The 113717-nt window shown below is 68.4% G+C and carries 105 protein-coding genes and 2 pseudogenes (2 of these 107 only partly in view); 48 read left to right on the forward strand and 59 right to left on the reverse strand.

Annotated elements, in window-relative coordinates; all coding sequences use genetic code 11:
- From ACGFIF_RS35015 to ACGFIF_RS35045, 7 genes are all read right to left on the reverse strand, one after another.
- Window positions 1–579, reverse strand: the 5' portion of a protein-coding gene (locus ACGFIF_RS35015) for an LAGLIDADG family homing endonuclease (protein WP_393160390.1). It extends 2340 nt beyond the left edge of the window; 579 of the gene's 2919 nt are visible here — the first part of the coding sequence; it begins with the start codon at window positions 577–579; its stop codon lies off the left edge, out of view.
- A 16-nt stretch (window positions 580–595) separates the two neighbouring features.
- A complete protein-coding gene (locus ACGFIF_RS35020; RefSeq protein WP_393160391.1) occupies window positions 596–2104 on the reverse strand; it encodes an SCO6880 family protein in 1509 nt (502 codons plus the stop codon).
- Window positions 2091–3644 carry a type IV secretion system protein gene (locus ACGFIF_RS35025; RefSeq protein WP_393160392.1) on the reverse strand — a complete coding sequence of 518 codons (1554 nt, stop codon included), beginning with the start codon at window positions 3642–3644 and terminating at the stop codon, window positions 2091–2093. Before ACGFIF_RS35025 ends, ACGFIF_RS35020 begins: the two co-directional genes overlap by 14 nt.
- Before the next feature lie 73 nt (window positions 3645–3717).
- The gene (locus ACGFIF_RS35030) at window positions 3718–4620 is read right to left on the reverse strand and encodes a type IV secretion system protein (RefSeq protein WP_393160393.1); all 903 of its coding nucleotides are present in this window, start codon (window positions 4618–4620) and stop codon (window positions 3718–3720) included.
- A complete protein-coding gene (locus ACGFIF_RS35035) occupies window positions 4620–5480 on the reverse strand; it encodes a hypothetical protein (RefSeq protein ID WP_393160394.1) in 861 nt (286 codons plus the stop codon). The genes ACGFIF_RS35030 and ACGFIF_RS35035 overlap by 1 nt, the downstream gene beginning before the upstream one ends.
- 32 nt (window positions 5481–5512) lie before the next feature.
- Entirely contained in the window at window positions 5513–5785 is a 273-nt protein-coding gene (locus ACGFIF_RS35040; RefSeq protein ID WP_393160395.1) for a conjugal transfer protein TrbC, read from the reverse strand.
- Between the two features lie 15 nt (window positions 5786–5800).
- Complete coding sequence (locus tag ACGFIF_RS35045) at window positions 5801–6430, reverse strand: DUF6668 family protein (RefSeq protein ID WP_393160396.1); 630 nt, start codon at window positions 6428–6430, stop codon at window positions 5801–5803.
- Between the two features lie 313 nt (window positions 6431–6743).
- Here ACGFIF_RS35045 and ACGFIF_RS35050 point away from each other — a divergent pair, with 313 nt between their 5' ends.
- Both ACGFIF_RS35050 and ACGFIF_RS35055 read left to right on the forward strand, forming a co-directional pair.
- Window positions 6744–8156 (forward strand): hypothetical protein, encoded by a 1413-nt coding sequence (locus tag ACGFIF_RS35050; protein WP_393160397.1) that lies wholly within the window; start codon window positions 6744–6746, stop codon window positions 8154–8156.
- On the forward strand, window positions 8153–8422 hold the full coding sequence (locus ACGFIF_RS35055) for a hypothetical protein (RefSeq protein ID WP_393160398.1): 270 nt from the start codon (window positions 8153–8155) through the stop codon (window positions 8420–8422). The genes ACGFIF_RS35050 and ACGFIF_RS35055 overlap by 4 nt, the downstream gene beginning before the upstream one ends.
- Before the next feature lie 70 nt (window positions 8423–8492).
- Here ACGFIF_RS35055 and rplI read toward each other — a convergent pair whose 3' ends face one another.
- The 5 genes from rplI to ACGFIF_RS35080 form a co-directional block, all read right to left on the reverse strand.
- Window positions 8493–8939 carry a 50S ribosomal protein L9 gene (gene rplI / locus ACGFIF_RS35060; protein ID WP_393160399.1) on the reverse strand — a complete coding sequence of 149 codons (447 nt, stop codon included), beginning with the start codon at window positions 8937–8939 and terminating at the stop codon, window positions 8493–8495.
- A gap of 14 nt (window positions 8940–8953) precedes the next feature.
- The gene (rpsR, locus tag ACGFIF_RS35065; protein ID WP_012924539.1) at window positions 8954–9187 is read right to left on the reverse strand and encodes a 30S ribosomal protein S18; all 234 of its coding nucleotides are present in this window, start codon (window positions 9185–9187) and stop codon (window positions 8954–8956) included.
- 81 nt (window positions 9188–9268) lie between these two features.
- Window positions 9269–9841, reverse strand: coding sequence for a single-stranded DNA-binding protein (locus ACGFIF_RS35070; protein ID WP_393160400.1), 573 nt, complete (start codon window positions 9839–9841; stop codon window positions 9269–9271).
- A gap of 95 nt (window positions 9842–9936) precedes the next feature.
- Entirely contained in the window at window positions 9937–10227 is a 291-nt protein-coding gene (rpsF, locus tag ACGFIF_RS35075) for a 30S ribosomal protein S6 (RefSeq protein ID WP_132211461.1), read from the reverse strand.
- 196 nt (window positions 10228–10423) lie between these two features.
- Complete coding sequence (locus tag ACGFIF_RS35080) at window positions 10424–11557, reverse strand: MFS transporter (protein ID WP_393160401.1); 1134 nt, start codon at window positions 11555–11557, stop codon at window positions 10424–10426.
- Between the two features lie 94 nt (window positions 11558–11651).
- On the opposite strand from ACGFIF_RS35080, the gene ACGFIF_RS35085 reads away from it, so the two are divergent.
- Window positions 11652–12152: an Lrp/AsnC family transcriptional regulator gene (locus ACGFIF_RS35085; protein WP_393160402.1), complete on the forward strand. Its 501-nt coding sequence runs from the start codon at window positions 11652–11654 to the stop codon at window positions 12150–12152.
- Window positions 12153–12182: 30 nt separating this feature from the next.
- The gene (locus ACGFIF_RS35090; RefSeq protein ID WP_393160403.1) at window positions 12183–12986 is read left to right on the forward strand and encodes a deoxyribonuclease IV; all 804 of its coding nucleotides are present in this window, start codon (window positions 12183–12185) and stop codon (window positions 12984–12986) included.
- Here the strand turns inward: ACGFIF_RS35090 and ACGFIF_RS35095 are convergent.
- Window positions 12967–13425, reverse strand: coding sequence for a hypothetical protein (locus ACGFIF_RS35095; RefSeq protein ID WP_393160404.1), 459 nt, complete (start codon window positions 13423–13425; stop codon window positions 12967–12969). The genes ACGFIF_RS35090 and ACGFIF_RS35095 overlap by 20 nt on opposite strands.
- A gap of 36 nt (window positions 13426–13461) precedes the next feature.
- Here ACGFIF_RS35095 and ACGFIF_RS35100 point away from each other — a divergent pair, with 36 nt between their 5' ends.
- Window positions 13462–13995: an NUDIX domain-containing protein gene (locus ACGFIF_RS35100; RefSeq protein WP_393160405.1), complete on the forward strand. Its 534-nt coding sequence runs from the start codon at window positions 13462–13464 to the stop codon at window positions 13993–13995.
- On the opposite strand, the gene ACGFIF_RS35105 is transcribed toward ACGFIF_RS35100, so the two are convergent.
- The 3 genes from ACGFIF_RS35105 to ACGFIF_RS35115 are packed head-to-tail and all read right to left on the reverse strand — an operon-like array spanning window position 13964 to window position 16497.
- Window positions 13964–15172, reverse strand: a complete 1209-nt coding sequence (locus tag ACGFIF_RS35105) for an MFS transporter (RefSeq protein ID WP_393160406.1) — start codon at window positions 15170–15172, stop codon at window positions 13964–13966. The two genes, ACGFIF_RS35100 and ACGFIF_RS35105, sit on opposite strands and share 32 nt — an antisense overlap.
- 31 nt (window positions 15173–15203) lie before the next feature.
- Window positions 15204–15902 (reverse strand): SDR family NAD(P)-dependent oxidoreductase, encoded by a 699-nt coding sequence (locus ACGFIF_RS35110; protein ID WP_393160407.1) that lies wholly within the window; start codon window positions 15900–15902, stop codon window positions 15204–15206.
- 28 nt (window positions 15903–15930) lie between these two features.
- Entirely contained in the window at window positions 15931–16497 is a 567-nt protein-coding gene (locus ACGFIF_RS35115) for a TetR/AcrR family transcriptional regulator (RefSeq protein ID WP_393160408.1), read from the reverse strand.
- A gap of 120 nt (window positions 16498–16617) precedes the next feature.
- On the opposite strand from ACGFIF_RS35115, the gene ACGFIF_RS35120 reads away from it, so the two are divergent.
- The 3 genes from ACGFIF_RS35120 to ACGFIF_RS35130 all read left to right on the forward strand — a co-directional run bounded on the left by ACGFIF_RS35120 (window position 16618) and on the right by ACGFIF_RS35130 (window position 19741).
- Window positions 16618–17535 carry an SDR family NAD(P)-dependent oxidoreductase gene (locus tag ACGFIF_RS35120; RefSeq protein ID WP_393160409.1) on the forward strand — a complete coding sequence of 306 codons (918 nt, stop codon included), beginning with the start codon at window positions 16618–16620 and terminating at the stop codon, window positions 17533–17535.
- A gap of 69 nt (window positions 17536–17604) precedes the next feature.
- Window positions 17605–18735: a lipid II:glycine glycyltransferase FemX gene (locus ACGFIF_RS35125; RefSeq protein WP_393160410.1), complete on the forward strand. Its 1131-nt coding sequence runs from the start codon at window positions 17605–17607 to the stop codon at window positions 18733–18735.
- A 4-nt stretch (window positions 18736–18739) separates the two neighbouring features.
- Window positions 18740–19741, forward strand: a complete 1002-nt coding sequence (locus tag ACGFIF_RS35130) for an alanine racemase (RefSeq protein WP_132211472.1) — start codon at window positions 18740–18742, stop codon at window positions 19739–19741.
- Between the two features lie 6 nt (window positions 19742–19747).
- Here ACGFIF_RS35130 and ACGFIF_RS35135 read toward each other — a convergent pair whose 3' ends face one another.
- Entirely contained in the window at window positions 19748–20113 is a 366-nt protein-coding gene (locus tag ACGFIF_RS35135; RefSeq protein WP_393160411.1) for a VOC family protein, read from the reverse strand.
- A 116-nt stretch (window positions 20114–20229) separates the two neighbouring features.
- Here ACGFIF_RS35135 and ACGFIF_RS35140 point away from each other — a divergent pair, with 116 nt between their 5' ends.
- Together ACGFIF_RS35140 and ACGFIF_RS35145 are read left to right on the forward strand one after the other, a co-directional pair.
- Window positions 20230–20952, forward strand: coding sequence for a methyltransferase domain-containing protein (locus ACGFIF_RS35140; protein ID WP_393160412.1), 723 nt, complete (start codon window positions 20230–20232; stop codon window positions 20950–20952).
- A 10-nt stretch (window positions 20953–20962) separates the two neighbouring features.
- Window positions 20963–21322 (forward strand): VOC family protein, encoded by a 360-nt coding sequence (locus ACGFIF_RS35145; protein WP_393160413.1) that lies wholly within the window; start codon window positions 20963–20965, stop codon window positions 21320–21322.
- Here ACGFIF_RS35145 and ACGFIF_RS35150 read toward each other — a convergent pair.
- Window positions 21319–22476: an NAD-dependent epimerase/dehydratase family protein gene (locus ACGFIF_RS35150; protein WP_393160414.1), complete on the reverse strand. Its 1158-nt coding sequence runs from the start codon at window positions 22474–22476 to the stop codon at window positions 21319–21321. The genes ACGFIF_RS35145 and ACGFIF_RS35150 overlap by 4 nt on opposite strands.
- Before the next feature lie 157 nt (window positions 22477–22633).
- On the opposite strand from ACGFIF_RS35150, the gene ACGFIF_RS35155 reads away from it, so the two are divergent.
- Window positions 22634–23140, forward strand: a complete 507-nt coding sequence (locus ACGFIF_RS35155) for a GtrA family protein (RefSeq protein ID WP_393160415.1) — start codon at window positions 22634–22636, stop codon at window positions 23138–23140.
- Here the strand turns inward: ACGFIF_RS35155 and ACGFIF_RS35160 are convergent.
- A complete protein-coding gene (locus ACGFIF_RS35160; RefSeq protein ID WP_393160416.1) occupies window positions 23034–25211 on the reverse strand; it encodes a glycosyltransferase family 2 protein in 2178 nt (725 codons plus the stop codon). The two genes, ACGFIF_RS35155 and ACGFIF_RS35160, sit on opposite strands and share 107 nt — an antisense overlap.
- An 89-nt stretch (window positions 25212–25300) precedes the next feature.
- Window positions 25301–26200, reverse strand: a complete 900-nt coding sequence (locus ACGFIF_RS35165; RefSeq protein ID WP_393160417.1) for an NAD-dependent epimerase/dehydratase family protein — start codon at window positions 26198–26200, stop codon at window positions 25301–25303.
- Window positions 26201–26491: 291 nt separating this feature from the next.
- Between ACGFIF_RS35165 and ACGFIF_RS35170 the strand changes: the two genes are divergently transcribed.
- The gene (locus tag ACGFIF_RS35170; RefSeq protein WP_393160418.1) at window positions 26492–30448 is read left to right on the forward strand and encodes a GH92 family glycosyl hydrolase; all 3957 of its coding nucleotides are present in this window, start codon (window positions 26492–26494) and stop codon (window positions 30446–30448) included.
- Between the two features lie 198 nt (window positions 30449–30646).
- On the opposite strand, the gene ACGFIF_RS35175 is transcribed toward ACGFIF_RS35170, so the two are convergent.
- The 4 genes from ACGFIF_RS35175 to ACGFIF_RS35190 form a co-directional block, all read right to left on the reverse strand.
- The gene (locus tag ACGFIF_RS35175; protein WP_393160419.1) at window positions 30647–30943 is read right to left on the reverse strand and encodes a hypothetical protein; all 297 of its coding nucleotides are present in this window, start codon (window positions 30941–30943) and stop codon (window positions 30647–30649) included.
- Window positions 30944–30990: 47 nt separating this feature from the next.
- Window positions 30991–32190: a mannosyltransferase family protein gene (locus ACGFIF_RS35180; protein WP_393160420.1), complete on the reverse strand. Its 1200-nt coding sequence runs from the start codon at window positions 32188–32190 to the stop codon at window positions 30991–30993.
- A gap of 105 nt (window positions 32191–32295) precedes the next feature.
- Complete coding sequence (locus ACGFIF_RS35185; RefSeq protein WP_393160421.1) at window positions 32296–34524, reverse strand: transglycosylase domain-containing protein; 2229 nt, start codon at window positions 34522–34524, stop codon at window positions 32296–32298.
- 161 nt (window positions 34525–34685) lie between these two features.
- A complete protein-coding gene (locus ACGFIF_RS35190) occupies window positions 34686–36173 on the reverse strand; it encodes a short-chain fatty acid transporter (RefSeq protein WP_393160422.1) in 1488 nt (495 codons plus the stop codon).
- A 215-nt stretch (window positions 36174–36388) separates the two neighbouring features.
- Here ACGFIF_RS35190 and ACGFIF_RS35195 point away from each other — a divergent pair, with 215 nt between their 5' ends.
- From ACGFIF_RS35195 to ACGFIF_RS35215, 5 genes are all read left to right on the forward strand, one after another.
- Window positions 36389–36973 (forward strand): PadR family transcriptional regulator, encoded by a 585-nt coding sequence (locus ACGFIF_RS35195; RefSeq protein WP_132211483.1) that lies wholly within the window; start codon window positions 36389–36391, stop codon window positions 36971–36973.
- Entirely contained in the window at window positions 36970–38049 is a 1080-nt protein-coding gene (locus ACGFIF_RS35200) for an inositol-3-phosphate synthase (RefSeq protein WP_393160423.1), read from the forward strand. The genes ACGFIF_RS35195 and ACGFIF_RS35200 overlap by 4 nt, the downstream gene beginning before the upstream one ends.
- Window positions 38050–38114: 65 nt before the next feature.
- Window positions 38115–38945, forward strand: a complete 831-nt coding sequence (locus ACGFIF_RS35205; protein WP_393160424.1) for a DUF72 domain-containing protein — start codon at window positions 38115–38117, stop codon at window positions 38943–38945.
- A gap of 152 nt (window positions 38946–39097) precedes the next feature.
- Complete coding sequence (locus ACGFIF_RS35210; protein WP_393160425.1) at window positions 39098–39295, forward strand: hypothetical protein; 198 nt, start codon at window positions 39098–39100, stop codon at window positions 39293–39295.
- The gene (locus tag ACGFIF_RS35215; protein WP_393160426.1) at window positions 39292–40317 is read left to right on the forward strand and encodes a hypothetical protein; all 1026 of its coding nucleotides are present in this window, start codon (window positions 39292–39294) and stop codon (window positions 40315–40317) included. The genes ACGFIF_RS35210 and ACGFIF_RS35215 overlap by 4 nt, the downstream gene beginning before the upstream one ends.
- A gap of 253 nt (window positions 40318–40570) precedes the next feature.
- Here the strand turns inward: ACGFIF_RS35215 and ACGFIF_RS35220 are convergent, their stop codons facing one another.
- The gene (locus ACGFIF_RS35220; protein ID WP_393160427.1) at window positions 40571–46510 is read right to left on the reverse strand and encodes an AAA domain-containing protein; all 5940 of its coding nucleotides are present in this window, start codon (window positions 46508–46510) and stop codon (window positions 40571–40573) included.
- Complete coding sequence (locus tag ACGFIF_RS35225; protein ID WP_393160428.1) at window positions 46507–47676, reverse strand: M48 family metalloprotease; 1170 nt, start codon at window positions 47674–47676, stop codon at window positions 46507–46509. The genes ACGFIF_RS35220 and ACGFIF_RS35225 overlap by 4 nt, the downstream gene beginning before the upstream one ends.
- Window positions 47677–47775: 99 nt before the next feature.
- Here ACGFIF_RS35225 and ACGFIF_RS35230 point away from each other — a divergent pair, with 99 nt between their 5' ends.
- Complete coding sequence (locus tag ACGFIF_RS35230) at window positions 47776–48960, forward strand: M20 family metallopeptidase (RefSeq protein WP_393160429.1); 1185 nt, start codon at window positions 47776–47778, stop codon at window positions 48958–48960.
- A gap of 46 nt (window positions 48961–49006) precedes the next feature.
- Here the strand turns inward: ACGFIF_RS35230 and ACGFIF_RS35235 are convergent, their stop codons facing one another.
- From ACGFIF_RS35235 to ACGFIF_RS35245, 3 genes and pseudogenes are all read right to left on the reverse strand, one after another.
- Window positions 49007–49405 carry a pre-peptidase C-terminal domain-containing protein gene (locus ACGFIF_RS35235; protein WP_393160754.1) on the reverse strand — a complete coding sequence of 133 codons (399 nt, stop codon included), beginning with the start codon at window positions 49403–49405 and terminating at the stop codon, window positions 49007–49009.
- A pseudogene (locus tag ACGFIF_RS35240) lies at window positions 49348–49782 on the reverse strand (hypothetical protein); the annotation flags it as partial. The pseudogene ACGFIF_RS35240 and the gene ACGFIF_RS35235, both read right to left, overlap by 58 nt.
- A gap of 315 nt (window positions 49783–50097) precedes the next feature.
- The gene (locus ACGFIF_RS35245) at window positions 50098–51537 is read right to left on the reverse strand and encodes a pre-peptidase C-terminal domain-containing protein (protein ID WP_393160430.1); all 1440 of its coding nucleotides are present in this window, start codon (window positions 51535–51537) and stop codon (window positions 50098–50100) included.
- A 194-nt stretch (window positions 51538–51731) separates the two neighbouring features.
- Between ACGFIF_RS35245 and ACGFIF_RS35250 the strand changes: the two genes are divergently transcribed.
- Entirely contained in the window at window positions 51732–52175 is a 444-nt protein-coding gene (locus ACGFIF_RS35250; RefSeq protein WP_393160431.1) for a YciI family protein, read from the forward strand.
- Here the strand turns inward: ACGFIF_RS35250 and ACGFIF_RS35255 are convergent.
- Window positions 52157–53263 (reverse strand): zinc-dependent alcohol dehydrogenase family protein, encoded by a 1107-nt coding sequence (locus ACGFIF_RS35255; protein ID WP_393160432.1) that lies wholly within the window; start codon window positions 53261–53263, stop codon window positions 52157–52159. The two genes, ACGFIF_RS35250 and ACGFIF_RS35255, sit on opposite strands and share 19 nt — an antisense overlap.
- Window positions 53260–53676 carry an acyl-CoA thioesterase gene (locus ACGFIF_RS35260; protein WP_393160433.1) on the reverse strand — a complete coding sequence of 139 codons (417 nt, stop codon included), beginning with the start codon at window positions 53674–53676 and terminating at the stop codon, window positions 53260–53262. The genes ACGFIF_RS35255 and ACGFIF_RS35260 overlap by 4 nt, the downstream gene beginning before the upstream one ends.
- Before the next feature lie 23 nt (window positions 53677–53699).
- On the opposite strand from ACGFIF_RS35260, the gene ACGFIF_RS35265 reads away from it, so the two are divergent.
- The 4 genes from ACGFIF_RS35265 (at window position 53700) to ACGFIF_RS35280 (ending at window position 57240) form a co-directional block, all read left to right on the forward strand.
- Window positions 53700–54323, forward strand: a complete 624-nt coding sequence (locus ACGFIF_RS35265; RefSeq protein WP_393160434.1) for an alpha/beta fold hydrolase — start codon at window positions 53700–53702, stop codon at window positions 54321–54323.
- 12 nt (window positions 54324–54335) lie between these two features.
- Window positions 54336–54818 carry a DUF4188 domain-containing protein gene (locus tag ACGFIF_RS35270; protein ID WP_393160435.1) on the forward strand — a complete coding sequence of 161 codons (483 nt, stop codon included), beginning with the start codon at window positions 54336–54338 and terminating at the stop codon, window positions 54816–54818.
- 85 nt (window positions 54819–54903) lie between these two features.
- The gene (locus ACGFIF_RS35275) at window positions 54904–55836 is read left to right on the forward strand and encodes an acyl-ACP desaturase (protein WP_393160436.1); all 933 of its coding nucleotides are present in this window, start codon (window positions 54904–54906) and stop codon (window positions 55834–55836) included.
- A gap of 45 nt (window positions 55837–55881) precedes the next feature.
- Window positions 55882–57240, forward strand: a complete 1359-nt coding sequence (locus ACGFIF_RS35280) for an MFS transporter (protein WP_393160437.1) — start codon at window positions 55882–55884, stop codon at window positions 57238–57240.
- Here ACGFIF_RS35280 and ACGFIF_RS35285 read toward each other — a convergent pair.
- The 4 genes from ACGFIF_RS35285 to ACGFIF_RS35300 form a co-directional block, all read right to left on the reverse strand.
- Window positions 57142–58332: an ABC transporter permease gene (locus ACGFIF_RS35285; RefSeq protein WP_393160438.1), complete on the reverse strand. Its 1191-nt coding sequence runs from the start codon at window positions 58330–58332 to the stop codon at window positions 57142–57144. The two genes, ACGFIF_RS35280 and ACGFIF_RS35285, sit on opposite strands and share 99 nt — an antisense overlap.
- A gap of 167 nt (window positions 58333–58499) precedes the next feature.
- Window positions 58500–59192, reverse strand: a complete 693-nt coding sequence (locus ACGFIF_RS35290) for an ABC transporter ATP-binding protein (RefSeq protein ID WP_393160439.1) — start codon at window positions 59190–59192, stop codon at window positions 58500–58502.
- A complete protein-coding gene (locus tag ACGFIF_RS35295) occupies window positions 59189–60496 on the reverse strand; it encodes a peptidoglycan-binding protein (RefSeq protein WP_393160440.1) in 1308 nt (435 codons plus the stop codon). The genes ACGFIF_RS35290 and ACGFIF_RS35295 overlap by 4 nt, the downstream gene beginning before the upstream one ends.
- Window positions 60493–61554: a hypothetical protein gene (locus ACGFIF_RS35300; protein ID WP_393160441.1), complete on the reverse strand. Its 1062-nt coding sequence runs from the start codon at window positions 61552–61554 to the stop codon at window positions 60493–60495. Before ACGFIF_RS35300 ends, ACGFIF_RS35295 begins: the two co-directional genes overlap by 4 nt.
- 113 nt (window positions 61555–61667) lie before the next feature.
- Here ACGFIF_RS35300 and ACGFIF_RS35305 point away from each other — a divergent pair, with 113 nt between their 5' ends.
- From ACGFIF_RS35305 to ACGFIF_RS35315, 3 genes are read left to right on the forward strand one after another with little or no spacing between them, the layout of a single operon-like run.
- Window positions 61668–62369 (forward strand): response regulator transcription factor, encoded by a 702-nt coding sequence (locus tag ACGFIF_RS35305; protein ID WP_393160442.1) that lies wholly within the window; start codon window positions 61668–61670, stop codon window positions 62367–62369.
- Entirely contained in the window at window positions 62359–64233 is a 1875-nt protein-coding gene (locus ACGFIF_RS35310) for a sensor histidine kinase (protein ID WP_393160443.1), read from the forward strand. The genes ACGFIF_RS35305 and ACGFIF_RS35310 overlap by 11 nt, the downstream gene beginning before the upstream one ends.
- Before the next feature lie 9 nt (window positions 64234–64242).
- Window positions 64243–64656: an MmcQ/YjbR family DNA-binding protein gene (locus ACGFIF_RS35315; RefSeq protein ID WP_393160444.1), complete on the forward strand. Its 414-nt coding sequence runs from the start codon at window positions 64243–64245 to the stop codon at window positions 64654–64656.
- A 14-nt stretch (window positions 64657–64670) separates the two neighbouring features.
- On the opposite strand, the gene ACGFIF_RS35320 is transcribed toward ACGFIF_RS35315, so the two are convergent.
- Genes ACGFIF_RS35320 through ACGFIF_RS35345 form a run of 6 tightly spaced genes read right to left on the reverse strand, consistent with a single transcriptional unit; the run spans window position 64671 to window position 70110 of the window.
- Window positions 64671–65627 carry an LLM class F420-dependent oxidoreductase gene (locus ACGFIF_RS35320; protein ID WP_393160445.1) on the reverse strand — a complete coding sequence of 319 codons (957 nt, stop codon included), beginning with the start codon at window positions 65625–65627 and terminating at the stop codon, window positions 64671–64673.
- Window positions 65627–66370 (reverse strand): SDR family oxidoreductase, encoded by a 744-nt coding sequence (locus ACGFIF_RS35325; RefSeq protein WP_393160446.1) that lies wholly within the window; start codon window positions 66368–66370, stop codon window positions 65627–65629. The genes ACGFIF_RS35320 and ACGFIF_RS35325 overlap by 1 nt, the downstream gene beginning before the upstream one ends.
- 8 nt (window positions 66371–66378) lie before the next feature.
- A complete protein-coding gene (locus tag ACGFIF_RS35330; RefSeq protein WP_393160447.1) occupies window positions 66379–67047 on the reverse strand; it encodes a histidine phosphatase family protein in 669 nt (222 codons plus the stop codon).
- Entirely contained in the window at window positions 67048–68094 is a 1047-nt protein-coding gene (locus tag ACGFIF_RS35335) for a phosphotransferase family protein (protein ID WP_393160449.1), read from the reverse strand.
- Complete coding sequence (locus tag ACGFIF_RS35340; RefSeq protein ID WP_393160451.1) at window positions 68087–68872, reverse strand: SDR family NAD(P)-dependent oxidoreductase; 786 nt, start codon at window positions 68870–68872, stop codon at window positions 68087–68089. Before ACGFIF_RS35340 ends, ACGFIF_RS35335 begins: the two co-directional genes overlap by 8 nt.
- Entirely contained in the window at window positions 68869–70110 is a 1242-nt protein-coding gene (locus ACGFIF_RS35345; RefSeq protein ID WP_393160453.1) for an acyl-CoA dehydrogenase family protein, read from the reverse strand. Before ACGFIF_RS35345 ends, ACGFIF_RS35340 begins: the two co-directional genes overlap by 4 nt.
- Window positions 70111–70166: 56 nt before the next feature.
- Between ACGFIF_RS35345 and ACGFIF_RS35350 the strand changes: the two genes are divergently transcribed.
- Complete coding sequence (locus ACGFIF_RS35350) at window positions 70167–70757, forward strand: TetR/AcrR family transcriptional regulator (protein WP_393160455.1); 591 nt, start codon at window positions 70167–70169, stop codon at window positions 70755–70757.
- Between the two features lie 80 nt (window positions 70758–70837).
- On the opposite strand, the gene ACGFIF_RS35355 is transcribed toward ACGFIF_RS35350, so the two are convergent.
- Entirely contained in the window at window positions 70838–71851 is a 1014-nt protein-coding gene (locus ACGFIF_RS35355; RefSeq protein WP_393160457.1) for a LacI family DNA-binding transcriptional regulator, read from the reverse strand.
- A 121-nt stretch (window positions 71852–71972) separates the two neighbouring features.
- Between ACGFIF_RS35355 and ACGFIF_RS35360 the strand changes: the two genes are divergently transcribed.
- The gene (locus tag ACGFIF_RS35360) at window positions 71973–73877 is read left to right on the forward strand and encodes a glycoside hydrolase family 30 beta sandwich domain-containing protein (RefSeq protein WP_393160459.1); all 1905 of its coding nucleotides are present in this window, start codon (window positions 71973–71975) and stop codon (window positions 73875–73877) included.
- A gap of 1 nt (window position 73878) precedes the next feature.
- Here ACGFIF_RS35360 and ACGFIF_RS35365 read toward each other — a convergent pair whose 3' ends face one another.
- Window positions 73879–75279, reverse strand: coding sequence for an alkaline phosphatase D family protein (locus tag ACGFIF_RS35365; protein ID WP_393160461.1), 1401 nt, complete (start codon window positions 75277–75279; stop codon window positions 73879–73881).
- A 302-nt stretch (window positions 75280–75581) separates the two neighbouring features.
- On the opposite strand from ACGFIF_RS35365, the gene ACGFIF_RS35370 reads away from it, so the two are divergent.
- On the forward strand, window positions 75582–76043 hold the full coding sequence (locus tag ACGFIF_RS35370; RefSeq protein ID WP_393160463.1) for a GNAT family N-acetyltransferase: 462 nt from the start codon (window positions 75582–75584) through the stop codon (window positions 76041–76043).
- Here ACGFIF_RS35370 and ACGFIF_RS35375 read toward each other — a convergent pair.
- Together ACGFIF_RS35375 and ACGFIF_RS35380 are read right to left on the reverse strand one after the other, a co-directional pair.
- On the reverse strand, window positions 76040–77476 hold the full coding sequence (locus tag ACGFIF_RS35375) for an ATP-binding protein (protein WP_393160465.1): 1437 nt from the start codon (window positions 77474–77476) through the stop codon (window positions 76040–76042). The genes ACGFIF_RS35370 and ACGFIF_RS35375 overlap by 4 nt on opposite strands.
- 100 nt (window positions 77477–77576) lie before the next feature.
- Window positions 77577–78197: a hypothetical protein gene (locus ACGFIF_RS35380; RefSeq protein WP_393160467.1), complete on the reverse strand. Its 621-nt coding sequence runs from the start codon at window positions 78195–78197 to the stop codon at window positions 77577–77579.
- 41 nt (window positions 78198–78238) lie between these two features.
- On the opposite strand from ACGFIF_RS35380, the gene ACGFIF_RS35385 reads away from it, so the two are divergent.
- Window positions 78239–79018 carry an aminotransferase class IV gene (locus tag ACGFIF_RS35385; protein ID WP_393160469.1) on the forward strand — a complete coding sequence of 260 codons (780 nt, stop codon included), beginning with the start codon at window positions 78239–78241 and terminating at the stop codon, window positions 79016–79018.
- On the opposite strand, the gene ACGFIF_RS35390 is transcribed toward ACGFIF_RS35385, so the two are convergent.
- Window positions 79015–80475, reverse strand: a complete 1461-nt coding sequence (locus ACGFIF_RS35390) for a CCA tRNA nucleotidyltransferase (protein WP_393160471.1) — start codon at window positions 80473–80475, stop codon at window positions 79015–79017. The two genes, ACGFIF_RS35385 and ACGFIF_RS35390, sit on opposite strands and share 4 nt — an antisense overlap.
- Window positions 80476–80499: 24 nt before the next feature.
- Here ACGFIF_RS35390 and ACGFIF_RS35395 point away from each other — a divergent pair, with 24 nt between their 5' ends.
- The 8 genes from ACGFIF_RS35395 to ACGFIF_RS35430 all read left to right on the forward strand — a co-directional run bounded on the left by ACGFIF_RS35395 (window position 80500) and on the right by ACGFIF_RS35430 (window position 90681).
- The gene (locus ACGFIF_RS35395; protein WP_393160473.1) at window positions 80500–82839 is read left to right on the forward strand and encodes a DUF6049 family protein; all 2340 of its coding nucleotides are present in this window, start codon (window positions 80500–80502) and stop codon (window positions 82837–82839) included.
- A complete protein-coding gene (gene murJ, locus ACGFIF_RS35400) occupies window positions 82832–84478 on the forward strand; it encodes a murein biosynthesis integral membrane protein MurJ (RefSeq protein ID WP_393160475.1) in 1647 nt (548 codons plus the stop codon). Before ACGFIF_RS35395 ends, murJ begins: the two co-directional genes overlap by 8 nt.
- Before the next feature lie 321 nt (window positions 84479–84799).
- The gene (locus ACGFIF_RS35405) at window positions 84800–86449 is read left to right on the forward strand and encodes a protein kinase family protein (protein WP_393160477.1); all 1650 of its coding nucleotides are present in this window, start codon (window positions 84800–84802) and stop codon (window positions 86447–86449) included.
- Window positions 86446–87144: an RNA polymerase sigma factor SigM gene (gene sigM / locus ACGFIF_RS35410; protein WP_393160479.1), complete on the forward strand. Its 699-nt coding sequence runs from the start codon at window positions 86446–86448 to the stop codon at window positions 87142–87144. The genes ACGFIF_RS35405 and sigM overlap by 4 nt, the downstream gene beginning before the upstream one ends.
- A gap of 123 nt (window positions 87145–87267) precedes the next feature.
- On the forward strand, window positions 87268–88026 hold the full coding sequence (locus tag ACGFIF_RS35415) for an anti-sigma factor family protein (RefSeq protein WP_393160481.1): 759 nt from the start codon (window positions 87268–87270) through the stop codon (window positions 88024–88026).
- Between the two features lie 109 nt (window positions 88027–88135).
- Complete coding sequence (gene trxB / locus ACGFIF_RS35420; protein WP_393160483.1) at window positions 88136–89122, forward strand: thioredoxin-disulfide reductase; 987 nt, start codon at window positions 88136–88138, stop codon at window positions 89120–89122.
- A 29-nt stretch (window positions 89123–89151) separates the two neighbouring features.
- A complete protein-coding gene (gene trxA, locus ACGFIF_RS35425; RefSeq protein ID WP_393160485.1) occupies window positions 89152–89481 on the forward strand; it encodes a thioredoxin in 330 nt (109 codons plus the stop codon).
- A gap of 60 nt (window positions 89482–89541) precedes the next feature.
- Window positions 89542–90681 carry an N-acetylmuramoyl-L-alanine amidase gene (locus tag ACGFIF_RS35430; RefSeq protein WP_393160487.1) on the forward strand — a complete coding sequence of 380 codons (1140 nt, stop codon included), beginning with the start codon at window positions 89542–89544 and terminating at the stop codon, window positions 90679–90681.
- Window positions 90682–90739: 58 nt separating this feature from the next.
- Here the strand turns inward: ACGFIF_RS35430 and ACGFIF_RS35435 are convergent, their stop codons facing one another.
- The gene (locus ACGFIF_RS35435; RefSeq protein ID WP_393160489.1) at window positions 90740–92905 is read right to left on the reverse strand and encodes an MMPL family transporter; all 2166 of its coding nucleotides are present in this window, start codon (window positions 92903–92905) and stop codon (window positions 90740–90742) included.
- Window positions 92906–92984: 79 nt separating this feature from the next.
- On the opposite strand from ACGFIF_RS35435, the gene ACGFIF_RS35440 reads away from it, so the two are divergent.
- Window positions 92985–93311, forward strand: coding sequence for a PadR family transcriptional regulator (locus tag ACGFIF_RS35440; protein WP_393160491.1), 327 nt, complete (start codon window positions 92985–92987; stop codon window positions 93309–93311).
- On the opposite strand, the gene ACGFIF_RS35445 is transcribed toward ACGFIF_RS35440, so the two are convergent.
- The 4 genes from ACGFIF_RS35445 to ACGFIF_RS35460 form a co-directional block, all read right to left on the reverse strand.
- Complete coding sequence (locus ACGFIF_RS35445) at window positions 93291–93953, reverse strand: permease prefix domain 1-containing protein (protein ID WP_393160493.1); 663 nt, start codon at window positions 93951–93953, stop codon at window positions 93291–93293. The genes ACGFIF_RS35440 and ACGFIF_RS35445 overlap by 21 nt on opposite strands.
- Before the next feature lie 30 nt (window positions 93954–93983).
- On the reverse strand, window positions 93984–94388 hold the full coding sequence (locus ACGFIF_RS35450) for a DUF2784 domain-containing protein (RefSeq protein ID WP_393160495.1): 405 nt from the start codon (window positions 94386–94388) through the stop codon (window positions 93984–93986).
- A gap of 5 nt (window positions 94389–94393) precedes the next feature.
- Window positions 94394–95050: a GNAT family N-acetyltransferase gene (locus ACGFIF_RS35455; protein ID WP_393160497.1), complete on the reverse strand. Its 657-nt coding sequence runs from the start codon at window positions 95048–95050 to the stop codon at window positions 94394–94396.
- Between the two features lie 73 nt (window positions 95051–95123).
- Complete coding sequence (locus ACGFIF_RS35460; RefSeq protein ID WP_337000627.1) at window positions 95124–95312, reverse strand: hypothetical protein; 189 nt, start codon at window positions 95310–95312, stop codon at window positions 95124–95126.
- 196 nt (window positions 95313–95508) lie between these two features.
- Here ACGFIF_RS35460 and ACGFIF_RS35465 point away from each other — a divergent pair, with 196 nt between their 5' ends.
- The 5 genes from ACGFIF_RS35465 to ACGFIF_RS35485 all read left to right on the forward strand — a co-directional run bounded on the left by ACGFIF_RS35465 (window position 95509) and on the right by ACGFIF_RS35485 (window position 100365).
- Complete coding sequence (locus ACGFIF_RS35465; RefSeq protein ID WP_393160499.1) at window positions 95509–96819, forward strand: PLP-dependent aminotransferase family protein; 1311 nt, start codon at window positions 95509–95511, stop codon at window positions 96817–96819.
- A gap of 144 nt (window positions 96820–96963) precedes the next feature.
- A complete protein-coding gene (locus tag ACGFIF_RS35470; RefSeq protein ID WP_393160500.1) occupies window positions 96964–97911 on the forward strand; it encodes a D-alanine--D-alanine ligase in 948 nt (315 codons plus the stop codon).
- Between the two features lie 7 nt (window positions 97912–97918).
- Window positions 97919–98803, forward strand: a complete 885-nt coding sequence (locus ACGFIF_RS35475) for an SURF1 family protein (protein ID WP_393160501.1) — start codon at window positions 97919–97921, stop codon at window positions 98801–98803.
- A gap of 344 nt (window positions 98804–99147) precedes the next feature.
- Entirely contained in the window at window positions 99148–99576 is a 429-nt protein-coding gene (locus tag ACGFIF_RS35480) for an ester cyclase (RefSeq protein ID WP_393160502.1), read from the forward strand.
- 435 nt (window positions 99577–100011) lie between these two features.
- A complete protein-coding gene (locus ACGFIF_RS35485; RefSeq protein ID WP_393160504.1) occupies window positions 100012–100365 on the forward strand; it encodes a DUF3817 domain-containing protein in 354 nt (117 codons plus the stop codon).
- A 1797-nt stretch (window positions 100366–102162) separates the two neighbouring features.
- Here the strand turns inward: ACGFIF_RS35485 and ACGFIF_RS35490 are convergent.
- Both ACGFIF_RS35490 and ACGFIF_RS35495 read right to left on the reverse strand, forming a co-directional pair.
- On the reverse strand, window positions 102163–103116 hold the full coding sequence (locus tag ACGFIF_RS35490) for a ParB/RepB/Spo0J family partition protein (RefSeq protein ID WP_393160506.1): 954 nt from the start codon (window positions 103114–103116) through the stop codon (window positions 102163–102165).
- A 377-nt stretch (window positions 103117–103493) separates the two neighbouring features.
- On the reverse strand, window positions 103494–104429 hold the full coding sequence (locus ACGFIF_RS35495) for an AAA family ATPase (protein WP_393160508.1): 936 nt from the start codon (window positions 104427–104429) through the stop codon (window positions 103494–103496).
- Window positions 104430–104682: 253 nt separating this feature from the next.
- Between ACGFIF_RS35495 and ACGFIF_RS35500 the strand changes: the two genes are divergently transcribed.
- Window positions 104683–104997: a hypothetical protein gene (locus tag ACGFIF_RS35500; RefSeq protein ID WP_393160510.1), complete on the forward strand. Its 315-nt coding sequence runs from the start codon at window positions 104683–104685 to the stop codon at window positions 104995–104997.
- Window positions 104998–105085: 88 nt separating this feature from the next.
- Here ACGFIF_RS35500 and rsmG read toward each other — a convergent pair whose 3' ends face one another.
- From rsmG to rpmH, 6 genes and pseudogenes are all read right to left on the reverse strand, one after another.
- Entirely contained in the window at window positions 105086–105757 is a 672-nt protein-coding gene (gene rsmG / locus ACGFIF_RS35505; RefSeq protein ID WP_393160512.1) for a 16S rRNA (guanine(527)-N(7))-methyltransferase RsmG, read from the reverse strand.
- A gap of 147 nt (window positions 105758–105904) precedes the next feature.
- A complete protein-coding gene (locus ACGFIF_RS35510) occupies window positions 105905–106420 on the reverse strand; it encodes a protein jag (protein ID WP_393160756.1) in 516 nt (171 codons plus the stop codon).
- 320 nt (window positions 106421–106740) lie between these two features.
- Window positions 106741–107715, reverse strand: a pseudogene (yidC, locus tag ACGFIF_RS35515) (membrane protein insertase YidC); the annotation flags it as partial.
- 9 nt (window positions 107716–107724) lie between these two features.
- On the reverse strand, window positions 107725–108036 hold the full coding sequence (yidD, locus tag ACGFIF_RS35520) for a membrane protein insertion efficiency factor YidD (RefSeq protein ID WP_393160514.1): 312 nt from the start codon (window positions 108034–108036) through the stop codon (window positions 107725–107727).
- Window positions 108033–108380: a ribonuclease P protein component gene (rnpA, locus tag ACGFIF_RS35525; RefSeq protein WP_393160516.1), complete on the reverse strand. Its 348-nt coding sequence runs from the start codon at window positions 108378–108380 to the stop codon at window positions 108033–108035. The genes yidD and rnpA overlap by 4 nt, the downstream gene beginning before the upstream one ends.
- 26 nt (window positions 108381–108406) lie before the next feature.
- Window positions 108407–108544: a 50S ribosomal protein L34 gene (gene rpmH / locus ACGFIF_RS35530; RefSeq protein ID WP_130386492.1), complete on the reverse strand. Its 138-nt coding sequence runs from the start codon at window positions 108542–108544 to the stop codon at window positions 108407–108409.
- A gap of 1386 nt (window positions 108545–109930) precedes the next feature.
- Here rpmH and dnaA point away from each other — a divergent pair.
- From dnaA to gnd, 3 genes are all read left to right on the forward strand, one after another.
- Window positions 109931–111520 carry a chromosomal replication initiator protein DnaA gene (gene dnaA / locus ACGFIF_RS35535; RefSeq protein WP_393160758.1) on the forward strand — a complete coding sequence of 530 codons (1590 nt, stop codon included), beginning with the start codon at window positions 109931–109933 and terminating at the stop codon, window positions 111518–111520.
- 508 nt (window positions 111521–112028) lie between these two features.
- A complete protein-coding gene (dnaN, locus tag ACGFIF_RS35540; protein WP_393160518.1) occupies window positions 112029–113174 on the forward strand; it encodes a DNA polymerase III subunit beta in 1146 nt (381 codons plus the stop codon).
- Between the two features lie 27 nt (window positions 113175–113201).
- Window positions 113202–113717, forward strand: the 5' portion of a protein-coding gene (gene gnd / locus ACGFIF_RS35545; RefSeq protein ID WP_393160520.1) for a phosphogluconate dehydrogenase (NAD(+)-dependent, decarboxylating). 408 nt of this gene lie beyond the right edge of the window; the window shows 516 of its 924 coding nt (coding positions 1–516); it begins with the start codon at window positions 113202–113204; its stop codon lies off the right edge, out of view.

The raw sequence follows: 113717 nt of genomic DNA on the forward strand, positions 1-113717 counted from the left end.
GCGCTTGCGTGGAACGTTGCGCTCCACCCAGGCTCGCCGACGGTCTTCGACCGTATCGGTCACCCAAAGATGCTCGGCGTCGGCGATAACCGTCTCACCACTGGAGAAGGTCAACTCCCAGCATTCGCGATCAGTCATCACCTCGGATACCGCGACAACCGGCGTCGGCAGCCCATCGGCGTCGAAGACGAAATCGCCCGGCTGGAGATCCGCCATCCGGCGGAGACCGTCGGGCGTCGGGATCTGGGTCTCGACATCGAGTGCCTTGCCCAGACCGGGCTTGCCGAGGACGAACATCGACGGGTTCGAGATCAGCTTCGCGCGCATGAACCAGCTGATCGGATCGCAGCACATGGTCGCGCCGGACAGGATGTTGCGGCCGATCGGTACGCCGACCATCGGACTGCCGGTGCCGGCCGCGAACGGCCACAGCCCGCAGACCTGGACCGTCGTACCGCGCCACTCGGCCGGCGCCTGGACGTACGTCGAGTAGCCGCCACCCATCCCCGGCCAGCCCCGCGGCATCGGCCGCTTGCCACCGCGCGAGGTATCGACCGGCTTCTTCGTCTTCTTGCTCATCGCGACTCCCCAGCGGTCATAGGGCTTCCCGCAGGCCCGCCGGCACCGACAGGTGGCTCTGCAGTACGACGCCCAGCGGCAGCGCGGCCACGAACGCGGAGTCCTGCGATCCGTACGCCGGACGGAGCAGGATGCGCGCGGTCGCGCCGAGGTTGTCGATGGCGGCGACCATGTCCGGCAACTGCTCGGCCGACATCACCGTGCCGGTGACCACCATGCCGAAGTTGACCAGACCGGCGCCGCGGGCTTCCTCCTGCGCGGTCCGGTCGGCGGCCCGGGCCTCGGCCATCGTCCGGGCCGTCGGACGGCTCGACGTGGTGGCCCGGAAGGACGCGTTGCGCTTGTCGGCCTCGACCATCCGGGCCGAGGTGGCCGCGTCCAGCGGACGGTAGAGCAACGTGACTCGCTTGCGGTCGACGTCGGCGTGCGGAGCGACCAACTGGGACAGCACCGAGGAGAACACCTCACCACGCGGCGCCTGGCTCATCTGCCACGTCACCGACCAGGCGGAGTCGTGCCGGTACTTGTCCCAGAAGGACTGTGCACCGGCCGGACCGACATCGGTCCACTGCAGCTCCGGAGCCATCCCCTGGCTACGCGCCTCGTCGATCAGCACGGCGGCGGCCGGGTCGTATGCGATCCGCACGGTCTCGCACAGCTCCTGTGCGGTGACCGGCCGGGCCGCACCCGCACCGGTGGCGTTCAGGCTCTGGGTGAGCGCGGGCAGGCGGGACGCGAGCTCGCGGCCCATGTCGTCTTCCTTGCGTCGCTTGCCGTTGCGGTCGGTGCCCTTGAAGGTCAGCGCGACCCGCGCCGAGACGAGGGCCGAGCCCTCCGGGTAGGTCTGCACGACCTCGGTCAGCATCGCCCGGGCGATCGCCGGCGTACCGTCCAACATGTTGTTACCGACCTCGCGGCGCAGCCGGATGCCGGTGTCGGGCGCGCTCTCCACCGTCACCGACGCGGCCACGATGCCGGGCTCGTGGCCGAGCGACGCGAGCCACTGGCCCCAATGCGCGACCCACACGTCCACCTGCTCCTCGTCGACCAGCGAGGCGCCGTCAGGCTCGGCGTTGATGACCACGGTGAAGTGCCGGGTGCTCGGGTAGTACAGCAGCGCGAAGGGCCGGCCGTACGAATCCTTGTACTCGCTCAGCTGCGACGCGGCGGCCAGGCCGGGGAGCTGGAACTTGCCCCAGGCGGTCCGTCCGAGCGGACCGGAACGGTAGATGTTGTGCTTCGCCATCTTTGCTCGTTGCCATCCAATGCGGGTCGATAGCCGTTGCAGAGCGGACTGCCCGTGCTTGTCCTTGGTCATCAGCATCAGCAGGCAGGCGCCGACGATCAGCAGGGTGACGACCGAGGCCATCAGGCCGCCCGCCATCGTGGCCAGGACGGTGACGAACAGACCGCCCATCATGATCGCGGTGCCGAGCGTGCCCAGGCCCGCGAGCCCCGCCGACGCCGGCTGCCGCCAGTTGCCGTAGGTGCGCGGGGCGCTTCGTACGTTGTCAGCCGCTGCCACGTGGTCCGTCCGAGTCTGGTTGGTTGTGCCGGCGGGACTGCTCGTCCTGCCAACGCCTTTCCTGCTGTTGCTGTGCTCGTGCTCGATCGTTGTCGCGGCTCATGTCGCGGGCCGAGCCGCCGCTGCCGGACGGGCCACCGCCACCGCCACCACCGCCGCCACCACCGCCGGAGCCCTCGTCCATGGCGTCGTTGTCGAAGGATTCGGACGCCGCCATCTGGCCGGCTTCCTTGGTCTTGTCGACACCCATCTTGACCGCGACCACCACAGCGGCAGCAGGACCGGCCGCTGCAGCGGCACCACCGCCGGCCGCCGCGGCACCACCGCCGGCGGCAGCACCTCCACCGCCACCACCGGCTGCGGCCGCAGCACCACCACCGCCACTACCACCGGCCGCCGCGGCACCGCTACCACCACCGCCGCCACCGCCGGCCGCGCCTTGGGCACCGCCACCGCCGCCACCGCCGCCACCGCCGCCACCGCCACCGCCACCGCTCGAGCTTTGCTGACTGGCACGGCCGACGTTGCGAGCGCCGCTCGGGCCGTCACCGCCGCCGTCACCGCCACCCTTGTCGGCTCCTTGCTGCGCCTTGTCGGCCAGCTTGTCCATGCCGGTCATCTTGGCCGCGATCATGCCGGCCCCGGCCGAACCCGCGGTCGCGGCGACCATCGGGACGAGGAACCGCATCAGCGCGGGCAGCGCGAACAGGGCGAGCACCAGCATGGTGAGGCCGGTGACCATGTTCATCACCTGCGTCGCCACCGGCTCGTCGGTGTTGTTGAAGTCCAGCCCCTGGCCGTTGTTGGAGGTGAGTCTGATCGCGGTCGCGTAGACGATCGCGGCGACCGGTTTGTAGAGGATGAAGGCGAGCAGCCAGGACAGGATCCGCTTGAACCAGGTCTTGCCCATCTCGGTGTTGGTCGCCGCGGCCGCGATCGGCAGTACGCCGAGCAGCAGGATCAGCATCGCGCTGCGCACCACCATCAGCACGATCTGGATCACGCCGGCGACGATGGTGAGGATGCCGATGGTGATCGCCAGGCCGATACCGATCGGCCCGACCGTCGCGGACAGACCGAGCATCGCGGTCATCGTCTCGCCGAAACTCGTGCCGCCGCCGTTGCCTATCCCGCAGCGCCAGCCTTCGCCGGAGTCGCTCAGCGCGGTGGTGACGATGCAGTCGGAGAACTTGTCGCCGAACTCGATCAGGGCCTGCGCGACCCCGACCGCCAGCGCCGACGCGACCGCCAGCGTGATCAGCGACCGGAGGATCTCCCGGGCCCCGTCACCGCGCTGACTCCAGGCCATCTGCATCGCGCCCACCAGCAGGCCGATCACCGCGATGAAGACGGCGATGTACTGCGTGTGGTCCCAGACCCAGCCGACCGTGTCGTTGGCCGGCGTCCCGTTGCCGGTGCCGACGTCCGGTGTGTCGACGTACACCCAGAAGGTGCCGATGGTGCCCATCACCAGCGTGACCGCCGCGGAGACGGCGTCGAGAATCGGCTGGAAGATCAACTCGATCAGTCCTTCGATCACGGGCGCGAGAACGGTACTGACGATCGCTTGCAGGCACTCTTTCCAGCCGTCACTGCATCCGAGCGCGATCATGTCAGGACGTCCTCGGCGAGACGAAGCGGAGGATGGCGGGGAGCGAGACCACCGCGACGATCATCATCGTGGCGCCCATGATGACCTTGAGGGTCTGCGGCGTTCCCTCCGGTGCGCCCTCGGGCACCTCCGGGCTCGCCATCAGTTTGATCGCGGTGGCGTAGATCAGCGCCGCCACCGGTTTGTAGATGATGAACCCGGCCAGCCAGGCCAGCGCCCGCTTGAACCACATCATGCCCATCTCGGTGTTCGTGGCCGACGCGGTCAACGGGAGAACGCCGACCAGCAGCACGAGCATCCCGTACCGGACGATCATCAGAGCCAGCTGCATGATCGCGGTGATCACCATCAGGATGCCGACGAAGATCACCAGCGCCATCCCGAGCGCCTCGCCGGTGTCCTTGAGCGGGTCGGTCATCAGGTCGGCGAGTTTGCCGGCGAAGCCGCGGTCGTCCGCGTCGAGCGCCTGACTGATGATCCAGGAGGAGAACTGGTCCGCGGCCGAGATCAGGATCGCCGCGAACGCCGCGCCGGAACTCGAGACGACCACCATGGTGAGCAGCGACTTGAGGATGTCGCGGGCCGGTTCACCGCGATGCGACACCGCCATCTGGATCGCGGACGCGATCACCGCGATGGCCGCCACCGTGGCCAGGATGTAGTTGGTGTGCACCTGGATGAAGCCGGCCGCGCCGCTGTTGTTCACCTCCGGGGTGTCGATCCAGACCCAGAGGAAGCCGACCGCTTTCATCACCGCCACGACGGCATCCACCACGACGTCCCTGATGGCGTCGAAGATCAGGTCGAAGAACGGACCGAAGGCCGCTTCGACGGCGTCGCCGAGGTACTTCTCGACGCAGTCGTCCCAGTCCCACGGCGCCCAGGAACAACCCAGGACGATCATCACGCCCCCCTGAATCCGATGTAGCCGTCCAGGGACTGCAGCACGTCGGGCTGGACGCTGCCGTTGAAACTTCCGTCCTCCTGCAGCACGACCTTCCAGTCGCCGCGGGACCAGATCAGCGTGACCGGCAGCGCCGCGACCTTCCGGTCGTCGAGCTGGACGGCGATGTAGACGATCGCCCGGTCGGTCGTGTAGTCGATCACCTTGAAGCCGGCGAACTGTGCCACGTCACCCTCGTTGCGCGGCGTCCGGCTGACCCGGGCCTCGCTGATCGCCAGGTTCCGGCCCGGTCCGGGCGCGATCCGCGTCGCCAGCACGTCGTCGGTGAGGGCGGGATTGCGGATCTGTCCCAGGGTGACCATCGCCGCGAGGACGGCGCCGGTCGGCGAATGGGCGAAGCAGGAGCGCACCCCGGTCCGGTCCATCACGGCCGGACCTCCCTCCTGCTGCAGCGGAATCAGCATGTCGGCCTCGAACTGCCAGCTGACCGCCGACGGCGCCACCCGCGGCCTGCGCTGGTCGGGGTTCTTGAGCTTGCAGCCACCGGCACCGGTCGTGGGCGGCCCGGAGCGTGTCGGGGTGGAGGTCGACGTGGGTTCGTCCGTGGGCGTGGCGGGCGGCACGGACGGTTCCTCGGTGGGCTGTTCGGTCGGTACGACGGCAGTCGGCGAGGTCGTCGGCTGCGTGGTCGGCGTACCCGTGTCCCGGGCGAAGAACCACACCAGTAGGCAGACGACCACAGCTCCGACCACGATCGCCGAGGCGATGAAGCCGCGTTCCTGCCAGAAGACGCCGGTCGTATCGCCGTCGGCGTCGTCTCCCGCAGAACCGGAGCCGGAATCCCTGGTGAACAGTCCCACAGCCGATCAGACTCCGCCGACGGTGTGGGCGATCACTTCAGCTGGTCGACGAGAGCCGTCGCCGAGCCGATCACGATGCAGGCCGCCAGCACCCAGCCCAGCCGGGCCGCGTGCTCGCCACCTTCACCGCGACGCTGACCGATGGCCATCATGGCGCCGGCGATCAGGATGCCGAGACCACAGATCACGTACGCGATCACCTTGACCCAGTTGACCACGCCTTTGAGCTTGTCCATGCCCGGCGGCTCGTCGTCGATCATCGGGATCAGATTCGCGGCCTCGGAGACCAAGTGTACCAACATCATCGCGGTGAATGCCTTTCAGTATGGGGCGGGGTAGTCCGCAGGGTTTGACGCGCGAAGAGCGTAGATGGATTCAAGGACTTCGAAAACCTCGTCCGGGGTGTTGTCAGGGGTGGGTGCCTCCCCTCGGCGCCACTCCTCGATCCACGGGATGTCCCACACCCTCGGCACACCACCGCCGACGATGTCGGCGAAGTCGTCGAGGACGCGGGGCAGCCGGCCGGGTGCGTCCGCGATCAGCACCAGACCGAGTACGGCGACGCCCTGCACGACTCCGGAGGCCCATTCGATCGCGGCCCGCTGGGCGGCCCGAAGACCTGACCCGTTGGTCCGGGCGACCAGGATGACCGGGGTCGGCACCGGCGGCGGCGGGATCGGCCAGCGATGGTTCGCCGCCCGGGTGCCCGGGAGCAACTGCGACATCGTCGTCTCGCCGGCGCCGCCGTGCACACCGACCCACCAGAGCGTGTCCGCCGCGGGGATGGCGAACTTGGGGAGTCGCTGGTCCTCGGCCGGCGCGGGCACGCCGTGCTGTGGTGCGGACGGGCCGCGCGGAGGCTGGTCCGGTGACTGCGGCGTGGGGCCAGGTGGCGGCTGTTGCGGACCCGGGGTCGGCGATTGCTGCCGAGTCCACGGGTTCTGCGTCATGGCCCCTCCTCTCGCGGTGTGTCACAGGCTGTCGCCCACAGTATTCTCGCGCTTTCCGGGTGTACTTTCGTGACCCATCCACAGGCGAGGATGTTTCTACCCCCTTGTCGGGGTCAGTCGAGCCGTGGGCTCGCGTCGTCGGGCCTGCCCGGGCTCCAGACATGCCGTTGGTGCGCTGGACATGCTAATGGTCTACTTTGCCGGTGGCTCGGGTGGTGGCTCACCGACGTAGCGGTCTGGACCACTGGCGACGGCGCTGTCGGAGTCGAGTCGGACGAGGTGAGGAGACGGGTGGCGGCAATGAGAGGTCTGCGTGGCTGAGAAGATCCCCTCCTGGCCCAAGGTGACGATCCGGCTGTACGACGACCACAACGCCGAGGTGAAGATCGCCGGGCGTAGTCACCCGGTCAACCACCACGACCCGCGGCAGGCCGCGATCGCCCTTGTGAGCGAACGGGCCGGCCAGCTCGGCCGGGCGGTCAAGGCGACCGCGGTGGAGTCCGACGGAGCTTCCTGGCCGCTCATCATCCACCCGGACGGCCGGGTCGAGGCGGTCGACACGGACGCCCGCGGGAAGAAGAAGGGCGAGGAGAAGCCGATCTGGCCGATCATCGTCGCGTTCGTGGTGGCCGGCGTACTGATCGCCGGGACGGCGCTCTACCTGACCGTGTTCAGCGGGGGTGACGGTGTGGCCAAGCCGACCGCGTCACCGAAGCTGCCGGCCCTGCCCGAGCCGAAGGTCGAGCCGGACCAGTTCGCCGCCCGGCCGGCGCCGCTCGGCTGGACGACCAAGGCGAGCTGGACGGTCGACATCGCCGAACGGACGGTGCCCGCGGTGTCGCCGGACGGCACGGAGGTCGCCGTACTGACGCCGGACGACAAGATCGCGGTGTTCGACAGCAACGGCAAGGTGCTCTGGCAGGACAAGGTGCCGAACGACGCCGAGAGCCCGGTCTACACCACGATCGACTCCAAGAAGGTGCTCGCCGTGGTCTCCTCGGACACCTTGTACTACTGGGCCGGCGACGGCGCCGAGGCCACCGAGGTCGAGCTGCCGGACTCGGCGAAGGTGCAGTTCTTCGGTACGTCGCCGCTGGTGTCGATGGGTTCGGCCGGGGCCAGTGTGGTGTCCGGCGGCGAGCTCAAGACGGTGCCGAACCAGAAGCGGTTGTCCACCATCCTCCTCGCCGAGGGCGACAAGGCGCTGATGGCCCGGTACGAGGGCCCGCTGTACTGGAGTCAGCCGGGCAAGGACCTGGTCGAGCTCGCGCTCAAGCCACCGACGGGGGCCAAGGAGATCGATCACATCGTTGCCGCGAGCCCCGGTCGCGCGCTGGTGCTGTGGAAGTCGCCGAAGTCGACCGACCTGATCCCGGCGGTGCACTCGACCGCCGACGGCTCCGTCATCGCCACCTGCCGGGCCACGTCCGCAGGCGACCTGGACACCTGGGACTGGGTCCCGGACATCGGCCGCAAGGTCGCGGCCTGGGGTGAGTGCCTGATCGACCTCACCCGCGGGAAGACGTTCTACTACGAGGGTTTCAAACCGCAGTCGATCGCCGGCACGACCATCTACGGAACTGCTCGCGAAGGCCTGGTCGCCACGACACCAGGCGGTCGTTCGTACCCCCTCCAGCAGTCCACTGCCCGCCCGTGGGGTCTGGCCGGCAGCCACGCCATCGTCGTCCACGACTCCGTGGTCTACGCCCTGGACAAGAAGCAGTGACCACCACCCGTTGGACCTGGCGGAGCGCCGGAGCCCGGGCGCTCGGGGGTGTGCTGGCGGCGATGATGCTGCTGGTGCCGTCGGGCGTGGCGGTGGCGGCCGAGGATCCGGTCCCGGTGCCGTGGCCGGCGGTGGACAAGCCGGACACCGGTGGCACCGCGGCCGATCCTGCGCCGGCCGCCTGGCCGGCCGTCAGCAAACCGGAAACCGGCGGCAACGGCACCGATCCCGCGCCGCAGCAGTGGCCGGCGCCCCAGCCAGGCTGACTACCCCGGGAATGAGTAAGGCCCGCGCTCCCAGGTGGGAGAGCGGGCCTTACCGGGAACTGCTGAGGTGTCAGCCTGCGGCGACCTCGAGGCGGACCGTGGCGGCCACCTCGGGGTGGAGCTGGACCGAGACCTGGTGCTTGCCGGTGGTCTTGATCGGCGAGTCGATCGCGATCGCCCGCTTCTCGACCAGCGGCCCGCCGGCGGACTTGATCGCACCGGCGATGTCGGCCGGGGTGACCGAGCCGAACAGCCGGCCGGTGTCACCCGCCTTGACGTCCAGCTTGACGGTGAGCTGCTCGAGCTGGTTCCTGACCTCGCTCGCGTGCTCCTTGCCCTGGATCGCCCGGGCGTCACGCGCCCGCTTGATCGACTGGATCTGCTTCTCGGCGCCGCGGGTCCAGCCGATGGCCAGGCCGCGCGGGACCAGGTAGTTGCGGCCGTAGCCGTCCTTCACCTCGACGATGTCGCCAGGGGCTCCGAGGCCCTCGACCTCCTGCGCCAGGATGAGCTTCATGTGCCGGACCTCCCTCAGCGAGCCGTGCTCGTGTACGGCAGCAGGGCCACCTCACGAGCGTTCTTGATAGCGGTGGCCACGTCACGCTGGTGCTGCACGCAGTTCCCGGTCACCCGGCGGGCGCGGATCTTGCCGCGGTCCGAGATGAACTTGCGCAGCAGCGCGGTGTCCTTGTAATCGACGTACGTCGCCTTGTCCTTGCAGAAGCCGCAGACCTTCTTCTTCGGCTTCCGAATGATCTTGGCCATTGTGGTGCTCTCTTCCTTCCAGAGCCCGGCACTCGTGCCGGAATGGTCACTCTTGTCTCGTGGTCACGACCCGGAACCGGATCAGAACGGAGGCTCCTCCATCGAGCCACCGCCGCCCTGGCTGGCCCAGGGGTCGTTCTGCGGGGCGGACTGTCCGCCCCCGCCTTGCTGCTGAGGGGCCGCCCAGGGGTCGTTCTGCGCGGCGCCGCCCTGGCCGCCGCCGAAGTTCCCACCCTGGTTGCCACCGCCACCACCGAAGCCGCCGCCGCCTTCGCCGCCGGGACCGGAGCGCATCGCCCGGGTCACCTTCGCGGTGGCGCTGCGCAGGCTGGGCCCGACCTCGTCCACGTCGATCTCGAAAACCGTGCGCTTGTTGCCCTCACGGTCGTCGTACGTGCGGGACTTGAGCCGGCCCTGCACGATCACGCGCATCCCGCGCTGCAGCGACTCGGCCACGTTCTCCGCGGCCTGGCGCCAGACGGAACAACTCAGGAACAGCGACTCGCCGTCCTTCCATTCACCTGTCTGCCGGTCGTACGTCCGCGGCGTCGACGCGATCCGGAAGTTCGCGACGGCGGCGCCGGACGGGGTGAACCGGAGCTCAGGATCGTCGACAAGGTTGCCGACCAGTGTGACGACGGTTTCGCCTGCCATTGCCGTTCCTCCTGCTTTCGGGTGTGACTGTGTCTTCAGCTGTCAGTAGTACCGGCTGGCGCCGACAGTACCGATGGCTGCTGACGACCCCAGGGTCAGTGCTGGTCCGGCCGGATGACCTTGGTCCGGAGGATCGACTCGTTCAGCGTGAGCTGACGGTCGAGCTCCTTCACCACCGCGGGCTCCGCGGTCAGGTCGATGACGGCGTAGATGCCTTCGGCCTTCTTCTTCACGTCATAGGCAAGCTTGCGCCGACCCCAGATGTCGAGCTTCTCGACCGTGCCACCTTCCTTGCGGACGATGTTCAGGTACTGGTCGATGGAAGGCTCTACGGTGCGCTCATCGAGCTCAGGGTCGAGGATCACCATGACTTCGTAACGACGCATGCGCGAACTCCACCTCCTTCGGACTTGGCGGCCACGGTCTCTCCGTGGCAGGAGGGCGATGCGATGGCTCCGCGCCGACACTTGCCGCCGACGCCAAGCAACGAGCCCGGTCGATGGACCGGGCCACACCGAAGAGAATACCAGCGTCCGGACGCCACCTTGACCATATCCACAGGCCACTTTCAGTGACTCTCCGTCACCGTCCGACCGCCTGAGGAGAGGTACGGCGGATCACCAGCACGAGCAACGGTAGGGCGAGAACCGCGGAGAAGCCGGCGAGGAGCACGAAGCCGCCCAGTGTGTACAGCCAGGGTGAGGTCGCGGAGGCGAGCGCGGCGACGGTCCAGATGGACGACTCGACCTTGCTCTCCTGGTCTGCGGAGACCAAGTGCGCACTGCCACCGAGGTAGCACAGGTTCCAGGCATAGCCGAGCAGGAACAGAGCCGGTCCGAAGGCGAGACCAGTCTGGGTGACCAGTACGGCGGACACGAGCAGCAGAGCGAGTCCGGCGAGCATCACCGGCCGCGCCCCGGACCGGTCGATCCACCAACCGGTCAGCGGAGCCAGTGCGAACATGCCGAGGGTGTGAGCGGACAGCATCACGCCCAGCAGACCAAGCCCGTCGCCGTGCTGATGCGTGTGCACAGGTACGGACGACATCAACGCGACCATCACCAGATGCCCGACGATCATCACACTGGCGGCGAGGACGAGCGGCGTACGAACGGACTCGGCAGGGCGCGGCTGGTGCTCCGGCAGAGGCTCGTCGGCGCGGTGAGTACTCCGGATGTAGGTGGACGCGACCAGTGCGCCGAACACGGTGGCCAGTGCGAGCAGGAACGGTCCAGACACCGCCGGCAGGCCGAGAGCCGTCGCGAAGGACTGTGACGGTGCCATGAGGAACGGTCCGGCGACGGCACCCGCGGTACTGGCCCAGACGACTGTGCTCATGGCTGACCCGCGTCGAGTTGCTGGTACGGCGTCAGCCGCGGCGTACCGGGACAGGAGACTCGCTGCGTTGCCGGCACCGAGCAGGAACATGCCGATGAAGAGCAGTGCCACTTGTGCACCAACAGCGGTCAGCACTGTCAGCGCTCCACCGGCGACACCGAAGCCGTAGCCGATGCGGAGTGCCTGAGCGCGTCCCAGGCGCGCGGTCCAGCGGCCCACGGCGAGTGCGCCTGCTGCGGTGCCAAGTACACCAGCGGTGTTGGGTAGGCCGGCCAAGCCAGGGCTCAGCCGGTCGGAGACCAGGATGGTGCTCATCGCACTGGCCGCGATCATGGCGGCGTTCATCAGCGCCGCGGCCAGAACGATGGGGATCAGCATGTCTACAACGCTAGGAAGGCGGCCGTTGTCGTTCAATGCATGAAGTAAGGCGTTCGGCCTTGTGGAGTAGCGATGTCGAAGGTGTTCTGGGGAGATGACCTTTCAGGAGCGAGACCTGGACGCGACCGACTGGCAGATCCTCGCCGAACTGCAGGCCGACGGGCGGCTGTCGTTCAACCAGCTGGGCAAGCGGGTCAACCTGTCGCCGCCTGCCGTGGCGGATCGGGTACGACGGCTGGAGGAGTCCGGCGTGATCGCCGGGTACCGCGCCCAGGTCGACCCGGCTCGGGCCGGCCAACCACTGTCCGCCTTCGTCCAGATGCGCTGCACGACCGGACGGTGTCTGCTGAAGACCACGCGCGCCGAAGACTTCCCGGAGGTGCTCGAGATCCACAAGCTCAGCGGCAACTCCTGCTCCATGCTTCGCGTCCGCGTCACCTCCATGCGCCACCTCGAAGGCCTCTTCGAACGCCTCGGCGAGCACGGCGAGATGAACACCCATGTCGTCCTCTCCACCGAATTCGAAGGCCGGCCGGTCCAGCCCCCGACCCACGACCCACGTCCCGTCACCCGATCGGCGGGATGGGGTTCCTGAACTGTCGGTACCCAGTCTTAGGGTGGGTTCATGAGCTTGAAGTTGGGTGCGCATGTGGACCAGCAGGACCCGTTGGCCGAGGCGGCTGATCGGGGCGCCGACCTGGTGCAGTTCTTCCTGGGCAATCCGCAGGACTACAAGGCGCCGAAGCTCGCGTACGCCGACGGCGAGGAGGCACTGCGGGAGCGGGCCGCCGTGGCGGGCGTCGATCTGTACGTGCACGCGCCGTACCGGCTGAACGTGGCGAACACGAACAACCGGATCCGGATCCCGAGCCGCAAACTGCTCCAGCAGACCCTGGACAAGGCGGCCGAGATCGCGGTCAAGGGTGTCATCGTGCACGGCGGGCATGTCGGCGACGAGGACGACCCGGAGGCCGGGTTCGACAACTGGCGCAAGTGCATCGAGCGGGCCGAGCTGCCGGTCCCGCTGCTGATCGAGAACACGGCCGGCGGCGAGAACGCGATGGCCCGTCAGCTGGACCGGATCGCCCGGCTGTGGGATGCGGTGCAGGCCTCGGGGAACGACCGGCTGGAGAACGTCGGCTTCTGCCTGGACACCTGCCACTTCCACGCGGCCGGCGAGGAGTTGCCGACGATCGTGGAAAAGGTGCTGGCGATCACCGGGCGGATCGATCTGGTCCACGCGAACGGCTCACGGGACGAGTTCGGCTCCGGCGCCGACCGGCACAGCAACTTCGAAGAGGGTCACATTGATCCGGCCGACATCGTTGCGGTGGTGCAGGCCGCCGGCGCCCCGGTGGTCGTCGAGACGCCGAACGCGGATCACGGTCAGAAGGCCGACATCGACTACCTCAGGGCTCATCTGAAGTAACCGCACCCAGGCCGTGGACCCAGTAGGTGATACCCCACGGCAGCAGCAGCGCCAGCGCGGTGGTGTTGCGGGTGGGGATGGCGATCCCGGCCGTGATGGCGACGAGGACCAGTACGGTCGACACCTGGAAGAGGTCGAGTCGGCCGAGCACGCGGGTGTGCAGTGTCGTCCGGTTGAGCGTGCACGCGACGTACAGCGCGATCAGGGCGAGGAGGGAGAGCCCGGCGACGACCACGCCGAGCCAGGCCGTGCCGCCGTACTGATCGACGCCTTCGCGCAGCATGTCGGTGACCTGGAAGAAGCCGACCATGGCGGTCAGCGCGGCACACCCGCCGAGCAGGCGCCCAGCGGTACGGCGAGCGCGGTCCGGGTCCGGCGAAGGGTCCGGTGCAGGATCCGGTGCAGGGTCCGGTTCAGGATCAGGTGAGGGGGCCGCCATGTGGGGGACCGTAGCGCAGCCGGGACAATGGCCGGTATGCAGACCTGGCCCGAGCGGTTTCCCGAGCTCTTCGCGGCGGACTACTGGGCCTGGGGTGATCTCGACGTCCGGTTCCAGACCGAGGAGCCGCCGGACGAGCTGATCAGCAACGTGCACGTGATCGGCCGGACCGACGGTGGAATCGTTGTCTGCGGCAACGACCTCGGCTGGCGCTTCCTGCCCGGCGGGACCCGCGAGCCCGGCGAGACGATCGAGCAGATCGTGCACCGCGAGCTGCTCGAGGAGGCCGGCGCCCGGCTGACCGGTCCGATGACGTGGCTCGGTGCGCACCGCGCCGAGCACCGCCGCCCGGGGCCGTACCGTCCGCATCTCCCGCACCCGATCTCGTACTGGGCCAACGTCGTCGCGGACGTCGTGATCGAGCAGGAGCCGACCAACCCCGACGACGGCGAGCAGGTGGTCGAGGTGCTGGTGCTGTCGCCGGACAAGGCGATCGCCTATCTGGACGCGCAGCCCGACGGGATCATGGGCAACCTGGTCAGACTGGCGCAGGCAATGGAGCTGGTCTAGCCGCCTTCCACGGCAGCACGACGGCACTGATCAGGCAGCACGCGCCCGCGACGTACATCGCGCCACGGATCCCGATCACTGCCGCGAGCACACCACCCAGCGCCATGAACAACGGCTGCACACACCGCGACGTGATCGACCACGCGGTGAACACCCGCGCCATGTAGCCGTCCTCCGTCGCCTCCATCCGGTACGTCGCGAACGACGGGTTGAACGCACCGGCCGCCACCAGCATGCCGGTCTCGGCGACGGTGATCACGACCAGTCCGGCGATCCCGGCCGGCGCCAAGGGCAACAACAGCAGCCAAGGCGCCCGCAGTACGCCGAACACCAGCAGCATCCGATGCAGTCCGTACCGGAGGGTGAGCCGCGGTGCCAGCCGCGCACCCAGCACGGCGCCGAGACAGGACACTCCGAGCGACAGACCGTAGCTCCACGGTGCGAGTCCCAGGTCGCGCAGCATGAGCACGGTGAGCAGCGGGGACGTCATCATCACCGGACCGCCGAAGATCTGCGAGTTCCAGAACAGGACGGCCAGACCGCGATGCCGCAGGATGTACTTCCACCCGGCCGTGATGTCTGCCTTCTCCGTCCGGCGAGGGGGCGGCGGCTCCGGCTGCCGGATCCGCCGGATGCCGATCGCGGACAGCAGGAACGACACCGCGTCGACGGCAAGAGTCACGGTCGCACCGATCAGACTCACCAGCGCACCGCCGATCGGCGGACCGACGCTCATCGCCAGCCAGGTCGTCTGCTCGAACTTGCTGTTCGCCTCGGCCCTCCCCTCGGCCGGAACCAGCGCCTTCAGATGCGCACCGCTCGCGGCCGTGAACGCGATCAGCGCCGCCGCCTGGACGACGCCGACGACACACAACTGCGCATAGGTCAGTACGTCGAACGCCGCCGCGACCGGGACACTCAGCAACACCCCGAAGCGGACGAGATCCGCGGCGATCATCACCGGCCGTTTGTGGCGCTGCTCGATGAAGTCGCCCATCGGCAGCGCGAGCGCGGCGCCGGCCAGCGCCGAGATGGCGGCGAGCAGCGAGACCTGGGACGTGCTGACGTCGAGCGCGAGGATCGCGACGAACGGGAGGGCTCCGGATCCGATCGCGGTTCCGACGGCGCTGACGGTGAAGGCGGTCCACAACCGCCGGAAGTCCCGACCCAAAGACATCCCGCGATCGTAGGGATCGGCACCGACAAGATCAGCGCAGGTTGAGACCGCCGTCGAGCAGGATCACCTCACCGGTGAGGTAGGAGTTGTGGATCACCGCTGAGATCAGGTCGGCGACATCCGACGGTTGCGCGGCACGGCGCATCGGACTCGACGTTTTCCACAGCTCCTGGGCAGCGGTCCAGTCGGCGGTCATCGGGGTGTCGACCAGCCCGGGTGCGACCGCGTTCACGCGGACTTCGGGGCCGAGGGCCGCGGCCAGCAACTTGGTTACGTGATTGAGCGCGGCCTTGCTGGCGGCGTACCCGATCGAGCTTCCCTTCGGCCGGACGCCGGCATGACTGGTGACGTTCACGATGCATCCGCCCGACTCCCGGAGCGCGGGCAAGGCCGCCGTACACAGCAGCCAGGGAGCGATCAGATTGACGTCGAGCAGTCGCCGCCAGTCGTCGGCGGTCAACGACGAGAGCTCCGCATGCGGCACCGGCCAGCTGATCCCCGCGTTGTTCACCAGTACGTCGAGCCGCCCATGCTCAGCCAGCACGCTGGGGACCAGGCCCGTCGCCGCCGCGTCATCGGCCAGGTCGGCCTGGTGATAGGTCCCGCCGAGCTCTGCGGCCAAGGCGACCCCGGCGTCCCGGCTCGACCGCGAGTGCACCGCGACCGTCATCCCCTCGGCCGCCAACCGCCGAGCGGTCGCCTCCCCGATCCCCGAAGCCGATCCCGTCACCAACGCCACCTTTTGCACGGGCGCCAGCCTACGGAGCGCGGTAGCGGAGGCCGTCCATGAGGAGGTTCAGGGCCCGGTCCGCCTGGTCGCGGTTCTTGCCGGTGGCCAGGGCGACGCCGCTGATGCTGATGAGGACGTCGTCGGCCGAGACATCGCTGCGGAGGTCGCCGGCGGCGGCGCCGGCGTCGAGCAGGGGCTTGATGGCGCCGACCAGGAGCTCGAAGCTCTGGGCGTACGGGTTCGCGCCGGACGCGATCACCGCACGCAGCGCGTCGGCCATCCCGAGCTTGCGGGTCATGTAGTCGATGTAGCGGTCCATCCAGGCGCGCAGCGCCTCGGCGGGCGGCATCGAGTCGAGCAACTCGGGAGCGGCGTCGCAAATGGAGGCCAGCTCGCTCCGGTACGCCGCCTCGATCAGCAGCTCGCGGGTCGGGAAGTGCCGGTAGAGGGTGCCGATGCCGACACCGGCGTCCTTCGCGATCCCCTCCAGCGTCGCCTCGAGTCCGCACGTCGAGAACGCTCGTGCCGCGGCGGCCAGAATCTGGTCCCGGTTCCGCTGCGCGTCCGCCCGCAGGGGGCGCTCGCCAGTGCCCATCTCCCCTCCCTTCTGACCCCAGAACCTAGCGGACTTGATAACCGGAGGCTCCTCCAGTTAACTGGGATTTACCGGAGGCTCCTCCGGTTAAAGCGTAGCTCGCAGAACAGGACCGACCTGATGAGCAGAATCACCACCCCCTTCGACCACGACTCCACCGCCGCCCAGGTGATCGCCGGCGTCGACCTGTCCGGCCGCCGCGCGGTCGTCACCGGCGGCGCGTCCGGCATCGGCGTCGAGACCGCTCGCGCCCTCGCCTCGGCCGGCGCCGAGGTCACGCTGGCCGTCCGCAACACCGCGGCCGGTGAGCGCACGGCCGCCGAGATCATCGAGACGACCGGCAACAATCACGTCTTCGTCGCACCACTCGAGCTCGCCGACCGCGAGTCGGTGCAGGCGTTCGCGAAGAACTGGGACGGACCGCTCCACCTCCTGATCAACAACGCGGGCGTGATGGCCGAGCCGCTCAACCGCACGCCCGAGGGCTGGGAGCACCAGTTCGCCACCAACCACCTCGGCCACTTCGGGCTCGCGACCGGCCTGCACGGCGCACTCGCCCAGGCCGGCGGCGCCCGGATCGTCTCGGTCAGCTCCAGCGCGCACCTGCGCTCGGACGTCGGCTTCGACGACATCCACTTCGAGCACCGGCCGTACGACGAATGGTCGGCGTACGGGCAGTCCAAGACCGCTAACGTGCTGTTCGCGGTCGAGGCGGCCAAGCGCTGGGCGAGTGACGGCATCATCGCCAACGCGCTGATGCCGGGCGGGATCCGGACCGCGCTGCAGCGCCATGTGGACCCCGAGGCGCAGAAGGGCTGGGACAGATTCCAGTGGAAGACCGTCGAGCAGGATGCGTCGACCTCGGTGCTGCTGGCTGCCTCGCCGCTGATCGATGGCGTCACCGGCCGGTACTTCGAGGACAACAACGAGGCCGTGCTCAACACGGGTGAGGAATTCAGTGGTGTCGCGGCGTACGCCCTCGATCCGGAGTCGGCCACTCGTTTGTGGGATGTCTCGCTGAAACTGCTGGTCCAGTAGTCCGCGGGGGTTGATCAGGAAACCGGCTCGGCTACGGTTCAAAGCTTCGGGCCGGTAACCTGACCGACCGTGAGTGACTTGAGCATCCGGACCATCTCGGCCGACGAGCACGCTGCCTATATCGCGGCGCAACCGTCGGCAAGCTTCCTGCAGACCCCTGGGTGGGCGGCGGTGAAGAGTGAGTGGAAGGCGGAGTCACTCGGCTGGTTCGACCCGAGCAATCCGGGCGAACTGCTCGGGGCCGGCCTGGTGCTCTACCGGCAGATGCCGAAGGTGAAGCGCTACCTGGCCTACCTGCCCGAGGGCCCGGTGATCGACTGGGACGCCGTCGACCTCGGCCGCTACCTGCGCCCGCTCGCGGCGCACCTGCAGGAGCGCGGCGCGTTCGGTGTCCGGATGGGTCCGCCGGTGGCGACCCGGCGCTGGGGTGCGAAGACGATCAAGGACGCGATCGCGGGCGGTCAGCAGCCGAAGCTCGGCGATGTCCGGTCCGACGTGATCGAGCCGTCCGGTGCCACCGTGGCCGCACAGTTGCGCGCGCTCGGGTGGAAGGCGCCGCGCGTCGGTGACGGCTTCGCTGCCGGACAGCCGCAGTACGTGTTCCAGGTGCCGCTGGCCGGTCGCAGTCAGGACGACCTGCTCAAGGGCATGAACCAGCTCTGGCGGCGCAACATCAAGAAGGCGGAGAAGGCCGGCGTCGAGGTGACGCAGGGCGGCGCCGAGGACCTGAAGGCCTTCCACCAGCTGTACGTCGAGACCGCGGAGCGGGACCACTTCACCCCGCGGCCGCTGCCGTACTTCATGAAGATGCAGGCGGCGATGGCGAATCAGCCCGCCGACTGCTGTGACTTCCGGATCTACAACGCCTATCACGAGGGCGATCTGGTCGCTTCGACGATCTGGGTCCGGGTCGGTGGTCATTCATGGTACTCCTACGGAGCCAGCTCGACCGCCAAGCGGGACGTGCGCGGATCGAACGCGATCCAGTGGCGCATGATGTCGGACGCACTCGCGGCGGGTGCGTCTGTGTACGACCTACGGGGCATCACCGACACCTTGGACCCGAACGACCCGCACGTCGGGCTGATCCAGTTCAAGGTCGGCACCGGCGGCGAGGCCGTCGAGTACGTCGGTGAGTGGGATCTGCCGTTGAACAAGGCGCTCTACACCGCATTCGACCTCTACATGAGACGGCGTTGACACCATGCCCCTAGTCCTGCACGTCGATTCCGATCGATGGCGCGAACATCTGCGTTCCACGTGGAACCCCGACATCGTCCCGGTCGCCAAGGGCAACGGGTACGGCTTCGGCAACCAGCGGCTGCTGGCCGAGGCGCGTGCCCTCGGTGCGCGGACCGTCGCGGTCGGCACGTACTTCGAGGTGCCGCCGGACCCGCGTGAGGACATCGTCGTCCTGTCCCCCTGGCGGCCGTTCCTCGACATCCCGCAGAGCAAGAACGTGATCCACACGGTCAGCCGGCTGGCCGACCTGGTCTCGATCCCGGCCGGCAGCCGGGTGCTGATCGAGGTGATGACCTCGATGCGGCGGCACGGGATCGGCGCCCGCGAACTGCGGCACACGATGCTGCTGAACGCGCTCGACCGGATCCGGTTCGAGGGCTGGTCCCTGCACTTCCCGATGGGTGCCGGCGGTACGTCGGCCAACGTCCGCGAAGCCGCCGAGCTGGGGAAGGCCGCCCAGGCGGTCCGGCGGGGACCGCTGTGGGTGTCGCACGTACCGGCGCAGAAGCTGACCGACATCGGCGAGAACGTCAAGCTGCGGATGGGCACCGGGCTCTGGCTCGGCGACCGCGGCGCGCTGACCGTGCGGGCCACGGTGCTCGACGTGCACTCGGTTCGCCGCGGTGAGCGGGTCGGCTACCGGCAGCGCCGGGTCAGCGGTGACGGCCACGTCCTGGTGGTGTCGGGCGGGACCGCGCACGGCGTCGGCCTGGAGGCACCGACCGCGGCGGCCAGCGTGCGCCAGCGCGCGATCGCGATGGCGAAGGGCAGCCTGGACGCGGCCGGGATGGCGCTGTCGCCGTTCACCATCGAGGGCAAGCAGCGCTGGTTCGCGGAGCCGCCGCACATGCAGGCCAGCATGCTGTTCCTGCCGTCGTCGGTGGCGCCCCCCGCGGTCGGCGACGAGGTCGGCGTCGACGTCCGCTACACCACCACGACGTTCGACAAGGTGTCGATGGACTAGGCCGGCTCAGGCCGGTGAGGCGAGGTCGATGACAGTGCCGTCGGGGCAGCGCAGGTAGGACGTGACCTGCCCCCACGGTGACTTCTCCGGCTGCTTCAGCGGCTCCGCGCCGGCCTCGACGGCGCGCTGGAAGTCGCCCTCGACGTCCTCACTGGTGAGCCCGAGCTCGAAGCCCACCGCGCCAGGTGTGCCGACCTCGGACAGGTGGCTCTGGCCGACCGCGTAGGTGGCGAAGACGATCTTGGTGTCACCGGCGTCCACCTCGCCGGCGCCCTGGTCCCAGTACGTGCCCTTCCACCCGAACGCGCGCTCGAAGAACTCGATCGAGGCCTTCGCGTCCTCGACGTACACGATGGTCTTCGCGAACTTCATCACAGGTCTCCTAGGTCGATTCAGCGGCAGGACCATCCCGCCACCCAGCCTGACGCATCCCGGCGGAGAAGTGTGACAGTTGACTTCAGGTGGACCTGAAGTTTCAGCCTGGGACCATGAGCCTTCTGGAACGGATCGAGGAACGGCCCGGAGCAGCGGAGCTCCGGGCGGAGTCGTACCGGTTGCTGGACCTGACCCGAGGCGCGACCTGCGTCGATGTCGGGTGCGGCGCCGGCCACGCGGTCGCCGAGCTGACGGCGGCCGGCTTGAAGGTGACCGGTGTGGACGCGGATCCATCGGCTATCGACGCTGCCCGGACCCGGGCGCCCGAGGCGATGTTTCACGTGGCACATTCCGACGACCTGCCGCTGGAGAACGCGTCGGTGGACGGCTACCGGGCCGTCCGGCTCTTCCACCTGCTGGAGGACTCGGTCCCGACCGTGGCCGAGGCCCGGCGGGTGATCCGGCCGGGCGGACGCATCGTGCTGGGCGGCCAGGACTACGGGTTCCTGCTGATCGACAGCTCCGACCAGGACCTGACCGACGTCGTCCTGCTCGGTCTGGAGTCCCGATCGGTCGCTCCCCGAGCCGCGCGCAGTCTGCGGGACGTGCTGCTGGATGCCGGGTTCCGCGACGTCGAGGTCGTCGTACACACCGAAGTGGTCACCGACCACCGGCTGCTGGCGCGTCAGCTCGAGATGGCGGCTGCCGCCGCGGTCGAGAAAGCCCTGATCACTCAGGACGACGCGGACAGCTGGCTGGCCGAGCAGGCTGATCGTGGGCGGCAGGACAGGTTCCTTGCCGTCCTTCCGACGCTACTTGTCGGTGGCCGCCGCTAGCGTGCGGAGAATGATTCCACTGGCAGGTGTAGTGCTTGACGCGCCCGACCCTCGGAAGCTCGCGCGGTTCTACTGTGAACTGCTCGGCTGGGAGCTGGGCGACGACGAGGAGGGCTGGGCGACCGCGAAAGGCCCGGAAGGCAGCTCCACGCTGTCGTTCCAGATCGAGCCGAAGTTCCGTACGCCGACCTGGCCGAGTGAGACCGAGAAGCAGCAGATGCAGCTGCATCTCGACTTCAAGGTGGACGATCTGGAGGCCGCGCACCAGCACGCGACCTCCCTGGGCGCCCGGCTGCAGGACTTCCAGCCCCAGCCCAACGTCCGCATTTACGCCGACCCGGTCGGCCACATCTTCTGCTTCTTTGTCTAACGCTGCTTGAGGTGACCCTTCCAGCGGACGGTCGGTAGCAGGGCGGCGTGGTCGACGCGGTCCTTGTTGGCGGCAACGATGTCGAACATCGAGTCGATCAGTGTGTCGGACAACAGGTGCGGCTCCAGACCGAGACCGACCAGGCCGGTGTGCTGCACGTTGTAGTAGTGCTCCGCCTGCTCCACCCGCGGGTTCTCCAGGTGCTCGACCTGCACCGGGCCGGGGAAGCACTCGGCGACCTTGTCGGCGATCTGGCTGACCGAGTAGCTCTCGGTCATCTGGTTGAAGACCCGGAACTCACCGGCGTCGGCCGGGTTCTCCACCGCGAGCCGGATGCACTCGACGGTGTCCCGGATGTCGAGCAGCCCACGGGTCTGCCCGCCGGTGCCGTACACCGTCAGCGGCTCGCCGAGGACGGCCTGGATCACGAACCGGTTGAGCACGGTGCCGAACACGGCGTCGTAGTCGAACCGGGTGGCCAGCCGCGGGTCCTGCACGGTCTGCGGCGTCTGCTGCCCGTAGACCACGCCCTGGTTCAGGTCGGTGACCCGCAGGCCCCAGACCCGGCAGCCGAACTCGAGGTTGTGCGAGTCGTGCACCTTGCTCAGGTGGTAGAACGAGCCCGGCTTCTTCGGGTAGAGCATCCGGTCCTTGCGGCCGTTGTGCTCGACCTCCAGCCAGCCTTCCTCGATGTCGATGTTCGGCGTGCCGTACTCGCCCATCGTGCCGAGCTTGACCAGGTGGATGTCCGGGTTCGTCTCGGCGACGGCGTACATCAGGTTCAGCGTGCCGACCACGTTGTTGTGCTGGGTATACACGGCGTGCGCGCGGTCGATCATCGAGTACGGCGCCGCCCGCTGCTCGGCGAAGTGCACGATCGCGTCCGGCTCGAACTCGCGCAGTACCCCGTAGACGAAGTCGGCGTCGAGCAGGTCACCGGCGTACGCCGCGATCCGCCGGCCGGACACTTCCTCCCAGGCCGCGACCCTGGTGTCGAGGTCCTGGATCGGGACCAGGCTCTGCACCCCCAGCTCGCGGTCGTAGCCCCGACGGGCGAAGTTGTCGAGGACGGCCGTGTCGTGGCCGCGGTCTGACAGATGCAGCGCGGTCGGCCACCCTAAGTAACCGTCACCGCCCAGGACGAGTACGCGCACGGCTCGGCCGCCTTCCTGTGGGGATGTTGGCTTTCACCTTCCTTCCTATCCCGAGTACCCGCTCCACTAACGTGATCGGTCCCACTCAGAAGCTGGGAATTGGCTATGAATCCGCCGCTCAGGGCGCGATTGGGTGCGGGGGTGCACAATAGGCGCAATGCGTACTTTGACCAAGGTAGCCAACGGATTCGGCCTGAGCCGGACCCGATTGTTGCTGTGGGCGAAGTACTCGGCGGCTTCGGTAGTCGCGACCGTGGTCAGTCAGATCGCGTTCGCACTGTGTTACTGGTTCGGTACGGCGCCGCTCGTGGCGACCCTGGTCGCCTTCGTCTCCGGGACCACGCCGAGCTACCTGATGAACCGCCGCTGGACCTGGGGCCACACCGGCCGGCCCGGCCGTGAACTATTGCCCTACGCAATCATCGCGGTGACCAGCGCGGTCATCGCGGCGGTCGTCACCACGCTGACCGACCGCTGGAGCGAGTCCTGGGTCGACTCGCACGCCTGGCAGACGGTCCTGGTCAGCGGTTCCTACCTGGGTACGTACGGCGTGCTGTTCATCCTGAAGTTCGTGCTGTTCGATCGCTACGTGTTCGCCAAGAAGCCGTCGCAGTCGTCCGAGGACGCCGAGCCCGCCGAAGCACGTACTCCCGTAGCCACGTAGTCGTCATCACCCGCGCGTAGTTCGCGCCGTACACGAGGCCGGGCCCCTTCTTGCTGGTCCCGTCGCCGCGGCGCCGCATCGTCATCGGCAGCTCGACGACCCGCGCCCTCAGGGCGAGGGCCCCGAGCAACAACTCCGACGACTGGTACTGGGGCTCGCGCAACGTCACCGCGGTCGCCAGCTCGGACCGCATCGCGCGGAACCCGAACGACGTGTCGGTCAGCTTCCGCCGAGTCAGAATCGACGCCAGGACGGCGAAAACCCGCACCCCGACCCAGCGCAACCGACTGTCCGCGTCCTCGGCGCCTAGCCGGCGCGACCCGGTGACGAAGTCGGCGCGGTCGAGCAGAATCGGCTCGAGCAGTACCTCGAGCTCCTCGTTGTCGTACTGCCCGTCCGCATCGGTCGTCACGACGTACTGCGCTCCGCCCTCGGCGGCGAGGTGGTAGCCCAGCCGGAGTGCGGCGCCCTGACCACGGTTGCTCGGGGCAACACACACGAAGGCGCCGTGCTCGCGGGCGACCTGAGCAGTGTCGTCGGTCGCGCCGTCGACGACCACCAGGACGTCGACCGGGAGCCCCGCACAGGTGCGCGGCATGTTCGTCAGCACCGGGCCGATCCCGCCCGCCTCGTTGTAGGCGGCGATCACCACGACGATCGGGGCGAACGACGGCGTGCCGAAGTCCTTCACCGCAAGGGAATCCACGGCGTCCGGATAGTCCGCCATCGCGGGGCGCGCCTGGTCCTTGCCGAGCAACGCACGCAACCCGATCGCCCCGGCCAGCGGGAAGAGCACCAGACCGGGCAGCTGGTAGCGCCAGGAGAACTCAAAGGCCGCGGAGCCCAGCAGCAGAATCACACCCATTGCCGCGGGCAGTAGTGCGGCTGACCGGAGTCCAGATGTCTTGGCACGCCCGAGACCGGCTACCGCGGCCAGTGCGATCAGCACGCAGAACCCCAGCGCGAGCCCGGACGTGTAGCCGCCGTTCAGCTGGTACGCGCGCAGGATGACCGCAGGCCCGTGCGACACGTGCGGCTCCGACCCACCCCATTTCACCGCTGCCTTGGTGGTGTTGGGGTCCTGCAGGTTCGGATACGTGGTCTGGAACTGCCAGCGCTCCAGCGGTACATCGTCCGGCGATGTGGTCCGCGTCGGTGCGAAGCCCTTGAAGAAGTCCTTCAGGGCAGCCCAGGTGACGTCGAGTGGCTGATGCCGGATCACCAACCGCGCGAACTCTGTCGCCAGCTCCTGCTTGGTGGTGCCGGGTGGTAGCGGTCCAGGCCAGTTGGGGTCGCCGTAGTGGTTGTGCGCGTACTTGTCGACGCCGAGACGCTCGCCGAGTGGCTCTTTCGGGCAGAACAGCCTGGTGCCTTCGTTGAGCGGCAACTTGGCGCAATTCGCAACCACGGCGGTCCGGCCGTACAGCACCTGGTTCTCAGCACCTGTGAATCCCCACCGACCGGTCTCCGCGTGGAAATAGACCGCATAGGCGCTGAACACCACTGCGAACCCGGCTATGGCTGCGGCAGTACGTCGTACCAGGTCTAGACGACGGCGACGCCATGCGTTGCCCACCACGACCAGGTAGAGCACCACTGCGATCAGCAGAGTCATGCCGATGGTGCGGACCGCGAAGGCGGCGCCCAGGAGCAGACCGACCGCAAGTGCACGCTTCCAGCCGGGTACGCCCCAGCCGAGCAGCAGCCAGAGGATCCCCACGAGCAATACGTCGAAGGTGGTCTCGGCCATGATGTTCTGCTCGATCTGCACCTGGTAGGCGTCGAGCAGGAGCGGTGCGGCGGCTACGGCGGCCAGCCAGCGGTACACGTTCAGCCGGCGGGCCAGTGCGTAGATGGCGATACCCAGCAGCAGTCCGACCAGGTGCTGCACGATCACGACGAAGGTGACGCCGCCGAGCGCCTCGAGAGGGCGCAGTACGAACTCGTAGCCGATCGGGTTGAGCGCGTCCGGCTTGAGCTCCTTCATGTTGTTCAGGTACTGCACCGAGTCGGTGTAGATGATCGCCGGCCGGTACGCGATGGTCGCGAGGACGCGCAGTATGGCGCCCACCAACAGGAAGAGGGCGAGCAGCCAATGCGTTCGAAAGAACAACCTCAGCCCGCCCCCTCGCTTCGCTCGGGGGCGGGGTAGGTGATTGGTCACTGGTTTCGGAAGTACTGCCATGTGCGGGCGAGCCCGTCCTCCAGCGACACCGTCGGCTCGTAGCCGAGGTCGTTGGTGATGTCGACGACGACCGCCGGCATCTCGCCGGCCGGTGCCTCGATGTGCTCGGCCGGGACCGGACGGCCGGTCACCCCGCGCACGGTCTCGACCATCTCCAGCACGGACACGGACCGACCGGATCCGATGATGGCGCGGCCGTCGTACCCCTTGTCGAGCGCCAGGAAGATGCCCGCGACGACGTCGTCGATGTAGACGAGGTCGCGTCGCTGCTTGCCGTCGCCGTAGATCCGGACACCCTCGTCCTTGAGTGCCGCCCGCATCATCCGCGGCACGAAGCTGTCCTTGTGTGACATCCCCGGGCCGTAGACGTTGGTGAACCGCAGTGCCGCGGTGGCGAGACCGTAGCTGCCCGAGTACGCCGACAGCAGCATCTCGCACGCCGCCTTGGTCGCCCCGTACGGCGTCAGCGGCCTGAGCGGGAGGTCCGCGGTGATGGTCGACGTACCCACGTTGCCGACCACCGCGTTGGTCGACGCGAGGACGAAGCGGTCCACACCGCTGCCATGGGACAGCTCCAGCAGGACCTGGGTGATCGTCACGTTCTGGGCGAAGGTCTGCATCGGTGCGTCGACCGAACGCAGTACCGAGGTCAGCGCGGCCAGGTGGACCACAGCGGTCGGCCGGGTCTCGAAGGCCGCGATGCAGACCTCCTGCTCGGCCAGATCACCAGTCACGACGTGCACGCCCTCGTCCCAGGACGAGTCCGGCGGCTCCCGATCCACCGCCGTCACCGGGACACCCCGCTGCCGCAGGCCGGCCACGACGGCCCGCCCGATGAATCCGGCTGCCCCGGTCACCAGCACTCGTTCGTCCATGTCCTTCAACCTACCGTCGGCCGGCCAATCGCGGGACACGGGCGAACGGTGTGCGACGAACCCTTGACCCCAGGTGATCATGATGGGCAGGATCACTTCGGACGCGGGCTGACAACCTTGTCATCGGGGCCGCGTAGAACCCACTGGCGGGCGGCTGGTGTCGCAGGGGGCTGTGTGGTTCCCGCGGCGGCGGCTGTCTGCCGGTCCGGCTTGCTAGGAGCGTGGATGAATCTCCGCCGCCCACTGGGGCTCGTCGCGTCTCTCGGACTCGTTGTGACAATGTCCTCTGCTATGACGCCAGCGAATGCCGTCCCACCCTCTGCCGCCGCTGCCGAGGAGCAGCCGGTGGTCACCGGTTCGTCGTTCTTCACCTCGTTCGAGCCGGGTCAGCCGCAGCCCGGGTACACCGATGCCGTCGAGACCGGCCCGGACGGGACGCCGCGCACCGACGGGGTTCGCGGCCCGACGCCGACCGGGATCGGCGGCAGCGAGATGGACAAGGTCACCAAGGTGACCGCGAACGGTGAGAACACCGGTGGCGGCGAGATCGCCACCAACGCGGCCGACGGTGACAAGTTCACCAAGTGGCTGGTGTTCGAGCCGACCGGCTGGCTGGTCTACGAGACCTCGGCCCCGGTGGTGATCCGCAAGTACGCGCTCACCTCGGCCAACGACGCCGACGGCCGCGACCCGCAGAACTGGACCGTGCAGGGCTCGAACGACGGGACCACGTGGACCACGCTGGACACCCGGACCGGCGAGAGCTTCGAGAACCGGTTCCAGACCAAGGAGTACAGCTTCACCAACGAGACGGCGTACAAGTTCTTCAAGCTGGACATCACGCTGAACCACGGTGAGAACATCGTCCAGCTCGCCGACTGGTATTTGTCCAACGGCGCCCCGCTGCCGCCGCCCGGCCCGACCGCGGAGTCGCGGCTGGACTCCGGCCCGAGCAGTGCCTACAACGCCCGTGCCCGGGTCGGGTTCACCGGCGTCAAGTCGTTCCGGTACGCCGGCCACCAGACCACCGAGGGCCGTGGCTACACCTGGAACAAGATCGCTGACGTCGACCTGAAGGTCGGCAAGGACACCCGGCTGTCATACAAGATCTTCCCCGAGCACACCGAAGGCGATCTCAGCTACCCGAGCACCTTCGCCGCACTCGACCTCGCGTTCACCGACGGCACGTACCTGAGTGACCTGAAGGCTCGCGATCATCACGGCTTCGAGCTCAGCCCGCGCGGCCAGGGCGACGCCAAGGGTCTGTCCACGAACCAGTGGAACAACGTCGAGGCAGACCTCGGCAAGGTTGCCGCCGGCAAGACCGTGGCCCGGATCCTGATCGGCTACGACAAGCCGTCCGGACCGGCCGAGTTCCGCGGCTGGGTCGACGACATCCGGATCGCCGCCGCGATCAACCCCGACCGCGCCGCCCAGAAGACCGCGGCCAGGCACCCGTCGGACCTGGCGATCACCACCCGCGGTACGAACTCGACCGGTGGGTTCTCCCGCGGCAACAACTTCCCGGCGACCGCCGTACCGCACGGCTTCAACTTCTGGACGCCGGTGACGAACGCGGGTACGACGTCATGGCTGTACGACTACGCCAAGGGCAACAACGAGGCCAACAAGCCGACCCTGCAGGCGCTGTCCATCAGCCACGAGCCGAGCCCGTGGATGGGCGACCGGCAGACGTTCCAGGTGATGCCGTCGACGGCGGCCACACCGACGGCCGACCGGAAGGCGCGGGCCTGGTCGTTCAGTCACGACAACGAGATCGCCCGGCCGTACTACTACGGCGTCACCTTCGACAACGGCAACGCGGCCGAGATCGCGCCGACCGACCACGCGGCGATCCTCCGGTTCTCGTTCCCGGCCGGCAAGGCGTCGCTGGTCTTCGACAACGTGAACAACAACGGCGGTCTGACCCTGGACCCCGCGACCGGTGTCGTCACCGGCTTCAGCGACGTCAAGAGCGGCCTCTCCACCGGCGCCGGCCGGCTCTTCGTGTACGGCGTGGTCGACGAAAAGGTGGTTGCCTCCGGCAAACTGTCGAACGGCGGCGGCGCGAACGTGGGCGGCTACTTCTCCTTCGACCCGAAGGTGACCCAGGTCCAGCTGCGGATGGCGACCTCGCTGATCGGCACCGAGCAGGCCCGGAAGAACCTGGAGCTGGAGCTGCCGGCCGGATCGAAGTTCGGCAAGGTCAAGGACGCCGCACAGGACCAGTGGGACGCGAAGCTGCGCACCATCGAGGTCGAAGGTGCGACGGCCGACCAGCTGACCACCCTCTCCTCGAACCTCTACCGGCTGTTCCTCTACCCGAACAACGGCTCGGAGAACACCGGGACGGCTGCCAAGCCGGTGATCAAGTACGCGTCGCCGACCTCGCCGAAGGTTGGCACCGACACCCCGACCACGACCGGTTCGAAGATCGTGGCCGGCCAGACGTACGTGAACAACGGCTTCTGGGACACCTATCGCACCGTGTGGCCCGCGTACTCACTGTTCGCCCAGGACACGGCCGCGGAACTGGTGAACGGGTTCGTCCAGCAGTACAAGGACGGCGGCTGGATCTCCCGCTGGTCGTCCCCGGGCTACGCGAACCTGATGGTCGGCACCAGCTCCGACGTCGCCTTCGCCGACGCCTACCTCAAGGGCATCAAGGGGATCGACGTCCAGGCGACGTACGACGCCGCACTCAAGAACGCCGCCGTCGTACCGCCGTCGCAGAACGTCGGCCGCAAGGGCCTCGACCTGTCCACGTTCAACGGCTACACGGCCAACACCACCGGTGAGGGCTTCAGCTGGTCGATGGACGGCTACATCAACGACTTCGGCATCGCGAACATGTCGAAACAGCTGTACGACACCGCGAAGAAGAGCGACCCGCGCAAGCAGGAGTACCTGGACAACTACAAGTACTACCTGAACCGGGCCCGCAACTACGTGACCCTGTTCGACCCGGCGATCGACTTCTTCCAGGGCAAGGGCCCGGACGGTGTCTGGGGCAGCTCGCCGAGCACCTTCGACCCGCGCGCCTGGGGTCACGACTACACCGAGACGAACGCGTGGAACATGGCGTTCTCGACCCCGCAGGACGGCGCCGGCCTGGCCGCGATCTACGGCGGCCGCGACGGCCTGGCCAAGAAGCTCGACGAGTTCTTCAGTACGCCGGAGGACGCGCTGCACACCGGCGGGTACGGCGGCACGATCCACGAGATGCTCGAGGCGCGCGACGTACGGATGGGTCAGTACGGGCACAGCAACCAGCCGTCGCACCACATCACGTACATGTACAACTTCGCGGGTCAGCCGTGGAAGACGCAGGCGCTGGTGCGGGAGTCGTTGTCGCGGCTCTACCTGGGTTCGGAGATCGGGCAGGGCTACCCGGGTGACGAGGACAACGGGGAGATGTCCGCGTGGTACCTGTTCAGCATGCTCGGGTTCTATCCGCTGCAGATGGGCTCGCCGACGTACGCGATCGGCTCGCCGCTGTTCACCAAGGCAACGGTGCGGCTGCCCGGCGGCAAGAAGCTGGTGGTCAGTGCACCGGGCAACAGCGCGCGGAACGTCTACGTCAAGAGCGTCCGGGTGAACGGGAAGAAGTGGACGTCGACCGCGCTGCCCCACTCGTTGATCGCCGACGGGGGCAAGATCGAGTTCGAGATGACGGACCAGCCGTCGACCTGGGGCAGCGGCCGGAACGACGCGCCGCCGTCGATCACCACCCCGGGCGAGGACCCGAAGACGTGGCAGGACTCGACCTCGGACGAGGGTGCGGTGGTCGGCGCCGGCGGTCAGGACGTGACCGCGCTGACCGACGACGACGCGAAGTCCCAGGTCACGCTGACCGGCGCGAACCCGACGATCACGGTGGCGCTGCCGCAGGGCCGGCCGGTCGGGATGTACACGCTGACCAGCGGCGCCACCGGTGCCGCGCCGTCCGCGTGGGTGCTGGAGGGGTCGAACGACGGTACGACGTGGTCCCCGGTCGACCGTCGTACCGGCGAGAAGTGGGCCTGGGCGTCGTACACCCGGTCCTTCAGCATCGCCTCGCCGAAGGCGTACACGCAGTACCGGCTGGTACTGACGCCGGCCGGAACCGACGGCGTGACGCTGTCCGAGATCGAACTGCTCGGGACGCTGAAGGGTGTCGAGCCCGGAACGCACCCGAGTGACAAGCGAGCGGCCGAGACCAAGCCGAGCCCGACGCCGTCGCAGTCGATCGACCGGAACTACGGGTAACAGTCAGCGGGGCGGCGGCCTCAGGCCACCGCCCCTGCTGGACGATTCTCCGGCGGAGCCTGCCCCTGAAAGGTTCCGCCGGAAGAGATGAGGAGGGGTGGCGGTCCCCGCCCGGACTGCCACCCCTTCACCCATATCGACGTCCGAACCCTCCGAGACGTTGCCTGGGGGGCCAAAGAGTCCACATGCCGGACACCATTAGCGGGTGACGGCCGCGAACCAGGCGAGATTCAGGGCCACCAACGCCGTACCCGCCGCCACGGTGGGCACCCAGCCGAGACCGGCCCGCCGGGCGAACACGGGCAGCGCGAGCGCCATCGCCAGCCCACCGATCTGCACCGTGAACAGCAGGCCCAACAGGTCGGCCACGCAATGCTCCGCCGACGGCGCACACAGCGGCGCGCCGGTCCGGACCATCACCTCGTACGCGAGCGCCGCCATCAGGCCGGTCAGCGCCGCCTGCAGCAGACTCCTACCGAACAATCGGGTGTCCATACGATCACGCTAAGCGCGCGGCGGACGCGGTACCTGAGCAGAACTACTCAGCCGGTCCAGCGGCCGGTGAAGAATCCTGCCGCCCAGATCGCGGCGAGGGGTATGGCCAAGGCCAGGTAGAGGCGGCCGAACCAGGGTTTTCGCTGGGCGAGGACCGCGAGGCCGATCCAGAGCGGCCACCAGAGCAGCGTCGCCCGGGTCAGTGAGTAGATCCAGAACGACGTACAGAACGCGCCGACGGTGGCAGCCACCCAGGCGGCCTCACCCCAGGAGCGGCGCCAGAGCAGCCAGGCGAGCAGGAGCAGACCGATCACCAGGGTGACCAGCTCGGCCCGGAACATCCAGGTCCAGTCACTGCGGTCGCCGGCGAAATGGCCCTTGGTGGCGGCGTCGACCGTGTGCATGAGCGAGGTCCACGGCCAGGTGAACTCGCGCGCCCAGCCCTTCTCCTGCGCGGCCTGCCAGGCGAACCAGGAGCCGTGGATCTGCTTCAGGTACGCCATGAAGCCGAGCACCGGCACGGCCGGCAACGCCAGCCACGGCAAGGACAGCCAGTCACGCTTCTTCGAGGTGACGAACTCCACGATCAGCGCGAACGCGAGGAAGATCCCGGACACCCGCACAGTCGACGCCAGCGCGACCAGGATCGCGGCCCGGGCCCAGCGGCCCTGCCGCGCGGCCAGCCAGGCCGGGAACGCGAACGCGCAGAACAGCGCCTCGGTGTAGCCGGCGGCAAGGAAGACACCGACCGGCGCGGTGAACCAGAACAGCGCGGCGTTGGGGCCGAGGTTCTTGAGCTGCGGGAACTCGTACTGCGCCAGGCGCGCGAGATACACCCCGGCGACGGCACTGGCGACCGCCGACACGACGATGCCTGCGGCAACGTACCCGATCCCGGTCCAGCTGACGACGCGGACGAGCACCGGGAACCCGGGGAAGAACGCCGCCAGCGGCGCACCGGACGGCTCACCGTTGGCGTACCCGAACTCGGCGACCGCCTTCAGGTGCCAGACGTCCCACTGCAGCCAGGCCCGCCAGACGTTCGGGTAGTCGCTCCCCCGGTTGAACAGCATCGGCGCCGAGATCGACAACAGGAACAACGCGGCCCGGGTGACCAGCCACCACCCGAGCACCTCCCGCGTCATCGCACTGGGCATCCACCGCTGCAGGCGCACCCCGTCGATCCGGGCCCGCCGCGCCCGGCCCGGCTTGTCGGGTTGCTGCTCACCGGCCGTCCGCTCAAACACAGACGCACCCGCCCACCACGAAACCCACCCGAGCCCGACTCACGCACCCATGGTGCCCCATCCCAAAAGCAACCGGCGGCACCCGGTGGGTGCCGCCGGTCAGAGCTATTGACCTCCGCCGGGTCTCTCCGGCGTCTGACTTGGTTCTGTGGTTGTTCCCCCGGTCGGTATGGACGGCCAACCTGGTGAGTTCGGTTTGGTCGGCTTGGTCCTCGTCGGCGTCCGGGTCGGAGTCTGGGTCGGCGTCTGCGTGGGGGTCTGGCTCGGCGTCTGCGTCGGAGTCTGGGTCGGCGTCTGCGTCGGGGTCTTCGACGGGGTGATCGTCGGCGTCGGCGTACCCATGTTGTCGTCGGAAGGCTCCGCGAACTCCTCCACCGGCAGGCCGTCCATCGCCGGCTTCATGAAGTCGACCCAGGTCTGCGCCGGGTAGTCACCACCGAAGAAGGCGTTCTCCTCGGTGTAGGCGTCGAGGTCGGACTCACCCTCCTTGCCGGCCCGGTAGAGCACGGCGGTGGACAACTGGGGTGTGTACCCGACCCACCACGACGTCAGGGTGTCGTCGCCTTCCTCGAACTTCTCGCACTTGCACTTCGCGTTCGCACGGCGGTGATCGATGGACATACCACCCGCGGTGCCGGTCTTGCCGGCAGCCGGCCGGTCGATCTCCTGTGCCTTGCGGCCGGTGCCCTTCCGGTCCTCCACGACCTGCTGCAGCGCGTAGCTCGTCGTGTTGGCGATGTCGGCATCGAGGGCCGGCGTCTGCTTGTACTTCGTCTTGGCCGAGAACTTGACCACGTTCTTCAGGTCGCGGACTTCCTTGATCATGTGCACCGGGGTCCGCTTGCCCTCGTTCGCGAAGACCGAGTAGGCACCCGCCATGTCGACCGGCGACGCGTAGGCGTTCGGGCCGAGCACCAGGGCGGGCGCGTCGCGGTCGGCCTTCGGGATGGTCGGGATGCCCGCGGCTTCGGCCACGTCGCTGACCTTTTCCGGACCGTCCTCCATCTGCCGGTCGACCAGGTCGTAGAAGGCGGTGTTGACCGACTGCTCGGTCGCGGACAGCAGGCTCACCTTGCCGTAGTTCTCGCCGAACTCGTTGTCGTACTTGCCGCCGCGGATCTCGATCGGCCCGTCACCCTCGAACGTGTCCTCGAGCGTCTTCCCGTCCTTCAGCGCCGCGGCGACCGCGAACGGCTTGAACGCCGACCCGGGTCTCGCCTTGGCCGTCGCCCAGTTGATCTGACTCGTCAGGTAGTCCGGTCCGCCGATCACCGCGACCAACTCGCCGGTCTGCGGACGAACCGAGGCGAGGCCGATGTGCAGGTCCTTCGAGCTACCGGGCTGCTTCTTGTTGAAGACCGCCTCGTTGGCGGCGATCTGCAGTTTCTTGTCGATCGTCGTGTAGACCTTCAGACCACCGCCGACGATCTCGTCGTCGGTGAACCCCTGCTTGACCAGCTCCTTGCGGACCATGTCCAGCAGGAAGCCCTTCGACCCCTTGAACCGGCTGCTCTTGGCCTTCTTCTTCAGCGGCGGAACGGCCTGGCTGTACTGGGCGTACTGCGCGTCCGTGATCGTCCCCATCTGACGCATGCCGTCCAGGACGTACTGATACCGCCCAAGGATTCGCTTCTTGGTCGCCAGGGAGGTGTCGTCGGGGTCGAAGACGGTCGGGTTGTTCAGCACCGTGGCGAGCAGCGCGGCCTGCGGAACGGACAGGTTCTTCGGGTCCGGGACCTGGAAGTACGCATCACCCGCGGCCGCGATGCCGTAGGCACCCTCACCGTAGTAGATGGTGTTGAGGTAGCCCTCGAGGATCTTCTTCTTGTCCTCGGACCGGCTCAGCTTGGTGGCGATGAACAGTTCCTTGAACTTCCGCGCCGCCGTTCGCTCCTGGGTCAGGTACATGATCTTCACGTACTGCTGGGTCAGCGTCGAACCGCCCTGGAGCTGCTCGCCCCGGGCGATGTTGAAGGCCGCCCGGGCCATACCGGACGGCGAGATCCCCGGGTTGGTCCAGAACGTCCGGTCCTCGGCCGCGATCACCGAGTCCTGCACGTGCTTCGGGATCTGTGCCAGCGGCACCGACCGGCGGTTCTGGTCGTAGAGCTGGCCGATCTCGTTCTTGCCGTCGGCGAAGTACACCGTGGTGGTGTTGGTCTGGAACTGCTTGTTCGTGTCCGGGATCTCGGTCGTCTGGTAGACGATGAAGAAGGTGGCGACCGCGCCGATGATGCCGACGAAGAAGAGCGCGGCCAGCCAGCCAAGGACCCGGAGCGCCCAGTGCTTCTTCTGGCGCGGGGGCTTGGCGGCCTTTCTACGAGCTTCACTCACAGTGCAATCCTCGACGATCTCGCGGAAGTCATTGCCCCACAGACTACGGTGGGTGTGGTAACGGCCCCGAATCCGCTCCGGATGGTAACAAGTCGGCCGGTCACCCCGCGATGCGCCGGGAACGAGCCTTACCCAGATCTTTCGCGCCTCCCGGCAAGCGATTACCCCGTGACGTGCGGTGCGAGCAATGTCACGGCGATCAGCGCGGCGGGGAAGCAGGCGAGGAACATCGTGAAGGTGTAGCCCATGATGTCGCGCGCCTTGAGCCCGAGGATGGCCAGCGTCGGCAGCATCCAGAACGGCTGCAGCAGGTTCGCGCTCGCCTCGCCCAGGTCGTAGACGACCACCATCCAGCCCGCGTCCACCGTGAGCTCGTTGGCTGCCTGCAGCACGTACGGCGCCTCGATCACCCACTTGCTGCCGCCGCTAGGTACGAAGATGCCGAGGATGCAGGAGTAGATCGCCACCAGCGGCGGGAACAGGAACTGGTTGCTTGCCTGCACCAACCAACCGGCCAGCCGGGCGGAGATTCCGGTGTACGCGATCATCCCGAAGATGCCGCCGTACAACGGGAACTGCAGCAGTACGCCGGCCGCCGCCGGAGCACCGTCGCGCACCGCCCGGGCCATCCGCCACGGCCGCCAGTGCAGCAGCAGTGCGAGCAGGAACAGGATCAGGTTGACCGTGTTCAGGTCGAGCGCGTTGAAGAAGCTCTTCCCACTGAAGTAGCGGACCAGGTACACCACACCGAGCACGACGATCAGCAGACTGAACAGCGGCGAGTGCTCGAGCCAGTCCCCCGGCCTGCGCGTCTCCCCTTCCTCACGCTGTCCGTTGTACGCCGAGCCGCGGCCGATGAGTGGCCGTAACTCGATGCCGAGGTGCTCCGCGGTCCGTGAGTTGTCCGGGCCCGGTGCGACGAACCACGCCATCGCCACGCCCACGACGTACACGAAGAACGTTGCGACGAGCGCCTGCCAGGTGAAGATGGTGTCGCTGAGTGGGATCAGCCCACTGGCGTGGCCGCCGGCCTTGATGACCTCCTGCACCGGCGCCGGACTACTACTCGCACTGGCGACCTGCAACGCGGCAGAGCCCGACAGCCCTTGCGCCCACACAGTGCCCAGGCCGAGGAACGCCATGGCGCCCAGCGCGCGGTAGTCCGCCTTCGGCACGTTGCGGGCCACCTCACGCGCCAGGATCGCGGCGAAGATCAGACTGAAGGCCCAGTTCAGGTACGACGCCAGCATCGCGACCGAGGCCACGAAGGCGACCGCGGCCCGCGGGGACCTGGGGATGCGCGCCAACCGGGTGATCAACCGGGCGACCGGTCCGCTGGTGGCGACGGCGTACCCGCCGATGATGATCATCGCCATCTGCAGGGTGAACGTGATCAGCGACCAGAAACCGATGCCCCAGGCATCGACCAGGCCGTAGCCCGTGGTCGCGGCCGGGTCGTCCGGGCGTTTCAGCAGCGCCTCACCGGTGACGAGGCCGAAGACCAGCACCACGAAGGTGCCGACCAGGACGAACCCGAACGCGTCGGGCAACCACTTCTCGGTGAAGGCGGTGAACCGCAGCGCGGTCCGGGCCAGCGGGCCCTCACCGTCGACATCGTGCTTCGCATGCTTCGCATGGCTGTCAGCCATGACCCTCCGCTCTTGGACCACGACGCTGTGTGTCGACTGATTAACGCGGCTCGACGGCTGACGTAACAGGTTTCCCGGCGCGTCCGCGCGAGCAAGGTGACATACGGCGACTTTGTCAGGTCTTGTCCACAGGTCTCCGGTCTGCTTACAGTGGCGGCACGATGTATCGAACCGATACATCAGGTCATGACAAACTAGTCCGAGGGAGGTGGGTCATGGGAAACCGCAGTGGGGTCCTGGAGCTCGCCGTACTCGGTCTGCTGCATGAAGCGCCGATGCACGGCTACGAGCTCCGCAAGCGCGTCAACGCCCAGTTCGGCTGGGGACGCGTGCTGTCGTTCGGATCGCTCTACCCGTGTCTGAAGGCGATGCTCCGCAACGGCCTGATCACGGCCGACTCCGGTACGCCGGAGTCCGGTCGCAGGCCCAAGATCGTCTACACGATCACTGCCGACGGCAAGGACTTCTTCGCGCACGCGATGCACGACGCCGGTCCGTCGGCGTGGGAGGACGACACGTTCGGCGTCCGGTTCTCGTTCTTCGGCCGGACCGATCCGGCCACCCGGTTGCGCATCCTCGAGGGCCGTCGGGCCCGGATGGAGGAGCGGCTGGCCAACTTCCGGGCAGCGATGAGCCGGACCGCGGAGCGGATGGACGCCTACACCCTCGAGCTGCAACGGCACGGCCTGGAGTCGGCCGAGCGCGAGGTCCGCTGGCTGAACGAACTGATCGACGGCGAGCGGCGGCAACAGCGGCCCCCTGACCAGCACCAACCGCCTACCCAAGGAGATCCCAGATGACCTCGATCCGCGTAGCGATCGTCGGCGTCGGCAACTGCGCCAGCTCGCTCGTCCAGGGCGTGCACTACTACCGGGACGCGAAGCCCGACGAGCGCGTACCCGGCCTGATGCACGTCCAGTTCGGCGACTACCACGTCAAGGACGTGCAGTTCGTCGCCGCCTTCGACGTCGACGGCAAGAAGGTCGGCCTGGACCTCGCCGACGCGATCGGCGCCAGCGAGAACAACACGATCAAGATCTGCGACGTGCCGCCGACCGGCATCACGGTGCAGCGCGGTCACACCCTCGACGGCCTCGGCAAGTACTACCGCGAGACCATCACCGAGTCCGAGGCCTCACCTGTCGACGTGGTCGCGACGTTGCGTGAGGCGGCCGTCGACGTCCTGGTCTGCTACCTGCCGGTGGGCTCGGAGCAGGCGGCGAAGTTCTACGCCCAGTGCGCGATCGACGCGGGTGTCGCGTTCGTGAACGCGCTGCCGGTGTTCATCGCCGGCACCAAGGAGTGGGCCGACAAGTTCACCGCGGCCGGCGTCCCGATCGTCGGTGACGACATCAAGTCGCAGATCGGCGCGACCATCACGCACCGGGTGCTGACCAAGCTGTTCGAGGACCGCGGCGTCACCGTCGACCGGACCTACCAGCTGAATGTCGGCGGCAACATGGACTTCAAGAACATGCTCGAGCGGGAGCGGCTGGAGTCCAAGAAGATCAGCAAGACCCAGTCCGTCACCTCGCAGCTGCGGGACGAGATCGACGAGCGCAACGTGCACATCGGCCCGTCCGACTACGTGGCCTGGCTGGACGACCGCAAGTGGGCGTTCATCCGGCTCGAGGGCCGCAACTTCGGCGACGTCCCGCTGTCGCTGGAGTACAAGCTCGAGGTCTGGGACTCGCCGAACTCGGCCGGCATCATCATCGACGCCATCCGGGCCGCGAAGATCGCCAAGGACCGTGGCGTCGGCGGCCCGATCCTGTCGGCGTCGTCGTACTTCATGAAGTCGCCGCCGGAGCAGTACGCCGACGACGTCTGCCGCGACCTGGTGGAGAAGTTCATCCGCGGCGAGGTCGAGCGCTGAGTTAGTCGTGTGTTGGCCCCGCAGTCGGCTTCGGCCGGCTGCGGGGCTTTCTATAGGTTTGTGCCATGCGGCTGCATGTGGGGTGTGCGCAGTGGACCCATGCCGCCTGGCCGCAACCGGGTCGGGAGAAACTCCGCGCCTACGCCTCGTGGTGCAACGCGGTGGAGAGCAACACCACCTTCTATGGCACTCCCTCCCAGACCACCGTCGCCGGCTGGGCAGCCCAGACTCCACCCGAGTTCCGCTTCGTGGTGAAACTCCCGCAGCTCATCAGCCATGAGCGCCGGTTGAGCGGGGTGGAGGTGGAGCTCCGCGCTTTCCTCAGCGCGATCGAACCACTTGCCGACCGCAACCACGCGTTGTGGATCCAGCTGCCCGCCTCGTTCTCACCCACCGACCTCGGCTCCCTCGCTGCCTTCCTCCACCAGGCACCGCGTGGCTATCGGTATGCCGTCGAAGTCCGCCACCCCGCCTTCTTCGACGATCCGCGGACGGCAGAGTTGCTCGAGCGGGTCCTGGCCCGGGTCGACGCGGAATGGGTCCCCTTCGACACGATCACGCTCTTCCAGCACCGGCCGACGAGCTTCGCCGAACGCGATGCCTGGATGAAGAAGCCCCGAGTGGTACGCCGTACTCGCGCGCTGACCGCTCATCCGATCGTCCGCTACATCGGCCCGGACGACGTACAGCAAACCGTGGACGGGTGGGCGTACCTCGTCGACTCGGTCGTGAACTGGCTGGGCGAGGGTCGGTCGCCGACCGTCTTCCTGCACACACCGGACAACGTCGAGGCGCTCGGGTTGGCTCGACGGTTCCACTCCGATGTTCGGACGCGGATGCCTGGGTTGGAGCCGCTGCCTGAGCCTGTCGAGGTAGAGCCTCCGACGCTGTTCTAGCTGTGTTCTGACTGCTCTGGCTGTTCTGGCTGCGTTGGCTGGTCGGGCTCTTCTGGCTGTTCCGGGGTTTTCCACAGCTCGGAAACTCGTCGGCTGGGCAAGGGCGAATCTCCATATGTTCTCCGCCGAGATCACACCTCGGGAGGACAGACATGGAACACGAAACCCTTGCAGCTCAGGCCGGTTCGACAGGAGTGCGGGCCACAGCGGCGGAGCGTCAGGCGCGAGCCGAGTGGCTCATCGCCGAGTTCCGCCGACGTGCGGCCGCCTGCGACGACCCCCGCGAAGAAGCGAACCTGCTCCGTTCCGCGGACTCGCTCGTCCGCCTGGCCACGGCGTACCAGCCGTGACCGCCACCTTGGTCGCCGCACCGTCCTTGGAAGACCTGCTGACCCGCAGTGGCCCGGAGGCGGTCGCGCTGTCCGGCGCGGCCCAGTCCGCCTGGAACGGTCAGGTCATCGAGGCCACCGGCGAGGTGCTCGGCCTCGCCCACTGGGACGGCACGCTGTACCTCGGTGACACCATCCTCGATCCCCTCCGGCAGATGTACGAACGCTCCGGCGAGCAACAGCCGATCCCGGACCTCGTGCGCTACCGCGAATCCCTCGCCACGATCCTGCATGAACAGGCACACTTCCTCGGCCCTGCCGGCGCGACCCAGGAGGCGGCTCGGGGCGCCTTCACCCAGCCCGGCGGCCGCCAACTCGAGGAAGGCGTCGCCGAAGCGTGGGCCCAGGACCATCTGAACGAGTTCCTGACCCGTCTCGGCGTGGACAAAGTTGCCCCCGGCATCAACGACGTCACGTCCGGCGGCTACTACCCCGCCTACGTTCCCGCCGTCCGCATCCTCACCACCGACCTCGAGAACCGCGCCGGCCTCAACCGCGGCGAGGTCCTCAACGCCCTCAACCGCCAAACCGCCGAAGGCCAGCTACCACTCCTGGTCACCCTCCTCTACAACTCCAGCCGCCTCCCCGACCTGGACACCCCAGCCGAAGCCGTCGAAGTCCGCGCCCGCCTCGAAGCCCACCTCCGCAACGCCCTCCCCCAACTGGACGCCTTCGAACTCCACCCACCCGGCTTCGCCGCCGCCCGCTCCCGCTCCACCACCGGAGCCCTCCTAACCCACCTCCACACCGAACTCCAAGCATCCGAATCCGCCCACACCCCCCACCCCACCGCCTGCGCCCTCCCCACCCCAGCCACCCCAGCCACCCCCGTCACCCCCACCCCATCCCGCCTCGTCCCCACCCCCCACCACACAGCCCTCTCCGCCCTAGCTCCCCCAACCCACCATCCACCCTCGACCCCACCCACAAGGGCCAACCCCCACACCCGCAACCCCACACCCGCAAGAGCTCTAGCCCGCTGACGGATCACCCGGACCGGTTCACCAATCCCCACCACCCAACGTCCGCCCACCACCCACCCCAACTCAGCCACGCAAGCCACCCGCAGAACCCACCGCCGAGTCCCGCAGCCCCACGTCGCCCCGGCAGCACGAGCGCGGTACCCACGGAACCGCCGACACCTACACGCACCCACCCCGCCAGACGACCCAGCCGGCGTCCCACTCCAACCCAGCACGCCCCGCCTCCGACGCACTCCCGCCGAGCAAGTTGGTGTCAGTTGTCGACTGGGCGGTGGAGGGCTTCGACGAGTTGATCGACGACGGTCGTCGGGGTGCGGGTCCAGTCGGTGGTGAGTACGTGGTGGACGCGCCAACCGGTGGCGGTGAGGGCTCGGGGGTGGGTGGTGAGGCGCTCGAGCAGTGAGTCGGCTGCGAGGCGTTCGGGGGTGTCGACCAGGACCGCGAGCCGATGGCCGGCGTCACCCGGAAGTTTCAGCGCCAGGTCGCACCGGAACACCGACTCGCCCACCCCGGTCTCCACCTCGACACCACGAGCCTCCAGCGCCACCCGCAACTGCTCGACCACGGCAGCACCTGCCTGCTCACTCGCCCAGCGACCATTCGGTCGCGCACCAGCGGCGTCTGCCTGCTCGGTCACCCAGCGACCATCCGGTCGTGCACCAGCAGCCCCGGCCGCCCGACTCGTCTGCTGCCCCGCGTCCCGCGCCACTCCACCAGCTCGTCCTGCCGCTTCTCGTTCACCGCGACGTCGGGATCGGGCACCCGCAGGATGGTCGCCGGGTTCAGCGTCACCCAGCCCGCTACCCGCCCCGAACTCCCCGGCACCACCAGACGAACCACTCGCAATCAAGTCACCACCAGAAGAACGACCCGCCATCCCGTCACCGCCAAAGGAGCGTCGGTCGTGGGCGAGGGCGTAGGGGGTCAGGGCGGCTTTGGCGGCGGCGGTGTTGCCTTGGGAGATCGCGGTGGCGTAGCTGAGGAAGCGGCGCAGGGTGTTGGCGCCGTCGTTGTAGGTGTTGGTGATGGCATCGGGTTCGATGCTGCTGACGACGACCATGTGCTGGCGGGCGCGGCTGAAGATGACGTTCAGGCGCTTCTCACCGCCGGCGGTGTTGATCGGGCCGAAGTTCATCAGCATCCGGCCGTCCGGCCCGGCGGCGTAGCAGACGCTCATCAGCACGATGTCGCGCTCGTCGCCTTGCACGTTCTCCAGGTTCTTCACAAACAGGCCGATGTCTTGCTCACCGTGCGTGCGGACCTGCTCGGCCTCGTACTGCGCGCCGAACTCCGGATCCGCCTCGGCCAGTTCGTCCAGCGCTCGTTCGATCTCGCCCTGCTGTGCCTCGGAGAACGCGACGATGCCAAGGCTCTTGCCGGTACGACGTGCGAGCAGTTCACGCACCAGGCCGGCGATCCACCGCGCCTCGGCGGGGTTGGTACGGCGTACGTAGGTTCCGTCGACGAGTCGAACGGCGGTGATGCTGCCGGCCAGGAGACTGTCGCAGACCTCGGCCAGGGCGGGTGCGTCCGATCGCAGAGTCCACGGTGGCGCGACGTGAGGGGGCAGCCGGTCCGGCACGGTTGCCAGCCGGCGCTGGTAGAACGCGGCGTTGCTGAACGAGATCAGCGCCTCGGACCGGCTGCGGTAGTGCCAGGTCAACATCGTCGAGGCGAGGCGGAGTGCACTGATCGACAGGAAGCTGTCCTCGGTCAACGCAATGCCAACCTGCTCAGCAGCACCATCATCCTCGAAGCCGTCCCCAACCGACCCGACACCATCCGCCCCGGCGGAACCAGCAGAGGTGGTGGAGAGCGGACCGTAAGTCGGGCTCCCGAAACCCGTCGCGGGCACAGCATTCGGATCAGTCGTGATGCGCGCGGGGAACTGCCCGGACGCGGGGACCTGACCGGGTACGTGGGTCTCGCCGGGCACGGGGACCTGGGTGGACAGGGTGTTGGTGGAGTTTGCAGGCGGGGTGTGGGTGGGGCGCGTGGCGGGGGTGTGGGCGGCTAGGGGGTCGCTGCGGACTTGGAAGTATTGGGTTGGGGGGAGTTGCATTTGGTCGCCGACGACGATTACTTGGGGTGCGCGGTGGAGGGCGGGGATGGCTTCTTCGACTGGGATCTGGCTGGCTTCGTCGTACACGACGACGTCGAAGTCTGCAGTCAGGGGCAAGGTGTCTGACACCGACGACGGGCTCATCAGCCAGACCGGCCGGAGTAGGGAGACGACCGCGCCCGGGGCGCCGGAGGCGAGGTCGCGGATCGAGCGGTAGCGCATGACTTTGCCGAACTCGTGTTCCAGTTCGCGGCGGCCGGTGGCGAAGGTCTTCTTGCGGTCGCGGTCGTCGGGCGACATGCCGCTGACGCTCAGTTCGGAGTGCGCCAGTTCGGTCAGGAATCGGCGTCGTACGCCGGCTACCACGAGGTCGGCGTTGAGCGTGTTGAGTTCGTCGTAGACCAGGCTCAGCTCGCCGACGATCGAATCCACTCGGGCAGACGAGAGTTGCAGAGGTGCGGCGGCTCGGGAACGCTCCCACTCGGCTGCGCAGACTGCGTACTCGAGTTGGTCCGGCGTTGCGGCGAACCGTCGCATCGCTGTCTGGACGGACTCTGGGGTCGCGGCGAGCTCTCGCAGCGCCGGGGCGACGGCACGGATGACGGGCTCTGCGGATGCGAGCCTGTTGGCCAGATCGCGTACGCCGGCCACGGTCAAGTCCTCGTGCTGCGTTGTCAGCAGGCCGGACGTGCATGCGTCCGCGCGGTCGAGGGCATCGGCGACTCGGGCGAGGGCGGCGGGAACTCCGTCCTGCAGGGCGACCCGCCAGTCGGCGAGCTGTGGATCCGTGCGGATCGCCGTCAGTCGGGAGAGCAGCGAGCGGGGATCGTCCGTGCCCCACTCGCGAAGGGTCTGGTCCGTGTGTTGCTTCACCGCCGCGGTTGCATCGTGGGCGGTGAGCAGGTCGGTGAGGAGTTCTGCGACGGATGGTCGGACTGCCCGGGTCGTGCTGTCGAAGCGGTCTTGGACCAGCGACTTGACCCTGCGCCAGTCGCCGCTGAGGAAGGAGAAGAGGGTGCCTTCCTTGCTTTGGGCAACCTTGAGGGCGGATCTGGCGTCGGCTGGTGCTAGTGGGTCGCTCCAGCCGGACGCCTCGTCCCAGGCTGATCGTTCCGCGGTGAGCAGTTGCTCTCGCTCGGCGGCCGTCGCCGTCAGTCGTTGTGCTGCGGGAGAGTGCGGGTCGATGGCGGCGCCGAGGTTGCGATCAACGAGTGGGCTGATCACCCGGCCCAGCTCGCCAAGTGCTCTTGCCTGCTTGACCGACCAGTCGGTGTGCGGATCCGGGTCGGCGGGCGCCGGAAGCGCGGGGTTCGCAGGCGTCGCGGGCGCAGGGTTCGCGGGCGCGGGGGTTGGGAGGCCTGCGGTGGTGAGTGCGGTGGCTACCGCGGTCCAGGCGGTTTGGAGGTCGTGGGCGTGGGTGGGTACGTCGGGGTCGGCCCAGCGCAGTGGGATGACGAAGGCGAGGGGGGTGTGGGCGAGGATTCCGCCGGAGGCTGGATCGGCGGCCGCGAGTTCCAGGGCGAGCTTGCGGACGACCGGCCGGGCCGGCCACCAGTCGGCCGGCGACGGGATCAGCCGGCGATGGTCCGGGGCCAGGCCGTCGGGCTGCGCAGCAGAAACGCCAGTCGGTTTGTCGCTGCCGGGCTGACGCGGGGAGTCGAGCTGCAGGCGCGTTGGGCCGGGCTGCCGGTGTGCGGGGTCGCCGGATGGGGAGCCGGGGTGTGCAGGGTCGCCGGATGGGGAGCCGGGGTGTGCAGGGTCGCCGGGTGAGGTGGCGGGGTGTGCGGCGTCGCCCGGTCGGGAGCCGGGGTGTGCGGCGTCGCCCGGTCGGGAGGCGGGGTGTGTGGGGGTGGGCCAGGGGTGGAGGGTGGCCAGGCGGTTGACCACGGCTCTTAGGGGTGGGTGGCCGGTGGCTAGGGTTTGTTCGTAGTGGGTGACGGTGGTTAGTAGGTGGTCGACGCGGGTGAGCAGGTCGGCGCGGCGGGTGGTGAGGGCGTCTAGGTTGTCTTCGGCGGTGAGCCAGGATTCGTAGGTGTCGCGGAGGCCGTGGACGAAGGCTTTCTTGTCTGCCTGGGAGTCGTGGATCAGGGTGCACAGGCCGTCCAGGCGGCGGCTGGCCAGGCGGGCGTGGACGACGTCGAGGGCGGCTCGCTTCTGGCAGACGAACAGGACGCGCTGACCACGGGCGACGAAGTCCGCGATCATGTTGGTGATCGTCTGCGACTTGCCGGTGCCCGGTGGGCCCTGGATGACGAAGCTCTCGCCGCGCTGGGCGCGCGCGATCGCCGCGACCTGGGAGCCGTCGGCGGGAACCACCAGCTGTCGCTCGGCGACCGGCAGCTCCGGCGGGGCGCTGCTGATCGGGCGCGGGCGGTCGGAGAACAGCTGGTCGAACGACGGGCACGTCTGCCCGGTGGCGAGCAGCTCGTCGTAGTCCCGGACCAGGCCGAGCGTCCGGTAGTTGAAGTTCGCTAATGACACCGCGCAGAGGTCCACGTCCCACGAGTACGGACCGCCCTCGGTGTCGATCGTGTACGTGTCGGTCTCGATCACGGCCGGCCGCCGCGGCTCGGTGCCGAGCGTGATGCCGAGCGGAAGGTCCGGCACGGCCAGCTGGGCGCGGAAGATCTGCACGCCGAGCGGCTGGTAGTCGGTCCGCCGGTAGGAGTAGGCGTACTGCCGGCCGCCGAACTCGTGCGCGGCGTTGCCGTGCTGCCGGCGGCGGTAGTTCCGTAGCTTCAGCATCGCGCGCTGCCGGACCAGGTCGATCCGCGGCTTCTCCCGGAGGTGCAGCTGCAGCCCCGGCTCGGTTGCCTGGATCTCCTGTGCGAGGCGCGCGTGCAGAGTCGCGATCGCGCCCGGCTCGGCGAGGTCGACGTACTCCGGCAGGTTGATCCCGTAGAGCTGGTGCAGGTGGTGCCGCAGCGTCGGGTTGATCTCGGCGATCGGATCCGTGATGCGCAGCGTGTACGAGTCGCGCACGCCGCGCTTCTTCAGCAGCTCCACCTTCGCCAGCACCAGCGGCGAGGCGAGTCGGGTCTGCGGGTCGTTCTTCAGGTCGTGCCAGCGCAGCAACGCCGGCACCAGGCGCAGCTGGTCCTGACCGTACTCCGCTCGGTCCCGCCGGGCGGTCGCGATCAGCTTGTCGAGCGCGTTCGCGGCGTACGGCGCTTCGTCGTACCGGATCCACTTGCCGAGCGGCTGCGGTTTGTCGAGCAGGGGCTTGCCGAGGTCGTCGCGCCAGGTGAACAGCTGGTCGGGGCGGATCGTGCGGACGTCGAGCATCAGCGGGACGGACACTTCGGTCAGGTTCAGCGTCTGCGCGGTGGGGCGGAAGTTGACCAGGCGGTTACGCCGGGACAGGTCGAACAGCCGGTCCCGCAAAGCTCGAAGTACGGCGGTACGACGGTCTGCCACGCCCTGCGTGATGGCCTCGACGTCGAAGTCGAGCGGCTGGTCGCGGTAGTTCTCCAGCTGCTCGATCAGGGAGTGGAGGTCCTGCGCGCGACGGTGCCGGTCCGGCTCGGCCATCTGGGCGGCAACCGAGACGATGACCGGGTGCAGGCCCGGGTCGAGCGCGTACAGGTTGCCCCTGGCATCGATCAGCCGGGCGACGTCCTCGGTCCGGGACAGGTCGAGACCGCAGCCGAGGCCGATCAGCAACTGGCCGAGGCTGAAGATGTCGGTGAGCGGGTCGTGGTGGCCGACCACGTGCTCCCAGCTCTGCCAACCGGCCACGTACACCGGCGCGGTGATCGCCGCCGGGACCGAGTCGACCACTGTGGTCCGGGGCAGGCCGCCGCTCTCGCCGAGATCCACGTCGGACTGCCGGTGCGCGATCACGTCGACCGCTGTCGCTCGGGGCCCGCCACGCGCGTGGAGTGCCGCCTCGTGGAGCACTGGCCAACCGGCCTCCGAAGGATCGAAGCCGAGCCGGGTCTGCTCGTCGACCGTGATCCGGTCGAGCCCCCGCAGCGGCGCGATCAACCCGCGCTCGTGCACCGCGGCCGTCGCGTGGAACAGCGGCAGCACCGCGGCCAGCAGTGCGTCGTTGCCGAGCCCGCCCTGCGAGACCGCCAGCGCGACCAGATCCTCAGCAGCCGCCGACGGCGACCTGTCCGTGCCGCTCACGCGACCACCTCGTCCGCGGCCTTGGCCAGCTTCGCCCGGCGCTTGTCGCTCCAGCCGAGCTCGTCGTCGGCCAGATCGTCGTACGACGTCAGTCCCGCGCGCCGGGCGATCACCATCGACGCGATCAGGCCGGCGTCTCCGGTGTCCGGGTCGGCGGTCGCCAGATCCAGCAGCAGGTAGCAGAGATACCGCTTGGTCGCCTCGACCACCGGCCTCGGTCGGGGCAGCGGCGCTCCGTCGACCGGTCGGATCGCCACCGGCTCGTCGAAGCGAAGCATTGGAGAAGCCGGTACGCCGAGCGGCCCGGGCGGATCCGAGAACCCGGCCGCGAAGGTGGCGACCGAATCCGTGCGCAGGCCCTCGGTGTGCGCGATCGTGGCCGCGAACTCCCGGCTCAGGTCGCGCAGCAGGACCGCATCGAGCAGATCCGGCGCGTCGATGTCGAGCGGTCCGGTGATCAACGATTCCATGTCCTCATCGGCGAGCCACTTCTTCAGCGCCCAGGCGCGGGCGACGCCCTCGGGGTGAGTGGTGCCGCGGCTCCCGGTGCTCAGGTCGAGCTCGTCCGCCTGCCGCAGATAGGACTCGGGGTCCACTGCACTCAGACCGGTCTGCAGCTTGAGCAGCGCGCGGACCGTGACACTGAGGTCGCCGCAGGCCGTCAGCGCACCGCGGTCGGCGTACAGCTCGGTCGCGAGGCCCCACCGCCGATGGGTCTCCAGATACTGCTGTGGTGTCCGCGCGTCACCGGCCGCCGCGTCCAGCAACCGGTCCACCGCGAGATACGCGCCCTCTTCCGCATCCCACAACACCCGATGCGCCAGCTCGTGTCCCATCACGGCGGTCAGCTCGTCCTGGTCCAGCCTCTCCAGCAACGCTCCCTCGAAGACCACCACCGCCGTGCCCGCCTGGTGGAGGTAGAAGGCGTTGACCTCACCCTGCACCTGGAAGAACTCGAGCTCCGCGTTCACCCCCAACGCCTCTGCCGCTCGGCGACCAGCCTGATGCACGACCGGATGAGCCGCTTCCTCCAACCGATAGGCGTTCCGCAGGAGTACGTCGCCGACACCGCCGACCGGCCCTCCTCGCAAGGCAGTCCAGGCGCGCTCGTCCACCCGGCGTACGTACGCCAGCACAGCCCGGTGGTATCCCAGCGGCGACAACATCCAGCCACAGTAACCACACCCACCGACGAAATACCCCGGTACGGCGGAATCCCGGACAGGTACGGTGGCGGACGTCGCCGCAATCGAAGGAGCTAGTTGATGAACCTGGTCGAGGAAGCTGCCGCCATCGCACCCGGGCTGATCGATCTGCGGCGGGAACTGCATCGCATTCCCGAGGTGGGGCTCGACCTGCCGAAGACTCAGGCGATGGTGCTGGACGCGGTGGGGGGACTGCCGCTGGAGATCAGCACCGGCAAGGACCTCACGTCGGTGGTCGGCGTACTGCGGGGTGGGCAGCCTGGGCCGACGGTGCTGCTGCGCGGTGACATGGATGCGCTGCCGGTGGTCGAGGAGACCGATCTCGAGTACGCGTCCACCAACGGGAACATGCATGCCTGCGGCCACGACCTGCACACGGCCGGACTGGTCGGTGCGGCGCGGCTGCTCAGCGCGCATCGTGAGGAGCTGCACGGCAATGTGCTCTTCATGTTCCAGCCGGGTGAGGAAGGCCTGGGCGGCGCTGGCTACATGATCCGGGAGGGTCTGCTGCAGGCGACTGGTGACAAGCCGATCGCCGCGTACGCGATCCACGTCTGGTCGCACGCCGCCAAGGGACTGTTCCAGACCCGGCCCGGGACGATCATGGCCGGCTCGAACCAGTTGCACATCACCGTGCACGGCAAGGGCGGGCACGGCTCGTCGCCGTACACGACTGTGGACCCGGTGCCGGTGGTGGCGGAGCTGGTGCTGGCGTTGCAGACGTACGCGACTCGCCGGGTGGACGTGTTCGACCCGGTGGTGATCACGGTGACGCAACTCGAGGCCGGGGTTGCGGTCAACGTCATCCCGAACACGGCTCGGCTCGGTGCCACCGTGCGGACGCTGTCGAACGAGACCTTCGACCAGTTGTCGCGGGAGCTGCCGGCGTTGGCGCAGGGGATCGCGGCAGCCCACAGCTGCACAGTCGAGGCCGACTTCAGCAAGCAGTACCCGGTGACGATCAACGATGCGGTGCGTACGGCGGAGACATCGGCGCTACTGGGCGAGGTGTTCGGCGCGGACCGGGTGCCGCCGTTCGACAACCCACTGATGGGGTCGGAGGACTTCTCGATGGTGCTGGAGGAGGTGCCCGGGACGTTCGTGATGCTGGGTGCGCGTCCTGACGATGTCGGTGAGGACGGTCCCTCCAACCACTCGAGCGTGGTCCGCTTCGACGACGCCGTACTGGGTGATCAGGCCGCAGCACTCGCGCAACTGGCCACAGCGCACCTGATCCCGGAGTGACGGCCTGTGGCTGGCCAACCCGCCAGAGGCCGGCCAGCCACAGGGATCAGGACGGCGCGACGGTGAGGCTGTACGCCCCGCGGCTGCCGTAGGTGGAGTAGCCGGTGTTCAGCGGGTCGCCGTAGCCGACGTTGTCGACCCGCAGGTAGTACGTACCCGGCTGGAGAGCGCTGGTAACACTCGCGCCCAGGCCGGTCGGCGTACCGGCGTCACTCTGGCCTGAGGCTGGGTCGGCTGAGGCAACGACCGCGCCCGAGCTGTCCAGCAGGTCCAGCTTGATGTCGAGGTTGCCAACGGTCGCCGCGGCGCTCGCGGCCGCGGTGTAGTTGCCGCCAGCCCCGACGTCGACGCGGTGCCGTCGTGACCGAGGCCGACGTTGTGACCGGCCTCGTGCGACGCGGCTTCGGCGAGGTTCTTCGCACCGGTGCCGACGCCCTTCGTGAATACCAGTGCCGGCTGGTAGTAGTCGTGCTGGGTGGTCCGGTCGTACACACCGACGTACGCGACACCGCCGCAGCCACAGCCGGACTGGTACCAGGTGTCAGGGTCGATCAGCACGCGCGTTCCGTACTGCTCGTCGGCCGCACCGGCTCGGTCGATCGCCTCCTGCGGCGGCTCCTGCGTAGTGACATCCACATCGAAGGCGGCGTAGTCCTCCGCAACCCGCGCCCACACTTCATGTACGACGTCCTGCTCCGCGGTACTGAATGTCGCCGGATCGCCGTCGGTGTCGTAGGCCGACACGTTCACCGGGTCGACACCCTTGGACGCGTTCCACGCCGTACCGGTGATGGTGTGGCCGTCGAAGTCCAGGTAGATCACGCGGTTCGAGCCAGGCTTGCTGTGCAGCTCGAAGGCCGGACCGGTGGCGGCGGCAACGGCTTCGGTGGCCCAGCGCGGTGACGGCGCCTCGGCCTGCTGCGTAGGAGTGAGTCGATCGGGGTTTGCTGGGCGTCGGCCTGGGTGCCGGCCGCAACGGCCAGTCCTCCGAACACGACGGCACCGGCGCAGGCGAGCGCACCGGTGCGGGTGCGGCGGAAAGTGCGGTTCAACGGGATCTCCTCACAGGATTCCCCCCACAAAGACCCGGGGCCGTCGATCTCGGTGGGAACGACGGCCCCGGGCAGTTCAGATGTGTCAGCTGACGCGGACCGTGTAGGCGCCGCGGCTGCCGTAGGTGGAGTAGCCGGTGTTCAGCGGGCTGCCGTAGCCGGTGTTCTCGACCCGCAGGTAGTACCGCCCGGCGGTGACCTGACGGCTGATGCTCGCGCTCAGGCCGGTCGGCGTCGACGAGTTCGACTGGCCCGCGGCCGGGTCGGCGGTGGCGACGACGGCGCCGGAGGAGTTCAGCAACTGCAGCTTGATGTCCAGATCGGCGCCGGACGCGGCCGCGTTGGCCGCGAAGGTGAAGGTGCCGGCCGACAGGTCGATCCGGAACGTGTCGACGTCGGAGTCATTCGCGTAGACACCGCTCACGGTGGTCCCGAGGGTGAGGGCGGTGGCGTCGCTCGTGCCGTTGCCGTGGTCGTCGGCCCGCAGCGCCAAGCCGTTCTGGCCGGCCACTGCGAAGTCGTCTTCCTTGTTGTTGGCACCGGTGTACTCGCCCTTGCTCCACTGGCTGATCGCCTTGGAGTAGCCGACACCCATGATCGGGGCCCAGGCGCCGTGACCCTGGTAGTAGCCGACGGACGCCGTACCGTCGTGGCTGAGACCGATGTTGTGGCCGGCCTCGTGGGAGGCGGCCTCGGCGATGTTCTTCGCACCGGTGCCGACGCCCTTGGTGAAGACCAGGGCCGGCTGGTAGTACGCGTGGTTGCTGGTGTTGTCGTACACACCGACGTACGCGACACCGCCGCAGCCACAGCCGGACTGGTACCAGGTGGTCGGGTCGATCAGCACCCGGGTGCCGTACTGCTGGTCGGACGACCCGGACCGGGTGATCGCAGCCTGCGTCGGCGCCTGAGTGGTGACGTCCACGTCGAACGGCGCGTAGTCCTCGGCCACCCGCGCCCAGACATCGCGTACGACGTCCTGCTCGGCCGTGCTCCACGTGCTGGTGTTGCCGTTGGTGTCGTACGGCGTGACGTTCACGGTGGCGGGCTTGCCGTTGGTGTTCCACGCCGTACCGGTGATGGTGTGGCCGTCGAAGTCCAGGTAGATGACCCGGTTGGAGCCCGGCTTGCTGTGCAGCTCGAAGGCCGGACCGGTGGCGGCGGCGACGGCCTTGGTGGCCCAGCGCGGGGACGGCGCCGCGGCCTGCTTGGTCCCGGAGACAGGCTCGCGGTAGAAGAGCTTGCCGTCCTTGTCCAGCCAGCTGGTCTTGTCGGTGGCCAGGATCTGCTGCAGCTTCGCGGCGGGGATGCCGTTGCGCTCGGACAGCTCGGCGAGCCGGGACTCGACCTTGCCGAGCGCGCTCTGACCCTGGAGCTCCTGACCGAGGAGCTGGTCGATCGGGGTGGGGACGGCTTGCTGGGCGTCGGCCTGGTTGCCGGCCACGGTGGTGGTAATGGCCAGCGCACCGAAGACAACGGCTCCGGCGCCGACGAGCGCACCGGTGCGGCGGAAACGGGTGTGCATTAGGGGGTCCTCCTCAGGGACTCCTACGCCTCACTTGTGACATGCCTCACGTGCGGTGGGCGGTTCCGCACTGTGCGTAGCCTGCCCGATGGTTGTCCGGGTGGGAATACTTTTCCGCGGAATTAACCTGCGTCTGCGCCGCGTCCACCGGCCCGCTGCTGGGACATGATGGGGACTCCATGAGGGGAGATCCGATGCGGTTCATGATGATGTTCAAGGCCAGCGACCAGTCCGAGGCCTGGGAGCAGCCGAGCGAGAAGTCTCTCACCGAGATGACTCTGGTGATGTCGGAGATGGCCGAGAAGGGCGTCCTGCTCGCCGGTGAGGGGCTGCTGCCGAGTTCGAAGGGCTTCCGGATGGAGCTCAACAGCGGCAAGCAGCGGGTCGTGGACGGACCGTTCGCCGAGACCAAGGAACTGATCGCGGGGTTCTGCCTGATCGAGGTCGCCTCCCGCGAGGAGGCGATGGAGTGGGGCTGGCGCTGCCTGGCCGCCGACGACGGCAACACCGGCCGGCTGGAGATCCGGCAGGTCGCGACCGCGGACGACTTCGGTGACGAGTTCACTCCCGAGGCGCGCGCCCGTGAGGCGCAGACGTTCGTCAAGGCCGCCGAGAACCGTCAGAGCAGCAGCACCTGACGGATCGACGTACCGGCGGCCAGCCGGTCGAACGCCTCGTTGAGGTCGTCGAGCCCGACGGTCGAGGTGAGCAGCCGGTCGACGGGGAGGCGGCCGGCCCGATAGAGCGCGATGTAGCGCGGGATGTCCCGGCTGGGGATCGACGAGCCGAGGTAGGAGCCCTTCACCGTGCGTTCTTCGGCGACCAGGCTGACCGCGGGGATGCTGAACGCCTGCGACGGATGCGGCAGGCCGACGGTCACAGTGGTGCCGCCGCGACGGGTGGCGGCGTACGCCTGCTCGAGCACCTTCCCGCTCCCGACCGTCTCGAAGGCGTAGTCGGCGCCGCCTGACGTTGCCTCGCGCACTTGGTCCACCGCGTCGTTGTCGCGGGCATCGATCGCGTGGGTGGCACCGAGAGACCGCGCCAGCTCCAGCTTCGACGGTACGACGTCGACCGCGACCACCGGATGCGCACCGACCAGGACCGCGCCGAGGAGCGCCGACAATCCGACCCCGCCGAGACCGAAGACGACCGCGCTCCGGCCGGCCCGGACCTGGGCGGTGTTCACCACAGCGCCGACGCCGGTCATCACCGCGCAGCCGAACAGCGCCGCGATCTCCGGCGGCAGCGACGGGTCGATCTTCACCGCCGACCGTGCCGACACCACCGCATGGTCGGCGAACCCGGACACCCCGAGATGGTGATGCACCCCGTCCAGCCGTCGTACGCCGTTCAGCAGCGTGCCGGCCGTGTTGGCGGCGGCGCCCGGCTCGCACAACGCGGCCCGGCCCTCGGCACACGGTCCGCACTCGCCGCAGGCTGGGACGAAGGCGAAAGCGACCGTGTCACCGGGCCCGAACCCAGGCGCCTCCGACGCGACGACCTCGCCGGTGGCTTCGTGGCCGAGCAGCATCGGCATCACGCGCGGCCGCGAACCGTCGATGACGGACAGGTCGGAGTGACACAGCCCGGCAGCCCGGATCCGGACCAGCAGCTCACCCGGTCCGGGCGGTGCCAGCTCGATCTCCTCGATCCGCAGCGGGCGTGACTCGGCGTACGGGCCGGGCAGGCCCATCTCCCGCAGTACGGCGCCGCGCACGATCATCCTGTGATCCCTTCGAGTGCCTCGCGGATGCGATCCGGAACGGGGACCGGGCGACGGTCCTCCCGGCCGACGAACACGTGCACGAACCGGCCAGTCGCGGCCGGCTCGTCCGAGCCCTCGCGGAACAGGCCGATCTCGTAGCGCACACTCGAGTTCCCCAACTGGCCGGCCCGCAGCCCCGCGTCGACGGTCCCGGGGAACTCGAGCGAATCCTTGAAGGTGCACTGCGAGTCGACGCACAGCCCGATCACCTCACCGCGGTGGATGTCGAGCCCACCGACCCGGATCAGGAAGTCGTTGATCACGGTGTCGAAGAAGCTGTAGTACTCGACGTTGTTCACGTGCCCGTAGACGTCGTTGTCCTTCCACCGCAACGTGATCCCCAGAAAGTGCGGAAAAGAACTCCGGTCCATCGGCCCACCATAAGGTGATCGGCATGAGATTTGTCCTGATCCCGGGTGGCGGCTGCACGTCGTGGCACTGGCATCCGGTGACGGACGAACTGCGCCGCCGCGGTCACGAGGTGATCGCGGTCGACCTCCCGTGTGACGATCCGTCCGCGGGGTTGCCGGAGTACGTCGAGACCGTGCTGGACGCCGTACCTGATGGGGACGAGGTCGTGGTGACGGCGCATTCGCTGGGTGGTTTCACCGGGGCGATGGTGTGCGAGCGGCTGCCGGTGCGGGAGTTCGTGCTGGTGGCGGCGATGGTGCCGGCGCCGGGTGAGCGCATCTCGGACTGGTGGGACAACACCGGTTACGACTGGGTCGGGGACGACACCGACACGTTCTTCCACGACCTGCCGGCCGACTTCGCGGCCGAGGCTCGGCGGCAGTTGCGGGAGCAGAGCGACGGGCCGATGGACGACCCGTGTGCAATAGAGCAGTGGCCGGACGTTCGGACCCGAGCGGTGATCGGGCTGGACGACCTGTTGTTCCCGGCAGACTTCATGAGGCGGGTGACGCGGGAGCGGTTGGGGTTCGCGCCGGACGAGGTGCCGGGGGCGCACTTCCCGATGCTCCGCCATCCGCTGGTCTTGGCTGACTATCTGACGAGCTGAGGGGTGAGGCAGATGAGTGTGATCGAGGGGCGGCACACGGCGTCGTACGACGGAGATCTGGTGGTGTTCCTGATCGGAACGCGGATCAACTCACTGCGGGCGGTGCGGCAGTGGCTCCCGGTGGTGCGGGCGATGTCGCCGATGCTTCGGGAGCTCTCGAAGGATCCGGAGAGCGGCCTGCTCGGCTTCCGCTCATTCCCGACCTGGCGCGGAGTCACGATGATCCAGTACTGGGAGTCGGTGGAGAAACTGCAGGCGTTCGCGAACGACGACGGACGCACCCACCGGCCGGCCTGGCTCGACTACTTCCGGCAGTCGTTCACGAGCGGCGCCTCCGGGATGTGGCACGAGACGTACGTCGTACCGGCCGGAAACACCGAAACCATCTACGGCAACATGCCACTGATCGGCCTGGGCAAGGTCGCCGGCGTCGTCCCGGTCAACCAACGCGGCAACACCGCATCCGAACGACTACACCGCGCGACGGAGGACTGATCGTCGGCCCTCGACACCCCGAACCTACGGTGGCGTAACTTACGGTGCCGTAGGGTAGGTGGGAATCCCCTAGGAAGGAGATTCCGTGACCGACAAGCTGGTGACGAATCTGCTGCACGAGCTGGAACCCGTGGTCGAGCAGAATCTCGAACGACACCTGTCCATCACCAAGGACTGGAATCCGCACGACTACGTGCCGTGGAGCGAGGGCCGCGACTTCGCTTTCCTGGGGGGTGAGGACTGGGCGCCGGAGCAGTCCCGGCTGGACCCGGTCGCGAAGGTCGCGATGATCACCAACCTCCTGACCGAGGACAACCTGCCCTCGTATCACCGGGAGATCGCCACCCAGTTCGGGCTCGACGGCCCGTGGGGCACCTGGGTCGGCCGGTGGACCGCCGAGGAGGGCCGGCACGGGATCGCGCTGCGTGACTATCTCGTGGTCACCCGCGGGGTGGACCCGGTCGAGCTCGAGACCGCCCGGATGGCGCACATGACCGCCGGTCACGTCGTCGAGAAGAACATGCTCGAGGCGATCGCGTACGTCAGCTTCCAGGAGCTCGCCACCCGCGTCTCGCACCGCAACACCGGCAAGGCCACCGGCTGCCCGATCGCGGACCAACTGCTGGCCCGGATCGCGACCGACGAGAACCTGCACATGATCTTCTACCGGAACCTGGTCTCCGCGGCCTTCGAGACGGCCCCGAACGAGACCATGCGAGCGGTCACCAACGAGGTGAAGGACTTCTCGATGCCGGGCGCGACGATGGACGGGTTCGCCCGCAACTCGGTGACGATCGCCAAGGCCGGCATCTACGACCTGCGTCTGCACCACGACGAGGTCGTCGCGCCGATCCTGCGGATGTGGAAGGTCTTCGACCGCGAGGACCTCTCCGGCGACGGCGCCCAGGCCCGCGACGAACTCGCCGAGTTCATGACCGGCCTCGACGCCCAGGCGTCCCGGTTCGTCGAGCAACGCGACCGCCTCCGCGCCCGCCAAGCCGCCCGCCAGACCGCCTGACGCCGGCAGCCCCGGTACTCAGGCCCTGGCGGTTAGGCTGCGGGCGTGCGGTTCATCCGGGATCTGACGACGCTGCTGCGGCGTGGTGATTTCCGGCGGTTGTTCGCGGTCCGGCTGACGTCGCAGTTCGGCGACGGGGTGTTCCAGGTCGCGCTGGCGTCGTACGTGCTGTTCTCGCCGGAGCGGGCGCCGGACGCGGCGGCGATCGCCGGACTGTTCGCGGTCGCGTTGTTGCCGTACTCGATCCTCGGGCCGTTCACCGGCGTACTGCTGGACCGGTGGTCGCGGCGGCAGATCCTGTTCGGGGCCAACCTCACCCGGGCCGCACTCGTCATCGGGATCGGCTTCATCGTTGCGATCGGCAACGCGGGAGTCCTGTTCTACCTCGCCGTACTGCTGACGCTCGGGGTTAACCGGTTCCTGCTGTCCGGGCTGTCCGCCGGTCTGCCGCACGTGGTCGAGCGGGACGAACTGGTGATGGCGAACGCCGTCACCCCGACCTCGGGTACGGCGTCCTTCCTCATCGGCGGCGGTGTCGGGGCCGGGGTGAAGCTGATCGCCGACTCCGACCTCGCCGTACTCGGTCTGACCGTCCTCGTCTACACCGCGGCCGCTCTGCTCGCCCTCAGACTCGGGCGCAACCAACTCGGCCCGGATCTGAACGGCGACGAGCCCGGTGTGCTCGAGGCGATCGGGTCCATCGCGAAGGGCCTGGTCGACGGCGGACGGCACCTGAGGCAGCGCAAGCAGGCCGCGCTCGGGCTTGCCGCGATCGGCTCGCTGCGGTTCCTCTTCGGCCTCGTCACCGTCGCGATGATCCTGCTGTATCGCAACCACTTCTACGGCCCCGACCGCCTCGACGAGGCCTTCGCGGCACTCGCCGTCGCGACCGGCGCGGTCGGAGCCGGCCTGTTCCTCGCCGCGCTGGTCACCCCGTGGGCGACCCGGGTGATGGCGCTGAGGCAGTGGATCACGCTGCTGTTCTTCGCCGCAGCGGTGGTGACGGCGATGCCCGGCGGGCTCTACACCCAGCCAGCGATCATCGTCGCCGGCTTCCTCACCGGTTTCTGCGCTCAGGGTGTGAAGATCAGCGTCGACACCCTCGTCCAGACGGGTGTCGACGACGTCTACCGCGGCCGGGTGTTCTCGCTCTACGACATGATCTTCAACGTCGGGCAGGTCTCCGCGGCCGCACTCGGCGCGTTGATCCTGCCCGACGACGGGAAGTCGTACGCGGTCCTCGCCTTCATCGTGCTCGGCTTCGTCGTCAGCGGGGTGGTGTACGCACGACTCAGCCGGGACGGGTCAGGTGCCGCGGAGCGCGGTGATGGGCTGGATGGCGGAGGCCTTCCACGCGGGGTACGTACCGGCGACCAGGCCGATGAACGCACCCAGCAGGGGTGACCCGAACGCGAGCCGGTTGTCCAGGATGGGTGTCCAGTCCCGCATCCACGACACCCCCACGGTGAGCAGTACGCCGACCGCCGTACCGAGCAGGCCACCGAGGAACCCCACGATCACGCTCTCCACCAGGAACTGCACGGCCACGTGTCTTCGCGCGGCGCCCAGAGCTCGACGGAGCCCGATCTCGGAGATGCGTTCGAGCACCGACAGCAAGGTGACGTTCGCGATGCCGAGACCGCCGACGAGCAACGCGACCGCACCGAGCAGCAGGAACAACGCGTTCAGGTCGGACTCGACACCCTTGCGTACGGCGCCCTGCTTCGGCGGAGCGTCGACGGACAGCGTGCTCGGGTCGTTCGGCTGGATCGCAACCGGCGCCTGACCGGCGATCAGTTGGGCCGCGCCGACCTGGGTGCGGATCTCGACCGCGTCCGGCGATTCCAGGTCGTACGCCGTCTTGGCCGCACCGTTCGGCATGATCACGGCGTCGTTCAGCTCCGCCCGGCCGGTGATGGAGTCGAGGATGCCGATCACCGTGTACGGCTCGTCACCGATGAACACCGCGGGCTGTGCGTCGACCCGGTTGATCCCGAGCCGCTCGGCCGCATGCTTGCCGAGGACAACCACCTTGTCAGCGCGCTGATCGTGACCGGCGTCGAAGAACCGGCCGGTCCGCAGTACCGCGCGCACCGCGTCGAACAGCCCGGCCGAACCCGCCATCACCTTCAGCGCGTGCCCGTCCTTCTGGCCGTCCAGACCCGCGACACTGCGGACCAGGTCGTCACCGACATCCAGCGTGCTCACGGTGCCGGCGGCATCGACGCCGTTCAGCCGCTGGATCCGGTCGGGGGCGTCCCAGGGAAGCTGAGTCGCCGCCTCGCCTTCCTGCCCACCCTTCTCCTCCGGCTGCACGACGACCCGCGTCGCGGCAGCCAGATCGAACCGCTGAGTGATCTGCCCAGACGCGGTCTGCCCGAGGCCGACCGTGCCCACCAGAGCGGCGATCCCAAGCACCGTGCCGAGGGTGGTGAGGATCAGCCGGGTGGGTCTGGCGGCTACACCGGCCAACGCCTCGTCCAGAAGATCCCGCACAGCGGGAGCGGATCGCCGGAGACCGCCACCCGGGCGGCGTCCGCCGCTGGCGCCGCGGCGGATGAGCGCGGCAAGCGCGAGACGCGAGCGCGCGCGGCGGGCGGGCAGCCCGCCGCGCGCGGACGTGGACGGCCCGCCGGCGGGATCCGGGGGGCCTGCTTCGGGGGTTACCACTGGAGGGTTCCGTCGACGATGCGGACCTGGCGTTGGGCGCGGCTGCTGACGTGGGCGTCGTGGGTGATGACGGCCAGCGTCATGCCCTCGTGGTGCAACTCGTCGAACACTTCCAGGATCGCCTCCGCGTTGGCGCTGTCCAGGTTGCCGGTCGGTTCGTCCGCGAGCAGCAGGCTAGGCTCCGCGACCAGGGCCCGCGCGATCGCGACCCGTTGCCGCTCACCGCCGGAGAGGGTGGTCGGCGCGAAGTCCATCCGGTGCGCGAGCCCGACCCGCTCCAGGGCCACCCGTGCCCGGGCCAACCGCTCGCGCCGGGGCACTCCGACGTACACCATCGAGAGCGCCACGTTCTCCAGCACGGTCCGGTGGTCGAGCAGGTGGAACGACTGGAACACGAACCCGATCCGCTCACCCCGCAGTACGGCGCGACGCCGCTCCCGCAGGCTCATCGTGTCCACACCGTCCAGCCGGTAGACGCCACCGGTCGGGTTGTCCAGCAGCCCGAGCAGATGCAGCAGCGTCGACTTCCCGGACCCGGACGGCCCGACGATCGAGAGGTACTCCCCCTGCCCGATGGTCAGGTCGACCTCCCGGATCGCCTGGACCTCGGGCGGACCCGGGAAGAACCGCCGTACGCCGATCATCTCCACGACCGGAGCCGGCAGGGCCACCGCGGTCGCGCTCATCGTCCGACCACCACTTGGTCGCCCTCGGACAGCTTCGAGTCGCCGCTCGGTGTGACCTGTGCATAGCCGTCGGCCGAGAGACCTACCGTGACCGGGATCAGCTCGATCTTCCCGTCCCGCAGTACCTCGATCCGCGACCCGCCGTCCGGTCCGGACGACAGCGCGGCCACCGGTACGGCGAGCACCTTCCCCGCGGTGCTCTTGACCGGGATCGTCACCCGGACATTCGCATCGCGGAACAGCGCCAATTGCTTCGCCGTCAGAGTGTTCGGCGCGACCACGACGTCGTACGTGTCGCCGTTCTTGGTGACCCGGCGGACCTTGCCGGCCACTGCCGTCCCTTCGCCGAGGTCGAGGGTCGCGGCCATCCCGGCCTTCAGCCGCTCGGCGGTCTGCGCGTCGACCTTGACCGTGACGACGAGGGAGGCGCCGCTGGCCGACATGACCACGCCGTTCACGGTGCCCCCGCGCTCGACCTTCACGTCGTCGACCCGGCGCGGCAGCGTCTTCACGTAGACGATCTCCGACACCGGCAGCGGCGTACCGGCCTTGAACTCGGCCTCGTTCAGCGCCTCCTGCGCGTCGGCCAGGTTCTCCTCCGCGTCGTCGACCGCACCCTGCTGGACCGACGTGTCAGTGTTGCCACCGGCCTTGGCTGCATCTTTGGCCTGCTTCAGCTGGGACTGCGCCTGCCGGAGCGCATTCTTCATCTGGTCCACAGTCTTCTCCGCCGCGTCGACGGCCTGGGTGAGTTGCTTGTCCGGCTCGGGAGCGTCGTACCCCGCGTCCTCGTAGAGCCGCTCGACCGCCGCCGAGGTGTCACCGTCGTACTCGTCGTCGACATCGCCTGGGTCCAGGCCGAGCCGGTCCAGCGTCTGCTCGAGCTGGAGCACGTCAGGGCCCTTGCTTCCCGGCGAGAGCGTCCGATACATCGGGAGTACGCCGGCCAGGCCGATGACCGGGCGGCCGGTGATCTCCAGCAGCGCCTTGCCCTCGGTGATGGTCGACCCGACCGTCGGAACCTTCCCGGTCACGATCGCCGGCGTGGTCAGCCCGCTGGTCTCGACCCGGATGTTCACCGCGCCGTCGAAGGACGCGTCGCCCCGGCCGACGACCTTGCTGGACAGTGCCTTCTTCTCCACCGGCACGGTGATCTGGGACGCCTTCGGGGCAGCGGTCTTGGCGGCCGCGTCCTCCGGCGAGGTGATCCGGCTGCCGGCGGCCACACCCACTCCGAGCGAGACCGCCGCCACCGCGGACACCCCGACCAGCACCCGGCGGCGGGACTTGGGCGAAGCGGTCACCGGTTCGCCATTCCGTCGCGGTACGCCTCGAGCTCGGCCTTGTGCTGCTCGACGAACTCCTTCTCCTGCTCGTACTGCACCGTCTTGTACGGCTCGTCGTACACCTTGGCCCGGCACTTCTGGTCGGCCACCGCGAGGTCGATCTCGAACTTGCGCAGTTCGGCGAGCTTGGCCGCGTCCACCTTGTCGAACGACGGCGGGCCCATCACGGTCTTGCCCGGGCTGTTGCCGTTCTGCTGGTTCCCGGTCAGCTCGTTCAGCTTCTGGTTGACCTTCTCCCGCGGCTCGTCGATCTTCTTGTAGCCGGCCTGACCGGACTCGGCCAGGCAGTCGGCCCAGGCGGTGGTCGCGTCGACCACGCGCTGGTCGTCCTCGATCCGTTTCGCCAGCGCCTGGATGTCCTTGAACAGGCTGTCGTACTTCTTGAACTCGGCCTCGCGGTCCTCGCCCTTGCCGTAGACCTCCTCGGCGGCCTTACCCCGGCAGCCGAGGTCCATCTTGCCGCTGTTCTTGGGCCCCTCCCCCTCCTTGGGAGCGATCACGATCGCGCCGTTGGCGGTCGCGTTCGGGCCGTTCAGCGCCTTGTCGTACGCCTTCTGCGCAGTCGGCGACAGGGCGTTGCGGATCTTGGTGTTCGGGTTGCTGTCGTCGTCGGCACCCGCCTTGGACCAGTCGATGGTGCTGATGCCATAGCCGTACTGCTCGGCGAACTTGTCCGGCGGCAGGTTGAACGCGTCGTTGAACTTGCTCTTCGGCTGTGACTCCGGCGGGACCGGCACGTATTCGAACCCGGCCGCCTTCATACAGGCCGCGGTGCCGTCCTCGACCTTGCGCTGCTTGGCCAGCTCCTCCTCGGACGACCCGGCTCCGCCGCCGGCCCGGACCGCCATCCGCATCCCGCCGCCGCCCGAGCTGACGAAACCCTCACCCATGTACTCCGCGAGCGGGCTCTTGTCACTTTTCTGATCACCGGTCGCCGCGCCCGGGTCATTGGAGTTTCCACACCCGGCCAAGGCCAGGACCGCCACCAGGGCGAGTGCTTTCCGTGAGGTTCTCATGGTCGGTGAGCGTGCCGCCGGGGGCATGAAGAACCTGTGAAGGAGCGGTTTGCACCCGATGCTCTCAGCCGATCTTCATCGGATTCTCAAGATTTTCAGCGACATTGATCGGTATGCCAGCCCGGATCCTCGTCGCCGAAGACGACCTGAAGCAGGCGGAGCTGATCCGGCGGTATCTCGAGCGGGAGGGGCATCTCACCGTCGTCGTGCACGACGGGCGGGCCGCGATCGACGAGGCCCGCCGGCGCAGCCCTGACCTGCTGGTGCTCGACGTGATGATGCCGAAGGTCGACGGCCTGGACGTCTGCCGGGTGCTGCGGGCCGACGGTGAGGTGCCGATCATCATGCTGACCGCCCGCTCCACCGAGGACGATCTGCTGCTCGGCCTCGACCTGGGCGCGGACGACTACCTGACCAAGCCGTACAACCCGCGCGAGCTGGTGGCCCGGGTCCGGACCGTACTGCGTCGCACCCGGAGCCGGTCCGAGGGCGAGGTGTACCGGGTCGGCGAGCTGGAGATCGACCCGGGCCGGCACGAGGTCCGGCTGGCCGATCGCCTGGTCGAGGTGACACCGGCGGAGTTCAAGATCCTGGCCTGCCTGGCGGCCTCACCCGGCCGGGCCTTCTCCCGGCAGCAGTTGCTCGAGCACGCGTTCGGGTTCGACCACTACGTGTTCGACCGGACCATCGACGTCCACGTGATGAACCTCCGGAAGAAGATCGAGCCGTCCCCGGGCACCCCGGCGTACCTGAAGACCGTGTACGGCGTGGGCTACAAGCTGGCCGACAAGGTGGTGACGTCCGATGCGTCGTAGCGTGCTGGTCCGGTTCCTCGGGCTGTCCCTCGCGGTCGCTCTCGGTGCGGTGATCGCGACCGCGGTGATCGCGACGTACAGCACGTCCGAGCAGTTGCAGGGCGAGATCGACGCCAACACCGGCCAACTGCAGGTGGACGGCCGGATCTACTCGGAGCTGTCGAAGTACGCCGCTGACCACTCCAGCTGGTCGGGGGTGGACAAACTCGTCCACGACCTGTCCGACGAGCTCGGCCGGCGGATCGCCCTGACCGATGCCGACGGCACCGTGATCGCGGACTCGGCCCGGATGCTCGGCGCCGGGCCCGCTCTCCCGTCGGTGCCGGCGGCAACGGTCGACGCACGCAGCCAGGGCACGGCGAAGTTCGCCGGAGCGGTGAGCGTGTTCACCGCCCGCAAGACCGCGGTCGCGGGCAAGGCGAACGAGCTGGTCAGCGCCGCTGCCATGCCGGGGCTCTCTCCGGCCTACCCGGGCTGGGGACTCACCGAGGCAGAACACCAGGAGCGCGATCGGCTCGCCGAGCAGGCCACGGAGTGCTACCGCGCTCAGGGAAAGAGCGCGACCGTGTCCACCGTTTCCGGCTCAGGCGGTGCCGACCTGCCGGTAGTGATGGTGGAGAACGGCCGGGCGGCGGACGGCACCAGCCTCATGCAGGTCTCCAAACCGGGAGCGCCCGACGACAAGTGCATGCCGCCTGGTCTCAACGCTCCGAGCGCGAAGGCCAAGCTGGTGAACGACGACGAGATCCGCCGAGCGACCGAGTGTCTCGAGGCCGCCGGGCAGGACTACTCGATCACCCAGTTCGACGGGCTGCGCGCGGTTGAACCGAAGGAGAAGGCCGAAGTCTCGGCAGAGTTCTTCACCTGCACCGCGGACGCCCGGTCGCAGGCATTGACGCCGTACGTCGCTCCGTCGGCGAAGCTCTACCTCGGGGCGAAGAGTACGTTCAACGTGTTCTCCGGTGAGGGTCTGCTGCGGACCGCGGCGACCGCGCTCGGGGTGCTGCTGATCGCAGCGCTGGTGATGGTGTTCGCCGGGCGGCGGCTGGTCCGGCCGATCGTCGCGCTGACCGGCGCGGCGCAGCGGATGCGGAACGGCGACCACGCGGCCCGCGTACCGGTGACCGGGAAGGACGAGGTGTCCCGGCTCGGGCACGCGTTCAACGCGATGGCGGAGTCGATCCAGCGGCACGACCACCAGCGGAAGGCGATGGTGAGCGATGTCGCGCACGAGTTGCGGACCCCGCTGGCCAACATCAAGGGCTACCTGGTCGCGTCCGAAGACGGCGTCGTACCGCTGGATGGTGAGCTCGTCACGTCGCTGCTGGAGGAGACCGAGCTGCTCGAACACCTGGTGGCCGACCTGCAGGACCTGGCGCTCGCGGACGCCGGCATGCTCCGGCTGCACAAGGCTCCGCGCGATCTGTCCGAGCTGGCGCAACAGGTGGTGTCCGCACATCGACCCGCGGCCGAGACAGCCGGAGTGTCGCTGACGGCCGATGTGCAGGGGCCCGCGATGGCACCCGTCGACAGCGCCCGGATCCGTCAAGCCCTCGGCAACCTGGTCTCGAACGCCATCCGCTTCACCCCGTCCGACGGGCACGTCGTGGTCGGTGTACGACGAGTTGCCGACGGCTACAACCTCACGGTCAGCGACAACGGCACCGGCATCGCCGACGAACACCTTCCACACCTCTTCGACCGCTTCTACCGCGCCGAACAGTCCCGCAGCCGTACGACAGGTGGCAGCGGACTGGGCCTGGCGATCACCAAGCACCTGGCCGAAGCCCACGGTGGTCGCATCACGGTGACCAGCCGCCTCGGCTCCGGCTCTACCTTCACGATCTGGATCCCGGCTGGTTAACTCAGGACCGTGGCTAAGGCTCGGGTCGCGGACGTGCACGAGGTGGCGTTGGGGATGCCGCACGTCACCGTCTGGCAGAAGGAAGGCAGCAAGCGTCCGGTCTACCAGGTCGGCGGGAAGTCGTTCGTGTTCTTCCGGACCGCACGACCGGACGCGTTCGACCCGGACACCGGTGAGCGGTACGACGACGTGATCGTGATCTGGGTCGAGTCCGAGGAGGAGAAGCTGGCCCTGGTGTCGGACGAGTCGAACCCGTTCTTCACCACACCCCACTTCAACGGCCACCCCTCGGTACTCGTCCGCGGCAGCCAGATCGGCGGCCTGACCAAGCAGGAGCTCACCGAGGTCATCCAGGACGCCTGGCTCTGCCGAGCGTCCAAGCGACGCGCCACGACCTGGCTAGAAGCGCACCGCCTGAGCTGATCAAGCCACCCAGGTCAATCCGCGCTCACCGGCGCGAGGGCGCGAGCCGTGTCCAGTAGGTCGGTGCCGGTCGGGAGCGTGGCGATGATCGGGGTGTCCAGGCCGTTGGCGACGTACCGGTTGATGTGTTCGCGGCATTCCGCCGGGGTGCCGTGGACGACGAGGTCGTCGAGGACCTCGACGGGTACGGCGGCCATCGCGGCATTGCGGTCGCCGGCGGCCCAGGCCTCGCGCATCTCCTTCATCGCGGCGCCGCGACCGAGCCAGTCGTGGAAGGCGGCGTACCCGGGGACGGTCAGGTAGGTCGCGATCAGGAAGCGGCCGATGTTGCGGGCCATCTCCGCGTCCTCGGTGACACAGACGAAGATCCGCGCGGCCAGTTCCTTGTCCGGCCCGAGCTCGGCCCGGACCTGCCGTACGTCGTCCGCGGACAGCCAGTTGGTGATCGCACCATCGGCCTCCCGGGCCGCCAACCGCAGCATCTGCGGACGCAAAGCGGCCAGCATGATCGACGGCGGCACATCCGGCGCCTTCTCCAGCCGGAACCGCCGGATGGTGAAGCTGTCGAACTCCCCGTCCACCTTCTCCCCGGCGAAGGCCTGCCGCAGGAATCTGAGGACGTCGCGGGTCCGGGCCAGCGGCGGGTCGTACGCGATCCCGTTCCACCCGGTCACGATCGTCTCCGACGACGCGCCGATCCCGAGCACGAACCGCCCCGGCGCGAGATCGGCCAGCGCCGCCGCGCTCATCGCCAGCGCGGCCGGCCCTCGCGTGTGCACCGGTACGACGGCCGTCCCCAAGCGAAGCCGCTCGTCCCACTCGGACGCGAGGACCAACGGAGTGAAGGCATCCGCGCCGGCCACCTCGGCCGACCACAGATCCGTGTAGCCGAGCGCGGCCAGCTCGGCGATCAGCGGCCGGTGGTCCCGCAGCGGTACCCCGGTCAGTGGAACAGTCAGGCCCCAGCGCATCAGATCATCCTCTTCAGCAGCGGTAGCGGTGCGAACCGCATCACCCGGGCGAGCGGGCTCCACGGCCAGGACGGAACATACGCCTTCGCCTTCTCGGCCTCGATCGCGGCCACGATCGCGCGGACGCCGGGAACGGTGTCGACGATCAGCGGGGTGTTCGCGACGTGCTCGTTCATCTCGGACCGGATGTACCCGGGGAAGATCGTGCTGACCGTGATCGGCTTGTTCAGCAACTCCAGCCGGAGGCCCTCGGCCAACGACGCCAGCCCGGCCTTGGTCGCGGCGTACGTCGTCACCGTCTTCGGCAGCCCGCGCAGCGCGGAGATGGAGGCGATGAAGACGAGGTGGCCGGCGTTCCGAGCCCGGAACAGCTCCAGGGCGGCCTCGGCCTGAGCGAGCGCGCCGACGAAGTTCGTCATCGCGGTCTGCAGGTTCGCGTCGAAGCGGCCGGTCCCGAGCGGCGCACCCTTGCCGAGACCGGCGTTCACGATGATCCGGTCCAGGGTCAGCTCGGCATCGGCCTTGCGGAAGACCTCGAAGACCTGCTCATGGTCGTTCACGTCGAGGCTGTGGACAACGACCGTGATGCCCTGATGCCGCTCGGTGAGTTCCGCGCGCAACTCCTGCAGACGGTCCTCGCGTCGAGCGGTCAGCACCAGGTTGTGGCCCTTCGCGGCGAACTGCCGGGCCATCTCCGCACCCAGCCCTGCACTCGCGCCGGTGATCAGGATGTTGCGTCGCATCACTGTCCCTATCTGTAGGAGAGCAATTCGGTGCCGTCGAGGTGTGCGTGCTCGTTGTAGCTGACCACGGTCAGCCCGCTGCGACCGGACACGACCTTCGTGATCGCAGTGTTGACCGTGACCGGGTTCAGCCGCGACCACAGGCCGTCGCCACCGGAGATGAGCCGGCTCACCACCGCCGCGATCGGCCCACCCGAGGTGAACACCACGGCCGTCTCACCCTTGCCCAGGCGCTCCGCAGTACGACGCACCGCGGCCTCGGATCGCTCGCAGAAGTCCGTGAAGCTCTCCGTGTAACCGTCACCACCGAGTGCCCAGCGTTCGGTCGCGGCGGTGAACATCTGCTGGAAGGCGCGACCGGGATGGCCGGTCCGGGCGAGGTCGGCCAGCATCACAGCGCGCCGGCGATAGGCGGGTTTGTGGGCAACGATGATCTCTTCGTGGTTGAACTCGTCGAACCCCTTGTCCACTTCTGCAGGGAAATCGGCGAGCGCCAGCGCGGCGGTCTGCGCATGCCGTCGCATCGAGCCGGACATCACCAGCTGCGGTGTCACCCCACGCGCAACCAGCGCCTCCCCGAGCCGCACAGCCTGCTGTTCGCCCTGCGGCGAGAGCCGGTCGTAGTCACTCTTGCCGAACGACGCCTGCGCGTGCCGGATCAGGTAGATGGTCGGCATTCAGCCCCTCATGATCCGGCGGCAGCGCCGCTCGAGCAGATTGACCGGGACCCAGAACCCCTTGAACCGCGGATTGCGGGTCTGCTTGTGGTGGTAGCGGTAGTAGATCTGCTGCGCGATCACGGCCAGGCGGAAGAGACCGAACACCTCGTAGAAGGCCCAGTTCTCCGGCTTCAGTCCCGACCGCTCGGCGTAGTACTGCACGATCTCGTCCCGCGTGATCATGCCCGGCGCATCGGACGGCTGCAGGCGGAAGCGGCGGAAGGCCCAGTCGTCGTCGGCCTGCACCCAGTAGGCGAGGGCGCCGCCGAGGTCCATCAACGGGTCGCCGAGGGTCGCCAGCTCCCAGTCGAGTACACCGACCACCTTCAGCGGATCATCCGGTGCGAGGACGACGTTGTCGAGGCGGAAGTCGTTGTGGATGACGCAGGTCCGGACGTCCTTGGGCTGGTTGGCGGCGAGCCAGGCCATCACACGCTCGTAGCTCGGCACGTTCCACGTCTTGGCCTTGCGGTAGCGGGCGCTCCAGCCGGTGACCTGGCGCTCGACGTACCCCTCGCCGCGGCCGAGGTCGGTGAGACCGGCCTGCGCGGCGTCGACCTGGTGGAGGTCGACGAGAGTGTCGATCAGGGTGAAGCACAGCTGCCGGGTCTGCTCGGGCGTGAGGTCGACGCCGAGTTCCGAGTGGCCCGGGATGGTGCCGACGATCCGCTCCATCACATAGAACTCGGAGCCGATCACCGAGGTGTCCTTGCAATGGGCAACCATCTCGGGCACGTACGGGAACACCGGTTTCAGGCTCGCCTGGATCCGGTACTCGCGAGCCATGTCGTGGGCGCCCTTGGCCTTCGTCCCGGCCGGCGGTCGGCGCAGAATCAGGTCATGGCCGTCGTACCGGAGCAGGTAGGTCAGGTTGGACGCACCGCCGGAGAACTGCTTGACCTCCGGCAACCCGGCCGGCAGCTCGGTCTGCTGCCGGAGCCAGCTGTCCACCACCGGCACGTCGAACGCGTCCTCCTCGCGGACCGCCCGCGCGCCATCACCCATTGCCGGACTCGGCACGCTCCCGTGCCCGGGCGGCGATCTTGCGCATCTGCCGGTCGTACAGCGGACGGGCGAACCGTTTGGTCCGCCACGCCATCAGGGCCGGCCGGTCCGGGATGATCAGGAACTGCTTCTTCTTGATCCCCGCGATCACCCCGGCCGCGATGTCCTCGGCCGAGCGCGGCGACTTCTCGATCAGCTGCCGCGCGGTCGCACCCATCGCGGTGTCGTCACCCTGGATCGAGTCGCCGAGATTGGTCCGGAAGAACGACGGGCAGACCACCGAGACCGTCACGTCGTACGGATGCAGCTCGTGCGACAGCGTCTCCGAGAGCGCGACGACACCGGCCTTGACCGTGTTGTACGAGCTCATCATCGGCGGATGCACGAGCCCGGCCGCGGAGGCGGTGTTGACGAGGTGGCCGGACCGCTGCCGCTTGAACACCGGCGTGAACGCACGGCAACCGCGGACCACACCCATCAGGTTGATGTCGACGACGCGGTCCCACTCGTCCAGCGACTCGACGTCGATCCGGCCGCCGGTGGCGATCCCGGCGTTGTTGATCAGGATGTCGAGTCCGCCCCAGTTCTGCTCACACCACTCGACCGCCTTCGCCCAGTCCTCCGGGCTGCGGACATCGAGTTTCAGGTACGACGCCCCGTCGTCGGGACCGTCGACCGACACATCGGTGCTGAGCACCTGGTGGCCTTCGGCAACGAACTGGGCGACCAGCGCGGCGCCTAGTCCACTGGCACCACCGGTGACGAGGACACGACTCACTTGGCCTCCTGATACTGCGCCAGATAAGGAGCCAGCTCCAGCTTGGCGACCACATTACGGTGCACCTCGTCGGGCCCGTCCGCCAGCCGCAGCGCCCGCGCACTCGTCCACGCGGCCGCGAGCGGGAAGTCGTCCGACATGCCACCGCCGCCGTGCAACTGGATCGCCATGTCGATCACGTCCTGCGCCATCCGCGGTACGGCGACCTTGATCTGGCTGACCTCGCTCAACGCACCGGCCAGCCCCTTGGTGTCCAGCAGGTACGCCGTCTGGAGCACGAGCAGCCGGGCCTGGTTGATCGCGATCCGGGCGTCCGCGATCCGCTCGCGGTTGCCGCCGAGGTTCACCAGCGGCTTGCCGAACGCGGTCCGCTTGGTCCCGCGCTCCAGCGCAAGCTCGAGCGACCTCTCGGCCAAACCGATCAGCCGCATGCAGTGGTGCACCCGTCCCGGGCCGAGGCGGCCCTGCGCGATCTCGAAGGCGCGGCCGAGCCCGACCAGGATGTTGCTCGCCGGCACGCGGACGTCGGTGAACGACACCTCGCCGTGGCCGTGCGGCGCGTCGTACTGATGCATCGTGGGGAGCAGGCGCTCCACCTTCACGCCGGGGGTGTCGCGCGGGACCAGCACCATCGTGTGGCGCGCGTACCGATGCGCGTCGGGGTCGGTGCGGCCCATGAAGATCAGCAGCTCGCAGTCGGGGTGACCGACACCGGTGCTCCACCACTTGCGGCCGTTGATGACGACGTCGTCGCCGTCGAGGATCGCGGTCGCGGCCATGTTCGTCGCGTCCGAGGAGGCGACGTCCGGCTCGGTCATGCAGAACGCGGACCGGATCGCGCCGTCGAGCAGCGGTTCCAGCCACTGCTTCTTCTGCTCGGGAGTGCCGTACCGGAGCAGGACCTCCATGTTGCCGGTGTCGGGTGCGTTGCAGTTGAACACGTACGGCGCCAGGAACGAGCGGCCGGTGAGTTCGGCGATCGGGGCGTAGTCCAGGTTCGACAGGCCGTCGCCGTACTGTTCGTTTCCTGGCTCGGCCAACGGGAGGAAGAGATTCCAGAGTCCTTGAGCGCGGGCCTTCGCCTGCAGATCCTTGACGACGGGCTGCGGCTGCCACGGGTCGGCGGCGGTCCGGGTCGCGGCGTGCAGCTCCGCCTCGACCGGCTCGATCTCGGTCCGGATGAACTCCCCGACCCGGGCGACGAGGTCACTCGCGCGGGCCGAATGTTCGAACTCCATCAGACTCCCCTCGGTTGCCTTGACCGTAGCGCAGCGTCTAAGCAATGCTCAATAGCGTGAGTCAGCAGCGTTGGACAGCGGATGATCGCCGCAAACAACTGGTCCGAATCGGCCTGATGATGCTGCGGACCCAGCCGATCCACGAACTGTCGATCGACGCGGTCGCGGGTCAGGCGGGGATCTCCCGCGGCCTGCTGTTCCACTACTTCCCGAGCAAGCGGGACTACTACGTCGCGGTCATCTCGGCCGCCGGCCGCCGGCTGCTGCGGGTCACCAAGCCGGACGAGTCACTGGCGCCGCCGGAGCAGTTGCGGCAGATGCTGTTGGCCTTCGTCGCGTTCATCACCCGGCGGCGGGCTGCCTACATCTCCTTCGTCCGCGGCGCGGCCGGCGGCGACGACTACGTGGTCGAGGTGTACGCCGAAACCCGCGCCGGCCTGGCCACCCGCGTCCTGAACCTGATCGGCTCCTCCGACGTGGCCGACCAGCCGGCCTCTCCCGAGCGGATGACGGTCCACGCGTGGCTCGCGTACATCGAGGACCTCGCCATCGAATGGTCCGGGCTCCCGGAGAAGGTCCGCCCCACCACCGACGAGGAACTCGTCGACCACGCCATCGCCGCCCTCGAGGCACTGCGCAAGCTGTAACCCAAGACCACCTCTCCACCCCTCCCAAGCACCTCGCACCCGCGCTGCGCGCGGGTGCGAGGTGTTGTTTCAGGGCGTCATCAACGGCGCGCAGCGGAGCTTGTTGAACCGCGGACGACCAGCTCTGTGGCCAGTTCGACGTGGAGGGCTTCGAGTTCGTGGCGGTCCAGGAGGCGGACCAACAAGCTGACTGCCATCCGGCCCATCTCCTGGAGGGGCTGGCGGACTGTGGTGAGTTGCGGGGTGGTGGCGCGGCTGAGGTCGATGTCATCGAAGCCGGCTATCGACAAATCGCCAGGAATGGAGAGGCCGCGGTCGGCGGCTGCCTGCATGGCGCCGAGGGCGATCTTGTCGTTGAAGGCAACCAAGGCGGTCGGCCGCTGGTCGAGCAGTTCGGCCGCAGCTCGGTAGCCGTGCGCGGTGGTCGGCTCGACGTGCCGCACGAGGGTGGGATCCGGCAGGATGCCGACGTCTGCGAGTGCGGCCGAGTGACCGCTCAACCGGGCATCGGCGGCGAGCCATTCGCGTGGGCCCGCGATGACGCCGATGCGGGTGTGACCGAGTGAGGTGAGATGGGCGGTCACCTGCCGGGCGCCGGAGTGATGCGCCGCCGAGACCGACGCGATGTCGCGTGGCAGCGTGGTCCGCGGATCGACCACGACGAACGGGAACCTTCGGGAGCTGAGCCGAACCAGGTCCTCGCTTGGTTCCGGCGGCAGGATCAGGATCGCGCCGCCGACCTCGCGCTGGGCAGGCAATCGCGACAGCACCTGCTCACGCTGCGCAGCCTCGCCCGCGTTGAGGATCACCTGGCGGCCGTGCCGGTTCAGCGTCTCCGCGATCGACGACACGATCAGGCCGAAGTAGTCGGTCAGCACGTACGGGCAACGGACGTAGACGGCTCCGGCGACGGGCTTCGCCGTACCGCCGCGAGGGCTCGGTGCGCGCAACCCCAGCTCCTCGACCGCGCGCTCGACCAGCTGCCGGGTCTCCGGTGCCACGCTGCCCTGCTGGTTGAGCACCCGGGAGACGGTCGCGATCGACACCCCGGTCGCCGCTGCCACCTCGCGGACGGTCGCTCTCATCCTAGGCATTTGTTACATCTCGTTGTTTCACGCTCAGCACTCTACGGCAGCGCTCCGACTCCTTGACAGAGGTGACGGACAAGCGTTTTCTGAGGTCGTTTGTTGCAGTCGTGTTTCATTGAGGAGTGCGATGAGAACACCGGCAATCGGAATCGCCCTGGCACTGACCGTGGCCTCGCTCACCGGTCCTACTGCTCAGGCCCATCCCTCGACGACGCAGGTGCGCGTCTGGGTGACGACGCCCGACCGGGCCGAGTTGTTGCACGAACGGGCGCCGGTCACCTTCCAGCGCGGAGCGAGTGACCGTACGACGATCACGGTCGACCCACGGACGTCGTACCAGAGTGTCGACGGCTTCGGTGCCTCGATCACCGACTCGTCGGCGAACGTGCTGTACCAGCTCAGCCCGGCCGACCGGGAGAAGACGCTGCGGTCCCTGTTCGATCCGGAGCAGGGCATCGGGGTCAGCTTCCTGCGCCAACCGGTCGGCTCGTCCGACTTCACCGCCGAGGCCGAGCACTACACGTACGACGACGTACCGGCCGGGCAGACCGACTTCGGGCTGGAGCACTTCAGCATCGCGCACGACCAGCAGCAGATCCTCCCGCTGCTGCGCCGCGCCAAGCAGCTCAACCCGGCGGTCAAGGTGATGGCGACACCGTGGAGCCCGCCGGCCTGGATGAAGACCGGCGACTCACTGGTCGGCGGCCGGCTCAAGGACGACCCGGCCGTGTACGACGCCTACGCGCGCTACCTGGTGAAGTTCGTGCAGGCGTACACCAAGGCCGGTGTGCCGATCGACTTCCTCTCGATCCAGAACGAGCCGCAGAACCGCAAGCCGAGCGCCTACCCGGGCACGGACGTGCCGGTCCGCCAGGAAGCCGCGGTGATCTCGGCCCTCGGCCCCAAGCTGCGTGCTGTAAGCCCCCGGACCAAGATCCTCGGCTACGACCACAACTGGACCACGCACCCCGCCGACATCGCGTCCACCCCGCCCGGCGAGGACCCGGAGACGGACTACCCGTACAAACTCCTCAGCTCCCCGGCCGCGCAGTGGATCGCGGGTACGGCGTACCACTGCTACTCCGGCGACGCGTCGGAGCAGACCGCGTTGCAGAAGGCGTTTCCGTCGAAGGGCATCTGGTTCACCGAGTGCTCCGGTTCGCACGGGCCGGACGACACCCCGCCGCAGGTCTTCCGCGGCACCCTCACCTGGCACGCCCGCAACCTGATGATCGGGACCACCCGCAACTGGGCGAAGTCGGTGGTGAACTGGAACATCGCACTCGACTCGACTGGCGGCCCACACCTCGGCGGCTGTGACACCTGCACCGGCCTGGTCACGCTGCAACCGGACGGAACGGTCAGCACGGACGCCGAGTACTACACGATCGGCCACCTGTCGAAGTTCGTGAAGCCGGGTGCTGTCCGGATCGGGAGTACGTCGTACGGCACGACCGGGTGGAACGGTCAGTTGATGTCCGTTGCCTTCCGCAACCCGGATGGCTCAACGGCGCTCGTCGTACACAACGAGAACGACGACCCGCGATCGTTCGCGGTGGCGGTCGGCGACCGGAGCTTCGAGTACGAGCTGCCGGGCGGTGCGGTCGCGACGTACACCTGGGACCGGCTGTCGGCGGACGTGCCGCAGGCGGTCTCGTTGGAGGGCGCGACGGCGACGGCATCCGTGAACGATGCGGAGGCCGGCCTGGCGATCGATGCTGACGGATCGACCGTCTGGCAGAGCAAGCAGGCGCAGGCCCCCGGTCAGTGGCTGCAGGTAGACCTGGGGTCGGCGCGTCACTTCCGCGAGCTCGCGCTCGACAGCGGCGGTCAGCTCGGCGACTACGCCGCGACCTGGCAAGTTGCCACGAGCAACGATGGCGTGCACTGGTCGGCGCCGGTGGCCGGTCGGTCGACGGGACAACTCACGACGGTAGAACTCCGTCCCACCAAAGCCAGGTTCGTCAGGGTGACCTCGACGGCGACCAGCGCCAACTGGTGGAGCCTCGCCGATCTGCGGTTGTACCGGTGATTCAGCCGACCTCGATCCGGGAGCTGCCGCGGGCCGTCCGGGCCCGGTAGCTGGTCGTCACCGGGGCGTCGGGGCGGAGCTTGTCCACCGCGCGGTAGGACAGCTTCGCCTCGTCGCCGGTCACCTCGAGTACGCCGTACCCGTGCTGCCTCATGTCGATCAGCTTCAGATGCGGGTTGTACTGCAGCCGCTTCTGCTCCTCGGTGCGAGCGCCGGCGGACCCTTTGAGGTCGCCGGTGTTGGTGGAGGAGACCGACGGTACGACGAACTCCACGCCGGACCGCTTGGTGCCGGCCGGGTTGCCGGGGCTGCCCGGGGCGAAGCCGGTGTTCCACAGTTCGCCGGCGAACGTGTCGTGGTCGTCGCCGGTGACGACCACCAGGTCGGACACCCGGTCGGCCGCGAGCGACAACAGTTCCGTGCGCTCGGCGCCGTACCCGTCCCAGGTGTCCATGAAGGCACGCTCACCGGCGGCTCCGGTGACCATGCCCATCATCATGTTCGGGTTCGCGAGCACCTTCCATCGCGCGCCCGAGCTGCGCAGGCCGTTCTCCAGCCAGGTCTTCTGCGCCGGGCCGAGCATGCTCCGGCCGGGGACGTCGGCCGCCTCGCAGACGATACTGCCAGCGTCGTCACAGGGCTGGTCGTCCTTGTACTGACGGTTGTCGATGGCAAACAACTCGACGGTCCGGCCGAGCCGGAGTGACCGGTACGTCCGGGTCAGGTCACCGGCGTACCGCGGCACCGGCATCCGCTCGAACCAGGTGTGCCAGGCGGCACTGCGCTTCTCCTTGAAGAACAGTTCGGGCAGCGTCCAGTTGTCCTTGCTGTAGTTGTTGCGGAACTCGTGGTCGTCCCACAGCGGCAGGAAAGCGTGCTGCGCGTGCATCGCCCGGAGGTCGGCGTCGCTGCGGTAGAACGTGTACTTCGCCCGCATCGTCGGCAGGATCTGGGGATAGAGGTTCAGGTCGATCCCGCGGACGCCGGGCACGGTCGCCTCGTACACGTAGTCGCCGAGGCACACGACCAGGTCGAGATCCTCCTGCGCGAGATGGCGGTGGGTGGCGTAGTACCCCTCGGTGAAGCCCTGGCAGGTGAAGAAGCCAATCCGGACCGGCTCGTTCGAGTCCGCCGGACGCAAGGTCTGGAACCGGCCGATCGGGGAGGCCGTGTCCTTGCCGCGGAATTGGTAGAAGTACTCCGCTCCCGGCGCGAGCCCGGCCGCCTGGAAGTGGACGCAGCCGTCCGACTGCTTGGCCGCGATCACCGTCTCGACGATCTCCGGGCTGGTGAGGTCGCGGTTCTTCGAGACGACGACGGCCAGTTCGGCGTCGCCCTCGAAGACGCCGCGCGGCACCCGGGTCCACAGCGTCGCGCCGTCGGTCCGCGGTACGCCGGCCATGATCCCTTCCGGGAACGTCGCGCCGGTGACGAGTGTGGACGATGCGTCGGCGGCCCGCGGCGTAGTACCGGCGTACCCGCGTGGGCCTGCACAGGGACGGCAGCCGCCGCGCCGACTGCTCCGAAGGTGCCGAGAAGGGTTCTCCGAGTCAGACTCATGACGGAAATACTGAGCGGTAATGATGAATTGCGGAAGAGCTCAGTGCGACCAGTTGGTTGCGGTGGGTTGCCTCACTGCTGTCGAGAACCCTGGAGAGAAAGACGAAACAGGAGCGTCATGCCAGATTGCTACCGTCTGGAAGCATGACACTGGAGCTGATCGAGGGAGTGGAACTGCGCGCGGTTCCCGGCACCGACCCCGCTGTGGTGGCGCTGACCACCGCCCAACAGGCCGAGCTCGGCGCGATGTACGGCGAGGACCAGCCGCTGGTCGCGCTGCACCCGGACATCTCCTTCACCCTTCTCCTCCTCGAGGGCACCCCGGTCGGCTGCGTCGGCCTGCAGCCCGTCTCCCCCGGCGTCGGCGAGATCAAGCGCATGTACGTCGACCCGTCGTCGCGCGGCTGGGGTCTGTCCCGCATCCTCCTGACCGCCGTCGAGTCCCAGGCCCGCGCCACCGGCCTGACCCGCCTCCGCCTCGAAACCGGCACCCTCCAGGTAGAAGCCATCGCCCTCTACACCAACCACGGCTACCTCCCCACCCCGCCATACCCACCCTTCGAAAACGAAGCCGCCTCCCTCTGCTTCGCCAAGGATCTGGCCTAGGGACCGACCGCGTACAGGTCGTCGAGGCCAACCGTCAGAACGGCCGGATCGATGTCAGGCTCGAAGCCGGCCCCGCTGTAACAGGCGAGGATCGTCTCCGAGGTGTCGTAGTCCCGCGAGAGCAACTGCCGCGCCCGCTCCAGCCGTTCGACATGGCGTCGGCCCATCACCTCGCCCCACTTCACTTCCCCCAAGGACAAGATCTTGCGCCGCTGCCCAGGAACCGTGGGTGCGAGCACGACGACGTCGACCTCGATCTGGCTCTGCCTGCTGTGATCCGGCACCACCCCGGCACCGATATGCCCGGGTAGCTCGGTGAAGGTACCTGCCGGCGCCGCGAGGGCGAAGTCCCGGCAGAGTTGCTCGAAATGCGGTCCGACGACCTGTGAGGAGAACCGTGCTCGAGCCGCCTCCCATACATTCGGTGCCCGACCGCTTTCCAGCAATCCCCACTGCGGCCGCATCACCACTTGGTAGAACACGACCAGCGGTTCGGCCACTTGATAGATCGAGCGACGGGAGCGGAAGACATCCTGCTGGCGTCGTAGCAGGCCACTGTCCTCGAGCACCGTGAGGTGGTGACCGATGTCGGTCGATTTCCGGCCCACGTAGTTCGCGATGCCGCCTCTCGTACTGTTGCCTGCAGCAACTGCCGCGAGCACGGAGTGGTACAGGGCGCTGTCCCGGACCTCCATCTCCTCCTCGAGCAGGTACCGCGCCTCACGAAAGAGCGGATTGACCGGACTCAACACAGTTCGCAGAACCCACTCGTCGAAGTTCTCGACGGAGGCGGGGATGTCATTGTCAACGAAGCGCCGGTACGCCGGAGTCCCGCCGGCCACCGCGTGGACGAGTACGGCCAACCGTGGATCCGCCAGTTCCCAGAACCTGGCGGCGAGTCGATAGTCGAACGGGCGGACGACCATCTCCAGGCTCGCCCGACCACGTAGCGGGGCACTGCCTGACAGCAGCCCGCCCATCACCGACATCGCTGATCCGCACAGCAGCAGGTTGGTTCGGCGGCCGGCGGAAGCGGCTTGATCGATCTCCCGCTGCAGAATCGACGGCAGGGCGGGCGAAACCTTGCTCAGGTATGGGAATTCGTCGATCACGAAGGGCCCACTGGACGGGTCGATCGAGAACAGAAACCGGATCGCGTCGTCCCAGGTGTCGAAGCGAGGCGGCGACGGCGAGCCGAGATGTGTCCCTACCGCGGCGGCGAACAGCGCGAGAGATTCGGTCTCGGTCGCCTCGGTCGCGCCGAAGTACATTCCGCCGGTCTGTTCGGCCAACGCCTGCACCAGATACGTCTTGCCCTGTCGCCGCCGACCACTGACGACACCCAATCGAGGCTGGTCCGTGGTCCGGCTCGCGAACCGGACCAGATGACCCCACTCCTCGTCACGTGCGAAAATACGCTCAGGCTTCCGCATGTTTGATAACTGTACTTATTATAAGTGTGATTCTCAAACTTGTCTCTCTCGCGAGAAGGCGTCCGCGGAGTGTGTCTCCCGACCGGGCCTTGGGCTGTCCTCAGCCCTTCGGCAGGTCGAGGACGAGGGCGTCGCCGGAGGGGTGGAAGCCGAGTTTGGTGAGGTAGGGGGCGGAGTCGCGCATGCGGGGTGGGGCGAGGACCTGGTGGAAGCCGTGGTCGGTGAAGACATCGCTGCGGCGGTAGACGAATTCGCCGGGGGTGAAGTCGCGGTACTTGGGCAGGACGTAGTCGAGGTCGATCTGGGCGCGGCCGTCGCCGGCGTCGTGGGCGAGGACGACACCGACGGTGCGGTCGCCGTGCTGGACCAGGAAGGCGTACGGGCTGTCGTTCGCGGCGAAGCCGGGGTTGAAGCGGCTGATGTCCTTGTGATGTGACGCGAGCACGTGGCCGAGGTACGCGTCGTCGCCGTTGACCTGCAGCACCTCGTACTCGGCCTGGTCGTGCCGGTGCCGGAGCAGCCGCCAGAGGTGGACCACGTTGATGACGCCCAGGACGGCGTTCATCCCGACCATCGGCCAGACCCCGATCGCGAGGTTGAAGCCGACCAGGATCACGCAACCGACCAGGTTCAGCACGCGCAGTCGCAGGATGCGGGTCTGCAGCAGTGACAGCACCACCAGCGCGGAGCCGCCCCACCCGATGATGCTCAAGACGTCCACAGCGCGAGGGTAGACCAGAACGGGCAGGCCAGACTGGGACCGTGAACGAGTCGCTACTGCTGAACGGCGTACCTCTGCGAACCATCGACCCTGGGTTGCTCAGAGCAATGAGCTACGGGCACTTCACCTCGATGCAGGTCCGGGACGGGCTGGTCGACGGTCTCGACCTGCACTTCGACCGCCTCGACCGCAGTTCCCGGGAGGTCTTCGGCCGTCCCGTGTCCGCCGACCGTGTCCGCACCTATCTACTAACCGCCCTCGACCACGCCGGCTCCGGCGACGTCTCGATCCGCGTCAACGCGTTCGGCTCCGACGACGCCGAGCCCAACTTGCTGATCCGCGTCAGCCCACCGATCGATCCCGGCGTACGACCGCTGCGACTGCTCGCCTTCCAGCACGAGCGGGCCGTCCCGCATCTCAAGCACACCGGCACCTTCGACCTCGTGTACTACGGCCGGCAGGCCGAACTCGAGGGGTACGACGACGCCCTCTTCCACACCGCGACCGGTGAGATCTCCGAAGCGTCGATCTGGAACATCTGCTTCGCCCGCGGCACCACGATCGTCTTCCCGTCCGCCCCGGTCCTCCCCGGCATCCGGCAACTGACCCTCCAGCGCGGTCTCGACGCCTACACCACAACCCCGGTCCAGCTGACCGACCTCGGGACGTACGACGCCGCCTACCTGACCAACTCCATCGACCCCGCACTCCCCGTCGCGGCGATCACCACCGGCATCGGCACCACGACGTACGACGCGCAGCCGCCGTCGACCGACGTGATCGCGAAGGCCTACGCATCCGTGCCCGCGCAGGAGATCTAGGCGCGCTCGGACCACCAGCGGAGCAGTTCCTCGCGGGCCTGGTCCTCGCCCAGCGGGCCTTGGTCGAGCCGGAGCTCCATCAGGAACTTGTAGGCCTGACCCACCTCGCGGCCCGGCGGGATGCCGAGGATCTGCATGATCTGGTTGCCGTCCAGATCGGGGCGCAGGGCATCGAGTTCCTCTTGTTCCTTCAGCCGCTCGATCCGGGCCTCGAGGTCGTCGTACGCGGACCGGAGCGCGTCGGCCTTGCGCTTGTTGCGGGTGGTGCAGTCGGCGCGGGTCAGCACGTGCAGGCGGTCGAGCTGATCGCCGGCGTCGCGGACATAGCGCCGGACGGCGGAATCGGTCCACTCGCCGGTGCCGTAGCCGTGGAACCGCAGGTGCAGTTCGATCAGCTTGCCGACCTGGTCGATCTGCTCGTTGCTGAACCGGAGCGCCTTCATCCGCTTCCGGGCCAGTTTGGCGCCGACCACGTCGTGGTGGTGGAACGTCACCTTGCCGGCACCCTCGAACCGCCGGGTCTTCGGTTTGCCGATGTCGTGGATCAGCGATGCGAACCGAACGACGAAGTCCGGCGTCGGAACAGACAGACGCGATTCCAGATCGATGGCCTGATCGAGGACGGTGAGTGAGTGCTCGTACACATCCTTGTGCCGGTGGTGCTCGTCCCGCTCGAGCCGGAGCGCGGGCAGTTCGGGCAGCACGTGCTCGGCGAGCCCGGTGGACACCAGCAGGTCCAGGCCGATCCTCGGGTGATCGGAGCAGACCAGCTTGATCAGCTCGTCGCGGACCCGCTCGGCCGACACGATCGTGATCCGTTCGGCCATCGCGGTCATCGCCGCCACCACGGCGGGATCCGGGGTGAACCCGAGCTGCGCGGCGAACCGGGCCGCCCGCATCATCCGCAGCGGGTCGTCGGAGAACGAGTCCTCCGGTCGGCCCGGCGTCCGGATCGTCCGGGCGGCGACGTCCGCGATCCCGCCGTACGGGTCGACGAACGTGCGGGCCGGCAGCCGGACCGCCATCGCGTTCATCGCGAAGTCGCGCCGGGCCAGGTCGCCCTCGAGGCTGTCGCCGTACGAGACCTCCGGTTTGCGCGAGGTGGGATCGTAGGACTCCGACCTGTACGTCGTGATCTCCAGAATCCACTCACCCTTGCGACAACCGATCGTGCCGAAGGCCTTACCGATGTCCCAGACGTGGTCCGCCCAGCCGGACAGCAACCGCTCGATCACATCGGGGTGCGCTGAGGTGGCGAAGTCCAGGTCCTTGCTCCCCCGGCCGAGGAGAATGTCCCGGACGGGACCCCCGACCAGCGCGATCTCGTGCCCGGCGCCGGCGAAGCGGGCACCGAGCTCATCGACCACGGGAGCGATCTGCAGCAGCGCCTGGACCGCCCGCTGCTGGACGGCGGACAACGATCCGGCGGAGGCTGCCTGGTCGGCGAATGGTGACACGGGAAACTAGGTTACGGTGACGGCGTGTTGAGACGGCGACTGAGGCTCTCCGCTGCGGCGGTTGCGGGCCTGTTGATCGCTGCGTCGGCAGCGGTTCTCGGGACGGCGCCGACGTCCGCGGCGCCGGTGGAGGACCCGGTCGTCGAGGTCACCATCGACTCGTTCGGCCCGGTCGCGCCGAAGCCGGGCGACTCCGTCCAGATCACCGGCCGGGTCACGAACACCAGCGACACGACGTTCCGGGACCCGCAGGCGCTGGCGTGTATCGACCGCAAGCGCCTGGTCACCAATGCCGACATCGCCGCCGTCTCCACCGAGCAAGACGTGCCGATGAGCGAGCGGGACAGCTGCAAGCGGCTGACCACGTTCGAGTCCGGCACGTTCCAGCAGTTCGGAGCCCCGCTGGCGCCCAAGGCGTCGGTGCAGTTCACCCTGACCGTTCCCTGGAACGAGTGGCAGATCAGGAAGGACACCGGCGCGTACGTGGTCGGCGTCCAGTTCCGCGGACAGCCGGACGGGGAGAACACGGACCGGGTCACCGCCGGCCGTGCCCGCACCCTGATGCCCGTGATCGGCGCCCAGCCGCTGACCCGCAAGGTGAACACCGCACTCGTCATCCCGTTGCGCCATCGGCCGACCCAGCTGGGCGGGCAGAGGTTCGCGAACGACTCGCTGGCCCAGTCGATGGCGCCCAACGGTCCGCTCGGCCGGCTGCTCGCGCTCGGCAAGACCCGCAAGGTCACCTGGCTCGTCGATCCCGCGATGCTCGACGAGGCGCGCAAGATCGAGGACGGGTACGTCGTCGTCGGCGACGACAACCAGACGACACCGGGCACCGGGCAGAAGGTCGTCGCCGCCTGGCTGCGGGAGTTCGACGTCAGCCGTGCCGGCGGCGCCCAAGTCGTCCTGCTCCCGTACGCCGATCCGGACGTGGCGAGCCTGATCGACGCCAGCGACCCGTTGAGCAAGGACCCGGTGAGCAAGATCGTCGGTGACGCCCGGGCGGCCAGCGAGGGCTACAACCTGGGCCTCGGTTCCACCGTCCCGGCCACCTTCAAGACCAACGGGCTGTGGCTGGAGAACGGCGCGGCCCGGAGCCGCTACCTGGCCGCGGCCTCGTCCGGCTTCCGCGGTTCGACCGACCAGGACCTGAACCTGGTCGGCAGCTCGTCCTGGGTGACCGGCGAACGGCCGACCCTGAGCCCGTCACCGGTCTACAACGTGCTCACCCCGGAAGGACCGAAGACCGCGGTCCGCACCGTCATCGCGAACTCGGCCCTCACCACCGGCGGTCCGGACCCTGGCACCGCCGAGAATCCGCTGCAGGTCCGGCAGCGCTTCGCCGCCGAGACCGCCCTGCTGGCGACCGGCGGCACGACGCCCGTGTCGGTCGTCGCGCTGCCGCCGCGGGGCTGGGACGCCGAGGGCAGCGCGACCGCGGCGATCGCCGGCGAGCTGGAGCTGCTGCCGTGGATCGCGCCCACCGACGTCAACCAGATCGTCACGGCCACACCGAGGCCGCTGACCACCAAGGCACCCAACGCACCCCGGTCGAACCCCGCGCTCACCAGCGGTCAGGTCGACGCCGTCAAGCAGCTCAACGACGCCACCCTGACCTACCGCAACCTGCTGGACGTGCCGGAGAACATGGACGAGAACATCGAGCGCGCGCTGCTGCGCTCCGCGTCCAACAGTTGGCGCGGGTTCGCCGATGAGGCACAGAAGTTCACCGCGATCGAGACCGGATCGGTGAACCAGCAGCTGGCCAAGGTGTCCCTGGTCAACTCGAGTGTCGGACAGGGCCAGCACCGGGTGATCAAGGTGAACCTGGCCGGCAGCAAGGGCACCTTCCCGCTGACCATCTCGAACGAGCTGGACCAGTCGATCCGGGTCGGCATCGTGGTGACCCCGGCGAACCGGACCGACCTGCGGATCAAGCCGCTGCAGACGAAGGTGCTGCCGCCGCGGGGGAAGGCGACGTACCTGATCGAGGCGAGTGCGGAGCAGAACGGTCTGATCAGGGCGAACGCCCAGGTGATCACCGCCTCGGGCCGTCCGGTCGGCCGTTCCCAGGATCTGGTGATCGAGGCCGCGCAGTACGGCAGTGTCGGCTGGATCCTGGTCGGCGCGGCCTGCGCGCTGCTCTTCGGTACGTCGTTCGTCCGCATCTATCGCCGGATCCGGACCGAGCGGCGTAGCCCGGCACCGGCCGAGCCGGCCACCGACCCGCTGCACCCCGCGCCGATCGACCCGGAGCCCGGTACCGGCCCCGTGAACTCGGCTGCGACCGGCGTACCGGAATCCGTCCCCGATGCGCCGGTGGACGCGTCCCTGAAAGAAGGAGTCGGTTCGAAGGATGGCTGACCGCACCCTGCGATCCGCGGCGGTGATGGCAGCCGGAACGGTGCTGTCCCGCCTGCTCGGATTCGTCCGGATCGCCCTGCTCGCGGCCGCCATCGGTACCGCGCTGCGCGGCGACATCTTCACCGCCGCGAACACCATCCCGAACAGTCTGTACATCCTGCTGGCCGGCGGCGTGTTCAACACCGTGCTGGTGCCGCAGCTGGTCCGGGCGATCAAGAACCACGACGACGGCGGCCAGGACTTCACCAACCGTCTGCTGACCTTCGGCTTCGTCGTGCTGGCGGTCGTGACGGTCGGGTGCGTGCTGCTGGCACCCGCGATCGCGGGGCTGTACACGCCGGAGGAGCTGAAGGACCCGTCCCGGGCATCCGAGCGGGCGTCGCTGGTGATGTTCGTCCGGTTGTGCCTACCGCAGATCTTCTTCTACGGCGCCTTCGTGCTGGTCGGCCAGGTGCTGAACGCGCGGCGCCGGTTCGGCCCGATGATGTGGGCGCCGATCGCGAACAATGTCGTCGCGTGCGCGTCGATCGTGGTGTTCTTGCTGGTCTACCGCACCGGCGACCCGCCGGCCACCTACAGCCATGGTGAGGAGCTGCTGCTAGGACTCGGGCACACACTCGGAATCGCCGTACAGCTGCTGGTGCTGCTCCCGTACCTGAGGGCGAGCGGGCATACGTACAGGCCCAAGTTCGGTCTGCGTGGCACCGGCCTCGGTCACACCGCGAGGCTGGGTATCTGGACCGTGCTGTTCGTCGCGGTCAACCAGGTAACCCTGGTGGTCGTCACGCGGCTCGCCATCGCCGGTAGTGCGTCGGACGAGGCCGGCGCGAAGGCGGGTCTGTTCGCGTACAGCACGGCGATGCTGATCGTCCTGGTGCCGCACGGCATCGTGACTGTCTCGCTCGCGACGGCCGCGCTGCCCCAGATGTCGGCGTTCGCGGCCGACGGAGACGTCACCGAGGTGTCTCGGCTCGCGGCCCGGTCGATCCGGCAGACGCTGGCGATCGTCGTACCGGCGGCCGCCGCGATGATCGCGTTCGCCTATCCGATCGTCACGGTGATCGCCGGCTACGGCTCCGGTAAGAACAACCTGACGCTGATGGCGTACACGCTGATGACGCTGGCGCTCGGCCTCGTGCCGTTCACCGTGCAGTACTTCCAGCTGCGCACGTTCTACGCGTTCGAGGACACTCGCACACCGTTTTTCCTGCAGTGTGTGATCGCGGCGACCAACATCGCGGCCGCCGTGATCGGGGTCCGGGTGCTGCTGGACGCGGAGCACCTCCGGTTCAGCGGTGTCGTGCTGGGTGCGGCGTACGCGCTGGCGTACCTGGTCGCCGTACTGCTGTCCCGGTCGGTTCTGCGGCGCAAGGTCCCCCGGGTGCACGGCGCGGGGATCGGGCTGCCGATGCTCGCGATGGTGATCGCCGCGGTGGTCGCGGTCGCCGTCGCCCGGGGTGCGCTCTGGCTCCTGGACCTGGCCGTCGACTGGTCCGGACCGGTCGGCGCCCTGCTCCAACTCGCGGTCGCGGCAGCCGTGATGCTGCCCGTGTACGCCGGGATCGCGCGGGTACTCCGGATCCACGAGGTCAACGACGTGGTGTCGATGGTCACATCGAAACTCCCTGGCCGCCGCTGAACCGATCGGCTTGTGCACTCGTGCACCACCTGTCCGGTCAGGAGGGCACTAGTGCCTCGTCAAGGAACGTTGGTGCCTCTAGCGGTGGCCCAGTCGTTCGATGGCAAGGCGGAGGAGGAGAGCAATGCGGAGCATTGCGCGACGACGACAACGCCGCCAGCGGGCGTCTGGACCGCCGCTAGAGGTGCCGAACGTTTCTTGACGAGGCACTAGCATGGGGGCTGCGATCGGGCCGCCGACTGATCGCACCGGACCCCCGCCGACCGGGTCCGGAGCGCCAGACGCAGGCCGACCAGTGCATCGAGGAGGGCGAGAGACACCGTGTCGAACCAGACCGTCAGTCCTGGTGCCCTGCTCGCCGGCCGCTACCGGATCGCCGAGTTACTCGCGGAGATCGACGGTGCGCGGGTGTGGCGAGCAGTGGACGAGGTGCTCAGCCGGGCCGTCGTCGTGGATGTCCTGCCGGTCGGCGACCCGCGGACGAACCTCCTGTTCGACGCCGCCCGGCGCGCTGCCGCAGCGGCCGACCCCCGCTTCCTCCGCGTGCTCGACTGCGACATGCACGATGGCGTCACGTACTGCGTCCGCGAATGGGCCGGTGGCCGCCCGCTCGAGCGGATGCTCAGCAGCGGCCCGCTCACCGGGCAGCAGGCCGGCTGGCTGGCCCGCGAGGTGTCCGAAGCGCTGGAGAACCTGCACCGCACCGGCCTCGCCCACGGCTCCATCAGTCCGGCCACCGTCGTCGTCACCGACGCCGGAGCGATCAAGGTCGTCGGCCTCGCCACCGAGGCGGCGCTGCGCTCGACCGGCCCGGGTTCGCCCGAGCATGACGTCCGCGCGCTCGGTGAACTGCTTTACGCCTCGCTGACCGGCCGGTGGCCCGGCCCGGCTCCGGCGTGGGGGCTGCAGCCCGCTCCGGTGGAGCACGGCCGGCTCCTGAGCCCGCGTCAGGTGCGCGCCGGCGTGCCGCGCTCGCTGGACGACATCAGCGACCGGCTGCTCAGCAACCCGCCGCGCCACCACGCACCGCCGATCACGAGCGCGGCCGGTCTGTCCGCCGCCCTGTCCGGGGTTGTCGGCAGCTCGCACGAGCCGCCGAGCCAGATGGACGAGACTGTCGCGATCGCCCGGCAGAACGGCAGCGTCGACGACGCCACCCAGATCGTCCCGCCGACGCCACCGCCCGCGCTCGACCCGACGCCCCCGGCGTACCAGTCGAACGGGCAGGAGCACTCGGCGTACTCCACTGCGGCCGAGACACGTCCGGTCCGCCGCCAGGCGCCACCGCCGCCGAACGGCAACGGCCACCGCCGCCGGCCCGACGAGCCGAAGCCGAAGGGCTCGTGGGGCGGCCGGATCCTGATCCTGCTCGCCGTCCTGGCCCTGCTGTCGGTGATCGCGATGGCCCAGTTCCTGCTCAAGGGCGCGATGAACAGCGACCAGGGCACCGACGATGCCGGCGGCGACAAGACCGCCCCGCAGACCAGTACGACGCCGTCGGCCACCGGTGGGCCGGCCAAGATCGTCGGCGCCAAGAGCTTCGACCCGCCGCCGGGCGACGGCCAGGAGCACCCCGAGGACGTGGGCAACACCTACGACGGCAAGCCGAGTACGACCTGGACGACGATGTCGTACCGGAACAAGCCGAACCTCGGCGGGCTGAAGGACGGCGTCGGGATCGTCTACGACCTCGGCGCACCGACCACTGTGTCCAAGGTGGCGGTGGCCCTCAGGGGTGACGGCACCAGCCTGCAGGTGATGGTGCCGAAGGATGACACGAGCAAGTCCCCGACCACGACCAGCGGCTGGACCGCGGTCGCGACGGAGGAGGAGCAGCCCGAAGGCACGGCGACGCTGACGCTGTCGAAGCCGACCGAGACGCGGTACGTGATGGTCTGGCTGACCGAGCTGCCGAAGGAAAGCGGCAGCAAGTACCGGGGCGAGATCTCGGAGGTCACGATCCAGAAATGACCTCGTCGGATATCACTCGGATCGGCGCGGCTGACCCCGTTGCCCTGCCTGCGGAGCATGCTGGGCCGGTGAGCTACGACCAGATGGACGACCACGAGCTGCTCCGGCTGCACGTGGCCGGCAACCCGGACACGTTCGGGATCCTGGTCCGGCGGCACCGGGACCGGATGTGGGCGGTCGCGATCCGGACCCTGGGTGAGCCGGAGGAGGCCGCCGACGCCCTGCAGGAGGCGTTCATCTCGGCGTTCCGCCGGGCCGACTCGTTCCGCGGTGACGCCAAGGTGACCACCTGGCTGCACCGGATCGTGGTGAACGCCTGCCTGGACCGGATCCGCCGCCGCCAGGTCCGCGCCGCCGACCCGTTGCCGGAGGACGAGGATCGCGCCGCCGAGCTGGCCGGTCCGTCCGAGGACGACCCGGCCGAGATCCGCGAACGCCGGTTGGACGTGCTGAACGCGCTCAAGCAGATCAACGAGGATCAGCGCAGCGCACTCGTCCTGGTCGACATGGAGGGCTACTCGATCGAGGAAGCGGCCGCCATCCTGGGCTGTGCGCCGGGTACGGTGAAGAGCCGCTGCGCCCGTGGCCGGGCCCGGTTGCTGCCCCTGCTCCGGCACTGGCAGACGACCCGGGGTGGTTCCGAGGAGGCCGACGTACCGGCGAAAACCGCGGCGGAAGCGGTGGGAACCGAATGAGTGGGTACCCCGTCGAAGCGAAGTCGCCTACCTGCGACCTGACCTTCATGCCTCGACCCGGAGTACTCCGATGACCACTCTGCGCCCGATCCCGGGCACCTCCTGTGAGGGGGCGAGTTCCCGATGACCGATTCCGGTCTGCCGACCAGTGAGCACCTCGAGCACCTGGACACGGACACGATCGCCGACCTGATCGAGAACCTGCTGCCCGCACCCGAGGCGCATCGCGCTCGTGAACACGTGAAGGCATGCCCCGAGTGTCAGCAGACGTTCGACGCGCTGACACAACTGTCCGAGGACCTCGCCGAGGAGGGCCGGGCGGACATTCCGATGCCGGCCGACATCGCCGAGCACCTCGACCAGGTCATCGTGTCGGAGTCCGTGCTGCGCGCGTCCACCGTGGGTGTGCACTCGCTGGTCCAGATCCGCGACCAGCCGCACCGGCACCTGCCGAAGCTGCTCAGCGCGGCCGCGGCGGTCGTGGTGGTGGCGGGGATCGGCGTCGGTGTGGTCATCGCCACCAAGGACCAGGCCGCCGACAGCTCGGCCGGGATCGGTCCGTCCGTCCTGCCGAGCGGCATCCCGTCGCTGTCGGCCAAGGACGTCGGCCCGGACGCTCAGCAGTGGCTGGAGAGCACCAACGGACCGTTGCTGAACGGCTCCGACGCGGAGAAGTCCTGCGCTCGCGCCTTCGCCTCCGGGCGGCCGAACCCGGTGGTCCGGCTGGTGCAGCCGGCCAAGGTCGACGGCAAGCGGGCGGTGCTGATCGGGCTCCAGGGCGGCTCACCCCGGGACATCCAGATCTTCGCGGTCACCGGGTGTAGCGACGGCCGCGCAGCCTCCCCGTTCTACGACACGAATATCACCCTGCGCAATCGCTGAGACGCCGCTGCTCTGTCCCGGCCTGGCGGTGGGTACCGTGGGAATGGTCGGCCTCTAGGATCCGTTGAGTACGACGTACCAATGTCTCGACGACACGAGGAACGCCTGCATGAGCGACTCCACAGTCCGTAACGTCATCATCGTCGGCTCCGGCCCGGCCGGTTACACGGCTGCCGTGTACGCCGCGCGCGCCAGCCTCGAGCCGCTCGTGTTCGAGGGATCCGTCACCGCCGGCGGCGCACTGATGACCACGACCGAGGTCGAGAACTTCCCCGGCTTCTCGCAGGGCATCATGGGCCCGGCGCTGATGGACGAGATGCGCACCCAGGCCGAGCGCTTCGGCGCCGAGCTGGTGGCGGACGACATCGTCGCGATGGACCTGACCGGCGAGATCAAGTCGGTCACCGACTCCGCCGGCACCGAGCACAAGGCCAAGACGGTGATCCTGGCGATGGGCTCCGGCTACCGCAAGCTCGGCCTGCCGAACGAGGACCGGATGTCCGGCCACGGCGTGTCCTGGTGTGCGACCTGTGACGGGTTCTTCTTCCGTGAGCAGGAGATCGCGGTGGTCGGCGGCGGCGACTCGGCCGTCGAGGAGGCCACCTTCCTGACCCGGTTCGCGAAGAAGGTCACGCTGGTGCACCGCCGCGACGAGCTGCGGGCGTCGAAGATCATGGCCGACCGCGCGTTCGCGAACGACAAGATCGAGTTCGCCTGGAACTCCGAGGTCGCCGCGATCCAGGGCGACGACAAGCTGACCGGCGTCGTACTGCGGGACACCGAGACCGGTGAGACCCGGGAGCTGCCGCTGACCGGCCTGTTCATCGCGATCGGGCACGACCCGCGGTCGGAGCTGATCAAGGGTCAGGTGCGCCTGGACGAGGAGGGCTACGTCCTGGTCCGCGAGGACAGCACCGAGACCAACCTGCCCGGCGTCTTCGCCGCCGGCGACCTGGTGGACCACACCTACCGGCAGGCGATCACCGCCGCCGGTACCGGCTGTGCGGCCGCCCTGGACGCCGAGCGCTTCCTGGCCACCCTCGAGCACGAGGCGACCGCGGCCGCCGCCGCGGCCACCGAGCCTGTCACCGTCTGAACCTGCCAACCACTGAAGGAGATACGCCCGTGGGCGAGAAGATGAAGGCCGTCACCGACGCCGAGTTCGACCAGACCGTGCTGAAGAGCGACAAGCCCGTACTGGTGGACTTCTGGGCCGAGTGGTGTGGGCCGTGCCGCCAGGTCTCCCCGATCCTCGAGGAGCTGAACCAGGACCACGGCGACAAGCTCACCTTCCTGAAGATGAATGTCGACGAGAACCCGGTCACCCCGAGCAACTACCGTGTTACGGGTATCCCTACCATCAACGTCTACGTGAACGGTGAACTGGCCAAGTCCATCGTCGGCGCGAAGCCGAAGGCGGCGCTGCTGAAGGAGCTGGCCGCCTTCACGGAGTAGGACCGCACGTCCTGACTGAGGTTTGGACCATCCGTCCGCCACACGGCAAGGAGCAGTTTGATGGCTGGCACCCCGTTCAGCGGCCCGCACGGCGTGTACCGGATCGGCGACACCGGTGAGGCAGTCGCCGAGATCATCGGCAAACTCCAGCGGCTCGGCCTGCTGGCGGGCGGTCACGACGTCTACGACGAAGCGACCGCGCACGCTGTCCGGGGATTCCAGCAGCAACGCGGGCTGATGATCGACGGGATCGTCGGCCCGCAGACCTATCGGGCGATCGACGACGCCCGCTGGCGGCTGGGCGACCGACTGCTGACGTACGTCGTCTCGCACCCGCTGACCGGGGACGACGTTCTCGCGCTGCAGGCGAAATTGCAGGAGCTCGGCTTCGCGGTGGCCCGGATCGACGGCATCTTCGGTGCGGACACCCAGCGCGCGGTGACCGAGTTCCAGCGGAACATGGGCCTGCCGGCCGACGGCACCTGCGGCCCGTCCACTTTCAAGGCGTTGCAGCGGATCAAGCCGATGGCGACCGGCGGTCGCCCGGACGCGTTGCGTGCTTCCGAGCAGGTTCGCGCCGCGGGGCCGCGACTGTCGGGCAAGACCGTGGTGATCGACCCGGGTCACGGCGGCTTCGACTACGGCTGGGAGGGTTTCGGCCTGCGCGAGTCCGATATCGCGTACGACCTGGCCGCCCGGATCGAGGGTCGGCTGGGCGCGACCGGCGTACGGGCGTATCTGTCGCGCGGACGGGACCAGGGGCCGGACGAGCTGGCCCGGGCCGCGTTCGCGAACGAGACGGACGCCAACCTCTGTGTGTCGCTGCACACCGACGGGTCGATGAATCCGGAGGCGCAGGGTGTCGCGACGTACTTCTACGGCAACGATCTGCACGGTGCGTCGTCCAGCGTGGGCGAGCAGTTCGCTGGGCTGGTGCAGCGCGAGATCGTGGCGCGGACCGACCTGCTGAACTGCCGGACGCACGCCAAGACCTGGGATCTGCTGCGGCGGACCAAGATGCCCGCGGTCCGGCTGGAGATCGGGTACGTCACCAACCCGCACGACTCGGCCCGCCTGGCCGATCCGGCGTTCCGTGACGTGGTCGCCGAGGCGATCGTGGTCGCGATCCAGCGTGTCTACCTCCCGCCGGACCAGGACGCGGCCACCGGCATGCTCCGCTTCGGCCAACTGACTGTCTGAACAACAGACGTGTGCCCTGGCAGGTGTCCAACCTTGCCAGGGCACACGTCTGTCCGGACTACCTCTGTTCGGAGTAGTCCTTCTCGAGGGCGATCTTCGGGACGGCCCGGTCGAGTCCGCGCGGCAGCCACCAGGCGCGGTCCCCGAACAGCCGCATCACGGCCGGCACGATGATGCACCGGATCAGCACGGCGTCCAGCAGTACGGCGGTGGCCAGGCCGAGGCCGAACTGCTTCAGCATCCGGTCCGGGCTGAGCAGGAAGGCACCGAACACCACGATCATGATCGCGGCCGCCGCGGTGATCACACTGCCGGTGTTGGCCAACCCCTCCCGGACGGCCTCCTTCGCATCCTTGGTACGACGCCATTCCTCATGGATCCGGGAGACCAGGAACACCTCGTAGTCCATCGACAGACCGAAGACGATCGCGAAGATCATCACCGGGACGAACGCCTCGATCGGACCGGGCTGCGCACCGAACCAGCCCTGCTGGAAGACCAGCGTGATGACACCGAGCGAAGCCCCGATGCTGAGCAGGTTGAGCACCGCCGCCTTCAACGGGATCAGAATCGACCGGAACACCGCCATCAGCAGCAGGGCCGACAGTCCGACCACGACCAGGACGAAGATCGGCAGCCGATTGCTGACCGCCGACGCGAAGTCGTCGGCCGCCGCCGTCGCACCACCGACCAGGTAGTTCGCCTCGGTCCGCGCTTCGAGCGCGGGCAGCGTGTCGTCGCGCAGCCGCTCGACGAGCTCGCTGGTGGCCGCATCCTGCGGCGCCGACTTCGGGAACGCCAGCACGGTGGCGATCTTGCCGTCGGGTGTCAGTTGCGGCGGCGTGACCGCGGCGATGTTCGGATCCGCTTGCAGAGTCTGGCCGAGTTGCTGCGCCGCGGCCGCGTTCCCTTCAGAGACGACCACCAGCGGACCGTTGAAGCCAGGCCCGAATCCCTGTGCCAGCAGGTCGTACGCCTTCCGGCTGGTCTTGGCCGGGTCATCCGTCCCCGCGTCCGCGAACCCGAGCCGCATGTCCAGCGCCGGCAACGACAATGCGATCAGCGCGATCGTCCCGAGCACCAGCGGCACCCACGGACCCCGCTGAACCACAGCCGCGAGCTTCCGCCACCCGTCCCCGGGCGTACGACGCTTCTTCGCCGCGTGCTTGCGGACACTCTTCTCGATCCGCTTGCCGAACAGCGTGAGCAGAGCCGGCAGCAGACTCACCGCGGCCAGCATCGTCATTAGCACGGTCAGCGTGACTCCGAGCGCGACACCTTGCAGTGCACCGAGTCCGAGCGCGAGCAGACCGAGCAGGGCGATCACCACCGTGCAGCCGGCGAACATCACCGAGCGGCCGGCAGTGTCCAGGGCAACCATCGACGCGGTCGCCCGATCGGTGCCGTCCTTCAGCAACTCGTGGCGGTAGCGGGAGAAGATCAGCAACGCGTAGTCGATCCCGACGCCCAGGCCGACCAGCATCATCACCGGCGCGGTGTAGTCGGGCACGGTAAACAGATGTGAGGCCAGCACCAGCAGGCCGAGCGTGCCGCCGACGGCGAACACCGCGGTCAGCAGCGGAAGGGTTGCCGCGAGCAACGATCCGAACAGGAACACCAGGATCACCAGCGCGGCCAGGATGCCGGCACCTTCGGCCGCACCGCCCTCGCTCTCGGCTGCCGTCCGGGCCAGGTCGCCGCCGACCTCGACCTGCAGGCCGGGCCTGGCGAACTCCTGCGCCCGGTCGATGATCGTCCGGACGTCCTCGACCGTCATGTCCTCGACGGTGGTGTCCAGGCCGACCGTCGCATACGCCGTACGCCCGTCCTCGGACAGCGAGCCGGGTGCGGTGAAGGGGTCCGCGACGGAGGCCACGTGCGGGAGGTCCCCGACGGCAGCCAGCATCGACGCGACCCGCTGCTTCTCCGGCTGGAGACCGCCGTCCGCGTGCAGGACGATCTGAACCGACGCGGTGTCGCCCTGCGGCTGGTGCTCGCGGAAGATGTCGGTCACCCGCTGGGAGTCGGTGCCCGGGAGCGAGGTGTCGTTGCGGTAGCTGTCGCCGATCAGAGTCGAGGCCGCGGTGACGGCGACGAGGGCGACCACCCAGAGCGCCACGGCGAGGGCTGCGTGCCGCATCGACCAGCCGGACACCCGGTGCAGCAGCCCGGCTCGTCCACCTCCCTTCCCGGGCGGTCGGCGTACTGGAGTGTCCACGGTCATGGCTTGCGCCTCCCCTTGATAAGTAGATTCGCTACATGTTGCCTCTCGACAGTAACAGACATATGAGTAGACTGGCTACATGAAGGCGGATGCGCTGCGTGGACACCTCGACCCGATGATCCTGGCCGTCGTCGAGACCGAACCGCTGCACGGCTACGCGATCATGGAGGCGTTGCTGGAGCGCAGCGGCGGGGAGCTGGACCTGCCGACCGGGACGCTGTACCCGGCGCTGCGGCGCCTCGAGCGAGCGGGCTACCTGGCCAGCGAGTGGAGCACGGTCGGCGGGCGGAAACGCCGTACCTACCAGCTCACCAGCGCGGGGCAGAAGATGCTTGCTTCAGGCAAGCAGGAGTGGCTGACCTTTCGCGCGGTGGTGGAAGGGGTACTACGCCCGGGCCAGGCGTAGACAGCGCCCGGCCGAGATCGCGACGACCAGCAGCGGGAGGACGACGAAACCGCCGACCGCGCCGAAATCCGCCACCTGGTTGGGATGTGAGCTGGTGATGCCCATCCCGGTGCCGATCAAGCTGACCAGGACCGAGCTCACCAGGGCGAAGACGGCGGTCATCCGGCTGACCCGATCACGCACCACCGGATACCGCATGCCGATACCCGCCGCGATCACCGCGAGGAACGCACCGGCCATCGCCAGGCCGCCGACCACCTCGACGATCTGGCCGAGGAATGTGCCCACCGGGTTCGGCTCGACTACATCCTGGTTCCAGCCCCACAGGCCTTCCTTCCAGACCAGCGGCTGGGCGCACAGCACCAGGCACAGCATCACCGCGGTCCGCCGGCCCTGGCTGACCGCCAGCTCGGCGCGATAGCCGGGCGCGACCTCGTCGAGCTCGCCGAAGTCGGCGACCGCCTCTCGCTCGGCGTTGTCCCGGTCGAGACCGTCGGCCTCGAAGGCCTCGGTGGCGTCGACCAGGTGGTCCCGCGCCTCGGCCAGCAGGTCGGCCTTCCGCCGGCGCGGGCCGGGCAATGCGCGACTCAGGCCGGTCAGGTAGTCGTCGACCGGCGTGAGGGTGCTTCCACGGCTGGACACGCCTACCAGTATGGGCACGGACGGCTCAGATCACGTCCGGGGTTCCACTGAGTCGCCCCTGACCTCGCCCGCGGCGGCTGCCTTGCGACGGTGACGCAGGATGAAGAAGCCGATGTACCCGATGATCACCAGCGCGAAGCCGATCTTCTCGGCGGTCGGTGTCGCGCCCTCGGGCCAGATCCGGCCGTCCAGGTAGTGGTTGATGTAGCCGGCGTCGTAGACCGACTCGCCGCCGCGGCGGCGGAAGTACTTCTCCGACCCGGTCAGCGGGCAGTCGTAGTCGATCAGCACGATGGCCAGGTTCCAGACCACGATGGCGAGATGCGCCCAGATCACCTTCGGCCACTTCCAGGCCAGGAAGGCGCCGAGCACGAAGAACAGCAGGAAGGCCGCGTGCAGGATCATCATCACGTCGGCCAGGAGGCGCCAGATCATCGTCGTCAGCCTGTCGGTGTGCGGGTGAGAGCATCCCGGACCGTGACCGGTGCGGGTGGGGTGTGCTCGGGACGGATCGCGCCCATCAGTCGCTCCACCGCTGCCTCCATCTCACTGCGCCAAGTGACTGCGGAGCGCAGATCCAGCCGCAGCCGCGGATTCCGTGGATGGTCCCGCACGACGCCGAATCCGACGGCCCGGAGGAAGTCGGTCGGCCAGACGCACCCCGGCCCGTCCCACCGCGAGTCGCCGAACGCCTCGACCGCCCGGAATCCCCGCTTCAGCACGTCCTTGGCGACCGCCTGGACCAGGATCTTGCCCAGCCCGAGCCCCAGGTAACGCGGCAGGATCCGCCCGGTCGCCAGTACGACGGCATCCGGGCTGACCGGCGCGGTCGGGAAGGCCTGGATCCGGGGCAGGTACGTCGCCGGGGCGTACACCGCGAACCCGGCCGGCTCGTCGTCGACGTACAGGACGACGCCCGCACTGCCCCAGTCGAGCAGCAACTGGGACAGCCAGGCTTCCTTCTCCAGGCCGGTGTCGCCGGTCCGGGCCGCCTGCTTGGCGGCGACCGGGTCCAGCTCCCAGAACACACAGTCACGGCACGGCACCGGGAGCTCGTCGAGATTGGCGAGCGTGAGCGGTTCGAGCCGTCGGGCCATCAGCGTGCTTTGTCTCTGGTCCGGACTGTTACTTCCATCACGGTGCGTGTCGCCCTGGGTATCGTCGGGTCGCTCATCGCGCCGCCGGGGCGGGCGCCGGTGCCGGCTTCCGCGCATCCGGGGTCTCCGCCGCCTCCGGGGCGACGTACCGCTGTTGCACCTTTGCGGCTGGTTGCCGCCGGAACAGCTCGCCTGCGAACCCGGCCAGCACGCCCAGCAACAGTCCGCCGAGCGTCCAGCCGGCTGCCTTGCCCACGCTCATCCGATCCGCCTTCCGCATCCACCTCTCAGGCCGCACCGCACCGCCCGGCAGTCTCAGCAGCCAGATCACGGCATGGTCGAACCTGCCCCTATAAGGCATGGTAGTGAGAGGTCGCGCCGATCCACAGCCCAGGCACGCTTGGGTTGTCCGTCGTAACCTGGTGACTTCCCCCTCGATCACCTGTTGGAGTGGCTCCGTGAGTGCTGACCTGCCCGATGTCCGGCAGACCCGTCTCGACAACTACGTCGATCGGTACGCAGCACGGACCAAGGGCATGACGGCCTCGGAGATCCGCGCCCTGTTCGCCGTCGCCAGCCGGCCCGAGGTGGTCTCGCTCGCGGGCGGGATGCCGAATATCGGCGGCCTGCCGCTGGACGTGGTCGGCAGCGCGGTCCGCGACCTGGTGATCGACAACGGGCCGACCGCGATGCAATACGGCTCCGGCCAGGGCGATCCCACGTTGCGGGACCAGATCTGCGACGTGATGCGGCTGGAGGGGATCGACGCCCACCCGGACGACGTCGTCGTGACGGTCGGCAGCCAGCAGGCGGTCGATCTGGTCACCCGGGTGTTCTGCGACCCGGGCGATGTGGTGATCTGCGAGGCGCCGTCGTACGTGGGTGCGCTCGGCGTGTTCCGCGCGTACCAGTGTGAGGTCGTCCACGTCGCGATGGACGACGACGGCGTCGTACCGGAGGCGCTGGAGCAGGCGATCGCGGCCGTCCGCGCGGCCGGGAAGCGGATCAAGTTCTTCTACACGATCCCGAACTTCCACAACCCGGCCGGGGTCTCGCTGTCGAACGAGCGACGGCGGCGGGTGCTGGAGATCTGTCAGCGAGCCGATCTGCTGGTGCTGGAGGACAACCCGTACGGGCTGCTCGGGTTCGACGGGGATCCGTACCGGGCGCTGCGGGCCGACGACCGTGAAGGTGTGATCTACCTCGGCTCGTTCTCGAAGACGTTCGCCCCGGGGTTCCGGGTCGGCTGGGCGGTGGCCCCGCACGCCGTGCGCGAAAAGCTTGTGCTGGCACAGGAATCGGCCACCCTGTGTCCCCCGGTGTTCAGTCAGCTCGCCATCTCGTCGTACCTGACCCGGCACGACTGGCTCGGGCAGGTGAAGCAGTTCCGGGAGATGTACCGGGAACGTCGCGACGCGATGCTGGCGGCGCTGACCGAGAAGATGCCCGCGGCAACGACCTGGACCAGGCCGGGCGGCGGGTTCTATGTCTGGCTCACCCTGCCGGACGGACTGGACGCGAAGGCGATGCTGCCGCGAGCGGTGACCGCGCGGGTGGCCTATGTGCCCGGGACCGCCTTCTTCGCGGACGGTTTCGGCTCTCAGTGCATGCGGCTGTCGTACTGTCATCCGACCCCGTCGCGGATCGTCGAAGGGGTCGGCCGGCTGGCCGCGGTGATCAACGAGGAGCTCGAACTGCGGCAGACATTCGGGCCGATGACACCGGGGCCGAGGCGCGACTACGACGCTCCTGGTCCGGAGCTGAGCTGAGCTTGCCCTGGTCCGCTGCGCAAAGGTTGCGCAATGGATCTACGGGTGCCCGGGGGTCTCTGACGCGGTAGCGGTACCGTTCCTGTGGGCCTCGGGACCGGCGGACCGAGCCGGAGTCGCCCACGAGTGATCGGGATATTTGTGATGAGTGATCTGGGTCGAGTGCTGGTACTAGCCGGTGGACTGTCACACGAGCGGGACGTCTCGCTCCGGTCCGGCCGGCGGGTCGCCGACGCCCTGCGCAGCGTCGGCGTGGAAGTCGAGCAGCGCGACGTCGACGCCAACCTGGTCGAACGGCTCCGCGACGATCCGCCGGACGCTGTCTTCCCCGTCCTGCACGGCGTCACCGGCGAGGACGGCGCACTCCGCCAGGTCCTCGACCTGTACGGCGTCCCGTACGTCGGCGCCGCCGCGGCAGCCTGCCGGACCGCTTTCGACAAGCCGGTCGCGTCGACCATGGTCGGAGCGGCCGGGCTGAACACGCCTGCGTCCGTGGTGCTGGGGCACGACACGTTCCGCGAGCTCGGCGCCACCGCGCTGATGGAGGCGGTGATCCACCAGGTCGGCCTGCCGCTGGTGGTGAAGCCGGCCCGCGGCGGTTCCGCTCTCGGCGCGTCGATCGTGCGGTCGGTGGACGAGCTGCCGTCGGCGATGGTGAATTGCTACGCCTACGGACCGGTGGCGCTGATCGAGCAGTACATCGACGGGACCGAGGTCGCGGTGACTGTTGTGGACACCGGCGACGGGCCGCGGGCGTTGCCTGCGGTGGAGATCCGGCCGGACTCCGGGTTCTACGACTACGAGGCGCGGTACACGGCCGGCGCGACGCAGTTCGTCGTACCTGCTCAGGTCGGCGCCGATGTGGCGGAGGCGTGCGCCAAGGCGGCGGTCACCGCGCATGAGGCGTTGGGGCTGCGGGACCTGTCGCGGTCTGACCTGGTCATCGACGCGTCCGGTGTGCCGTGGTTCCTGGAGGTGAACGTGGCGCCGGGCATGACGGAGACGTCGCTGGTGCCGTTGGCCGCGGAGGCCGCCGGGATCGAGCTTGGTGTGCTGTGCCGCGACCTGCTGGCTGCCGCCGCGGCTCGTTGAGGTTCTGATGTCCGCAGGGGGTGTTCGGCCGCCGCTTTGGCGGGTGGTGCTGACGCCGCGCTGGTTGGGGCTGCTGGTACTGGCGCTGGCGATCGCCGCGGTGATGTCGGTGATGGGCGTGTGGCAGCTGGAGGTTTACCAGTCCAAGACCGCGGCCGCGACAGCCAAACGAGCCGAGGGCGCCCCGATCGCCTTACAGTCCCTGTTCTCCATCGACGAAGGCCTCCCAGCGAAGGCAGTCGGCCGCCGCGTCACGGTGTCCGGCGAATGGGGCCCAGCCAAGGACCAACTGCTCATCTCCGACCGTCGCCACGGAGACCAGGACGGCTTCTGGGTCGTAACCCCCCTCATGCTGAACACCACCAGCGCTGGCTCTCCTAGCGCGGGTGCTGTGATGGTGGTCCGCGGCTGGGTCTCATCCGTCACGGATCCGGCCACCAAGGCACCCTCCGGCCCAGTCGCACTATCCGGCGCCGTAGCAGCCTCAGAAGCCCAGGACGCCTCCGGCGACGCCGCCAACGGCCGCGTCCTACAGTCCCTCCGGATCCCAACCATCGTCCACATGGTCGACTACCGGATCTACGACGCATTCGTCGTACAGTCATCGATCGACTCCGGCACGACGCCCCAGCCCGCCCCGGCCGTCGTACCAGCCCCCTCTCCCCCAACCGACCACGCCGGCCTACGCAACGTCGCCTACGCCTTCCAGTGGTGGATCTTCGCCGCCTTCACTCTCTGGATGTGGACCCGCATGGTCCTAGACACCCGCCGCGCCGAGGCTGACCCCACCGAGGCCAACCCCTCCGACTCCGACCCCGAGCCCTCCAACCCCGAGCCGGACGACGACCCGGCCGCGGACGCAGCCCCGACCCGGCTTCGGGCCCAGGCCTAGCCTCGGACGCCACGCCCCCGGCCCCGGCACGGGCTCGGGCTTCCGGCTCGGTCCCGGGCTCAGCCCGGGCCGCGGGCTCGCACGCGGCGTCGGGCCGAGCGTCGGGATCAGGCTCGGGCATGGACTCAGGCTCGGGCACGGGCTCAGGCTCGGGCACGGGCTCAGGCCTGACTCGTGCCACCTCGTCGGGTGCGTGATGGCGGCAGGGCTGTGACCTGGGGTTTGTGGTCGCTGGTGGGCTTTCGGGGTGACTAATCGGGCGGTTGTACCGTCAAGGGCGGTAAGCGCAAGCTAGTCAGACGAGGCTTTCACCCAGGCGGAACGTCAAGCGAGGCAGACATCCCATGTCAACGGAAGAAAACAAGACGATCCTGCGCGACTCGTACGAGGCGATCTTCAATCAACACGAGGTGGATCGCGCCGGCGAGTTCTACGCGCCGGACTATCTGGACCATGACGGCCTTCCCGGGCAGGCGCCGGGACTGGACGGCGCCAAGCAGAAGTGGGCGGGGTATTTCGCCGGTGCCCCCGACCTGCGTCGCACGATCGAGGAGATGATCGCCGAGGGAGACAAGGTCGCGGTGGCCTGGACGGTAGAGGGGACCCACGAAGCCGAGCTGCTCGGCATTTCGGCCACCGGGAAGCCGTTCCGGCTCAGCGGCATGAGCATCTACCGCCTGGCAGAGGGCAAGATCACCGAGCAGCGCGAGTGGTGGGATCGTCTGGCGTTGATGCGGCAGCTAGGCGTTCTTCCCAACCCCGACGGCAACTAGGACCGCCAGGCAGAGCGATCCCGTCACGGGAGCCCATCGAATCTAGGAGCCCGCCACCCTCACAGACCACCAATGGAGTTGGCAGTCCTCTCCGCCGGTAGCGTCGATCGCGACTCAGTGGGGTCCTGGATGCTGTCGATGAGTCGCCCCGCTGACCGGTGTATCAATCAGGCAGCTGGTGCGAACGCCGCGCTCCCTGCGGTCGGCCACCGCCAAGACTTCGCCAGCCACTCGCTCATCGCCGAACCCAACTCACCCGACACGCCGAGGCCATCCGGAACACCCCTAGCCGGGTGACTAACGTGGCACGACTCAGGTCAGGCTCGGGCACGGGCTTGGCCACGGACTCACCCGAGCGTCGGACTCAGCTTCGGTGTCGGACGGGCGTGCTGACCAGGCCGAGGAGCCTGTGGAGCCAAGCGGTACCGTTTCAGCGTGACTTCACCAGCCGACCCCGCCACCTCCGCCACCCCGCAGCCGCTCACCCCGGCCGTCCGCGGCGCCCTCACCCGCTACCGCGTGATCGCGTACGTCGTCGGCGTGATGCTCCTGCTCCTGCTCTTCGTGGCGATGCCGCTGAAGTACCTGGCCGACGACCCCAGCGCCATGGACGTCATCGGCCCGATGCACGGCTTCCTCTACGTGGTCTACCTCCTTGCCACGTTCGACCTCTTCCGCCGCGTCCGCTGGTCCTTCACCCGCCTGGTCCTCATCGCCCTGGCCGGCACCATCCCCTTCCTCTCCTTCTACGCCGAACGCAAAACCACCCACGAACTCCTCCCCAACTGACCGACCCGCGCGATGTTTCACATGAAACATCCACCGCAAATCCCCAAATCTCTTTATCGACAAATTCTCGGCTCGGCCACCCAAACCACCCCCAGCCGCCCCGGGCCACCAGGCGACCGCCCCAGAACCCCAGAATTCCTCTGAGAGCGCGATTGTGAGCACCCTGAGGCCCCAGCCTCACCACGCATCCGCAGCCCTCCGGAGACCCACGGCCGCCCGGCGAGCCCTCCACCAAGCACACCGACGCCATCGCCTACTACTCCGCCCTTGAATGTGTCTGGCAGGCAAAGCCCCAGGAGCAACACCACCGGACACACGCAGCTTGGCGCCGGAAGCTCGGACGCTCACAATCGCGCTCCCAGAGGAATTCCGCCCTCAGCCGACTGACGATCCCGCCGACCCGGCCCAGCGACGCCGGCGCACATCCCGCTCCCGGCGCCCTACGCCCACAGACCCAGCGTCGCTTCGTCGGGCCCCAGGCGTCGGCGTCCCGGACGATGAGCAGCAGGGCCGATCCCTGGCTGCGCACCCCAGGCTCACCTGCGGGGACCCCTGCCTGCACAACGCGAGCCGGCTGTCCGCACGCTACGGCGTCCCGCTCTGAGCAGACCGGCCAATAGCCCGAGCTCTGCAGGCCGACGCTGTTGTCCCGGCAGTACACACGAATCGCGGTGTGCGGCGCTGGGCTCCACGCTGTGCAGCGCTAGGCGCCGCGGTTTGCGACGCTGCGCGGCGCACCATGCGACGCGGATCGCGACCTGCGACGCGAGCCAGCCATCTACGCGGTACGACGGTCCGCACGCCAGCTGGCCGCGCCGCTCGGTCGGACCCGCACCCTCCGGCGCGGCGACTGAGCAGCCCACCGTCGACCCGCTCTCCGCAGTCCGCCTGCTCGCTCGGCGCTGGGCACTCCGCGCCGTGCGAGAGCCGCGACCTGCCGCCGCACCACAGCCCGCGCGACTGTGGCCACGCGGACTGCGCGGCGCTCGGGTCGACGGCACGGCGCTCGCGTGGACTGAGCGCCCTGGGCTCGAGAACGTAGGCCCAAGCCCTCCGACTGCTGCAGGGCGCCGCGCTGGGCAGTGGGCCGCGCCGTGCGGTGCAAGGCGGCAATGTGGGCGATCCCTCCCCCGGCTGTCTGCGGCGCAGAACGACGCGCGGCCTGGTGCGTCGTGCGTGAGGCACCGGCTAGTGCGCAGTTCGCGCTGGACGCCCCCCATGGCCCGAGGACGAGAGCGCTGCGCACGTAGTGCGTCGCCTGGCGCGTGTGGGCCCCAAAGATGCCGCCGGCGTCGATGGGGTCGTTGGTTCGGACGCGAGTGGTCTGGTGCTGACGGGGTTGGAGTCCGCCGGGCCCAACGAGCTCGTGGCTGCTGCGGCTCCTGCCGGCTGCGTTCGCGAGAGACAAGAAGGCGCAGCCGAATCCCCGCGCAGCGGCAGGCAGCACGAAGAATGCCCCAAGCCAGACTGTGCAAGTACGACGAGGGGTGCGATTCGTTGGCGCGCAGCGGCGAGGATCCGGTTCGCGGTTCTCCGCGAAGGCGCAGCCGCGGGAAGGCCGCAATCGCGGCGCTATGCCTTGAGTCGGCGTAGCGGTGTCCCAGGCCCGCCTGCACCTCGGCCCGACCGCATCCCGGCCGCGCACGCCCGGCCTGCTGCACCCTTCCCGCAGCCCGGCTCTGGTGCACAAGGCGCTGCCTTGCTCTCCATCGCGCCTGGTCCGGGGGCGGTTCGGCTTGGGGTTCATGGAAGCGACCCCGAACCCGGGGAGGGGACGGGGCTGTTGGAGGTGGCCTGTTACGAGGTGGGCTTGTTGGGGTCCATTAGGGTGACGATTCGTTCTAGGTCGTCTAGGGAGGCGAACTCGACGGTGATCTTGCCTTTGGTTTTGCCTAGGTCGACCTTGACGCGGGTTTCGAAGCGGTCAGAGAGGCGGTCGGCTAGGTCGACGAGGCGGGGGGCGACTGGCTTGTTGCGGCGGCGTTGGGTGGGCATTGGGTCGTCGGCGTTCATGTCGCCCAGGGCGACGATCTCTTCGACGGTGCGGACCGAGAGGCCCTCGGCGACGATGCGTTGGGCGAGGCGTTCGATCGCATCGCCGCTCGGGAGGCCGAGGAGTGCGCGAGCGTGTCCGGCGGACAGGACACCGGCGGCGACGCGGCGCTGGACCGAGGCCGGGAGCTTCAGCAGTCGGAGCGTGTTGGAGATCTGGGGGCGCGACCGGCCGATGCGGGTGGCGAGGACTTCCTGTGTGCAGCCGAAGTCGTCGAGCATCTGCTGGTAGGCGGCCGCCTCTTCGAGCGGGTTCAGCTGGCTGCGGTGCAGGTTCTCCAGTAGCGCGTCCCGGAGCATCACGTCGTCCGAGGTGTCGCGCACGATGGCCGGGATCGTGGCCAGTCCGGCCTGCTGGGTGGCGCGCCAGCGGCGCTCGCCCATCACCAGTTCGTACTTGTCGTGCTCCAGTCGGCGTACGACGATCGGCTGCAGCAGGCCGATCTCCTTCACCGAGTGGACCAGCTCCTCCATCGCCTCTTCGTCGAAGACGGTGCGCGGCTGCTTCGGGTTCGGGGTGATCTTGTCGACCTCGATCTCCGCGAACGACGCTCCCGGTACGGCGGCCAACTCCGGTTCCACCCTGATCGGCGGTGCGCCGGGAATCGAACTGGACTTGCTGCCGAGCGTCGTAGTGCTACCGGGAGCGGGCGTGCTGGGAATCAGCGCACCAAGTCCGCGTCCGAGTCGGGTGTTCATCGCGCTCCCTCGAGTTCGACAACCTGCTGAAGTTCTTCCAAGTACTGCTCGTACCGCCAACCAGTGACGTCGCTCGTTTCACGTGAAACGCCGCCCCGCCACCTGCACGGCACTAGCTGCCTGAGCAACCGTAACTGGTCCCACCCGCCACTTCGACGCACGTCCACCCGAACAGTCACCTGTCGTCCGTTTCACGTGGAACGGCCACCACGGCGTTCGATATGGACCGACGGCTAGGCCAACCCGCCCGACGGACCGGTTTCACGTGAAACGAGGTCGGCGGAGTTTCACGTGAAACAGCCACGAGCTCACTTCCACCAGGCCGACATGCGACGCGCCGGCCGAGAGCGACTCGGCCGGCGCGCGGTCGGTTCGGATCAAGCGTTGTTGCGCATGGCAATCTCACGGGAGGCCTCCAAGTAGGAGAGGGCTCCGGCGGATGCCGGGTCGTACGCGAGCACTGTCTGCCCGTGGCTCGGAGCCTCGGAGATCCGGACCGAGCGCGGTACGGCGGTGCGGAGGACGGCGTCCCGGAAGTGACCACGGACCTCGGCTGCGACTTCGCCGGCCAGCTTGGTGCGGGCGTCGTACATCGTGAGGAGGATCGTGGAGACGTCGAGCCCAGGGTTCAGGTGCGACTTCACCATGTCGATGTGGCGGAGCAACTGGGACAGACCCTCGAGCGCGTAGTACTCGCTCTGGATCGGGACCAGTACTTCGCGGGCCGCGGTCAGCGCGTTCACGGTGAGCAGGCCGAGCGACGGCGGGCAGTCGATGAAGACATAGTCGTACTTCTCGCCGGCGGCCTCGGTCTCGGCCAGGTGCGCGTCGAGGGCTCGCTTCAGCCGGCTCTCGCGGGCGACGATGCTGACCAGTTCGATCTCGGCGCCGGCCAGGTCGATGGTGGCCGGAACGACCTGGATGCCGGGGTGCTCGACGCACGGCTGGAGCAGCTTGCCGAGCGACTCGCCCTCGATGATGGCCTCATAGACGCCCGGGGTGCCTTCCGAGTGGTCGATCCCCAGTGCCGTCGACGCGTTGCCCTGCGGGTCCAGATCGATCACTAGGATCCGGGCGCCGTACAGCGCGAGGCCGGCGGCGACGTTCACCGTCGTCGTCGTCTTTCCGACGCCGCCCTTCTGGTTGGCGACCACGAAGACTCGGGTTTCGGCGGGCAGCGGGAACTCTCGGCCCATCGTGCGTCCTTCATTCACCAGCAGGGTCCGTTCGGTGGCGGCGGCGATCGGAGTCTCGAGAAGTCGTCGCTGAAGCTCGTCCGAGGTGGCCCGCGCGGCGATCTGTGCGGCAGTCATAGCGCCCATTCCGATAGGTGCGGGACTTGGCCCGAAGAGGATGTCAGTTGGGGTCGGGGCGGGTCTGCCCCCAGCTTCGTCCACAGGCCTCTGTGGACGAATTCCCGTGTGCGAGGGCAGTTTCATGGGGTCGTCATCCACAGGTCGTGGAGACTCGTCGAAGTCGTGGTCGGCGTCTACCAGTGACGCCGATTCACCCCGGTCACCATCATCTCGCGGCTGCTCCGTTTCACGTGAAACGGGTGCCGCGTCGGTGGGTGGGCTGAGGTCCAAACCGGTTGCTGCTGCGGCCCGGAGAGCAGAGCTGTCGACCGGCGCGCTGTTCGGGGCCGCGGACGTCGGGGCGGCACTCGGCGCGGTGGTGGCCGGTGCGGACGGAGACGGCGCGGTGGTGGCCGGCGCAGAGGGGTACGAGGCCGAGGCCGCGTCGCCGGGGGTCCGGGTGGTAGCTGGGGCCGGCTCGTCGGTGATGGTCGGGGCGGCGGCTGAAGGGGCTGCAGGTGCGGCCGGAGGAGCTGTGGCGGTGTCCGTGGATGGGTCAGAGGTGATCAGGCGGATGGCGGTTTGAGGGTCTGATGGCCAGCCGATGCCTTGCGCTGTTTTCGGCTCACCGGTGCTCTTCTCTGGCCAACCGAGGGCACGACTCACCAACCCGCTCACCTCCCGCGTCTTCCGTGCCGGGATCCCCCTGCAGCACGTCCGGCCACAATACTCACGACAGTCGTCGGCTGGGCCAGTTCATCCACACCGAGTTGATGAATGTGCCAGACCTCGGCCCCGAGAGCCTCGAGTTCGGCTTCGGACGCGTCCAGTTCCTCCTCGGCGGACGACCCCTTCATCGCCAGCATCAGTCCCCCTTCGGCGCACAACGGCAGGCACCACCCGGCCAGTTTGCCCAAGGGAGCCACCGCGCGCGAAGTCACCACGTCGTACGACGCCCACGGAAGATCCTCGGCCCGGGACCGGACGACGGTGGCGTTGCCGAGGTCGAGTTGCTCGACTGCCTCCTGGAGGAAGGTGGTGCGCCGGAGCAACGGCTCGACGAGCGACACCTGGAGATCAGGACGGACCAGGGCGAGCACGATCCCGGGCAGGCCGGCCCCGGTGCCGATGTCGGCGACCGTCGAATCCTCCGGGATCAACCGCTCGAGGACGGCACAGTTGAGCAGATGCCGGTCCCACAGCCGCGGCACCTCGCGCGGGCCGATCAGACCCCGCAGTGTCCCCTCGGTCGCGAGCAGTTCGGCGTACGCCGCAAGCCGGTCCGCCGCCCGCGGAAACAGCTTCTCCACGAGCGGCGGCGTTTCACGTGAAACGTGTTCGGTCACAAGCCAACCACTCCCGAGCCCAAGGCTCTCTCAGCCGACGAAGGTACGGCGCCCCAGTGCGAGCGGCGCAAGACAAGAACGGGTCCGGCCCTCCCTGCGGAGGATTGCCGGACCCGGCCTCGAAGCGGCGTGGCCATCATCTACGGTTCACACCGGCTGGACCACAACACGCCGGCGGGGCTCCTCGCCCTCGGACTCGCTGGTCAGGCCGGCGGCCGCGACGACGTCGTGGACGACCTTGCGTTCGAACGGCGTCATCGCGTCGAGGCGCACCGGCTCGCCGGTGGCCTTCACCTCCTCGACCGCCTTGCGACCGACTTCCTCGAGCTCGGCCTTGCGGTTCGCCCGGTAGTTCGACACGTCCAGCATCAGCCGGGACCGCTCGCCGGTCTCCCGGTACACCGCAAGCCGGGTCAGCTCCTGTAGCGCCTCCAGCACCTTGCCGTTCTCACCGACAAGGTTGTTCAGCTCCGCGCCGACGATCGAGACCGCGGCCCGGTCGCCGTCGATGTCCATATCGATATCGCCGTCGAGATCGGCGATGTCCAGCAACTCCTCGAGGTAGTCGGCCGCGATGTCGCTCTCCGCCTCGAGCGCCTTCAGACGCTCGTCAGCGGTGCCCGTCTTGACGTCGGACTGCTCCGCCGCCTCGGTGTTCTGCATGCCGTCGGTCACGGCCAACTCCTTCACGATCTCGAGATCCGCCCCACGGGGACCCAGGTGTACAAGCAGGCAGGGTTACCGGCGCCGGCCGGTCAGCGGGAACCGCCGGACTTCTTCTGCGCAGCCTTCTTCTGCGCGGCCGACTTGGCCGCGGGCTGGCGCTTCGGGGTCGCACCCTTCTTGCCGGCCGGCTGCTTCTTGGCAGCACCGGCCTGAGTCTTCTTGGCCGCTTCCGGCTTGGCGTTCGAGGACGCCTGGCCGTTGCTCGCGGCGGTCTGCTCGTCGGCCGAACCCGTCGCCGCCGGCTGCGCACCGCCACCCTTGCGGTTGCTGCGGGACTGCCGCTTCGGTTGCTGCCGCTGCGCCGGACGACGGTCCGTGACGGTGTCCGTGTCACCCTCGGCGCCCGCCAGGCCCTCGTCGGCCGGGCGGCCGGCGCGCAGGTTGTGCTCGCGCTTGCGGGCCTCCATGGCGTCGTACGCCGGAGTGCCGGGAGCCGGGTTGCGGCGGATCACGTAGAACTGCTGGCCCATCGTCCACACGTTCGAGACGAACCAGTAGATGAGAACACCGATCGGGAAGTTGAAGCCACCGATGAGGAAGAAGATCGGGAAGACGTACAGCATGATCTTCTGCATCTGCGCGGCCTGGCCCTCGAGGGCCTCCTTCGGCATGTTCTTGCGCATCAGCTGCAGCTGCGTGATGAACATCGTCGAGGTCATCAGGATGATGAGCACGATCGCGACGATCTTGACGTTCAGGGCGCCTTCACCGCTGGCGCGGAGGAAGGTCTGCGAGATCTCCGCGCCGAAGATCTTGGCGTGCCGCAGTGACTCGACGTGCGGCTCGATGATGCTGCTGTGAGCCTCGCCCTTCGAGGCGCCGTCGAGCACCCGGAACAGGGCCAGGAAGACCGGCGACTGGAGCAGCAGCGGAAGGCACGAGGAGAACGGGTTGGTGCCCGTTTCCTTGTACAGCTTCATCATTTCCTGACCGAGCTTCTCCCGGTCATGGCCGTACTTCTTCTGCAGCTCCTTCATCTTCGGCTGCAGCAGCTGCATGTTCCGGCTGGAGCGGATCTGCCGCACGAACAGCGGGATCAGCAGCGTCCGGATGACGATGGTCAGACCGGCGATCGACAGTGCCCAGGCCCAGCCGCCGTTCGGGTCCAGCACCTGGCTCCACAGCCAGTGCCATCCGACGAGCAGGGCCGAGACAGCCCAGTACAGCGGCGTCATGACGGCGTTGAACAGGTCTACGATCCCGTCCCACAACGCAAGCTGGGGGATGGCCAGAAGAGTCACTCAAGCACCTCGCTGCACGGGCCCGGCGTCGGCGGACGGTCCGGGCTGGTTGGCGGAGATCGAGTCTCCGCGCTGGTCGACATCTTTGGGTGGAACGGGGTCGTAGCCGCCGGGGTTCCACGGGTGGCAGCGGACGAGCCTTCTCGCCGCCAGCCAGCAACCGCGCACCGCACCGTGGCGCTCGACCGCCTCCAGGGCGTACGCCGAACAACTCGGGTAGAACCTGCACACCTGCCCGTACATCGGGCTGACGAAGGTCCGGTAGAGCTTCAGAAAACCGATGATCCCGCTCTTCACGGGATTGATCCTCATCGTGGCCCCTGCAGCCGGCTCAGCGCGCCGTCCACATCCGCGACCAGTTCGTCGTACGACGCCGAGGCGGACGACGGGAGGGCACGGACGACGGTCAGGCTGCCGGCCGGCAGATCAGGGAGCCGCGTGGCCATCACGGCACGCAGACGGCGGTGGACCCGGTTCCGCAGAACCGCGTTGCCCACCGCCTTGTTCACCACGAATCCGACACGAGCGGGCTCGGCCATGGCCTCGTCCCGCCGGAACAGATGAACCACCACCGCGCGCCTGCCGGCCCGCCGTCCGGATCGGACAGCGCGCCGGAAATCGTCGGACCGGCGCAACCGGTTCGACGCAGGTAACACGGGGTGGTCACCGTCGAGGAGGTCGCTCAGGCCGCGAGGCGCTGGCGGCCCTTGCCACGGCGGGCGGCGATGATCGCGCGACCCGCACGGGTGCGCATCCGAAGACGGAAACCGTGCTTCTTGTGCCGACGACGGTTGTTCGGCTGGAACGTCCGCTTGCTCACTGGAATGACTCCGGTTACTCGAGATCACAATTGTCGACAAATCCACTGATAGATCTGCCGCTGGTGTAGTCCTGCACACCACCACTCAAGAACCGAATGTGGTCCCGCAGCGAGCGCAGCACGAAAGAGCCGGCTCAACACCGACTGATCCACGGTACGTGGCCGCCTGTGGACAGGTCAAACCAGTCATCCCCAGGGTTTTCCACAGGCTTGTGGACAGAATAGTCGGCACACGAGCGGTCAACTGGCCGTCACCGTCGGCTCCCTCATCATGACTACGCTCCGGCGTCCACCCGACACGCCGCAGGTTGCCCCCAATTTTGGGTTCATAGCCTGTGGATGACGGCTTGAAGCAGCGTGGGCGGACTTGTTAGCGTCAGCCCCTCACACCAGAGGTCCCACATCCCGCAATCGGTAACCAACCTGCTCCACCCGTCGTTCACAACTGTGGACAACCGTGTGGACAGTACGGCGGCCGGCCGCGGACAAAGGTAGTCGTGCCGAGCCGGACAACCGGCGACGCAGGCCGCACGGTGTTGGGTCTAACGGTCGCGCCGCCCGGGTCACCGGAAACGCGCCGGCCACCGCAGCGATGGATTCGGGGAGCAACGCGTGGTCGAGGACCATTCCGCCAGTGCGGAATTCACAGGGGACACCGAAGCGGAATTCAGGCCGGGGGTCACCCCGGAGCCAGGTCCGGTGCCACGGGCCGAAGCCGTCGAGTCCACTCCATCACTTCCGAACCACCCCGCACAGGAGGAGCTCGACTACCAGCCGGCGCCCCGTCTCGACGGGTACCGCCCCGACGGTTATCGCCCCGACGGTTATCGCTCCGACCTCGAGCGCGCGGCCACAGATCTCCCCGGCGCGACCCCCGAGCCCACAAAAGGCACGCCGTACGAGCCGCCAGCGGGTACGTCGTACGAGCCCGCAGCGGGCACGCCGTACTTCGGAGCCGCACCGGCCGTCGCCGACAACCTGAGGTACGCCGACGTACAGAACGACAAGTACTCGGTCGACCTCCCCAGGGCCGAGCGCTTCGGCCAGAGCGCAGCATCAGGCACAGACACCGGATACGGCAGTGAACGCCAACCGACCTTCGGTGGCGAGCAGCACCAGGCACCTCAATACAACGTTGGCGACCACCAGGCCGCCGGGTACGGCGGCGACCAGCCGGCGGCCCAGTACAGCGGCGCCCCCCAACCTCCTCAGCACGGCGCCGAGCGCCAGGTGCCGGGGTTCGCGAGTGGGGAACCGGCCAGAGCGGTGCGGAACGAGGGGGATGAGCGTGCGGACAACAGAAGTACGACGGACAGCAGGAGTACGACCGAACACCAGGTGGAAACGGCCGGGCCGGTGACGGACCTCGGTGCTGCGTGGGCCCGCGTGCTCGGGGGCCTCCCGCCGAACCAGCGCGCCTGGCTGACCAACTCGCGGCCGGTCACGCTGCACGAGAGCACCGCGATCGTCGCGGTGCCCGACGACTTCACCCGCGGCCAGCTCGAGACCCGGCTCCGCCCGGACCTCGAACGGATACTGACCGAGAGCTTCGGCCGGGACATCCGGATCGCGGTCACCGTCGACCCGTCGCTCGACCCCGAGCTCCGCGAACCACAGTCCCAGCCGCAGTCACACCAGCCGCAACACCAGCAGCCCCATCAACAGTCGCAGCCGCAGCCCGTCGTCCGGGAGCCGCTGCGGACCGACGGCGCGTACCAGCCGACGATCCAGTCCGCGCTGACCGATCCCGACACCACCGGACAGCAGTACGGTCAGCCCGCCCCGCAGCGCCAGGAGCCGACCCAGCACTTCGACCAGCAGACCGGTCACGCGCCCCAGCTCGGTGCACCGCAGCAGCCGTTCGGCCACCCGCTCGGCTCGGTCGCGCCGCCGCCGAACGGATCGGCCCCGACCCAGCCGGCCACCGAGGCACAGGGTGAGGCCCGGCTGAATCCGAAGTACACCTTCGAGACCTTCGTCATCGGCAGCTCGAACCGGTTCGCGCACGCCGCCGCGGTCGCGGTCGCCGAGGCCCCGGGCAAGGCGTACAACCCGCAGCTGATCTACGGCGACTCCGGTCTGGGCAAAACCCACCTGCTGCACGCGATCGGGCATTACGTGCGCAGTCTGTACACCGGGGCCCGAGTCCGGTACGTCTCCAGCGAAGAGTTCACCAACGACTTCATCAACGCGATCCGCGACGACAAGGCGTCCCAGTTCCAGCGCCGGTACCGCGATGTCGACGTCCTGCTGATCGACGACATCCAGTTCCTCGAGGGCAAGATCCAGACCCAGGAGGAGTTCTTCCACACCTTCAACACGCTGCACAACGCGAACAAGCAGATCGTGATCAGCTCCGACCGGGCGCCGAAACGCCTGGAGGCGCTGGAGGACCGGCTGCGGAACCGGTTCGAGTGGGGCCTGATCACCGACATCCAGCCGCCCGACCTGGAGACCCGGATCGCGATCCTGCGGAAGAAGGCGGCCACCGAGCGGCTGACCGCGCCGCCGGAGGTGCTGGAGTTCATCGCCAGCAAGGTGCAGACGAACATCCGTGAGCTCGAGGGCGCACTGATCCGGGTCACCGCGTTCGCCAGCCTGAACCGGCAGCCGGTCGACCTGAGCCTGGCGGAGATCGTGCTGAAGGACCTGATCCCGGAGGGCAGCAAGCCCGAGGTGACGGCCAGCATGATCATGGGCCAGACCGCCTCGTACTTCGGTCTGTCGATCGACGACCTGTGTGGGTCCAGCCGGAGCCGCGTCCTGGTGACCGCCCGGCAGATCGCCATGTACCTGTGCCGCGAGCTCACCGATCTGTCGCTGCCGAAGATCGGTCAGCAGTTCGGCGGCCGCGACCACACCACCGTGATGCACGCCGAGCGGAAGATCCGGCAGCTCATGTCGGAGCGGCGCAGCGTCTTCAACCAGGTGACCGAGCTGACCAACCGGATCAAGCACCAGGCCAAGCAGCAATGAGTCCGTGGATCGCGTCGAAGTGCTTGTGCTCCGAGCGCTACGACGCGGTCACACGAACCACACAGGCTGGGGATACGTCTGTGGATAACTGTGGGTATTGCGGTGGACACATCGGTGTGTGTTGTGGATTCGCTGTGGGCACAGAATCCGTCGTACCCAGGCGTCCCAAGCCCAAGCGAGATTCGTCCACACGCCGTCCCCAGGCCGAAATGGCACCTGACCTGCGAACTCGTCGCTTTTCCACAGTATCCACCGGTGCTAAGAACCCTATGGAATCTGTAGAGAGTTCCCAGTCCACAAAACGATCGAGCGGCCCAACCTGGGGAAAACCCCGCTCTCGCGCCGGCTTGCGGGACCTGTCAGGCTGTCCTCAGAGCACGAGACTCCGACACAGCAACGACGCCGACGCGACCCGCCCGAAGCGCCACGTCACGCCCGGTGGGCGCACATCACACTTGTCCGTGGCAGGATCTGCCTGGCACACAGCCGAATCAGGAGGCACCCAGCGGTGAAGTTTCGCGTCGAGCGCGACGTACTGGCCGAGTCGGTGGCCTGGGCCGCGCGCAGCTTGCCCAGTCGTCCCAGCGTCCCGATCCTTGCCGGCCTTCTGGTCGAGGCCGAGGACGGGCAGATCACCCTGTCCGGTTTCGACTACGAGACCTCGGTCCGCGTCACCGTGCCCGCGCAGGTGGCCGACGCCGGCAAGTGCCTGATCTCCGGCCGGCTGATGGCCGACATCTCGAAGAGTCTTCCGAACCAGCCGGTGGACATCGCCGTGGACGGTGCGAAGGCTCAAGTGACCTGTGGCAGTTCGCGGTTCACGCTCCAAACGCTTCCCACAGAGGAATATCCGGCTCTGCCGGACCTTCCGGCCGCGAGCGGGACCGTGAAGAGCGACGTTTTCGCCCAGGCGGTCGCCCAGGTGGTGACCGCGGCCGGCCGCGAGGACACCCTGCCGGTGCTCACCGGCGTCCGGGTCGAGATCGAGGGATCCACGATCTCGCTGCTCGCCACCGACCGCTACCGGCTCGCGATTCGTGAGCTCGAGTGGAACCCGCAGTCCCCCGACGCGTCCGCGGCTGCCCTGGTGCCGGCGCGGGTGCTGTCCGAGACCGCGAAGGCGATGACCGGATCGGACGTGATCGTCTCGCTGGCCGCGCCTGGCACCGGCGACGGCATCGTCGGCTTCGAGGGCGAGGTGTCCGGTGGCAACCGGCGCGCCACCACCCGGTTGCTCGACGGCGAGTTCCCGAAGGTGCGCGGCATCATCCCGACCGACTCCGCGATCGCGACCCGCGTGCGGATCGACACCGCGACGCTGGTCGAGGCCGTCAAGCGTGTCGCCCTGGTCGCGGAGCGGAACGCGCCGGTGCGGCTGACGTTCAGCGAGGACAGCGTGACGCTCGACGCCGGCAGCGGTGACGAGGCGCAGGCATCCGAGTCGATCGAGGCCCGGGTCGCCGGTGACCCGGTCACCGTCGGCTTCAACCCGACGTACCTGCTCGACGGACTGAACGCGATCGGTACGCCGGTCGCCCACCTGGCCTTCACGCAGGCGACGAAGCCGGCCGAGCTGACCGGTGTGCGGGACTTCGACGGCGAACCGATCAGCGAGTTCCGGTACGTGCTGATGCCGGTCCGCCTCAACAGCTGAAAGCCAACAGAACAAGGGGATTTCACGATGGAGCTCGGCCTTGTCGGTCTCGGCAAGATGGGCGGCAACATGCGCCAGCGGATCCGCAACGCCGGCCACACCGTGGTCGGGTTCGATCACAACCAGGACATCTCCGACGCCAAGGACCTGGCCGACATGGTCGGCAAGCTCACCGCCACCGATCAGCCGAAGGTCGTCTGGGTGATGGTGCCGGTGCAGGCCATCGACCCGGTGATCACCGAGCTGTCCGAGCTCCTCTCCCCCGGCGACATCGTGATCGACGGCGGCAACAGCCGCTGGACCGATGACACCCGTCGCGCCGCCCAGCTCGCCGAGAAGGACATCAAGTTCGTCGACTGCGGTGTCTCCGGCGGTGTCTGGGGTCTGGAGAACGGCTACGCGCTGATGTGCGGCGGCGAGAACGACGTCGTGGCGACCCTGATGCCGATCTTCGAGGCGCTGAAGCCCGAGGGTGACTTCGGGTTCGTGCACGCCGGCAAGGTCGGCGCCGGCCACTTCAGCAAGATGGTTCACAACGGCATC

This window comes from Kribbella sp. NPDC049174 (assembly GCF_043197365.1).
In the GTDB taxonomy this organism is placed as follows: Bacteria; Actinomycetota; Actinomycetes; order Propionibacteriales; family Kribbellaceae; genus Kribbella.

Excerpts from the sequence above, each read along its gene's own strand:
- ACGFIF_RS35355 (WP_393160457.1), bottom strand. The coding sequence starts at position 71,851 with ATGCCTAGGATGAGAGCGACCGTCCGCGAGGTGGCAGCGGCGACCGGG.
- ACGFIF_RS35495 (WP_393160508.1), bottom strand. The coding sequence starts at position 104,429 with ATGACTGCCGCACAGATCGCCGCGCGGGCCACCTCGGACGAGCTTCAG.
- rplI (WP_393160399.1), bottom strand. The coding sequence starts at position 8,939 with ATGAAGCTCATCCTGGCGCAGGAGGTCGAGGGCCTCGGAGCCCCTGGC.
- ACGFIF_RS35040 (WP_393160395.1), bottom strand. The coding sequence starts at position 5,785 with ATGATGTTGGTACACTTGGTCTCCGAGGCCGCGAATCTGATCCCGATG.
- ACGFIF_RS35045 (WP_393160396.1), bottom strand. The coding sequence starts at position 6,430 with ATGACGCAGAACCCGTGGACTCGGCAGCAATCGCCGACCCCGGGTCCG.
- ACGFIF_RS35130 (WP_132211472.1), top strand. The coding sequence starts at position 18,740 with ATGCCCCTAGTCCTGCACGTCGATTCCGATCGATGGCGCGAACATCTG.
- ACGFIF_RS35305 (WP_393160442.1), top strand. The coding sequence starts at position 61,668 with ATGCCAGCCCGGATCCTCGTCGCCGAAGACGACCTGAAGCAGGCGGAG.
- ACGFIF_RS35300 (WP_393160441.1), bottom strand. The coding sequence starts at position 61,554 with ATGAGAACCTCACGGAAAGCACTCGCCCTGGTGGCGGTCCTGGCCTTG.
- ACGFIF_RS35165 (WP_393160417.1), bottom strand. The coding sequence starts at position 26,200 with ATGGACGAACGAGTGCTGGTGACCGGGGCAGCCGGATTCATCGGGCGG.
- ACGFIF_RS35175 (WP_393160419.1), bottom strand. The coding sequence starts at position 30,943 with ATGGACACCCGATTGTTCGGTAGGAGTCTGCTGCAGGCGGCGCTGACC.
- ACGFIF_RS35070 (WP_393160400.1), bottom strand. The coding sequence starts at position 9,841 with ATGGCAGGCGAAACCGTCGTCACACTGGTCGGCAACCTTGTCGACGAT.
- ACGFIF_RS35230 (WP_393160429.1), top strand. The coding sequence starts at position 47,776 with ATGAACCTGGTCGAGGAAGCTGCCGCCATCGCACCCGGGCTGATCGAT.
- ACGFIF_RS35510 (WP_393160756.1), bottom strand. The coding sequence starts at position 106,420 with ATGCAGAACACCGAGGCGGCGGAGCAGTCCGACGTCAAGACGGGCACC.
- ACGFIF_RS35190 (WP_393160422.1), bottom strand. The coding sequence starts at position 36,173 with ATGGCTGACAGCCATGCGAAGCATGCGAAGCACGATGTCGACGGTGAG.
- ACGFIF_RS35195 (WP_132211483.1), top strand. The coding sequence starts at position 36,389 with ATGGGAAACCGCAGTGGGGTCCTGGAGCTCGCCGTACTCGGTCTGCTG.
- ACGFIF_RS35115 (WP_393160408.1), bottom strand. The coding sequence starts at position 16,497 with ATGGGCACTGGCGAGCGCCCCCTGCGGGCGGACGCGCAGCGGAACCGG.
- ACGFIF_RS35290 (WP_393160439.1), bottom strand. The coding sequence starts at position 59,192 with ATGAGCGCGACCGCGGTGGCCCTGCCGGCTCCGGTCGTGGAGATGATC.
- ACGFIF_RS35200 (WP_393160423.1), top strand. The coding sequence starts at position 36,970 with ATGACCTCGATCCGCGTAGCGATCGTCGGCGTCGGCAACTGCGCCAGC.
- ACGFIF_RS35250 (WP_393160431.1), top strand. The coding sequence starts at position 51,732 with ATGCGGTTCATGATGATGTTCAAGGCCAGCGACCAGTCCGAGGCCTGG.
- ACGFIF_RS35095 (WP_393160404.1), bottom strand. The coding sequence starts at position 13,425 with ATGGCGGCCCCCTCACCTGATCCTGAACCGGACCCTGCACCGGATCCT.
- ACGFIF_RS35450 (WP_393160495.1), bottom strand. The coding sequence starts at position 94,388 with ATGATCTGGCGCCTCCTGGCCGACGTGATGATGATCCTGCACGCGGCC.
- ACGFIF_RS35090 (WP_393160403.1), top strand. The coding sequence starts at position 12,183 with ATGAGCTTGAAGTTGGGTGCGCATGTGGACCAGCAGGACCCGTTGGCC.
- ACGFIF_RS35345 (WP_393160453.1), bottom strand. The coding sequence starts at position 70,110 with ATGGAGTTCGAACATTCGGCCCGCGCGAGTGACCTCGTCGCCCGGGTC.
- sigM (WP_393160479.1), top strand. The coding sequence starts at position 86,446 with ATGACCTCGTCGGATATCACTCGGATCGGCGCGGCTGACCCCGTTGCC.
- ACGFIF_RS35480 (WP_393160502.1), top strand. The coding sequence starts at position 99,148 with ATGTCAACGGAAGAAAACAAGACGATCCTGCGCGACTCGTACGAGGCG.
- ACGFIF_RS35120 (WP_393160409.1), top strand. The coding sequence starts at position 16,618 with ATGAGCAGAATCACCACCCCCTTCGACCACGACTCCACCGCCGCCCAG.
- ACGFIF_RS35225 (WP_393160428.1), bottom strand. The coding sequence starts at position 47,676 with ATGTTGTCGCCGCTGGGATACCACCGGGCTGTGCTGGCGTACGTACGC.
- ACGFIF_RS35360 (WP_393160459.1), top strand. The coding sequence starts at position 71,973 with ATGAGAACACCGGCAATCGGAATCGCCCTGGCACTGACCGTGGCCTCG.
- ACGFIF_RS35375 (WP_393160465.1), bottom strand. The coding sequence starts at position 77,476 with ATGCGGAAGCCTGAGCGTATTTTCGCACGTGACGAGGAGTGGGGTCAT.
- ACGFIF_RS35320 (WP_393160445.1), bottom strand. The coding sequence starts at position 65,627 with ATGCGCTGGGGCCTGACTGTTCCACTGACCGGGGTACCGCTGCGGGAC.
- ACGFIF_RS35470 (WP_393160500.1), top strand. The coding sequence starts at position 96,964 with ATGAGTGATCTGGGTCGAGTGCTGGTACTAGCCGGTGGACTGTCACAC.
- ACGFIF_RS35370 (WP_393160463.1), top strand. The coding sequence starts at position 75,582 with ATGACACTGGAGCTGATCGAGGGAGTGGAACTGCGCGCGGTTCCCGGC.
- murJ (WP_393160475.1), top strand. The coding sequence starts at position 82,832 with ATGGCTGACCGCACCCTGCGATCCGCGGCGGTGATGGCAGCCGGAACG.
- ACGFIF_RS35245 (WP_393160430.1), bottom strand. The coding sequence starts at position 51,537 with ATGCACACCCGTTTCCGCCGCACCGGTGCGCTCGTCGGCGCCGGAGCC.
- ACGFIF_RS35140 (WP_393160412.1), top strand. The coding sequence starts at position 20,230 with ATGAGCCTTCTGGAACGGATCGAGGAACGGCCCGGAGCAGCGGAGCTC.
- ACGFIF_RS35335 (WP_393160449.1), bottom strand. The coding sequence starts at position 68,094 with ATGGGTGATGGCGCGCGGGCGGTCCGCGAGGAGGACGCGTTCGACGTG.
- ACGFIF_RS35475 (WP_393160501.1), top strand. The coding sequence starts at position 97,919 with ATGTCCGCAGGGGGTGTTCGGCCGCCGCTTTGGCGGGTGGTGCTGACG.
- ACGFIF_RS35415 (WP_393160481.1), top strand. The coding sequence starts at position 87,268 with ATGACCGATTCCGGTCTGCCGACCAGTGAGCACCTCGAGCACCTGGAC.
- ACGFIF_RS35105 (WP_393160406.1), bottom strand. The coding sequence starts at position 15,172 with ATGTCTTTGGGTCGGGACTTCCGGCGGTTGTGGACCGCCTTCACCGTC.
- ACGFIF_RS35170 (WP_393160418.1), top strand. The coding sequence starts at position 26,492 with ATGACGCCAGCGAATGCCGTCCCACCCTCTGCCGCCGCTGCCGAGGAG.
- ACGFIF_RS35255 (WP_393160432.1), bottom strand. The coding sequence starts at position 53,263 with ATGATCGTGCGCGGCGCCGTACTGCGGGAGATGGGCCTGCCCGGCCCG.
- ACGFIF_RS35135 (WP_393160411.1), bottom strand. The coding sequence starts at position 20,113 with ATGAAGTTCGCGAAGACCATCGTGTACGTCGAGGACGCGAAGGCCTCG.
- ACGFIF_RS35325 (WP_393160446.1), bottom strand. The coding sequence starts at position 66,370 with ATGCGACGCAACATCCTGATCACCGGCGCGAGTGCAGGGCTGGGTGCG.
- yidD (WP_393160514.1), bottom strand. The coding sequence starts at position 108,036 with ATGAGGATCAATCCCGTGAAGAGCGGGATCATCGGTTTTCTGAAGCTC.
- ACGFIF_RS35430 (WP_393160487.1), top strand. The coding sequence starts at position 89,542 with ATGGCTGGCACCCCGTTCAGCGGCCCGCACGGCGTGTACCGGATCGGC.
- ACGFIF_RS35310 (WP_393160443.1), top strand. The coding sequence starts at position 62,359 with ATGCGTCGTAGCGTGCTGGTCCGGTTCCTCGGGCTGTCCCTCGCGGTC.
- ACGFIF_RS35080 (WP_393160401.1), bottom strand. The coding sequence starts at position 11,557 with ATGCTGATCCCCATCGTTCTGGCCGCGGCGCTGATGAACGCCGCCATG.
- ACGFIF_RS35155 (WP_393160415.1), top strand. The coding sequence starts at position 22,634 with ATGCGTACTTTGACCAAGGTAGCCAACGGATTCGGCCTGAGCCGGACC.
- ACGFIF_RS35490 (WP_393160506.1), bottom strand. The coding sequence starts at position 103,116 with ATGAACACCCGACTCGGACGCGGACTTGGTGCGCTGATTCCCAGCACG.
- ACGFIF_RS35435 (WP_393160489.1), bottom strand. The coding sequence starts at position 92,905 with ATGACCGTGGACACTCCAGTACGCCGACCGCCCGGGAAGGGAGGTGGA.
- ACGFIF_RS35210 (WP_393160425.1), top strand. The coding sequence starts at position 39,098 with ATGGAACACGAAACCCTTGCAGCTCAGGCCGGTTCGACAGGAGTGCGG.
- ACGFIF_RS35260 (WP_393160433.1), bottom strand. The coding sequence starts at position 53,676 with ATGGACCGGAGTTCTTTTCCGCACTTTCTGGGGATCACGTTGCGGTGG.
- rpsF (WP_132211461.1), bottom strand. The coding sequence starts at position 10,227 with ATGCGTCGTTACGAAGTCATGGTGATCCTCGACCCTGAGCTCGATGAG.
- ACGFIF_RS35365 (WP_393160461.1), bottom strand. The coding sequence starts at position 75,279 with ATGGCCGGCGTACCGCGGACCGACGGCGCGACGCTGTGGACCCGGGTG.
- ACGFIF_RS35440 (WP_393160491.1), top strand. The coding sequence starts at position 92,985 with ATGAAGGCGGATGCGCTGCGTGGACACCTCGACCCGATGATCCTGGCC.
- ACGFIF_RS35030 (WP_393160393.1), bottom strand. The coding sequence starts at position 4,620 with ATGATCGTCCTGGGTTGTTCCTGGGCGCCGTGGGACTGGGACGACTGC.
- ACGFIF_RS35145 (WP_393160413.1), top strand. The coding sequence starts at position 20,963 with ATGATTCCACTGGCAGGTGTAGTGCTTGACGCGCCCGACCCTCGGAAG.
- ACGFIF_RS35085 (WP_393160402.1), top strand. The coding sequence starts at position 11,652 with ATGACCTTTCAGGAGCGAGACCTGGACGCGACCGACTGGCAGATCCTC.
- rpsR (WP_012924539.1), bottom strand. The coding sequence starts at position 9,187 with ATGGCCAAGATCATTCGGAAGCCGAAGAAGAAGGTCTGCGGCTTCTGC.
- trxB (WP_393160483.1), top strand. The coding sequence starts at position 88,136 with ATGAGCGACTCCACAGTCCGTAACGTCATCATCGTCGGCTCCGGCCCG.
- ACGFIF_RS35100 (WP_393160405.1), top strand. The coding sequence starts at position 13,462 with ATGCAGACCTGGCCCGAGCGGTTTCCCGAGCTCTTCGCGGCGGACTAC.
- ACGFIF_RS35205 (WP_393160424.1), top strand. The coding sequence starts at position 38,115 with ATGCGGCTGCATGTGGGGTGTGCGCAGTGGACCCATGCCGCCTGGCCG.
- ACGFIF_RS35265 (WP_393160434.1), top strand. The coding sequence starts at position 53,700 with ATGAGATTTGTCCTGATCCCGGGTGGCGGCTGCACGTCGTGGCACTGG.
- ACGFIF_RS35455 (WP_393160497.1), bottom strand. The coding sequence starts at position 95,050 with ATGGCCCGACGGCTCGAACCGCTCACGCTCGCCAATCTCGACGAGCTC.
- ACGFIF_RS35270 (WP_393160435.1), top strand. The coding sequence starts at position 54,336 with ATGAGTGTGATCGAGGGGCGGCACACGGCGTCGTACGACGGAGATCTG.
- ACGFIF_RS35330 (WP_393160447.1), bottom strand. The coding sequence starts at position 67,047 with ATGCCGACCATCTACCTGATCCGGCACGCGCAGGCGTCGTTCGGCAAG.
- ACGFIF_RS35460 (WP_337000627.1), bottom strand. The coding sequence starts at position 95,312 with ATGAGCGTGGGCAAGGCAGCCGGCTGGACGCTCGGCGGACTGTTGCTG.